Here is an 89749-nt window from a genome sequence, read left to right on the forward strand (position 1 = left end):
GTCCGCCCTGCCCAGGTCCTCGCGCACGGTCAGCAGCAGCCGTTCGGCGACGTAGTGCGCGGCCGCGTCGGCGCCGGGATCGCCCGCTGTCATCGGCGCGCCTCGGGGCTGGAGTCGTCCTCCACCCCCGTGCCCTCTCCGGGGATGGTGTCCATCGGCGGCACCGGCGGGGCGGGCGGGATCGGCGGGGGCGCGTCGGCCGGGAGCAGCGGCGGGGCGGGCGGGACCGGCGGCATCGGCAGCGAGGTCGGGGCCTGGGGCAGGCCGTTGGGGAAGGCGCCGGTGGAGACCGTACGGCTGAAGTCGATGAGTGCCTGGACCTGGTCGTCGATCTGGTGGCGCTGCACCACGCCCTGGTTGATCAGGTTGGTCAGGTAGTCCAGGGCGCCCTGGCGCTGTTCGCGGGCCTGCTGCTGGAGCACGCCGAGGATCTCGTGCGCCCGGCTCGGGTCCGAGGCGAGCATGTGGGCGTACTGGACGGTCTCACCGGCCGTGATCAGCTTCTGCGCGTCGTCCATGTTGGCGGCGATCCGCGCCTTGTTGACGTTGTCGATGGCCTCCTGGACCACGCCGCCCTTCTCCACCGCGACCATCTGCGCCTGGTGGTCGGCGGCCGCCTGGCCGAGGTCGATCCGTACGAACACCTGGGTGGCGAGGCCGAGATCGGCCCCGAAGTCGCTCCACCGGCCGCTGGCCAGCTCGTCCTGGATCGCCTCGTCGACCTGCTGGGCGGAGTCCAGGCTGTGCCGGCGGCTGAGGCCGCGCAGCCGGGCCTCCAACGAGGGACGCAGCATCCGCTCCACGTCGACCACCCGCTTCTCGGCGGCCAGGTAGAAGTCGTGCACCTCCCAGTTGACGTCCGCGCCCGCCCGGAACCGGGAGCGGTCGCCGTAGGTGGGCAGCTCCAGCTGGAAGGAGACCTGGTGCTGGCCGCGGGCGATCCAGCACACCGAGGTGGGCTTGCCCATCAGCGGCTTGTTGTAGTGCTCGGCGCCGCGGACGGTGATGACGCTGTGCCCGCCGTTCTTGTAGTAGAGCACCGAGGCGACCTGGCTGTTGCGGTGCCGGTAGGTGGTCTGCGGGGCGAACTCGCGGACGAAGGGCCCTCTGAGGTCGTGCGGAAGGACGAACTCCTCGTCCTGGGGCGGCCACGGCTGCCCCCACTGGTTGTGGCTCATGGTGTACTCGCTCCCTGGACCGCGCCCCACAGGCGGCGGACCTGCTGGTCGTTCAGTGGTTGGTCGGGGTCTTCGGTCAGTTCCTTGATCAGGCCGAGCAGCCGGCTGCGGTCGTCGTGGGTGTGCACGAGAAGCGGCAGGAACCGCTCCATGCGGTCTGCCCAGGGCTGGTCGGAGGAGTCGCGCAGCCAGTCGGAGACGGTCTCGATCGCCGCCTCGTACGACCGTGGGGTCTGCAGCGCGGTCCACAGGAGTCCGGCGAGTTCGGCGGCGAAGGCGGGCCGGACGTCGGCCAGGGCCAGCATCAGCGGCCAGTCGCCGTAACCCTCCAGGTCCTCGTGCTGGTTCCAGAGGTCGACGACGCGGATGCCGGCGAGGTAGACCGTGCTCTGCAGGCCGAGGTCCTGCTGGGGCCGGCGTTCGTCGGAGAGCCAGACGCGGATCCGGCGCAGGGTCGGGGCCTCGGGGTGGGCGCCGGCGAAGTGGGCGACCTGGACGGCCGCGGCGGCCCGCAGGGTGCCCTCGTCCCACACGCCGATCCCGCCGAGCAGGTCGAGCGACTCGCGGACGGTGTCCGTGGCCCGGCCCCGGCCGAGCACGGCCCCGGCGGTCCAGCGCAGTTGCTCGTCGCCGTACCGGGCCCAGGAGGCGGCCAGCGCGCGGACGGCGGTGCCGACCTCCGGCGAGCGCGCGGCGACGTCGAGCACGGTCGCGGCGAACAGCCGGCGGCCGGCCCGCTCGGACCGGGCCATGGGCTGGACCAGTTCGTGCACGGTGTGCGAGAGGTCCAGGCGGCACAGCTGTCCGGCGGCGACGGCGGCCCGTACCCAGACCTGCGGCCGGGTGTCCTCGCAGAGTCCGGCCAGCCAGCGCAGCACGGGTCCGCGCGCGTTGTGCCGGTGCTGCCAGAGATGGCCGAGAACGGCCGGGGCGAGGGCCTCGCCGCCGAACCGCACGGTGCGGACCGGCACTTCCTCGGTGCCGACCTCCTCGGTGCCGAGTGCGGCCACCGCACGGGCGGAGACCAGCCGGGCGTCGACGCCGTCGCTGAACAGGGGCCGGCCGGGGGTGGCCTCGGGGTCGACGGTGACGGCAAGTTCCCAGGCGAGCACCTCGGCGGCCTCGGCGACGGCGCTCAGGGAGGCTCCCTCCAGTACGGCCACGGCGATCCGGTAGGCCGCGTCCCGCAGCCGCTCGGGGGTCTCGGAGCGGATCCCGCCGGCGAACCATTCGGCGGCCTGGCTCTCGGCGAACCTCCGGCACTCGGCGAGGAGCCCGTCGTGGGTGAGTTCGTCCCTGGTGTGCCGGGCGAGGAGCCGCGCGAAGCGGGCCGCCTCCGCCGGCCGCAACTCGTCGAGTCCGCGCGCCTCCAGGACGTCCGGGTCGAGGGCGGTCGCCCGGGCCCGCTCGTACAACTCGGGTCCCGAAGCCTCCAGTTCGAGGCCGAGATGCCCTTCGAGTACGGCGGTCTGGGCGGCCGGGGCGTGCGCACGGTAGTAACGGCCGCCGTGGGACTGGACGTCACCGGGTTCGGGGGTGGCCAGCAGGACCGCGTACGCCTGCTTCCTGCCGAGCAGTTCGCAGAGCCGGTCGAGGCCGGTCTCGTCCGGCAGTCCGCCGGTGCTGGGTTCCAGGGCGTAGCCGTGGCCGCCGTGGATCTGGTCGTCGTCCAGCCGGTCCAGGTCGGTGCGCGGGTCGAGGCGGGAGACCTGGCCCCGGGTGAGGTCGTCGAGCAGGGACAGGGCTGTGTAGGCGCGGCCGGTGCCGGGCTGGCCGTACAGCACCAGGAGGCGGCCGCCGCGCAGTTGCTCGCGGTAGTCGCCGTAGTCCTCCGGTTCCTGGAAGACCCGGCGCAGTCGGCGCAGTTCGTCCTCCGGGAGCGGACCGGCGAGCAGGCGTTCGGCGGTCTGCGTCTGCCGAGCGTAGAAGTTCATGGTGCCGACGGAACCGGAGCTGATCAGGGTGCCGGATCCGTGCTGGTTCACGGCGGAGCGGTAGATCCGGGAGGCGGCGGCCGCGGCGCCGGGCAGCGCCTCCTCGCCGAGCGGATTGGCGCCGGAGCCGCCGATGACGTCGGACTTCTCCGCCTCGGAAGCGCCGCCGGAGTCGGCGCCTGACGGCCTGTCCGGCTCGGCCTTCGGCTGCGGCTGCTGCGGTTTCGGGCCGGCCTGGGGCGGCGGGGGGTTCTGCGCGTTCACCGGTCACCGCCGTCGGAGAAGTTGATGGTGTCGATGGTGCCGCCGACGACGATCCGGCCGGTGCCGTGCTGGTTGATGTTCTGGACGACGCCGCTTCCGGCGTTCTTGGGTGCCGGAGTCCGGGGCGGGTCGCCCTGCGGCGGCCCCTGCCGGCCGTCCGGCCCGTCGGCCGCGTCCGGTCCCCGCTCCTCGGGCGGCTCAGGCGGCTGGGACCGTCCGGGGACCATGAACCAGGCGGTGGTACGGCCCTCCTTGAGCTCCACGTCGTGCCGCCGGTAGTGCTCGGGATCCACCCAGCGCCCGCCGGGCACGATGAAGTCCTCGTGCACCCGGTCGGAGGCCGCCACCACCAGGGGTGCGCCGTCCGCGGCCTTGAGGATCGCCTTCGCCACACCGCAGTCGGCCAGCCGGCAGGCGAGGTCGACGGCGCGTCCGGAGCGGCCGTGCAGGTCGGCCGTGACCCGGCCGATGTGCAGGCCCACGCGCAGCCGCAGCGGTTTCCTGAGGTGCCGGTTGCTCTCCCGCAGGTTCTGGTGGAGGTGCTCCACCCATTCCCCGAGGACCCGGACGGGCGGTACGTCGGGTGCCAGTACGCCGAGGATGCCGTCGCCGCGGTCCTCCTGGTAGAGGCGCGGCGGGCGGATGCCGGCCTGTTCGAAGGCGGTGCCCGTGACGTCGTAGAGTCTGCGCCGCATGTCGGGTTTCTCGGTGTCGGACAGCAGGCCCGAGCCCTGTGCGTCCACATTGACGATGAAGCCGTAGGCGGCTTCCCCCTCCATCGTTTTCTCCTCCCTGCCGTCCCGCCGGGGCACCGGCGCCTCCGGTGCGATGCTCGCGGAGCCGGCCGGTCACCGCTGTAGCCGTTTACACAGCGCGGGACTCGGTGGTTGTCAGGTCTCCGTGCCGTGTGGTTGTCCGGCGGCGAGCAGGCGGAGCGGGTCCAGGTCGGCGACGGCCAGGGTGCCGGGGCCGGTACGGACCAGGCCCTGTTCGCGTAACAGGCGCAGGGCCTTGGCGACGGCCTCACGGGTGGAACCCACGGAGGCGGCCAGTTCGTGCTGGGCCAGGGGAAGCCGGATGGTCACGGCCTCGTTCTCCAGCCGGCCGGTGCGGTCGGCGAGTTCGACGAGGCGCTCGGCGAGCCGCTGCAGCACGGTCATCGAGGCCAGGGCCCGGCGTTCGTGGTCCGCGCTGCGCAGCCGCTCGGTGAGCTGGATGGTCATCAGCGCGTTGGCCCGCGGCCGGGCGGCCAGGAACCGCCGTAACCGCTCGCCGGGTACGACCAGGCCGGTGACCGGGCCCAGGGTGCTCACCGAGGCGCTGCGCGGACGGCCGTCCAGCGCCGCCATGTCGCCGACGACCTCGCCGGCCCGTCTGAGCGCCAGGATCAGCCGGCCGCCGCGTTCGGTGGGTGTCCACACCGTGCACCAGCCGCTGAGCAGGACCACCGCGAACGTGGTCCGGTCGCCTTCCGCGACGACCGTGTCGTACGGCGGGTACTCGTGCCGGGTGCCGAGTCCGGCCAGTGCCTCCCGGTCCCCCGGACCGAGCCCGCCCATAAAGGTATGCCGCTCTCCGAACAGCCCCACCGTCGTCCCCCGACCGCTCGCCCCCCGAACCGGATCACAAGCGGAACCCCAAGGCCCCCTCGGATCCGTGTTTGCCCGGTGTGTCTCCCCCCAGGCAAGGATCTCAGCGTAGCGCTCTGGGCACGGAATGTGCCGTCCGTTACCGGAACGAGCCCGAACCCTTCACGGGAATACCCCAGGGGGTTATATATTTTCAGGCCTCGAGAGGACTCACGAGGGATCCGCACCTGACATCGGGGATCAGCCATGGACCACGACACCACCCTTCACGACCACACCCTTCACGAGCACGACGAAGCGCATGGCGCGCACGGCACGCACGGTCCCGCCGGCGCCTCCTGGGCGGCGGCCGTCCAGGCGACCCTGCACTGCCTCACCGGCTGCGCCGTCGGCGAGGTGCTGGGCATGGTGATCGGCACGGCCTTCGGCTGGGGGAATCTGCCGACCACCCTGCTGGCGATCGTGCTGGCGTTCTTCTTCGGCTACTCACTCACCATGCGCGGGGTGCTGAGGGCGGGCGTCGACCTGCGCACCGCGCTGCGGGTGGCGCTGGCCGCGGACACTCTGTCGATCGCCGTGATGGAGCTGATCGACAACGGCACGATCCTGGTCTGGCCGGCCGCGATGGACGCCCAGCTGGCCGACGCGCTGTTCTGGGTCTCGCTGACCGTGTCCCTGGTGATCGCGTTCGTCGTGACGACCCCGGTCAACAAGTGGACGATCGGCCGGGGCAGGGGGCACGCGGTGGTGCACCGGTACCACCACTGACATCGCCGCCGGGACCTCAGATCTCCGGACCGTCCCCCGGCCCCTCCTGGTAGGAGTAGCGCTGCTCCTTCCAGGGGTCGCCGAGGTTGTGGTAGCCGCGCTCCTCCCAGAAGCCGCGGCGGTCGGCGGTCATGTACTCGATGCCGCGGACCCACTTGGGGCCCTTCCAGGCGTACAGCTGGGGGACGACCAGGCGCACCGGGAAGCCGTGCTCGGCGGTGAGGAGTTCGCCGTCCTTGTGGGTGGCGAAGACCGTGCGGTCACCGGCGAAGTCCGCGAGGCGCAGGTTGGAGCTGAAGCCGTACTCCGCCCACACCATCACATGGGTGACGTCGGGAGCGGGCGGAGCGAGTTCCAGGACGGTCCGCGCCGGGATCCCGCCCCACTCGGCGCCCAGCATGCTGAACTTCGTCACGCAGTGCAGATCGGCGACCACGGTGGCGTACGGCAGCGCCGTGAACTGCTCGTGGTTCCAGGTGTACGGGCCCGCGTCGGCGGTGGCGCCGAAAACCCTGAACTCCCAGCGCTCGGGACGGAACTTGGGCACCGGCCCGTAGTGGGTGACCGGCCAGCCGCGCTGGAGTCGCTGTCCCGGCGGAAGCCCGGCCCCCGCGGCTTCTCTCGACGCGCGTTCCACCGGATGACCCATGCCTTCCATCCTGACAGACCGGGAGCGGTGCATCCGACCAGGCAGAACCCTCACAGATCATCAAATCGGTCAACTGGCACAGAACCTGGACTTACTCACTAAGTCATCACTTACTGGACGATCTTCTGTGCCGGTGCAATCATGCGCCGCACACACCCAGCGCGTCCCCACGCACCCCACGCGGAAGGAGCCTCTGCGATGCAGGGCGACCCCGAGGTCATCGAATTCCTCAACGAGCAGCTCACGGGTGAGCTCACCGCGATCAACCAGTACTTCCTGCACGCGAAGATGCAGGAGAACTTCGGCTGGTACAAGCTCGCGAAGTACACCCGGCACGAGTCGTTCGACGAGATGAAGCACGCCGAGGTGCTCACCGACCGGATCCTGTTCCTGGAGGGGCTGCCCAACTACCAGCGGCTCTTCCACGTGCGGGTGGGACAGACCGTCAAGGAGATGTTCGAGGCGGACAAGCAGGTCGAGGTGGAGGCGATCGACCGCCTCAAGCGCGGGATCAAGGTGATGCGCGAGAAGGGCGACATCACGTCCGCGAACATCTTCGAGTCCATCCTGGAGGACGAGGAGCACCACATCGACTACCTCGACACCCAGCTGGACCTGGTGGAGAAGCTCGGCGAGGCGCTCTACATCGCGCAGATCATCAACCAGCCCGAGAGCAGCTGAGCCGGAACTAGGCCGCCTCGTCCAGCGGGTCGACCCCGGCGAGCACCGGGCGGCCCTGGTCGGCCAGCTCGCGGCGGGGGCAGGCGCCCCGGCCGAGGATGGCCTGGATCCGGCGGACGCACGAACCGCAGTCCGTCCCCGCCTTGCAGGCGGACGCTATCTGGCGGGGGGTGCAGGCCCCGTCCTCCGCATGCCGCTTGACCTGCGCCTCGGTCACTCCGAAACAGCTGCAGACGTACACGCGGATTCACCTCCCGCCGGGATCGATCAGTGGCGCCGCCCCGAATGGTCGGTGAGGCAAACCTAACCTTACCCGTCACCCGCGGAGTGGAAAAGTGCGGTGGGGCGCGGATCGTATGTGATCCGCGCCCCACATCAGCACGTCGCGACCGGCGGAGCCGTCACTGGTCCCGGTACATCTCCGCGACCAGGAACGCCAGGTCCAGGGACTGGCTGCGGTTCAGCCGCGGGTCGCAGGCCGTCTCGTAGCGCTGGTGCAGGTCGTCGACGAAGATCTCGTCGCCGCCGCCCACGCACTCAGTGACGTCGTCGCCGGTGAGCTCGACATGGATGCCACCCGGATGGGTGCCGAGCGCCTTGTGGACCTCGAAGAAGCCCTTGACCTCGTCGAGCACGTCGTCGAAGCGGCGGGTCTTGTGGCCCGAGGCCGCCTCGAAGGTGTTGCCGTGCATCGGATCGGTCACCCAGGCCACGGTGGCGCCCGAGGCGGTGACCTTCTCGACCAGCTCGGGGAGCTTGTCGCGGACCTTGTCGGCGCCCATCCGGACGACGAAGGTCAGCCGCCCCGGCTCGCGGTCCGGGTCGAGGCGGTCGATGTACCTCAGCGCGTCCTCGGCCGTGGTCGTCGGGCCGAGCTTGAGGCCGATCGGGTTGCGGATCCTCGCGGCGAACTCGATGTGCGCCCCGTCCAGCTGCCGGGTGCGCTCACCGATCCACACCATGTGCGCCGAGACGTCGTACAGCTTGCCGGTGCGGGAGTCGACCCTGGTCAGGGCGGACTCGTAGTCCAGCAGCAGCGCCTCGTGCGAGGAGAAGAACTCGACCGTCTTGAACTCCTCGGGCTCCGCGCCGCAGGCCCGCATGAAGTTCAGCGCGTTGTCGATCTCGCGGGCGAGCTGCTCGTAGCGCTGGCCCGACGGGGAGGACTTCACGAAGTCCTGGTTCCAGGCGTGCACCTGGCGCAGGTCCGCGTAACCGCCGGTGGTGAAGGCACGCACCAGGTTCAGCGTGGAGGCGGACGCGTTGTACATCCGCTTCAGCCGCTCGGGGTCCGGGACGCGGGAGGCCTCGTCGAAGGCGAAACCGTTGACCGAGTCGCCCCGGTAGGTCGGCAGCGTCACCCCGTCCCGGGTCTCGGTCGGCTTGGAGCGCGGCTTGGAGTACTGGCCGGCGATCCGGCCCACCTTCACCACGGGCACCGACGCGGCGTACGTCAGCACGGCGCCCATCTGGAGCAGGGTCTTGAGCTTGCTGCGGATCTGGTCGGCCGAGACCGCGTCGAAGGCCTCGGCGCAGTCGCCGCCCTGGAGGAGGAACGCCTCTCCCTCGGCGACGGCCGCCATCCGGGCGCGCAGCTGGTCGCACTCGCCCGCGAAGACGAGCGGCGGATACGACTCCAGCTCCGCGACGACTGTGCGCAGAGCCTCGGGGTCGGGGTACTCGGGCTGCTGCGCCGCGGGCAGGTCTCGCCAGGTGTTGCCAGCGCTCGCGCTGGTCTTAGCGTTCACGGTCACCCCCTAAACATTACGGGGTCGTGTCGCCTGATTTTTCCCCGGCTCGACTGGTGAGACGGAGTGATTGCCCTGTGGACGGAGGGTGGGGTGGGGTAGGGTTTTGGACATGTTCGCGCTTTCGAACCAGAACTGGTGGTGGACCGCTTCTCCGGCGGCCCACTGACTGCGCGTACGCAAGACTTCGCGAAGGCCGCCCGAGGGGCGGCCTTCGGCGTTTCCGGGGCCGCTCCTCTCTCACTCCCACACCCACTCCCACCTGCAAGGGATCGCAGAGGACCCATGGACCTGACCCAGCTGCTCCACGACGACCGCCCGTTCGCCCTGCTCCGGCGCCGTACCCCCGGCCACGACGAGAGCACGGTGGAGGTGCTGCTCGGCCCGGTCACCGCCCGCGACCGGCTGGCGGACCTGCCCGAGGAGGGGCTCGCCCTGATCCCCTTCCGCCAGATCCACGAGCGCGGCTTCGACGTCCGCGACGACGGCACGCCCCTGCTGGTCCTCACCCCCGAGGAGACCCACACCCTGCCGCTGGCGGACGCCCTGGCCCAGCTGCCCGCGCACGCGGTGCGGGTCGAGGACGGGGGCTTCGACGTCGACGACGAGGAGTACGCGGAGATCGTCGGCCGGGTGCTGCGCGAGGAGATCGGCCGCGGCGAGGGCGCCAACTTCGTGATCCGGCGGACGTACCGGGGACGGATCGCGGGCTTCGGCCGGCCCGACGCGCTCGCGCTGTTCAGGCGGCTCCTGGAAGGCGAGCGGGGCGCGTACTGGACGTTCGTGGTGCACACCGGGGAACGGACCCTGGTCGGCGCCAGTCCCGAGGTGCACGTCCGGATGTCCGGCGGCACCGTGGTCATGAACCCGATCAGCGGGACGTACCGCTATCCGGCCGAGGGCCCCACCCCGGAGCACCTGCTCGGCTTCCTCGCCGACGGCAAGGAGATCGAGGAGCTGTCGATGGTCGTCGACGAGGAGCTCAAGATGATGTGCACGGTGGGCGACATGGGGGGCGTGGTGGTCGGGCCCCGGCTCAAGGAGATGGCCCACCTCGCGCACACCGAGTACGAGCTGCGCGGCCGGTCCTCGCTGGACGTGCGGGAGGTGCTGAAGGAGACCATGTTCGCGGCGACCGTCACGGGCTCGCCGGTGCAGAACGCCTGCCGGGTGATCGAACGCCACGAGCCGCTCGGGCCGGACGGGGTAGGGCGCGGCTACTACGCGGGGGCACTGGCCCTGCTGGGCCGGGACTCCGGCGGCGCCCAGACCCTGGACTCCCCCATCCTGATCCGCACGGCGGACATCGGCGCGGACGGCGCACTGCGCGTCCCGGTCGGCGCCACCCTGGTGCGCGGCTCGGACCCGGCGGGCGAGGTCGCGGAGACGCACGCGAAGGCGGCGGGCGTCCTGGCGGCCCTCGGGGTACGGCCGGCCCGGCCGCGTGCCGAGGGGACCCGGTCCCGGCTCGCCGACGACCCCCGCGTGCGGGCCGCACTGGACGGGCGGCGGGCCGCGCTGGCGCCGTTCTGGCTGCGGATGCAGGAGCGGACCGGGGAACTGTCCGGGCACGCGCTGGTGGTGGACGGCGAGGACACGTTCACGGCGATGCTCGCGCACGTGCTGCGGGCCGCCGGGCTCGACGTGACCGTCCGCCGCTACGACGAGCCGGGGCTGCGGGGGGCGGTGCTCGCCCACGAGGGGCCGGTGCTGCTCGGCCCGGGGCCCGGTGACCCGTCCGACCTGGACGATCCGAAGATGCGGTTCCTGCGGGAGCTCGCGGCGACCGTGCTGCGCGAGCACCGGCACGGGGTGCTGGGCGTCTGCCTGGGGCACGAGCTGATCGCGGCCGAGCTGGGCCTGGACATCGTCCGCAAGGAGGTGCCGTACCAGGGGGCGCAGACGACCGTGGACCTGTTCGGGCGGCCGGAGACGGTCGGCTTCTACAACAGCTTCGTGGCCCGCTGCGACGAGGACGCGGCACGGGAGCTGGCGGCGCACGGCGTGGAGGTGAGCCGGGCGGCCAACGACGAGGTGCACGCCGTGCGGGGGCCGGGGTTCGCCGGGGTGCAGTTCCACCCGGAGTCGGTGCTCTCCCTGAACGGCGCCGCCGTCGTGCGGGAGCTGATCGGCCAGGTGCGCGGCGCCGGCACGTTCCCCGAAGGGCGGCCGGCCCGCTAGTCCGGGACGCCGTTCCGGGCGGGTCCGGCCCTTTCGGGGCGCGGACCCGCCCGGACGCGGTCTCCCGGAATCAGCCGAAGAACACCCCGGCCTCTTCGTACAGCTTCGGGTCGACGGTCTTCAGCCTTGCCGTGGCCTCCGCGATCGGCACCCGCACGATGTCCGTGCCGCGCAGCGCGACCATCTTGCCGAAGTCCCCGTCGCGCACCGCGTCGATGGCGTGCAGACCGAAGCGGGTGGCCAGCCAGCGGTCGAAGGCGCTGGGCGTGCCGCCGCGCTGGATGTGCCCGAGGACGGTGGTGCGGGCCTCCTTGCCGGTGCGCTTCTCGATCTGCTTGGCCAGCCACTCGCCGACCCCGGAGAGCCGGACGTGGCCGAAGGAGTCCAGCGACTCGTCCTTGAGCACCATGTCGCCGTCCTTGGGCATGGCGCCCTCGGCGACGACCACGATCGGGGCGTACGAGGCCTTGAAGCGGGAGGTGATCCAGGCGCACACCTGGTCGACGTCGAAGCGCTGTTCGGGGATGAGGATGACGTTGGCGCCGCCGGCCAGCCCGGAGTGCAGGGCGATCCAGCCGGCGTGCCGGCCCATCACCTCGCAGACCAGGACCCGCATGTGCGACTCGGCGGTGGTGTGCAGCCGGTCGATGGCCTCGGTGGCGATGCCGACCGCGGTGTCGAAGCCGAAGGTGTAGTCGGTGGCGGACAGGTCGTTGTCGATGGTCTTCGGTACGCCGACGACGGGCACGCCGTACTCGTCGGTGAGCCGGGCGGCCACGCCCAGGGTGTCCTCGCCGCCGATCGCGACGAGCGCCTCGACCTCCTGCTTGGCGAGGTTGTCCTTGATGCGCCGGATGCCGTCCTGCTGCTTCAGCGGGTTGGTCCGCGAGGAGCCGAGGATGGTGCCGCCGCGGGGCAGGATGCCGCGCACGGCGGGGATGTCGAGACGGATGGTGTCGCCTTCGAGGGGTCCGCGCCAGCCGTCCCGGAAGCCGACGAAGTCATAGCCGTACTCCTGCACGCCCTTGCGGACGATGCCCCGGATGACGGCGTTGAGCCCGGGGCAGTCGCCGCCTCCGGTCAGTACTCCGACCCGCATGGAAATGTCCCTTCGCCGCGGTTGCCTGGTCGGAATCACGCTAATGGTGATACAGCTCACACAGGGATGGGCGCGGAAGGGCAATTCCGGTGAATTGTCGGGCGGTTGGTTTACGTCCCGGCCGCGAAGATCAGATCAGCCGCCTTCCGGACCGTCGTCGAGACCCCGCTCTATGGCGTACCGGACCAGCTCCACCCTGTTGTGCAACTGGAGCTTGCCGAGGGTGTTCTGGACGTGGTTCTGGACCGTGCGGTGCGAGATGACCAGGCGTTCGGCGATCTGCTTGTAGCTCAGGCCCTTGGCGACCAGTCGCAGCACCTCGGTCTCGCGGTCGGTCAGCCGGGGCGCGTCGGGGCCGCCGGCGCCCGCGGCCGGCGCCGGCTCGGAGGCCAGCCGGCGGTACTCACCGAGCACCAGACCGGCGAGGCCCGGTGTGAACACCGGGTCGCCGACGGCGGTACGGCGGACCGCGTCCAGCAGTTCCTCCGTCGAGGCCGACTTCAGGAGGTAGCCGGTCGCGCCGGACTTCACCGCCTCCAGGACGTCGGCGTGCTCCCCGCTCGCCGAGAGCACCAGCACGCGCAACGCCGGGTTGTGGCCGACGAGTTCCTTGCAGACCTGGACGCCTGGCTTGGCGGGCAGGTTGAGGTCCAGGACGAGCACGTCGGGTGCGGCCGCCTTGGCCCGGCGCACCGCCTGCTCGCCGTCCCCCGCGGTGGCGACCACCTCGAGACCGGACTCCGCCAGATCCCGGGCGACCGCGTCGCGCCACATGGGGTGGTCGTCGACCACCATGACCCTGATGCTCATCGCCGCTCCGCCTTCCCCAGGGAGTCCTTCGGTACTTTCAGCTCGACTTCCGTGCCCTGCCCGGGAACCGAGAACAGCTCGGCACCGCCGCCGAGGTCGCGCAGCCGCCCGCGGATCGACTGGGCCACACCGAGCCGCCCCTCCCCCTCGGCCTGGGCGAGCCGCCCCTCCGGGATGCCGGGGCCGTCGTCCCGTACGGTCACCACGATCTCGTCGGGCTCGTCCTCGACCAGGATCCAGGCCCGCGCCCGGTCGCCCGCGTGCGCGCGCACATTGTCCAGCGCGGCACCGACTGCGGCCGCCAGCTCGCGGGCGGCACCCGCCGGCAGCTCCACCGGCGCGCCGGGCTCGGCCAGACTCACCAGGGCCCCGGCGTACGGCGCGAGCAGCGCGCGCAGGTCGACGGACCCGGTGGCGTCCGGCTCCTCCACGAGGCGCACGACCGCGCCCTCGGCCTCGTCCTCCGAGACCCTCGACAGCGGCACCAGACCGCCGGAGACCAGGGTGCGCAGCGCCACCTCCTGTTCCCCCGCCATCCGTCCCAGTTCGGCCGCCTCGCCGCCGAGGACCGTGCCGCGCCGCTGCACCATGGCCAGCACCTGGAGCACGCCGTCGTGGATGTCCCGGGCGAGCCGCTCCCGCTCCCGGGTGGCCGCCTCGATCTCAAGGGCGCGGGCCAGGGTGCGCTCGGAGGCGCGGGCCACCTCGACGACGTACCCGATGGCGATGGACGCGACCCAGACCAGGATCACGTTGTGGACGGTGTCGCGCGCCGGGTGGCCGCGTTCGACCAGGTTGGCGGCGGCGACCGGCGTGGAGGCGAACGCGGCCCAGCGCCAGCCGCCCTTGAGGGCGTAGGCGAGCACCGAGCCTGCGGTCCAGATCGACGGCAGGGTCGAGCCACCGCGGTCGATGTGGACCTGGGTGACCACCCAGGGGGTGAGCACGATGCCGGTGAGCGCGATCGCCAGGTCGACGGCGAGGAAGCGCTTGGTGCAGGCGGCCGCGTTCTGGACGCGCGGCAGGGTGGCCAGCGTCCAGCCGGCCAGCACGGCGTAGTAGGCGATCGCGACACCCGGACGGTCGTACTCGTCATAGGCGGACGCGAACAGGCCCGTCGCGTACAGCAGGGTCAGCACACGGTAGCCGGTGAGGGCACGCCACAGGGGCTGCTCGACCGACATCCGTATGACGCGTTCCCGCTTGGTCATCTCCCCCAGTCCCCCCAGTCCCGCAGTCCCGCAGTCCCGCACCCCACCCAGCCCCCGCTGGTCCCCCGTGCCGCCGGTCTAGGACTCGGCGGCCTTCTTGTCGGCCTTCGCGGCTTCCTTCGCCGCCTCCTTCTCGGCCTTGGCGGCTTCCGCGATCTGCCGTTTGGCGGCGGTGGCGTACATGTCGACGTACTCCTGGCCGGACAGCTTCATGATCTCGTACATGACCTCGTCGGTCACCGCGCGCAGCACGAACCGGTCGTGCTCCATGCCCTGGTAACGGCTGAAGTCCAGCGGCCTGCCGATCCGGATGCCCGGGCGCATCAGCTTGGGCATCACCTGCCCGGGCGGCTGGATCTTCTCCGTGTCGATCATGGCGACGGGGATGACGGGAGCGCCCGTCGCCAGCGCCACGCGCGCGAGGCCGCCGGGCTTGCCCCGGTAGAGACGGCCGTCGGGCGAGCGGGTGCCCTCCGGGTAGATGCCGAACAGCTCGCCGCGTTCCAGCACGTCCATGCCGCTGCGCACCGCCGCCTCGCCCGCGCCGCGCCCGCCGGAGCGGTCCACCGGGAGCTGGCCGACACCCTTGAAGAAGGCGGCCGTGAGACGGCCCTTCACGCCGGGGGTCGTGAAGTACTCGGCCTTCGCGATGAAGGTGACCTTGCGGTCCAGCACCGCGGGCAGGAAGAACGAGTCCGAGAAGGACAGGTGGTTACTCGCCAGGATCGCCGGGCCCTCGGCCGGAACGTTCTCCAGGCCCTCCACCCAGGGCCTGAAGGTGACCTTCAGCGGTCCCCCGATAGCGACCTTCATCGCGCCGTACAACAACCGAGTGCCTCCTGTTTCCGTGGATGAGACCTTAACCCGCGGCGCCGGGAATGGCCCCGACGACCCTGGTCGGTGTCAGTGCCGTCGCGTACGGTGAAGCACATCCGAAGTCGTCTTTCGGGCCTCTCTCATTTCCTGCCCGCTCTCATGAATTGGAGACCGAAGGTGCCGGTTCTCCCCGGAGCCGAGCCGTACCGCCATGACGGCGGAGAGGCCGGTGTCCTGCTCTGCCACGGTTTCACCGGTTCACCCCAGTCGCTGCGCCCCTGGGCGGAGCACCACGCGGCGCACGGCCTGGCGGTGTCCCTGCCGCTGCTGCCCGGGCACGGCACCCGCTGGGAGGACATGCAGGTCACCGGCTGGCAGGACTGGTACGCGGAGGTCGACCGCGAGCTGCGGCTGCTGCGCGAGCGCTGCTCCCAGGTGTTCGTGGCGGGCCTGTCCATGGGCGGCACCCTGGCGCTGCGCCTGGCCGCGAAGAACGGGACGGGTGTGGACGGCGTGGTGATCGTCAACCCGGCGAACAAGGTGCACGGCCTGTCCGCGTACGCCCTTCCGGTGGCCCGGCACCTCGTCCGCACCCGGCCGGGCATCGCCAGCGACATCGCCAAGCCGGGCGCCGCCGAGGTGGGGTACGACCGGGTCCCGCTGCACGCCGCGCACTCGCTGCGGAACTTCTTCCGCCGGGTGGACGGCGAGCTGCCGCAGGTCACCCAGCCGCTGCTGCTGCTGCGCAGCGCCGAGGACCATGTGGTTCCGGCGGTCGATTCGGCCCGGATCCTGAGCCGGGTGTCCTCCACGGACGTAACCGAGGTAGTGCTGGAACAGAGTTACCACGTGGCGACGTTGGACAACGATGCGGACCGGATCTTCGAGGAGAGCCTTGCCTTCATCGGCCGGCTCGCACCCAGTGTCGGCAAGGAAGGGACGGCCGCAGTTGGCTGAGCACGACTCCGACCGCGAGGACCGCGAGCCGGACGAGAAAGGGGTGCCCTTCGACGAGGCGGCCGCCTGGGCGGCGATCGTCGCGGGGTACGGCGACGAGCCGCCGGACCCGCCGGGCGCGAAACCCTACAAGCCGGTGGAGGATCTGGCCCTGCCGCCCGCCGAGGAGGACACCGCCGAACCGGGCGCGGCCGAGGAGCAGCGGCCCGTGCAGCCGCTGGGCAGCTCCGTCTCCTTCGCGCCCGGGGTGGGCCCGCGGGACTACACGGCACCCGAGCCGTCCGAGGACGACTTCGACGATGACGACGAGGGGCACTTCGTGCCGCCCGAGCCGCCGCCGCTGCCGATGGCCGACACGACGGCCAGGTTCGCCTGGCTGGGCGTGGTGGGCGGGCCGATCCTGCTCCTGCTCGCGGTGCTGCTCGGCTGGGACATGACGTGGTGGCTGGCGACGCTGGGCATCGGCGGGTTCCTCGGCGGCTTCGGCACCCTGGTCACCAGGATGAAGACGGACGACGAGGACGACGACCCGGGACGCGGTGCCGTGGTCTGAGGTCGCCTCCGGCGCGCCGGACTCCGTCCGGCCGCTCCGGATCAGGCCGCGGGCACCCGCAGCGCGGCCAGGACGGGCAGATGGTCCGTCGCCCCGGCGAGGTCGGCGGCCGCCACGCCCGGCTGGTCCAGGGGTACCCCGCAGCCGAGCACCTCGATGCCCTTCGTCGCGAAGATCGCGTCGATGCGCTGGTGGGGGTCGGTGGACCCGGAGGTGAACTCGCCGCCCCAGGGCGCGGTGGTACGGCAGTCCTGGAAGGCGGTGGCCAGGCGGCGGAAGGTACGGCCGTCGGGGCGGTCGTTCAGGTCGCCGCCGGCGACGGCGTGCTCCACTCCCATGCCCGCGACCCGGTCCAGGAGCATGCCGCCCTGCTCGTAGCGCTCCTCCTGCTGCAGGCTGAGGTGGAAGCTGGCGACGCCGAGGCGGGCGCCGCCGAAGCGGACGACGGCGGTCGCGAAGCCGCGGCGGTGCAGGCCGGGCGTGAGGGGCAGGAGCACGTCCTCGGTGCGCTCCACGGTGGCGCGGAGGTCGCAGAGGACGGCCGGACCGGCCGCGGTCCCGCCGCCGGTGAGGATCACCAGGTCACAGGCGGCGGCCAGGCGGGCGAGCTTCTTGCGCCACCGGAAGAACCGGGGCGCTTCCTGGACGAGGACCAGGTCGGGGGCACAGGCCTTGATGACACGGGCCAGCGCCCCGGTGTCGTCCCGCAGGGAGCGGATGTTGTAGCTGAGGACGCGGATGACGGCGGAACCGTCGGGCTCTGTGTGGGAGTTGGGGAGCGGCGCCATGTGGATCAATGTACGCCCACCGGGCGGGGCGCGAGACGGGTGGGCGGCCTCCGGTGCATCGCGGCTGACCGCGCCCACGCGGCGGTAGCCGCATGCCGGCTACCGCCCCGCGCCCCTACGGGCCGCTACATGATCGGGTCGGGCTCCCGGGCCAGGTCCGCCGCGCCCACCAGGCCCGCCTCGTTGCCCAGCTGGGCGGCGATGACCTCGGCCACCGGGCGCCAGTTGCCGCCCACCAGCCAGCGCTTGTAGGACTTGCGGATCGGGTCCAGGACCAGTTCGCCCTCGTCGGAGAGGCCGCCGCCGACGATGAAGGCGGAGGGGTCGAAGAGGGAGGCCAGGTCGGCGAGGCCGGCGCCGGCCCAGCGGGCGAGCTCGCGGTAGGAGTCGACGGCGACCGGGTCGCCCTGGCGGGCCGCGACGGAGATGTGCTTGCCCTCGATGCCCTCGGGGCTGCCGTCGCCGAGGGCCAGCAGGATCTCGGCGCTCTCCGGGGTGGCGTTGGCGCGCTGCTTGGCGTAGCGGACGAGGGCGCGGCCGGAGGCGTACTGCTCCCAGCAGCCCTGCGAGCCGCAGCCGCACAGCAGCCCGTCCGGGACCATGCGGATGTGGCCGAACTCGGCGGCGACGCCGAAGTGGCCGCGGCGCAGTTTGTTGCCGATGATGATGCCGCCGCCGAGGCCGGTGCCGAGCGTGATGCAGATGACGTTGCGGTGGCCCTTGCCGGCGCCGAACTTGTACTCGCCCCAGGCCGCCGCGTTGGCGTCGTTCTCCACGACCACGGGGAGGCCCACGCGGGCCTCGACCTTCTCCTTCAACGGCTCCTGGCGCCAGTCGATGTTGGGCGCGAAGTAGACCGTGGAGCGCTGCCGGTTGACGTAGCCGGCGGCACCGATGCCCACGCCGACGATCTCGTGCCCGGCGCGCGCACCCTCTACGGCGGAAGCAATGGCGTCCACGATGCCCTCGGGCGTGCCCGGGGTCGGCACCTTGTGGGTCGAGAGGATGTTGCCTTCCTCATCGACCACGCCGGCCGCGATCTTCGTGCCGCCGATGTCGACGCCGATGGTGAGTCCCATGAATCCCTCAGTTTCGGTCGAACCCCGCTACGGCCAACCGTACCCGAGGCCCTGCCGTCGGGTTCCCGCCGTCCGCCCGCGGGACGCGGGACGCGGTGGGGGGTGCCCCGTGGGGGCGTGCCGGACGCCCGCGGGCAGGTGGAAGCCCGACGGCGGCACCTTCAGGGGCGGTCAGTCGAGGTCGATGCGTTCGCCGGGGCCGGCTTCGTCGCCCTTGTCGCGGTCACCGGCGGTCCAGCGGGCCTCCTGGGCCTGCACCGCGGAGCGGTAGGCGGCGAGGAGTTCACTGCCGGCCGCGGCCAGGTGGTCGAAGACGTCGGGGTTGCGCTCTATGACGGGCTCGACGGCGTTCTTCGCCTGCTGCACGACCTGCCGGACCACCTGCTGGGCGGCGGGCCCGGCGACGGCCCCGAGAAGCGGGGTCTGGATGCCGGAGAGCTTGTCGGCGACGGCGTCGACCAGCTTGCGCAGTTCGTCGGCGGCCGATCCCGGGGGCGGGCCGTACTGGGTGCGGCGTCGGGCCTTCTCCGCCGCCAGGTCCTCGGCACAGGCGGTGGCCCAGGCGTCGGCGTCGGCGACCCGTACGTCGTCCGCGGCCTCGGAGGCGTCGGCTGTGGGGCGCTCTTCGCTCATGACGGACTCCTGACTACGGTTCGTCCCTACGACGTTACCCGAACGGGCGTACCGGATTCACTGTCAGCGCGGCCACAGATCCGGGTCGGGCGCGAAGCGCAGCCGCAGCTCGCCGTCGCGCAGCGCGGCCCCGGCGACGGTGCAGCGGCGCAGGGCCGACGGCAGCGCGACGATCCGGCGGAAGCCGCCCACGGTGATCACGAGTTCGTCGCCGCGCCGCACGAGGTCGAGGCCGTCCCGTATCGCGCCGGGCAGCGGGATGTGCCAGACCAGGACGCCGTCCTCCTCGATGCGGTCGGCGACGGGCCACTCGACCGGCGCGGGCGCGGTGTTGACGCCGGGCACGGCGAGCGCGGCGAGGTCCTCGGCGCCGCGCGGGTCGTGGCCGAGGTGCGGCACGACGGTGACGTCGAACGTCTCCGTCCAGTCGGCGAGGGCCTTGCGCTGCTGGGCGACGAGACCGTGCAGGGGGGTGTCCTCGGGCAGTACGCGGTTGACGACGAGGGTCTCGGTGCGCAGGCCGCGCAGGGCGAGACCGAGGCGGGCGCTGCGGACGGCGTCGGCGCCGGCCGGGCCGGGCTCGGCGACCAGGCGTACGGCGGTGCGGCGGTCGGCGAGGACGGCCTCCACGGCGGCCAGCTCGACGTCCCAGCGGGCCGCCGTCTCGTAGAGCCAGTCGGAGGGCATGGGGACGCCGGCCAGCCGCCCGAGGACGGGGCGCAGGGCGCGGGCCGCCTGCCGCTCGGGAGGCAGCAGCCGGCGCAGATAGCGGCGCAACTCCTCGGGGAGGGCGAGCAGGCCGAGGGCCTGCGGGGCCGGCGGCAGGTCCACGACGAGCAGGTCGTAGCGCTCGGAGAGGGCGGCGTCACGCAGGGCGCGCAGGAGGGACAGCTCCTCCGCGCCGGGCAGCGGGGTGAGCTCCTCGGCGTCCAGGCGAGAGGCGCCCAGCAGGTCCAGGACGCTCGCGGCGCGGGTCTGGAAGGCGGTGAGGTCCTCCCGGAACCGGGCGGCCGCGTCGGGGCGCCAGGCGGTGAGGGTGGGGGTCACCCGGGCCGGCGCGGGCCCTGTCGCCGTGCCCAGGGCCGCGCCGAGGGTGTCGGTGCGGTCGGCGCCGAGCACGAGGGTCGGGGTGCCCTCGCCCGCGGCGCGCAGAGCGGTGGCCGCGGCGACGGCCGTACGGCCGCTGCCGCCGGGTCCGGTGATCAGGATGGTGCGCATGGGGGTGAACCGTAACGGACGTCCGGGTGGGCTCTCGCCGCAGCGGGCGCACGGGGGTGTCACTCACCGGCGTCGGCAGGGTGCCGCCGCGCCCGCCCGTGCCGCCCCGTGCGGCACGACTCTGCGCGCAACCGTACGGCCGGCTGCTACGCGCCCGCCTCCACCCGCTTCTTCAGCCCCGCCAGCGCCCGGTCGATGATGACCTTCTCGGCCTTGCGCTTGATCATCCCCAGCATCGGGATCTTCACGTCCACCGTCAGCGAGTAGGTGACCTCGGTCGCCCCGGCGCCGGCCGGCTTGAGCAGGTACGACCCGTCGAGCGATCGCAGCATCTGGGACTTCACCAGCGTCCAGGACACCTCGTCGTCCCCGGTCCAGGTGTAGCCCAGCGTCTGGTCGTCCTTGATCGCACCGGCGTCCATGACGAGACGGACCTGCTCGGCCCGGCCCAGGGCGTCGGTCTTCAGCACCTCCGCCTCCTTCACCTCACCGGTCCAGTCCGGATAACGGGCGAAGTCGGCGATCACCGCCATGACGTCGGCCGGGGCCGCCTCGATCGTGATGCTCGAGCTGGTGTGTTCCGCCATCGCCGTGGCTCCTCCAGATGCGGGCCGGTAAGAAGAGGGTCGCCGCACGCGTGCGCACGCGTGTGCAGCGTGAAGGCTACCGCGCGTCCGACCAGGCGACTTCACCGCCGTCCGGGGCCGTCGTCACCATTCCAGTGCCCAGGGCCGGCCGGTACCGGCGAAGTGCCCGACGTTCACGCACTCGGTGGCCCCGATCCGCATCCGCTTCACCAGCGGCTGGTGGACGTGTCCGAAGAGCGAGTAACGCGGCCGGGTGCGCCGGATGGCGTCGAGCAGCGCCCGGCTGCCCCGTTCGAAACGGCGCGCCACCGTGTCGTACACCAACTCCGGCACCTCCGGCGGAATGTGCGTGCACAGCACGTCGACCTCGCCGAGCGCCTCGATCTTGGCCGCGTACTCCTCGTCGGAGATTTCGTAGGGGGTGCGCATCGGCGTCCGCAGTCCGCCGCCGACGAAACCGAAGACCCGGCCGCCGATCTCCACCCGCTGCCCGTCGAGGATCGTGGTGCCCGGTCCGGCGTACTCCGGCCAGAGCGGCGGGATGTCGACATTGCCGTAGGTGGCGTACGTCGGTGTCGGGAACGCGGCGAACATCTCGGCGTACTGCTTGCGCACCGCCTTCTCGATGGCGGTCGCCCGGTCCATGCCGATCCCGCCCCACAGCCGTGCCCCCAGCTCCCGGGCCTCCTCGAAGCGGCGGGCGGTGCGGAGTTCGACGAGGCGGTCGGCGTTCTCGACGCCGAACAGGTCGGGGAAGATGCCGCGCGCGTGGTCGGCGTAGTCGAGGAAGAGGACGAGGTCGCCGAGGCAGATCAGGGCGTCGGCACCGTCGCCGGCCCTGGCCAGGTCACGGGCGTTGCCGTGTACGTCGCTGACCACATGGACTCGGGTCTTCCGGTTGCCGGATGGTGTGGCTGCCATGGTGATCAAGCGTAGGCCTGTGCGGCAAACGTGAACAGGCGGTGGCCGGACCTGCGGTTACTGGTCAGTCACTAAAGCCGTGGACTACCGTACGCGAAGGAACACCCACCTGTGTGACGCACGGAACATCTCGCCGGGACCCCCTGTCGAAAAAGCTATACCGGCGGGTAACGTCCGGGCAGTCCAGTCGTGCTCAGGATTTCAATCAACGGATCATGTGGCCCGTGGCGAAGCCCTGAGTACCTGCCCGAGCCGTGGACCGCACCGTCGCATCGCACAACGTCGTGGCGCCGGCGCCCTATGAGGAGCAGCAGTCTTGCGCGAGTTCAGCCTTCCGGCTTTGTACGAGGTCCCCGCGGACGGCAATCTGACCGACATCGTCCGCAGAAACGCCGCGCAGCATCCGGATGCCGCCGTCATGGCCCGCAAGGTCGGAGGTGTCTGGCAGGACGTGACCGCCACCACCTTCCTGACCGAGGTCCACACGGCCGCCAAGGGCCTCATCGCCTCCGGCGTGCAGCCGGGCGACCGGGTCGGCCTGATGTCCCGCACCCGCTACGAGTGGACGCTCCTCGACTTCGCGATCTGGTGCGCCGGCGCGGTCACCGTGCCGGTGTACGAGACCAGCTCGCCGGAGCAGGTGCAGTGGATCCTCAGCGACTCCGGCGCGACCGCCTGCGTCGTGGAACTCGACACCCATGCGGCCGCCGTCGAGTCGGTGCGCGAGACGCTGCCGGCGCTCAAGCAGGTCTGGCAGATCGAGGCCGGCGGCCTGGAGGAGCTGGGCCGGCTCGGCCAGGGCGTCACGGACGCGACCGTCGAGGAGCGCAGCTCACAGGCGAAGGCCGACGACCCGGCCACCATCGTCTACACCTCGGGGACGACGGGCCGTCCCAAGGGCTGCGTCCTGACCCACCGCAACTTCTTCGCCGAGTGCGGCAACATCGTGGAGCGGCTGCGCCCGCTGTTCCGCACCGGCGAGTGCAGCGTCCTCCTCTTCCTGCCGCTGGCGCACGTCTTCGGCCGGCTCGTGCAGATCGCCCCGATGATGGCGCCGATCAAGCTGGGCTGCGTCCCGGACGTCAAGAACCTCACCGACGAACTGGCCGCGTTCCGGCCGACGCTGGTCCTCGGCGTCCCGCGGGTCTTCGAGAAGGTCTACAACTCGGCGCGTGCCAAGGCGCAGGCGGACGGCAAGGGCAAGATCTTCGACAAGGCCGCGGACACCGCCATCGCGTACAGCAAGGCACTGGACACGCCGTCGGGCCCGTCCCTCGGGCTGAAGATCAAGCACAGGACCTTCGACCGGCTCGTCTACAGCAAGCTGCGTGCGGTGCTCGGCGGCCGGGGCGAGTACGCCATCTCCGGCGGCGCCCCCCTCGGCGAGCGCCTGGGCCACTTCTTCCGCGGCATCGGCTTCACGGTCCTGGAGGGCTACGGCCTGACCGAGTCCTGTGCCGCGACCGCGTTCAATCCCTGGGACCGGCAGAAGATCGGCACGGTCGGTCAGCCGCTGCCCGGCTCGGTGATCCGCATCGCGGACGACGGCGAGGTGCTGCTGCACGGCGAGCACCTGTTCCGGGAGTACTGGAACAACCCCGGCGCGAGTGCCGAGGCACTGGCCGACGGCTGGTTCCACACCGGCGACATCGGCACCCTGGACGAGGACGGCTACCTCAGGATCACCGGCCGCAAGAAGGAGATCATCGTCACCGCGGGCGGCAAGAACGTCGCCCCGGCCGTGATCGAGGACCGCATCCGCGCGCACGCGCTGGTCGCGGAGTGCATGGTGGTGGGCGACGGGCGGCCGTTCGTGGGCGCGCTGGTCACCATCGACGACGAGTTCCTGGGCCGCTGGGCGGCCGACCACGGCAAGCCGGCCGGTTCCACCGCGGCGTCGCTGCGTGACGACCCGGATCTGGTATCGGCGGTCCAGGATGCTGTCGACGACGGCAACGCCGCGGTGTCGAAGGCGGAATCGGTGCGGAAGTTCCGCATTCTGTCCTCCCAGTTCTCGGAGGAGTCGGGCCACCTCACGCCGTCCCTGAAGCTCAAGCGCAATGTGGTCGCGAAGGACTACGCGGACGAGATCGAGGCCCTCTACGCCAAGTAGCGGCTCACATGTCCTCGGCGAGGACCCGTTCCATCGTCCGCTCGGCGAGCGCGGTGATGGTCACGAACGGGTTCACGCCGATGTTCCCGGGCACCAGTGAGCCGTCCGTGACGTACAGCTTCGGATACCCCTTCACCCGGCCGTAGTCGTCGGTCGCCCTGCCCAGCACGCAGCCGCCCAGCGGGTGGTAGCAGAAGTCGTCCGCGAACACCTTGCTGCCCGGCCCGAACAGGTCGTACCGGTAGATCGTGGCGTTGGCCAGGTTGATCCGGTCGAACAGTTTCCTGGCCATGGCGACCGAGACCGCGCTCTGGGCCGCGGTCCAGCCCAGCCTCACCCCGTCGCTCGCGGAGTCGTAGGTGAAGGACGCCCGCTGCGGGTTCTTGGTGATCGCCAGGTACAGGCTGACCCAGGTCTCGAACCCGATGGGCAGCGGGGCGATCTCCGCGAAGACCGGGTTGTCGGCGTTGGCCCAGTCGTCGATGCCCATCACCGGCATGGTCGCCTGGTTGGCGCCGGTGGTGTCCCAGATGTGATTGGCGCGCCCGAGCATGGTGTTGCCGTTGGTGCTCCAGCCGGCGCCGACACTGGAGTCGAGCGCGGGCAGCGCCCCGGTGTCCCGGGCCCGCACGAGCAGTTCGCTGGTCCCGAGGCTGCCGCCGCCGAGGAACAGGTAGGTGCAGCTGTACTGCTTGTGCTCGACGACCGCCCCGGTCACGTCGATCCGGTCGACGCCGAGCAGCCAGCTGCCGTCAGCCGCCCGGCTGATGGACCGCACCTTCTCCAGGGTGTGGATGGTGACGTTGCCGGTGCCGAGCGCGGCCGCGAGATACGTCTTGTCGAGGCTCTTCTTGCCGTAGTTGTTGCCGTAGATGACCTCCTGCGCGAGCGCGGACTTCGTGGCGGTGCCGGCGGCCTCCTTCTGCATGTAGCCGAAGTCGTAGACGTTGGGTACGAAGGTGGTCTTGAGGCCGGCGTTGGCGGCGGCCTTCCTGGAGGTCCGGGTGAACCGGTACCACTCGGTCGACTCGAACCAGGCGGCGTCGACGGTGTTGACGCCGAGCATGGAACGGGCCCGCGGGTAGTACGTGTTGTACATCGCGCTCGCGTCGACGGTCGGGAACTGCTCGGCGAAGTACGACTGGAGCGGGGTGACCGCCATCCCCCCGTTGACCAGCGAGCCGCCGCCCACTCCGCGCCCGACGTAGACGGACATGTTGTCGTAGTGCACCCGGTCCAGGACGCCGGGATAGGGGGTGATGTCCTTGTTGACGACGTCCAGCCAGAGGAAGCTGGCGAGCGGCGCCTCCGTGCGGGACTTGAACCACATGGATCGCCTGTCCGGGGCGGCGGTGGAGCAGAAGACCTTGCCGTCGGAGCCCGCCGTGTTCCACAGCTGCCCCATCTCGATCATCAGGGTCCGTACGCCGGCCTGCCCGAGCCGGAGCGCGGCCACGGCCCCGCCGTACCCGGAACCCACCACGATCGCGGGCGCGTTGTCGACGGCGGCCGCCTCCTCGGCGGCCTGCGCCGACTGGAGCCCGATGCGGGTGAGACCGGCCGCGGCGGCGGTCTGGAGGGCGATCACGCCCAGGATGTGACGTCTCGTCAGCTGACGCTGCATCAGTTTTGCTGTCATGCGCGCAGCATGTGCGGATTTTCCGGTTCCGCCTAGAGCTGCGACACGGTTGGTGACAACGCGGCCCCGTTCTCTAGAGCAACGCCCTCAACCGCTCCGCCAGCAGATCCCAGCGCCACCGCTCCTCGACCCACTGCCGCCCCCGCTCCCCCATCCGCCGCCGCAGCTCCGCGTCCGCCAGCAGCACGATGATCCGCTCGGCGGTCTCCTCCTCCGACCCGCCCCGCACCACCCAGCCGGTCTCCCCGTCCAGCACCGCGTCCGGGGCCCCGCCGGAGTCCCCCGCCACCACCGGCAGCCCGGTGGCCGAGGCCTCCAGGTACACGATCCCGAGCCCCTCCACGTCCAGCCCGCCCCGCCGGGTCCGGCAGGGCATCGCGAAGACGTCACCGGCGCCGTAGTGCGCGGGCAGCTCGGCCCACGGCACGGCTCCCGTGAACCGCACCGACGCCTCGACGCCCGTCTCCCGGGCCAGGCGCCGCAGCTCCCGCTCGTAGGGCCCGCCGCCCACGATCAGCAGAACCGCGTCCGGCTGCGCGGCCAGGATCAGCGGCATCGCGAGGATCAGCGTGTCCTGTCCCTTGCGCGGCACCAGCCGGGACACGCACACGACCACCGGCCGCTCGCTCAGCCCCAGCCGGGCCCGCACCTCGGCGCCCCCGGACCCGGGATGGAACGTCTTCTCGTCCACCCCCGGCGGCAGTTGCACCATCCGGCCGGCCGCGGCCGGGCTGAGCGCGGTGGCGATCCGGGAGCGCGTGTACTCGCCGAGATAGGTGACCGTGTCGGTCGCCTCGCCGATCCGCCCGAGCAGCTGCCGGGCGGCGGGCAGCTGGGCCCAGCCCGCCTCGTGCCCGTGGGTGGTGGCCACCAGCCGCTCGGCGCCGGCCCTGCGCAGCGCCGGCGCCATCAGCCCGAGCGGCGCCGCCGCCCCGAACCACACGGAGGTGCAGCCGTGTTCCCGGAGCAGCCCGGCCGCCGTCCGGGTCGCGCCCGGCGTGGGCAGCAGCACCGTCGTACGGTCGCGTACGACGGTGAAGGGCTGCTCCGCGTCGAACGCGGCGGTGGCCAGGGCGCCCTCCCGGCTCCGCTTCCACGTGGACGCGTAGACGACGAGCCGCTCCGGGTCCAGCCGCAGGGCCATGTTGTGCAGGAAGGCCTGGATGCCCCCCGGCCGGGGCGGGAAGTCGTTCGTCACGATGAGGGTCTTGTGCATCGCGGCCGACCTTACCCGCACAGCGTGTCCGGCCGTGCTTCATGGCCCTCGCACAGCCCGGCGGGAGATCATGGGCGCACTCCCAGGCAGCGCGACGGACAGGGGCTCAGGTGGACAGGACCGGCGAGAGGCGTGCCCTGGGGTTGCTGCTGGCCGTCTGGGGTGCCACCCGGCTGGTGCTGGTGCTGTTCGTACTGAGGGTGTTCGTGTTCCCGGGCGCGGACGTCACGTCCGACGTGTCGGTGATCTACCAGGGGTGGTACGAGGTCCTGCGGCACGGAACGTTTCCGCTGGACGACGTCACCTGGCAGTACCCGCCCGCGGCGGCCCTGGCGATCCTCGCCCCCGGGCTGCTGCCCTTCCTGGACTACCCGACCGCATTCTTCGTGCTGGCCTTCCTGGCCGACCTGGTGGTGCTCTGCCTGCTCCTCTACACCGGCCTGCGGCCCGGCCGGACCCTGCGCGGCGCCTGGATCTGGGTGGCCGGCGTGCCGCTGCTCGGCCCGACCGTCTACTCCCGCTACGACCTGATGGTCACCGCCGTCGCCGTCGCCGCGCTGCTCGCCGGGGCCCGGCACCCCCGGCTGACGGGCGTGCTGGCCGGCTTCGGCGCGATGGTCAAGGTGTGGCCGGCGCTGCTGCTGGCGGGTGCCTCCCCCAGAGGCGGGACCCTGCGAGGGGGGACCCCCGGGCGGCGGGCCTGGGGGGCGGCGGCGGTCACGGCGGGCCTGGTCGGGGCACTCTTCGCGGTGGCCATGCCGGGCGCGTTCGCCTTCCTGACCTTCCAGCGGGACCGGGGCACCGAGGTGGAGTCGCTGGGCGCGCTGGTCCTGCACGTCGCCCGGCACCACGGCTGGCGGGGCGAGGTGCTGCTGAACTACGGCTCGATCGAGTTCCTCGGCCCGCACGTGAAGGCGGTGAGCGCGGCGGCCCTGGTGCTCACCGCGTGCGCGTTCGGCTGGCTGCTCCTGTGGCGGCTGTGCGCGGCCCGGTTCCGGTCCCACACGCTCGCGGACGCCGCGTTCACGGCCGTCCTGATGTTCACGGTCACCAGCCGGGTGATCAGCCCGCAGTACATGGTGTGGCTGGTGGGCCTGGCCGCCGTCTGCCTCTGCTTCCGGGCCGGCCGGATGACGCTGCCGGCGGTCCTGGTCCTGCTGGCCACCTTCGTGACGGTCCTGGAGTTCCCGGTCGGCTTCTCGCACGTGGTGGTGAGCGACTGGTACGGCGTCACCCTGCTGTTCCTGCGCAACGGTCTGCTGCTCGCGGCGACGGTCACGGCGGCCCGGCAGCTGTGGCGCTCCACGGTCACCGGGACCCCGGCCGCCGCGCTGCCCGCCCGGGCCGCCCCCGCGACGGAGACCTCGGTCCCTTCCTGAGCGCGGGCCGCCTCACTCGCCGAGCTGATCCGTCAGATAGTCACGCCAGCGTGCGGTGAAGTCCGCCAAAGTGGTGCCGAGTTCGCCGCGCAGCGCGTCCTCGACGGCACCGGTCCGGCCCTGGTGGGCGCCGACGGCCCGGTAGAAGGCGCCGAGCCGCTCCTGGCCCCAGTGGGCGGCGATCATCCGGCAGGCCAGCCAGCCGCCCTCGTAGGCCTCGGCCAGCTTGGTGGGGTCGTCGGTGAAGCCGAAGTCCTTGTCCACCGGGAGGTCCTCGGGCAGATCCCCGTCCTGCACGGCGCGGGCCAGTTCCGGTGCGGCCTCGGAGGCGGTACGGCCGGTGCCGAGATAGCCGATCCAGTCCGCGTACCCCTCGGAGAGCCACAGCGGGGTGGCCGCCGAGGTGTGGGTGCGGGTGGCGACATGGGTCGTCTCATGGGTGAGGACGACCTGCTTGCCGACCGAGCCGAGGACGGCGTACGCCTCCGGGTTGAGGATGACCCGGTCCGCCGGGGTCCGGCCGGAGCCTGCCCCGGTCTTCGAGGGGGAGGACCCTCCGTTCGCTTCGGTCACCTCGCCGGTGGTGACGGCGGCGATGCCCCGGTAGTTGGAGGCGGGGGCGCCCAGCAGACCCGCCATGCCGTTCAGCGACCTGGGGACGACCAGCACCACCCGCTGGGTCCACTGCGTGCCCCAGGCCTTGGAGACCGCGGGGACGGCGGTGTCGGCGAGACCCGCGTACTCCCGCAGGGTGTCCCCGGACTGGCCGACGCCCAGCACCAGGCTGTGCGCGCCCTCGACCGCCGTCACCGTGCCCTGGTCCCAGAGCTGCTGCCCGGCCTTGCGGCCGGGCTTGTCGGCGGCGACGTACCAGTGGCCGTCGGCGGTGCGGCTGAGGGTCAGGGCCCGGTCGGTGGTGACCGGGGCCCTGTCGTAGCCCTGGATGCGGTAGCTGAGCCGGGCCTCGGCGGTGGCCCCGGCGCCGTCCGGGTGCAGGGCGGTCAGCCGGTAGCTCCACTCCGCGAGCGGTACGGCCCGCAGGTCCGCGTACGAGGCCCGGGTGCCGGTCTCGGTGTAGGCCCGCTGGTCATGAGCGAGGACGGCGGCCGCGCGCCGGTCCAGGACCTGCTGCACCTCGGCCACGGCCGGTCCGCCCGCCGTCCGCCCGCCGCCGCATCCCGTCAGCGGCAGGAGCAGCAGGCACAGCCCCACCGCTCCCGAAGCCCACGCCCGTCCGCCACCAGCCACCATCCGATCGTACGGGTCGGGGCCCGGAAGTCAGGGCCTGGTGACGGAGGAGATGGGCATCATCCCGACCGGGTCGTAGCGGACCGGGGCGCCCGGGTAGGGGGCGTGGATGACCTGTCCGTTGCCGACGTACATCCCGACATGGCTGGCGTCGGAGCGGTAGACGACCAGGTCACCGGGTTGGGCCTGGGAGAGCGGGATCCGGCGGCCGACGTAGCGCTGTTCCTGCGAGGTGCGCGGCAGGTGGATGCCGGCGTGCGCGTACGACCACTGCATCAGGCCCGAGCAGTCGAAGCCCGCGGGACCGCTGGCGCCCCACACGTACGGCCTGCCGACGGCGGCACGGGCCGCGGCCACCGCGGCGGCGGCGCGGCCGTCGGGGGCGGTGGCGCCGGAGAGATCGGGCAGGCCGGCACGGCCGTCGCCCCGGGAGGCGTGCTCGAAGGCGGCGCGGTCGGCGGCGGGCAGCGCGGCGATCAGCCGCCGGGCCGTGGCGAGCTTCTTCTCGACGGTGGCCTTGCGGGAGGCGACCGCCCTGCGGCTTCGTTCCAGCTCGGCGAGCTTGCCGGCGGCCTCGGTGCGCTCCTGGGCGAGTTCGCGGATCGCCCCCTGGAGCTCCCTGAGCTGCCCGGCCCGGCGGACGTCGATGCGGCCGAGGAGGGAGGCCCGGTCGAGGTAGTCCTCGGGGCCGTCGGAGAACAGCAGGGCGACGGTGGGGTCGATGCCGCCGGAGCGGTACTGGGCGCCGGCCAGCGACCCGAGCGCCTCGCGCATGCCGTTGACGTCCTGCTGCCGGCGGGCGATGCGGTCCTGGGCGCCGTTCACCTCGCGGCGCAGCGCCGCGGCCCGCTCGCCGGCCTTGTTGTAGGCCTCGGTGGCCTCCTCGGCCTGCCGGTACAGACGGTCCACCTCGGCGCGGGTGTGCCCGCTCGAGGCCGCGTTCGCAGGTACGGCACCGAGCGCGGCCGCCACGGCGGACAGCGCACAGAGGGCGGCACCGGCGCCCCGGTTGAGCCCGGACGGTGCGAGACGGCGGTGAAACCCCACGGTGGTCCTTCTGCCGGCGGACGGATACCGCTTCCTCCGGTGCCGGGGACGGGGGATGCCCCGGCACCGGAGGAAACGCGGCAGACAGTAGCCGTGCGACCACGGCCTGACCAAAGACCATCGGCGGCCACGTAACGTGACGCCCCGCCGCTGACGCAGGTCACCGGCGGGGCGTGGAGTCATCTTCGGTTGTCAGGATTCGCCCGTTCGGGCGCCCCGCGGGGTTGATCTTGGATCGTGCGAATGTCGCCGTGACCCGCTGCGGTCAGATCCGGACGCCGAACTCGAACGTCATGTTGCCGATCGCCTCGTAGCGCACCGAGGCGCCGGTGTGCGGGGCGTGCAGCACCTGGCCGTTGCCCGCGTAGAGGCCGACGTGGTGGTAGTCGCCGTAGAAGATGACCAGGTCGCCGACCTTGAGGTCGCTCTGGCTGTAGATCCGGGTCCCCGCGTTGGCCTGGGCCTCGGAAGTGCGCGGGATGGTGACGCCGGCCTGGGCGTAGGCCCAGGAGGTCAGACCCGAGCAGTCGAAGGAGGACGGTCCGGAGGCGCCGTAGACGTACGGCGAGCCGATCACGGACTGGGCGGCGGAGAAGGCGGCGGCGGCCCGGCCGGAGGCGGAACCGGTGTTGCCGAGGTCCACGCGGGAGGAGGCGCGGCTGGCGGCCTGCGCCTGCTCGGCGTCCAGGGCGGCCTTCTCCTTGGCCGTCAGGGTGTTGAGGAGCTTCTGCGCGTCGGCGAGCTTCGACTGGACGGCGCTCTTCTGCTTGGCCAGCTCGGTGCGGGTGGCGGAGAGGTCCTTGAGCTTGTCGGTGGCCTCCGCCCGCTCCTGGGCGAGTTCGCGCTGTTTGTCCTGGATCTTCTTCAGGGCCTCGACCTGCTGGCCGCTCAACTGGTCGAGCGTGGAGGCCTTGTCGAGGTAGTCGTCCGGGTCGGACGAGAGGAAGAGCTGCACCGAGGGGTCTATGCCGCCCGAGCGGTACTGCGCGGTCGCCAGCGAACCGAGACTGTCCCGCAGCTTGTTGAGGTCCTCCTGACCACGAGCCACGTTGTCCTGGATCGTGGAGATTTCCTTCTGCAGCTTCTGCTGCTTGTCCTTGGCCCCGTCGAGCTTCTCGGTGGCCTGCTCGGCCTGCTCGTAGAGCTTGTCGACCTTTGCCTTGACCTCGTCCTTGCTCAGCTTCTCGCTCGGCGCCGCGTTGGCGGCGTTGGCACTGAGGACGACAGCAGCGGCGGCTGCGGTGGTCAGCACGGTCACGCGCGCGCGACTGGGCTGCCTGGGTCGACGATGGGACGCCACGGAGACGGGCTCCTTCGTTTGAGTGATCACCCGTGTGGAGGTTCGAGGCCCGACCCTAGTGACCTTCCCGTGATCAGTTCAAACCCATCAGCGAAAAATCTGGTCACGCAACGCACTCTTTGCACATAACTCACGTGCCGTGATGCTCGATTGACGCTACGTTGCGTGACCGATCGGTCAATTCGGGCATTGCATATGTCCGTTGAACCTTCAGGACAGTCGCTTCAGAAGCATCGCAGAAGCGACGGGACGGGCACCCGCCTTGGCGACCCCGTCGGCGACCTCGCGGTCGGTCGAGGCGACGATCACCGGCCGGCCGGGCGGTTCGGCGCGCACCAGCTGGCGGATCAGCTCGTCCGCGGTGACACCGGGCTTGGAGAAGAGGACCCGGACCCCGCGCGGCGGGGCGAGCAGCACCGGCGCGGCCAGTTCGGCGCCGTCGAAGACGCAGGTGACCTCGGCACCGGTCTGCGCGGCGAGCTGGGAGAGCTGGCCGAGCAGCCGCAGCCGCTGCTTCTCCAGCGGCATCTGCGGATAGCCGGTCTTGGTCACGTTGTAGCCGTCGACCACCAAGTGCGCCTGGGGCAGGGCGAGCAACTGGTTGAGAATGGCCGGGTCGTTCTCGGAGAGCGCCCGGGCCGCGATGTCCTTCGGGGTCATCCGTCCCGGTTCGACCGCGTCCACGGTCTCGGCGGGCCGTACCGACACCGGTGGCAGTGCCAGTTCGCGGCGCAGCCCCTGGGCGGCCTCCAGAACGGTGTCGAGCAGCAGCCGCACCCGCATGTCCTCGACGCTGCGCCCCTCACGGGCGGCCCGGCGGCTGGCCTCCAGGGCCGCCTCGACCTCGCCGAGCCGGGCCTTGAGCCGCCGGCCCTCGCTCTCGGCCCCGGACAGCTGGACCTGCCCCTCGGCGCGTACCGACTCCATCTCGGCCTGCATCTTGCGCAGCGCGGCCTCGCCGCGCTTGACGTCGCTGTGGGCCGCGCGCAGCTTGCGGTGAAGCGATTCCGCTTCCTTCTTCGCCGAGTCCAGTTCGGCGCGCAGCCGCTCGGTCTCGGAACGGGTCTGCTCCCGGGCCCGGTCCAGTTCCTCGCGCAGCCGCTCCAGCTCGGCCCGGCTCTCCTCGTCGGCGCGCTCGGCGTCGGCCCGCTGGGCCTCCTCGCCGGCCGCGGCCACCAGCTTCACCCAGCCCGTGGGGCGCAGCACGTAGGCCGCGGCCGCCACGTCGAGCGGGTCCGCGGCCGGGGGCGGGGAGCCGGAGTCGAGGGCGCCGGCGAGTTCCGGCTGGGCCTCTCTGAGCTTCTCCCCGATCCGCTGCCGGAAGAGGGTGTCCGTCTCCAGCGCGGTCGCCATGGCGTTCCCGGCAAACTTGGCCCGGCGGTTCGGGGCGAACCGGGCGTACTGCCGCAGCTGGGCGGGCAGTTCGGCGACGGTCAGGCCGCCGAAGCCGTCCGAGACGATCTGGACGACACGCCGTCGCACGCCATCGGGCAACGGACGGTCAAGCACCTCGGCGGTGCCGTCGCCCGGCCCCCCGCCTGTGGTCTCCACCATCCGTCACACCCCATCACCTGTGCGGAGCCGCCTCCCGGTCTCAGGAGTCGGCACCCGGCCTGTCCACAAGTTCCACCTGGTCCACCGCGTTGCACCAGCGGCAGCGCACCGACTCGATGGTCTCACTGACCACCTCGCGTTCCTCGACCTTGGGCTCACCGGCCAGGTCGAGGTGCACGTACTCCACGACCTTCGACGAGCGGGTCACGTCGAACCGCGTGAGGTTGCCGCACAGGGTGCAGCGCCACCGCGTCGTGGCGGTCGGCAGGGGAACCGTCATCGTGACTGTTCGCTTCCTTCTAGTGTCCGTGACGCGCCGTCCCGACGCGTGTGGCTCGTTACCCTACGGCCTGGCGAGTACTCGACGCCGCCCTGTCCGCGGCGGCGAGGCGATCTGCACCGGTGCGTCCTGTTACGCCATGCTCTATGTCCATGATCGGCAACTGGAACCCGACCGCCGTGCGGACCCTGCGGAGCCTGAGGGGGACGTCGGCCCCCATGACGTACACCCTGATCGCCGTGTGCTGCCTGATCTTCCTGGTCGGCCCGGCGTCCGGCTTCAACCCGTCCTACGGCACCGGGGACGCCCTGGCGGCCGCCCAGCGCGCGTACTTCCGGCGCTGGGGGGTGGTCCCCGCCGACCTGTTCGACGGCCCGGTGCGGGAGGTGCTGACCCCGGCCACGGCACTGTTCATCCACGGCAGCTGGGTGCACCTCCTCGGCAACATGCTCTTCCTCTTCGTCTTCGGGGCGATGACCGAGGAGCGAATGGGGCGCGTGGAGTTCACCCTCTTCTACATCGGCTGCGGCTATCTCGCACTGCTCGGCTACGCGGCCGCCAACGCCACGTCCCAGCAGTCGCTGGTGGGGGCGTCCGGGGCGATCTCGGCGGTCCTCGGAGCGTTCCTGTACCTGTTCCCCAACGCCCGCGTGACCAGTCTCCTGCCGTTCCTCTTCTTCCTTCCGCTCCGGTTCCCGGCCTGGGTGGTGCTCCCCTTCTGGGCGGCCCTGCAGTGGCTCGCCCTGAACCAGGCGACCGACGGCCCCGGCGTCGCCTACCTCGCCCACCTGGTCGGCTTCGGGCTCGGCCTCGGCTACGCGTGGGTGCGGTACGGCCGTGGGACTAAAGTGAAGGCCGCCCCAGCTCCGGCTCCCGAGGGAGAGAACCAGCCGTGATCACCGCGATCGTCCTCATCAAGACCAGCGTGGACCGAATCCCCGAGATCGCGGAACAGATCGCCGCGCTGGACAGCGTCAGCGAGGTCTTCTCCGTCACCGGTACGTACGACCTGATCGCCATGGTCCGGGTGCGCGAGCACGAGGACCTGGCCGAGGTGATCCCGGGCCGGATCAGCAAGATCCAGGGCGTGGAGGGCACGGACACGCACGTCGCGTTCCGCACGTACTCCCAGCACGACCTGGAGGCGGCGTTCGCGATCGGCCTGGACAGCTAGCGAACGCCGCTCACTGGAGCGCCCCGTCGGGGGCGCGGGGAACTGCGCGGCCGGCCCCCACCGGCCCGCACCGTGGTCTCCTGCGGGTGCGCCGTGGCTGGGCGGGCGGCTCTGCGCACCCCTGGGCCGGCCGCCTCTTGCGCCGGCCGGGATCAGACCGCCGGGACGCAGCGGCCGCCCTCCGTGCGGTACGACCACTTCGCACCGTCGGTCACCAGTTCCCGGACCGCCGCCACGAAGCGCTCCACGTGCTCGTCCGGCGTTCCCGCCCCGAAGCTCACCCGGATGGCGTTCAGGGACTTCTCGCCCGGTGCCGCCTCCGGCGCGCCGCACTCGCCCTGGGTCTGCGGGTCGGAGCCCAGCAGGGTCCTGACCAGCGGGTGGGCGCAGAAGAGGCCGTCGCGGACGCCGATGCCGTACTCGGCGGAGAGGGCCGCGGCGAAGTGGGAGCTGTTCCAGCCCTCGACGACGAAGGAGAGCACGCCCACCCGTGGGGCGTCGTCGCCGAACAGGGAGAGCACACGGACCTCGGGGACCTCGGCGAGGCCCGCGCGGACCTTGGCGATCAGGTGCCGTTCGCGGGCGACCAGATTCTCGAAGCCCGCCTCGGTCAGCGCCTTGCAGGCCGCGGCGATCGAGTAGGCCCCGATGACGTTCGGGGAGCCCGCCTCGTGGCGCGCGGCGCTGTCGTGCCACTCCACGGCCACTCCCCCGTCCTCGCGCCGGGTGACCTTGCGGCTGGCGCCGCCGCCCGCGAGGTACGGCTCGGCCGCCCGCAGCCAGTCGGCACGGCCGGCCAGGACGCCGGAGCCGAAGGGGGCGTACAGCTTGTGGCCGGAGAAGGCGATCCAGTCGACGTCCAGCTCCCGGACGCTCACCGGGTGGTGCGGGGCCAGCTGGGCGGCGTCCAGGACGATCCGGGCGCCCTGCGCGTGCGCGGCGGCGGCCAGCTCGCGGACCGGCCACAGCTCGCCGGTGACGTTGGAGGCGCCGGTGACGCAGACCAGGGCCGGGCCGCGGCCCCCGTCGGCGGCCTCCGGACGGGCGGCGAGAGCCTTCTCCAGGGTCTCGACGGCCTGGCGCGGGGTGCGCGGGGCGTCGAGGTAGCTGACCCGGGCGTCCTGCCAGGGCAGCAGGCTCGCGTGGTGCTCGGTCTCGAAGACGAAGACCTGGCAGCCGGCGGGGAGGGCGCGGGCCAGAAGGTTCAGGGAGTCCGTGGTCGAGCGGGTGAAGACCAGCTGGTCGTCGGGGCGGCAGCCGAGGAACTCGGCGACGGTCCGGCGGGCGTTCTCGAAGAGGTCCGTGGAGAGCTGGGAGAGGTAGCCGGCGCCGCGGTGGACGCTGCCGTAGTAGGGCGCGTACGCCGCCACGTCGTCCCAGACCCGCTGGAGCGCGGGGGCGCTGGCCGCGTAGTCGAGGGCGGCGTAGCCGACCTCGCCACCGGTGACGAGCGGGACGGTGACATCCCGCCCCAGAACGGGCAGAGGGGCACAGACCGACTGGGCGGAGACAGCGGTGGAGACGGACATGGCGAACTCCCGTGAGAGGAAAGAAGAAAGTGAAGAAGGGTGCGCGGAAGGGGGGCTCGACGCCCTAGCGCATTCGCTTGCTCACGGGAGACTCCCTCGATGACCAGGATCCCTGGGTCGTGCTCATGAACAGAGCGTGAGGGATCCGCGCTTGCCGCAGACCTCGCTGCCTACGGCCTGGTCTTCACCCGGGGCACCCCGCCACGGACGGAGGGTTGCCGGACAGTCGGCCGGGGCCTTGTGACTGTCACTCATGACCTGTGGGGAAACGTAGATGAGGTGATCGCCGGCGCGCAACCTGTGTCCGGATGACGGACGGGCCGGAGCGCCGGCGCCACCTTCTCCTTCCGCCGGGCGCCTACCGGTTGGTCGCCGCCGCCCAGCGCTCCAGCACCCGTTTGGCCGCGCCCGAGTCGATCGACTCCGCCGCCTCGTCCATGCCGGCGCGGATCTGCTCGGCGAGTGTCCCGGTACCCGGGTCCAGGGCGACCAGTGCCGCCGCCGAGTTGAGCAGGACCGCGTCCCGCACCGGGCCCCCCTCGCCGTCGAGGAGCCTGCGCGCGACCTCCGCGTTGTACGACGGGTCGCCGCCGCGCAACGCCTCCACCGGGACCAGCTCGATGCCGACGTCCCGCGGGTCGAAGGTCTCCTCGGTGACCTTCCCGTCGCGGACGATCCAGACGTGGGACGTGGCGGTGGTGGTCAGTTCGTCGAGGCCGTCGTCGCCGCGGAAGACCAGGGAGGAGTTGCCGCGCTCGGCGAAGACGCCCGCGACGACCGGTGCCATGCGCGGGTCCGCGACGCCGACCGCCTGGGACCGCACCTGCGCGGGGTTGGTCAGCGGGCCGAGGATGTTGAACACCGTGCGGATGCCCAGCTGGCCGCGGGCGGCGCCTGCGTGGCGCAGCGCCGGGTGGAACTTGACGGCGAAGCAGAAGGTGATGCCGGCCTCCTCGGCGACCTCGGCGACGCGTCGCGGGGTCAGGTCGAGGTTGACGCCGAGCTTCTCCAGCACGTCCGAGGCGCCGGACGCGGAGGACGCGGCCCGGTTGCCGTGCTTGACGACCTTCGCCCCGGTGCCGGCCACCACCAGCGCCGACATGGTCGAGATGTTCACCGTCTTGGCGCCGTCGCCGCCGGTGCCGACGATGTCGACCGTGCGGCCCGGTACCTCGATGACATTGGCGTGCGCGTACATCGTGCGGACCAGGCCGTTGATCTCGTCGACCGTCTCGCCCTTCGCCCGCAGGGCGACGACGAAGCCGGCGATCTGGGCGTCGGTCGCCTGGCCGCGCATGATCTGGTCCATCGCCCAGGCCGTCGCGTCCGCGCTCTGGTCCTGGCCGTACAGCAGCGCGTTCAGCACCCCGGGCCAGGAACGGCCCGCCGCGGTGTCGCCTCCAGCGGGGGTCACAGCGCTCATAAAGCCGCTCCTGATCGTCGTACGGGCAACAGAGGTCCTCAGGGCTACCCTATCCAGCTCCGGGCACGGCGAAGGGCCCCCGTCCGTACCCCGGACGGGGGCCCTTCGGCCGTCGTGTGGCGACGCGGTCGATCAGTGGTGGCCGTGGCCGCTCGTGATCTCCTTGTACTCGTCGACGGTGGGCTTCGGGATCTGGTTGTCCTCGCCGTAGTAGGCGTTGCTCAGCTTGGCGCGGAGCTTCTCGGACCCCTTGATCTTGCGCTCGACACCGTTCTCGTCGACCCCCGCGCCGACCTCGGCCGGCTCGTACTGGTGGTGGGCCGTGAGGGTGTGCAGCTGCTCCTGGCTGAGCGGCTCGTGCACCTCGATGAACTCACCGTGCGGCAGCCGCTTGATGATGCCGGTCTCGCGACCGTGCAGCACCTTCTCGCGGTCCCGGCGCTGCAGGCCGAGACAGATCCGCTTGGTGACGAGGAACGCGATCACGGGTCCGGCGAAGAAGAAGATCCGGACGAACCAGGTCACGTCGTTGATCGACAGGTGGAAGTGGGTGGCGATGAGGTCGTTGCCACCACCGACCAGACCGATCATGTACACGGTCACCCAGGCGACACCGAACCCGGTACGGGTCGGGGCGTTGCGCGGGCGGTCCAGGATGTGGTGCTCGCTCTTGTCCCCGGTGACCCAGGACTCGATGAACGGGTAGAGCGCGATCACGCCCAGCACCAGGCCGAACAGGACCAGCGGGATGAACACGCCCAGGACCAGGGTGTGACCCCAGAAGTTGATCTCCCAGCCGGGCATGTAGCGGATCAGACCCTCGGCGAAGCCCATGTACCAGTCGGGCTGGGCGCCGGTGGACACCTGGTCCGGACGGTAGGGGCCGATCGCCCAGACCGGGTTGATCTGGGTGGTCGCCGCGATGGCCGCGATGACACCGAAGACCAGGAAGAAGAAGCCTCCGGCCTTGGCCATGTAGACCGGCAGCAGCGGCATGCCGACGACGTTCTTCTCGGACTTTCCGGGACCCGCGAACTGCGTGTGCTTGTGGTAGAAGACCAGGATCAGGTGGCCCACCATCAGGCCGAGCATGATGCCCGGCAGCAGCAGGATGTGGATCGAGTAGAACCGCGCCACGAAGTCGTGGCCGGGGAACTCGCCGCCGAAGAGGAAGTACGAGATGTACGTGCCGACGATCGGCATCGACAGGATGGCGCCCTCGGTGAAGCGGACACCGGTGCCGGAGAGCAGGTCGTCCGGGAGCGAGTAACCGGTGAAGCCGGTGAACATGCCGAGGACGAACAGCAGGAAGCCGAACAGCCAGTTGATCTCACGCGGCTTGCGGAACGCGCCGGTGAAGAACACACGCATCATGTGCACGAACATGCCGGCGAGGAAGATCAGCGCGGCCCAGTGGTGGATCTGCCGGATGAGCAGACCACCGCGCACGTCGAAGGAGATGTGCAGGGTCGAGTTGAACGCCTCGGACATCAGCTGTCCCTGGAGCGGGACATAGCTGCCGTGGTACGTCACCTCGTTCATCGACGGGTGGAAGAACAGTGTCAGATAGACACCCGTCAGGATGATGATGATGAAGCTGTACATGCACACTTCGCCCAGCATGAACGACCAGTGGTCGGGGAAGATCTTGCGCATGTTGGACTTGGCCAGGGAGTAGATCCCGAGCCGTCCGTCGGCCCAGTCGGCGACGCGCTCGCCGGCCGGTGCCTTCCCGCGTGAGCGGGTCTCGTCGTTCGTCGTAGTGCTCATCCGCGCTCCCAGAAAGCAGGACCGACGGGCTCCTCGAAGTCGCCGAGCGCCTGGAGGTAGCCCTCCTCGCTCACACCGATGCGCAGCTGCGGCAGGGCGTGACCGGCCGGGCCGAAGATCACTCGGGCACCGTCGGAGAGGTCGAAGGTGGACTGGTGGCACGGGCAGAGCACGTGGTGGGTCTGCTGCTCGTACAGCGAGATCGGGCAGCCCACGTGGGTGCAGATCTTCGAGTAGGCCACGATGCCCTCGTGGGACCACTCCAGCTCGCGCTTGTCCTTGATGTTGTCCGGCTGCAGCCGGATGATCATCAGGGCCGCCTTCGCCATCACGTTCTGGAAGTCCTCCTGGGACTCCTCGACGCCCTCGGGCTTGGCGAAGGTCAGCGAGCCGACGGCGACGTCGGAGGGACGCAGCGGCTCGTTGGTGTTCATGTTGACGAGCAGCTTGCCCTTCGACCACGCCGTGTGGCGCAGCGAGGTGCCGGGCAGCGGGCCGAGGTCGCGCAGCAGCACGACACCGGAGAGCGGGACCAGGGTCAGCGCGCCGAACATGGTGTTGCGGATCAGCTTGCGCCGGCCGAGCGCCGACTCCTTGGCGCCCTGCTTGAAGTCCGCGTGGACCTTGGCGCGGACCTCGGGGCTGGCCTCGATCGGGTGCCGCTCGTCGGCGACCTCGACGTCGGACATCAGGGTGCGGGCCCAGTGGACCGCGCCCGCGCCGATGCAGAACAGCGCCACACCGAGCGTCAGGCCCAGCGCGAAGTTCAGCGCGCTGATGTGACCGAGCGGGAAGACGAAGATCGACTTGTCTTTGGGGACGGTCACGTACGAGGCGATGAAGCCGGCGGTGGCCAGCATCGACACCGTGAACAGCAGGGCCACGACGCGCTCGGACCGCTTGGCGGCGCGCTCGTCGATGTCCTGGATCCGGTGCTCGTGAGGCGGCAGACCCGGGTCCCCGAACGGGTCCCTCTCGTCCGCGACACTCACGGCGCCGTGCGCGTGGTCCTGCTCAGCGGGCAGGTTCTCTTCTGGAATCTCTTGGCTACTCATGACTTCTTGGCCTTTGCGGTCCGAGCGGCGACCCAGACGGCGACGGCGATCAGGGCGCCGAGACCGAAGATCCACGCGAACAGACCCTCACTGACCGGCCCGAGGCCGCCCAGGTCGAGACCGCCGGGGTTCGTCGTCTTGGAGCTGTTGACCGCGTCGAGGTACGCGATGATGTCCTTCTTGTTCTTCTCGGACAGCGTGGTGTCGGGGAAGGACGGCATGTTCTGCGGGCCCGTCTGCATGGCCTCGTAGATGTGCTTCGGGTCGACGCCTTCCAGGCTCGGCGCGAACTTGCCCTTGGTCAGCGCGCCACCCGCACCCACGAAGTTGTGGCACTGCGCGCAGTTGGTGCGGAAGAGCTCACCGCCCGCGGCGATGTCGGCACCGCCCGGGCCGTACTGCTCCTTGGTGGGCACCTCGGGACCGGCGCCCAGCGAGGCGACGTACGCCGCGAGCTGGTCGATCTGGGCCTGGGTGTAGATGTTCTTCTTCGCGACGACCTGCGGGCCCTGCGAGGTGGCGGCCGGCATACGGCCGGTGCCGACCTGGAAGTCCACGGCCGCGGCGCCCACGCCGACCAGGCTGGGACCGTCGGACGAACCCTGACCGCCGGTGCCGTGGCAGCTGGCACAGCCGACCGAGTAGAGCTTCTTGCCCTCCTCAATGGTCAGGGACTGGGAGGTCTCGTCGGCCTGCGCCCGGCCCGCGGGCGCGAGCGCGGCGTACAGCCCCCCAGTGGCCGCCAGCGCAAAGAGTAGGACGACGACCGCCGCCAGCGGATGGCGTCGTCGTGCGGAGAGCTTTTTCACGGATTACCCCGGTGTCAGGATCTTCTGCGTCGATGCTTCTGGGTTGTGCGCTTGTGCAGCGCGTGGAGCCGGCCCCGCTACTTGATCAGGTAGATCGTGGCGAAGAGGCCGATCCAGACGACATCGACGAAGTGCCAGTAGTAGGACACGACGATGGCCGCGGTCGCCTGCTCGTGCGTGAAGCGCTTCGCCGCGTAGGTGCGGCCGAGGACGAACAGGAAGGCGATGAGGCCGCCCGTCACGTGCATGCCGTGGAACCCGGTGGTCAGGTAGAACACCGAGCCGTACGGGTCGGAGGAGAGCGAGATGCCGTCCTCCTTCACCAGGTTGGTGTACTCGTAGATCTGACCGCCGATGAAGATCGCGCCCATCACGAAGGTGATGATGAACCAGCCCCGGAGCTTCTTCACGTCCCCGCGCTCGGCGGCGAACACGCCGAGCTGGCAGGTGAGGGAGGAGAGCACCAGGATCGTGGTGTTCGTCGCGGAGAACGGAATGTTGAGATGGCTCGCCATCTCCTTCCAGTGATCCGGACCGGTCACCGATCGCAGGGTGAAGTACATCGCGAAGAGGGCCGCGAAGAACATCAGCTCGGAACTCAGCCAGATGATGGTTCCGACGCTGGTGAGGTTCGGCCGATTGACCGACGGGTGCGCGTGCCCGGTTTCTACTGTCGTTGCTGTCGCCACGACCGACATTATGTCGGTCGCTTATCTCGCGCTCACTCCGGGGGGTGCCGTTCGGGGTGTCCGCACCGTGTGTACTGCCCGGATGGCCCATCGAAGCGGTGTTCCAACAGGTGTTGACGAGGTGTTCGGGGGAGTAGCATCCGGCGCACCGGTCCTGTCCGTACGACGACTCCCGTCCCCGCGTATCGGAGGAACAATGCAGCCGACCGCCACGGTGCTGGTCTACAGCGACGACTCCAACACCCGCGAGCAGGTACGGCTGGCCTCCGGCCGGCGCCCGGCTCCCGACGTGCCCTTCGTCGAGTTCTTGGAGTGCGCGACGCCACAGGCGGTCGTCACCGAACTGGACAAGGGCGGCATCGACGTGTGCGTGCTGGACGGTGAGGCCGTGCCGCTGGGGGGCATGGGGGTGTGCCGGCAGATCAAGGACGAGATCTTCAACTGCCCGCCGGTGCTGCTGCTGATCGGGCGGCCCCAGGACGCGTGGCTGGCCACGTGGAGCCGTGCGGACGCGGCGGTGACGCTGCCGGTGGAACCGGTGGAGTTCGCGGCGTCCTTGGCGGCCCTGCTGCGGCAGCGGAGGCTGCAGAGCGCCTAGGCAGACGTGGGGCGCGGTGCGTGCGCGACCGCGGCCCGGTGGGGCCCGTTTTCCCCGCGGGGCGGCAGCCGCATGTCGGCCACCGCCCCGCGCCCCTCGGTCAGCCGCCCTTCAGGGCGTTTCACAGGGCGGCCGGCTGCACTCTCGCCGCGCTCGCGGGGTTCTGGACGTCCTGGGCGCCGTTGGCCAGGGCGCTGCCGCCCCGCCAGTCCTTCCAGGCGAGGTTCCAGTCGCCGAAGCCGTTTCCGAAGTGCTCCATCTCCTTGCCGTTGGAGTTGACGACCTTCACCACATCGCCCGGGTGGAAGGTGTCGAAGAACCACTCGGCGTTGGAGGTGTTCATACCGGTGCAGCCGTGGCTGACGTTCGCGGACCCCTGGGAGCCCACCGACCAGGGCGCGGCATGGACGTACTCACCCGACCAGGTCACCCGGGTGGCGTAGTAGACCGGAAGGTCGTACGAGTCCGAGGTGCCCTCGGCGATGCCGACCGTGGTGCCGCGCATGCGTACGAAGTACTGCTTCTCCAGTACGACCTTGACACCGTTGCGGGTCTCGAAGCCCGGCTTGCCGGTGGTGATGGGGATCTGGTTGATCACCTTGTCGTTCTTGTACACCGTCAGCTGGTGAGCGGCGGCGTCCGTGACGGCCAGGAGCTTGTCCCCGATGGTGAGCTTCAGCGGCGTGACCGCGCCGCCCCACAGGCGGTCGCTGATCCTGACGCCGTCCAGGTTGCTGTGCACCTGGAGGGTGGCGTGCGCGGGCCAGTAGTCCCTGGGCCGGTAGTGGAGTTCCTTGTCGCTCACCCAGTACCAGGACCCCTCGACCGCGGGGACCGAGTCGACCCGGAGGCCGCGCTCCACGATGGCGCGCTGGGCCTTGTCCTTGATGCCCTGGTCGAGTTGGGCGGTGACGGGCTGGCCCACCCCGTACTCCCCCGACTTGGGGCCGAAGGTGACTTTCAGGCGCTGCTGGGTGGTGGGCTTGCTGGTGTCGAAGGTGAGGGTCTTGCGGCCGGGCGCGCCGTCCTCGTCCTCGGTGCTGACCTGGACCGTGTAGTGGGCGTTGGCGGCCAGCGGCGACGTGCTGTGCCAGCGACGCCCGTCGGCGTCGAGTTCGCCCGCCACGACGCGGCCGGTGGCGTCCCGGGCCGTGACGTCCGTGATCCGGTCCTCGTCGCTCTTGGCGACGACCTCCAGGGGCTTGTCGGGGTCGGCCCGCTTCCCGGTGCCGGTGGGGGTGTTGAAGGAGATCTGGTCCGCCGCGTCGTGCGGCTTATCCGACAGCGGGCCGCCGCCGGATCCACAGGCGGTGATGCCCGCTCCGAGGGCGGTCACCAGCAGGGCGCAGCTGACGACGGTGCGAGCGCACGGAGTCTGACTCATATGGTCACATTATGATCCGTTTTGCGGACCGGCATGCCGGATAGGCCGGACGGGGGACGCCACTGCACCGAAAGCGGTACCCGCTCCCCCGGAACGCCAGGAGCCCGGGCCCTCCTTGCGGAGAGTCCGGGCTCCTGGTGCGCTCGGCGCGTGCTTACTGGGTGCGGTTCTCACCGCGGTAGTACTCGAACACCCAGCCGAAGAGGCCGATCATGATGATGGGCGCCGAGAAGTACAGCAGCCACCAGCCGACCGCGACACCGAGGAAGGCCAGCGCGCCGCCGACACCGAGGGCGAGCGGCTGCCAGCTGTGCGGGCTGAAGAAGCCCACCTCGCCGGCCTCGTCCGCGACATCGGCCTCCTTGTTGTCCTGGGCACCGGCGTCCACCCGCGAGGCCGTGAAGCCCAGGTAGAAGCCGATCATGATGCACAGGCCGAAGGCCATGAAGAGCGCCGTGGTACCGGCCGCCTCCTTCGACCACACGCCATAGACGATCGCCATGGCGAGGACGAAGACGCTCAGCCACACGAACATGCGGCCCTGGATCTTCACTTGCCGGCCTCCTTGCTGCCCGCGACAGCGGCGGCGGCTTGGCCGTGCTCCAGCTGCTCCAGGGCGGCGATCTCAGGGTGGTGCAGGTCGAACGCCGGGGATTCGCTGCGGATCCGCGGCAGGGTGAGGAAGTTGTGCCGCGGCGGCGGGCAGGAGGTCGCCCACTCCAGCGAACGGCCGTAGCCCCACGGGTCGTCGACCTCGACCTTCTTGCCGTACTTCGCCGTCTTCCAGACGTTGTAGAGGAACGGCAGGATCGACAGGCCGAGCAGGAAGGAACTGATCGACGAGATCGTGTTCAGCGTGGTGAAGCCGTCGGCCGCCAGGTAGTCGGCGTAACGGCGCGGCATGCCCTCCGCGCCCAGCCAGTGCTGGACCAGGAAGGTGCCGTGGAAGCCGACGAACAGCGTCCAGAAGGTGATCTTGCCGAGCCGCTCGTCGAGCATCTTGCCCGTCATCTTCGGCCACCAGAAGTGGAAACCGGAGAACATCGCGAAGACGACCGTGCCGAAGACCACGTAGTGGAAGTGCGCCACCACGAAGTACGAGTCGGAGACGTGGAAGTCCATCGGCGGCGAGGCCAGGATGACACCGGTCAGACCACCGAAGGTGAAGGTGATCAGGAAGCCGGTGGCCCAGAGCATCGGTGTCTCGAAGGACAACGAGCCCTTCCACATGGTGCCGATCCAGTTGAAGAACTTCACCCCGGTCGGGACGGCGATGAGGAACGTCATGAAGGAGAAGAACGGCAGCAGCACACCGCCGGTGACGTACATGTGGTGCGCCCACACCGTCACGGACAGACCGGCGATCGCGATGGTCGCCGCGATCAGACCCATGTAGCCGAACATCGGCTTGCGGGAGAAGACCGGGATGACCTCGGAGATGATGCCGAAGAACGGCAGGGCGATGATGTACACCTCTGGATGGCCGAAGAACCAGAAGAGGTGCTGCCAGAGCAAGGCTCCGCCGTTCGCGGCGTCGAAGACGTGTGCCCCGAATTTCCGATCCGCCTCCAGCGCGAACAGCGCGGCGGCGAGGACGGGGAAGGCGAGCAGGACCAGGACCGCGGTCAGCAGCACGTTCCACACGAAGATCGGCATGCGGAACATGGTCATGCCGGGGGCGCGCATGCAGATGATCGTGGTGATGAAGTTGACCGCGCCGAGGATGGTGCCGAAGCCGGAGAAGGCCAGACCCATGATCCACATGTCGGCGCCGATGCCCGGCGAGCGGACCGCGTCCGACAGCGGGGAGTAGGCGAACCAGCCGAAGTCGGCGGCGCCCTGCGGGGTGAGGAAGCCGCCCACCGCGATGGTGGAGCCGAACAGGTAGAGCCAGTAGGCGAACATGTTCAGCCGCGGGAAGGCGACGTCCGGAGCACCGATCTGGAGCGGCATGATCCAGTTCGTGAAGCCGGCGAACAGCGGCGTCGCGAACATCAGCAGCATGATCGTGCCGTGCATCGTGAACGCCTGGTTGAACTGCTCGTTCGACATGATCTGCAGACCGGGGCGAGCGAGTTCGGCGCGCATGAGCAGCGCCATCACTCCACCGATCAGGAAGAACGCGAACGACGTGACCAGATACAGCGTGCCGATGGTCTTGTGGTCGGTGGTCGTCAGCCACTTCACCACGACATTGCCGGGCTGCTTGCGCCTGACCGGCAGCTCGTCAGCGTACGAGCCTTCAGCCGCGGCACCCTGGGGTTCGTTGAGGATGCTCACAGGTTGTTCGTCTCCCGGTTCTTCTCGTGGCTCGTCTGCGCGATGCCGGCGGGAATGTAACCGGTCTGCCCCTTCTTGACGAGGTCCTTGAGGTGCTGCTGGTAACGCTCAGGCGAGACGACCTTCACGTTGAACAGCATCCGGGAGTGGTCGACGCCGCAGAGCTCGGCACACTTGCCCAGGAAGGTGCCCTCTTGATTGGGGGTCACCTGGAACGCGTTGGTGTGGCCCGGGACGACGTCCATCTTCATCAGGAACGGCACCACCCAGAAGGAGTGGATGACGTCACGCGAGGTGAGGACGAAGCGGACGGTCTCGCCCTTGGGGAGCCAGAGCGTCGGACCGGGGTTACCGGTCTGGGGGTTCTTGGTGCCCGGCGTGCCGACGTCGTAGACGCCGCCGGCGGCGGCCGGGAACTCCTTCTTGAACCGGTCCGGAATCGCTTCCAGGTTCGCGTCGGACTTCGCGTCGCCGGTCACACCGTCGACGGGCGTCACGTAGTTGAAGCCCCAGCTCCACTGGAAGCCGACCACGTTGACCGTGACGTCGGGCTTCTTGTCGGTGAGGCTGAGCAGCTTCGTCTCGTCACGCGCGGTGAAGTAGAACAGCACCGAGACGATGATGAGCGGAACCACCGTGTACAGCGCCTCGATCGGCATGTTGTACCGGGTCTGGGCCGGCACCTCGATCTTGGTGCGGCTGCGCCGGTGGAAGATGGCGCTCCAGATGATCAGACCCCACACCAGCACGCCGACGGCGAGCGCGGCGGCCCAGGAGCCCTGCCACAGGGAGAGGATCCGCGGAGCCTCTTCCGTGGTCGGGGTGGGCATACCAAGGCGGGGGAAGTCCTTGTATGTGCAACCGGTAGCGGTCGCAAGGACCAGGCCCGCGGTCATTGCCTGCAGCAGCTTCCGCCGCATCGGGCGCCGCGGCGAGCGGTCGGAGCCGTTGGGACTCACGTAGCGCCTTCCCGAGAGTCTCGCCCGCGCGGTTCGGCTGCGGCCTTCTCGCTGGTCGGTCGCCGCCCTGCGTCGGGCAGGGGTTTGGATGTTTATGCGGACCAAACCCTAGCCGACGCGTTCTGAGGCTTCGCGGGGAGGGGGGCATACGCGCCGCGGGTCACTCCTTAAGGGTGGGATTGGGCGCCTGACAGCTCGGGTTGCCCGGGTCTTGGGCGCGTGTGCGGGTGCGTGGAGGGCTTGGTCACGCCACCCGGCGGAGCCGCCTGCCGGTCCGGCTCCGCGCCCCTGGGCCGGCCGTCCCTCAGGACGTTCTAACGTTGCGGTGTGTCCTACTTCGACGCCGCATCGGCCGCGCCTCTCCATCCCGTCGCCCGGCAAGCACTGTTGGCCGCTCTGGACGACGGGTGGGCCGATCCCTCCCGGCTGTACCGCGAGGGCCGGAAGGCGCGCATGCTGCTGGATGCCGCTCGGGAGGCGGCCGCCGAGGCGGTCGGCTGCCGGACGGACGAGCTGACGTTCACGCCGTCCGGCACCCAGGCCGTCCATGCCGGTGTCGCCGGGGCGTTGGCCGGCCGGCGTCGCGCCGGACGTCACCTGATCGTGTCAGCCGTGGAACACTCCTCGGTCCTCCATTCGGCCGAGGCGTTCGAGGCGGAGGGCGGCGAGGTGACCCAGGTGCCGGTGTCACGCCAGGGAGCGGTGGACGCCGGCTCCTACGAGGCCGCTCTCCGCCCCGGCACCGCGCTCGCCTGTCTCCAGTCGGCCAACCACGAGGTGGGCACCGTGCAGCCGGTCGCGGCGGTCGCCGAGGCGTGCCGGGCGGCCGGGGTGCCGTTGCTGGTGGACGCGGCGCAGTCGCTGGGATGGGAGCGGGTGGAGGGTGACTGGTCGCTGCTGACGGCCAGTGCGCACAAGTGGGGCGGCCCGGCCGGGGTGGGACTGCTGGTGGTGCGCAAGGGGGTGCGGTTCGCCGTCCAAGGGGCTTCGGACGAGCGGGAGTCGGGCCGTTCACCCGGTTTCGAGAACCTGCCGGCGATCGTCGCGGCGGCCGCGTCGCTGCGCGCCGTGCGGGCGGATGCCGAGCGGGAGGCCGCACGGCTGCGGGAGCTGACGGCGCGGATCCGGGCGCGGGTGCCGGAGTTGGTGCCGGACGTGGAGGTGGTGGGCGACGCGGACCGGCGTCTGCCGGGCATCGTCACGTTCTCCTGTCTCTACGTCGACGGCGAGACCCTGCTCCACGAGCTCGACCGCGAGGGTTTCGCGGTGTCGTCCGGATCCTCCTGCACGAGCAGCACGCTGACGCCCAGCCATGTGCTCAAGGCGATGGGCGTCCTCAGTGAGGGGAACGTGCGGGTGTCGCTGCCGGCGGGAACGGCCGAAGGGGACGTGGAACGGTTTTTGGAGGTGCTGCCGGGGGTGGTGGCGGGGGTGCGGGAGAAGCTGGGCGCCCCGCCGGTGACGTCGGCGGTCCGGGCACCGGAAGCGCCCGAGGTCGTCGTCGACTCGCTCGGCAAGCGGTGCCCGATCCCCGTCATCGAACTGGCGAAGGTCATCGGGAGCGTGCCGGTGGGGGGCCTGGTCCGGGTGCTGTCGGACGACGAGGCGGCACGCCTGGACATCCCGGCGTGGTGCGAGATGCGGGGCCAGGAGTACGAGGGCGAGGAGCCGGCGGACAGGGGAACGGCCTACTTGGTACGCCGGGTCGGCTGAGGCCCCCTCAGGGGCGCGGGGAACTGCGCGACCAGGCCCCCGCGCGCCCGCCATCCGGCGGCCTCAGACCAGGTGCCCGCGCACCTCTTCGGCCGCCTCGTCCCCGTACGCCTTGGTGAACCGCTCCATGAAGTGCCCGCGGCGCAGCTGGTACTCCTGGGTGCCCACCGTCTCGATGACGAGCGTCGCGAGCATGCAGCCCACCTGCGCCGCCCGCTCCAGCGAGACCCCCCAGGCGAGCCCGGACAGGAACCCGGCCCGGAACGCGTCGCCGACACCGGTCGGGTCGGCCTTGCGCTCCTCGTCGGCGCAGCCGACCTCGATGACCTCCTCGCCGGCCCGCTCGATCCGCACTCCGCGGGCGCCCAGCGTGGTGACGCGGTGGCCGACCTTCCCGAGGATCTCCTCGTCGCTCCAGCCGGTCTTGGTCTCGATCAGACCCTTCTCGTACTCGTTGGAGAAGAGGTAGGTCGCGCCGTCCAGCAGTATCCGGATCTCGTCGCCGTTCATCCGGGCGATCTGCTGGGAGAAGTCGGCGGCGAACGGGATGGCCCGGGCCCGGCACTCCTCCGTGTGGCGGAGCATGCCCTCCGGGTCGTCCGCGCCGATCAGGACCAGGTCGAGTCCGCCCACCCGGTCGGCGACCGTCTTCAGCTCGATCAGCCGGGCCTCGCTCATCGCGCCCGTGTAGAAGGAGCCGATCTGGTTGTGGTCGGCGTCGGTCGTGCACACGAAACGCGCGGTGTGCAGGGTCTCGGAGATGCGGACCGAGTCCGTGTCGACGCCGTGCCGGTCGAGCCAGGCCCGGTACTCGTCGAAGTCGAAGCCCGCCGCGCCGACCAGGACGGGCCGGGTGCCGAGCTGTCCCATGCCGAACGCGATGTTCGCGCCGACGCCGCCCCGGCGCACGTCCAGGTTGTCGACCAGGAAGGACAGCGAGACCGTGTGCAACTGGTCCGCGACGAGCTGGTCGGCGAAGCGGCCGGGGAAGGTCATGAGGTGGTCGGTGGCGATGGAGCCGGTGACTGCGATGCGCACGGCTGGGACTCTCCTGAGGGGAGGCGTGAATGACAGTTAACGCTACCGGGTCGGCCGGGGGCTCTGAAGGTGTGAAAACTACCCGATAGTAGATCTTTCTTCGCACCCCACGGCGTGCGTACGGTTCGTTCATGACGAACCTCAAGGTCCAGCCTTCCGCTCCGGCCGACCTCGACGGCGACCTCGCGTCGCTGCGCGGGGACTGCGCCCGGATGGCCCCGCACTGGGTGGTTCCCGCTCACAGCGATGCCCACCCGGTGCCGCCGTCACTCATCCACGGGGTGACGGTGCCGAAGAAGTCCGCCAGGCTGCTGGACGCGATGTCCGACTACGGCGACTGAGCCGCCCGGCGCGTTCCCGGGGAACCGCGCGCCCCCCTCCCGCGTCCCATCGCCGTCCCCCGCGAAGGGGAGGCGGGACATGACGCGCGGCAAGGAGCGATGCGGTGAAGAGCGAGCGACCCGAGAACGACGAGGACGCGGCCGCGGGTACCACCGGGGAGTCCTCGGAGGCCCTGGACACCACGGAGTCGCCGAAGGCGGCGGGGCCCGACGCCCGGCCCACCGCGGGGCCCGCCGAAAGCACCGCACGCCCCGGCCGGTCCGGGACCGCGGCGGAGCCGCCGCCGGCCCAGGACCCGGGCCCGGAGGCTCCGGAGCCGGCGGCGCCCCCCGTCGCGGACACGCCCCCCGAGCAGGCCGCGGCCGGGGCTCCCGAGCCGGAAACGGCCCCGGAGCCCGACCGGCCCGCCGCGCCGGCTGAGCCCCGCGCCGCGGGGAGCGAGTCGGACGCGGGTCCGGCGCCGAAGGCCCCCGAGGCCGGGGGGGCCGCTGCCTCCGGTGCCGCCGGGGCGTCCGGGGACCAGGCCGGTCACCCCGCCCGGCGCCGGTCGTCCGCTGTCATCGCCTCCGTGGCCGCCGCGGTCCTGCTGATCGGCGGTGGCGGGGCCTTCCTCGCCGCGCGCGGCGGCTCCGGCGACGGGACCGGGACCGGGACGGCCACCGGCGCCGCCGGTGGCACCACTCCCCCGCCGCTCGCCCTGGACGGTTACTCCTCCGGCGGCGACGGGGTGGCCGTGGGCGAGCCCAACCCCTACGGCGTGACCTACAAGGCGGACGGCACGCTCCCCGCCGGGCCCGGCTCGGCCGCGGTGTACCGGGCGGCCGGCGAGGTCCCCAAGGACCGGGTGGCCGCGCTGGCGAAGGCGCTCGGCGTCGAGGGGGCGCCGGTCGCCGAGGGCCAGGTGTGGAAGGTCGGCACCGACCACGACGGCTCCGGCGGGAGCCTCCAGGTCAACAGGGCCGCCCCGGGCATCTGGACGTACAGCCGCCACGCCCCCGGCACCGACAACTGCAAGAGCGGGCCGGTGTGCGGCCAGGATCCGGCGGCGCCGGCCGCCACCCCGGTGAGCGTCTCCGCCGCGGAGAAGGCCGCCGCCCCGGTGCTCAAGGCGCTCGGCCAGGACGACGCGAAGCTCGACGCGAGCCAGGTCATGGGCGCCCAGCGGGCGGTGAACGCCGACCCGGTCGTGGGCGGGCTGCCCACCTACGGCTGGACGACCGGGCTGACCGTCGGCAGGCAGGGTGAGGTCGTCGGCGGCAACGGGATGCTGGCGACGCCGGTCGAGGGCGACACGTATCCGGTGCTCAGCGCCAGGAAGACGCTGGACCTGATGAACGCGGCGCCCCGCTCCGACCACCGGATGGGCATCGGCGGCTGCGCCGGTCCGGTACCGCTGAAGGACCGGCTGGAGCAGCCGTGCCCCGCTTCCTCACCGTCAGGCTCCTCGGCCTCCTCGGCCCTGATCCGCAACGCGGTGTTCGGGCTGGCCGCGCAGTCCGTCGGCGGCCGACAGGCGCTGGTGCCGTCCTGGCTGTTCCAGGTGCGCGGCGCGGCCGACTCGTACACCGTCACCCATCCGGCGGTGGACCCGAAGTACCTGGCCTCCGCCGCCTCGCCGGCGCCGAGTTCCTCCCCGGGGACCCCGAAGGATGTGAAGGTGGACGGTTACACGGCCGACGGCCGTGACCTCACCGTCGCCTTCACCGGCGGGGTGTGCGCCGACTACAAGGTCACCGCGGACGAGGGCTCGCGGCAGGTGGTGGTCAAGGTGACCGAGACGCCCTGGCCGGACAAGATCTGCATCCTGATCGCCAAGCAGTACCACCAGACGGTGCGCCTGGACGCGCCGCTGGACGGCCGGAAGGTGGTCGGCACGGGCGGCAGGGCGGTCCCGAAGGAGAAGGCGACCACGCTCGACCCGCAGGTGCGCTGAGGACACACGAAGGCGGCGGCCCCTCGGGGAGGGACCGCCGCCTTCGTTCCGCCGTACGGGCCGGCTCAGCTGAAGGAGTCGCCGCAGGCGCAGGAGCCCGTCGCGTTCGGGTTGTCGATCGTGAAGCCCTGCTTCTCGATGGTGTCGACGAAGTCGATCGACGCGCCGCCCAGGTAGGGGGCGCTCATTCGGTCGGTGACGACCTTGACGCCGCCGAAGTCCTTGACGACGTCGCCGTCGAGGGAGCGCTCGTCGAAGAAGAGCTGGTAGCGCAGGCCGGAGCAGCCACCGGGCTGGACGGCGACGCGCAGCGCGAGGTCGTCGCGGCCTTCCTGGTCGAGCAGGGCCTTCACCTTGGCCGCGGCGGCGTCACTGAGGATGATGCCGTCGGTGGCGGTGCTGGTCTCGTCCGATACGGACATCTACATCTCTCCCGGGTTGTACGGAGACTGCTTGCCGACGAGTGCAACCGGCGGGTCCGCTGTTTCATTCCGGGCCGGCATTCGCGTTCTCGCGTTTTCTCTACCTCTTCATGCTCGCACATGCCCGAAGTCACGCACAGCGGCCTGTTGACCGCCCCCGGGCAGCCCCGCGGGCACCCCAGGGCCACTCCCCCGCGACCCGCCTGTACACCGCCCGTGCACCGCCGGGATTCACGTCACATCGACACAATCGGCATCGTCAAAGTGACGTGAAGCGGTTATGATAGATAACGTCAGAACGACGAAAAGTAGAAAGGGTGCGTGCCGTGACCACCGCCCAGACCACGGAGCTCGACGTACAGCCGACTCCGCTCGCCCTGCTGCTGCTCGGCCGTGAGGCCGACCCGAAGAGCGAGCGGGGCGTCGAGTGTCCCGGCGACCTGCCCTCGCCGTCCGACCCCGATCTGGTCGCGCGCGCCCGCGCGGCCAAGGAGAAGCTCGGCGACAAGGTCTTCGTGCTCGGCCACCACTACCAGCGCGACGAGGTCATCCAGTTCGCCGATGTCACGGGCGACTCGTTCAAGCTGGCCCGCGACGCGGCCGCCCGCCCGGAGGCCGAGTACATCGTCTTCTGCGGTGTGCACTTCATGGCCGAGTCCGCCGACATCCTGACCTCGGACGACCAGAAGGTGGTCCTGCCCGACCTGGCGGCCGGCTGCTCGATGGCCGACATGGCGACGGCCGAACAGGTCGCCGAGTGCTGGGACGTGCTGACCGAGGCCGGGATCGCCGAACAGGTCGTCCCCGTCTCGTACATGAACTCGTCCGCGGACATCAAGGCGTTCACCGGCAAGCACGGTGGCACCATCTGCACCTCGTCCAATGCCCAGCGGGCCCTGGAATGGGCCTTCGAGCAGGGGGAGAAGGTGCTGTTCCTGCCCGACCAGCACCTCGGCCGCAACACCGCCGTCCGGGACATGGGCATGTCCCTGGACGACTGCGTGCTCTACAACCCGCACAAGCCGAACGGCGGCCTGACCGCCGAGCAGTTGCGCGACGCGAAGATGATCCTGTGGCGCGGCCACTGCTCGGTGCACGGCCGCTTCTCGCTGGACTCGGTCGACGACGTGCGCGAGCGCATCCCGGGCGTGAACGTCCTGGTCCACCCGGAGTGCCGGCACGAGGTGGTGGCCGCCGCCGACTACGTCGGTTCGACGGAGTACATCATCAAGGCCCTGGAGGCGGCCCCCGCCGGCTCCAAGTGGGCGATCGGCACCGAGCTGAACCTGGTCCGCCGCCTGGCGAACCGTTTCGCCCCCGAGGGCAAGGAGATCGTCTTCCTCGACAAGACGGTCTGCTTCTGCTCCACCATGAACCGCATCGACCTCCCCCACCTGGTCTGGACCCTGGAGTCGCTCGCCGAGGGCAACCTGGTCAACCGGATCGAGGTCGACAAGGAGACCGAGGCGTTCGCCAAGCTGGCCCTGGAGCGGATGCTGGCGCTGCCGTAGCGGTACCCGACGGTGTCACCCCGGGACGGGCTCGCGCTCGGGGTGTGCCGGGTCGAGGGTGAGGACGGTGCCGTCCGAGGTGGACAGGACCAGGGCGCCGCGGTTGAACCGGACCGTCGGCAGCAGGCCGCTGTTGCCGAGGGTCTCGGCGCGCGCGGAGGACTCCCACAGCACCGTGCCCCCGGCCGCGTCCAGCGCGGGGGCCGTCGTGGGCCACCAGCGCGTTGGCCGGTTTCAGGTCGCGGTGCACCACCCCGGCCCGGTGGATCTCCCGGAGGGCCTCCACCAGCCCGAGGGCCAGCGGCCGCAGTTCGGTGACACGGAGCGCGCCCTGCGCCCGGATGCGGGCGGCGAGGGAGGGGCCCGGCACGTACTGGGTGGCCGTCCAGGGGGCCGGCGCGTCCGCGTCGGCGTCCAGGACGGGCGCGGTGAAGGCGCCGCCGACCCGGCGGGCGGCCTCGATCTCCTGCCGGAACCGGGCGCGGAAGACCGGGTTCCCGGCGTACTGGGCGTGCACCGCCTTGACCGCGGCCTCGCGCCCGGAGCGCGACCGGCCCCAGCAGACGATGCCCAACCCGCCGGCCCCGAGCCGGCCGGCCGGCTTGTGACCGCCGAGGGATCTCGGGTCGTCCTTGTGCAGCGGCACGCCGAAACTCCCCTCCCCCGTCGTGCGGTTCGCGGCGCCGGCATGCGGAACGGCCGGGCGGCGACAGCCGGTTCCCGGAGGTGTTCCGGAAACCGGCCGTCGTGCGCGGGAGTGCGGGCCGCTGCCCGCGGGACCGTCAGACGGCCGCGGGCTGCGGCTCCTCGGCCGCCGTGGCGGAGACCGCCGTCCCGGGGCCCCGCTTCGCGGCCCGCTTCTTCGCCCGGCGCTCCTTGCGGAGTTCGACCATCGCGTACAGCGTCGGGACGAGGAGCAGGGTGAGCAGCGTCGACGTGATCAGACCGCCGATCACCACCACCGCCAGCGGCTGGGCGATGAAGCCGCCCTCGCCGGTGACGCCGAGCGCCATCGGGAGCAGGGCGAAGATGGTCGCCAGCGCGGTCATCAGGATGGGGCGGAGCCGGTGCCGGCCGCCCTCGATCACCGCTTCGACCACGCCGTATCCCTGGCGCCGGTACTGGTTGACCAGGTCGATCAGCACGATCGCGTTGGTCACCACGATGCCGATCAGCATCAGCATGCCGATCATCGCGGGCACGCCCATCGGGGTGCCGGTGACGATCAGCAGGCCGATCGCGCCGGTCGCCGCGAACGGGATGGAGACCAGCAGGATCAGCGGCTGGACGAGCGAGCGGAAGGTCGCGACCAGCAGCATGAAGACGATCGCGATCGCCGCCAGCATCGCCAGGCCCAGGTTCTTGAACGCGCTGTCCTGGTCCGAGGTGACGCCGCCGATCGAGGCCGTCGCGCCCGCCGGGAGCTTCAGCGCCTTGATCTTCGACTGGAGCTGGGTGCTGACCGCGCCGGTGTCGTCACCCGTCGGCTTCGCGGAGACGGTCGCGGCGCGCTGGCCGTCGATCCGGGTCATCGACACCGGTCCGTCCACCAGCTTCACGGTGGCGATGTCGCCGAGCTTCACCGGGCCCAGCTTGAGGGCGCGCAGCTGCGCGAGGGTCTCGGCCGGCTTCGCCGACTTCACGACGACGTCCCGCTCGGTGTCGTCGAGGGTGGCCTTCGCGGCCGTGGTGCCCTTGACCGCCTGGGTGACGGCGGCGCCCAGCGTCTGGTCGTCGAACCCGGCCGCGGCGGCCTTGGAGTTGGCCTTCACCGAGATGCGCGGAACACTCTGCGAGAGGTCGCTGGTGACGTCGGTGACGTCGTCCAGCTGCGCGACGGCGGCCCGGACCTGCTCGGAGGCCTTGCGCAGCACGTCCCCGTCGGCCGCCTTCACGACGACGCTCAGGTCCTGGCTGCCGAAGCCGTCACCGGCCGACACCGTGGTCGTGCCGATGCCGGGCAGCTTGTGCAGGCCGTCCTCGATGGCGGTCTGCACCTCGTCGTACGACTTCGCATCGTCCAGCATCACGGAGTAAGACGCCTGGTTGGTGTCGGTGCCGCCGCCGAAGGCCGCCATGAAGCCGGACGAGCCGACGGTGACCTGGTAGTCCTTCACCCCGTCGACGGAGGACAGCAGCTTCTCGACCTTCTTCGCCTGCGCGTCGGTCGCCGCCAGGCTGGTGCCCGGCTTCAGCTCCTGCTTGACGGTGAGGACCTCCTGGTCGCCCTGGTCGAAGAAGTTGGTCTTCAGCAGCCCGGCCATGCCGAACGTGACGACCAGGACCACGAGGGCGATCAGGACGCTGGTGAGGCGGCGCCGGGTCGCGAACCGCAGGACGGGGACGTAGGCGCGCTGGAGCCGGCTGTCGGCCTCCTTCGCCTCGGCCTTGCGGCGAGCCTCCGCCGCGTCCTCGGGGGTGCCCTTCGGGGCCCGCAGGAACCAGTACGACAGCACCGGTACGACCGTCAGGGAGACCAGCAGGGAGGCGAGCAGCGCCGCCGTCACGGTGATGCTGAACGAGCCGAACAGGGCACCCACCATGCCGCCGACCAGGCCGATCGGCAGGAAGACGGCGACCGTGGTGAGGGTGGAGGAGGTGACCGCGCCGGCCACCTCGCGGACCGCGCCGATGATGGCGGCCTGGCGCTCCTCGCCGTAGCCGAGGTGGCGCTTGATGTTCTCCAGGACCACGATCGAGTCGTCGACGACCCGGCCGATGGCGATGGTGAGCGCGCCGAGCGTGAGCATGTTGAGGGAGAGCCCGCGGGTCCACAGGACGATGAGCGCGAGGACCACCGACAACGGGATGGAGACCGCGGTCACCAGGGTCGAGCGGACCGAGGCCAGGAAGACCAGGATGACAAGGACCGCGAAGAGCAGGCCGAGGGCGCCCTCGGTGGTCAGGCCCTTGATGGACTTGGAGACCGCCGGGCCCTGGTCGCTGACGACCGTGAGGGTGGCGCCGGAGCCGAGGTCCTGACGCAGCTTCGGCAGCTTGTCCTTGACCGCGTTCGAGATGGAGACCGCGCTGCCGTCGTGGTCCATGGTGACGTTCACGGCGAGGCTGGGGCGGCCGTCGGTGCGGGTGATCGAGTCGGCCGGGGCCTCCTGCTCCTCGACCGAGGCCACGTCACCGAGGCGCACGGGCTTCTCGCCGCCCTGTCCGGTGACCATCAGGTCCTTGATCTGGCCCAGCGAGGTGAGCCCGCCGCCGACCTGCACGGTGCGGTTGGCGCCGGCCTCGTCGAAGGAGCCCGCCGGGACGGTCGCGCCGGCCGCCTGCAGACTCTGGGCGAGGGCGGCGGAGGTGAGACCCGCCCGGGCCAGCTTCGTGTCCGAGGGGGTGACGGTGACCTGGAGGTCCCGCACTCCGGTGACCTGGACCCGGCCGACGCCGTCGATGTCCTTCAGGTCCGGGACGACCGTCTTGTCGAGCTGGTCGGCGAGGGCCTGCTGGTCTTTTCCGGAGGTGACGGCGAGGACCACGGTCGGCATGTCGTCGGTGGAACCGGAGATGACCTGCGGGTCGACGGAGTCCGGGAGCCGGGCGCGGTTGACGGCCAGCTGGACGTCGGCCACCAGCTGCTTGGTGTCGCTGCCGTAGTCGAAGGACGCCATGATCACGGCGTTGCCCTCGCTTGCGGTGGAGGTGACACCGGTGACGCCGTCGACGCCTTCGAGATTGTTCTCGACCGGCTCGATGACCTGCTTCTCGACGACGTCGGGGGCGGCTCCCTGGTAGGGAGCGATGACCGACACCATGGGCAGGGAGATGGTGGGCAGCAGCTGCTGCTTGATCTGGGGGATGGCGATCGCCCCGAAGGCGAGCGCGATCAACGACATGAGGCCTATCAGGGCCCGCTGCGCGAGGCTGAAGCGGGACAGCCAGGACATGGGTCAGGGTCTCTTTTCGGTGAGCTGCTGTGTGCGAAGACCGCTGGGAGCGGCGCAAGAGCGGCGGATGAACGGCACGGGGGGCACCTGTGAGCGCCCACCCCACCACCCTCGCCCATGCGCGGCCCCGCTCGTGTAGGCCCTGGGTGCCGTCCTTTATCCGTCTCCTACTCCCGCCGCAGTACGCCGGGGTGGAGATCAGTCCATCCGCGGACGGACCAGCCCCGACTCGTAGGCGATCACCACGAGCTGGGCCCGGTCCCGGGCGCCCAGCTTGGCCATGGCCCGGTTGACGTGCGTCTTCACGGTCAGCGGGCTGACTTCGAGGCGCTCGGCGATCTCGTCGTTGGAGTGCCCGCCGGCGACCTGGACCAGCACCTCGCGCTCGCGTGAGGTGAGCGCGTCCAGCCGCTCGGCGCGGGCCGGGTCACGGCCGTCGGCGGCGTCGCCCTGGGCGAGGAAGCGGGCGATCAGCCCCTTGGTGGCGGTCGGGGAGAGCAGCGCCTCGCCCCCGGCGGCGACCCGGATGGCGCTCAGCAGTTCCTCGGGTTCGCTGCCCTTGCCGAGGAAGCCGGAGGCGCCCGCGCGCAGCGCCTGCACCACGTAGTCGTCCACCTCGAAGGTGGTCAGTATGACCACCCGGACCCGTCCGAGGGACGGATCCTCGCTGATCAGCCGGGTGGCGGCCAGTCCGTCCGTGCCCGGCATCCGGATGTCCATCAGGACGACGTCGGCCCGGGTCTCCCTGGCCAGCCTCACCGCCTCGACGCCGTCGGAGGCCTCGCCGACCACCTCCATGTCGGGCTCGGAGTCGACGAGCACGCGGAACGCGCTGCGCAGCAGGGCCTGGTCGTCGGCGAGCAGGACACGGATCGTCATGCGGAATCCCCCAGGGCGGCCGTGCGGTGGTCCGGACGGTCGTCGGTGTCGGTCTTGACCGGCAGGATCGCATGGACGCGGAAGCCGCCGCCGTAGCGGGGGCCGGTGGTGAGGGTGCCGCGCAGCGCGGTGACGCGCTCGCGCATGCCGAGCAGGCCGTGGCCACCGCCTTCCTCGGGGGCGGTGGCCTCGCCGGAGCCGTTGTCGAGGACGGTGACCTCGATGTGCGGTCCCACGCGTACGACGCTGACCTCGGCCTTGGCCTCGGGTCCCGCGTGCTTCTGCACGTTGGTCAGGGCCTCCTGGATGATCCGGTAGGCGGCGAGGTCCACGGCGGCGGGCAGGGTGGTGCCCTGGTCGGCGCGGGCCACCTCGACCTGGAGGCCGGCGTTGCGGAAGGTGTCGGCGAGCTCTTCGAGGCGGTGCAGGCCGGGGGCGGGTTCGGTGGGGGCCTCGGGGTCGCCGGACTGGCGGAGCAGGCCGACGGTGGCGCGCAGTTCGTTGAGCGCGGAGCGGCTGGCCTCGCGGACGTGGGCGAGGGCCTCCTTGGCCTGGTCGGGCCGCTTGTCCATGACGTGTGCGGCCACGCCCGCCTGCACGTTGACCAGGGCGATGTGGTGGGCGACGACGTCGTGCAGGTCCCGGGCGATGCGCAGCCGCTCCTCGGCGACCCGGCGGCGGGCCTCCTCCTCGCGGGTCCGCTCGGCACGCTCGGCGCGCTCCCGGATGGCCTGCACGACGGCCCGCCGGCTGCGCACCGCGTCCCCCGCGGTGGCGCCGATGCCGGTCCAGGCGAAGATCGCGAGGTTCTCCTGGGCGTACCACGGGAGCGGGCCCGCGGCCATCGCGGCGGTGGTCAGCACGGTCATGGTGAGCAGGCCGGCCCGCAGGGTGGTGCGGCGGTCGGTGGTGGCGGCGACGGTGAAGAGGGCGACGACGGCGGCCATGGCGACGGGGGCGCGGGGGTCGCCGGTGACGCACTCGACGACGGAGGCCGCGCCGGTGACGGCCAGGACCGTCTTCGGGGCGTACCGCCGGAACACCAGGGCGCCGGCCGCCAGCGTCATGAGCACCAGGCTGAGCGGGTCCGGGGTGCGGATGCCCCAGGCGACGCCGTGCGCGCCGTGCGGGACGGCGAAAGAGCTCACGACCATGCAGACGAGAGCACCCGCGGCGATGACCGCGTCCACGGCCAGCGGATGGGCGCCGACTCTGCAGCGGGCTCTTTCGAAGGGGTTCACGGTGTGAACAGTACGGCCGGTCGGGGCGAGCCGGAACCGTCGGTTCGGCCCGCCTCACGCACCGCCCGGTTTCCCACCGACCCGACCGACCCGCTCGGCTGACGGGCCCGGGTGCGGGCGTCGGGCGCGTCAGCGGGAGCGTGTCACCCCGGGATGAGGCCGTCGTCCCTCAGCAGTGCCCTGACCTCCTCCAAAGTCGCGTCCGGGGAGGGAAGGATCAGGTCCGAGGGTTCCAGGGCGTCGTCCGGGAGCGGAGTGCCCAGCTCCCGGACCTTGTCCAGGAGGGCGGTCAGGGTGCGGCGGAAGGCTGCCTCGTCACCGGACTCCGTCTCCGCCAGGAGTTCGTCGTCCAGCTTGTTCAGTTCGGTGAGGTGGCTGTCGGCCAGCCTCACCTGGCCCTCCCCCATGATCCTTACGACCATGTCGGCCATGTCGCCCTCCAGGCGTCGGCTACTGCTTGTCGAAGCGCGGGGTGTCCTGCGGCTGCTGCGCCTGCTGGCCCTGGCCGGCGCCGCCCTCGATCGCCTGCTGCGGCTGGCCGCCGGCCAGCTCGGCCTTCATCCGCTGGAGCTCCAGCTCTACATCCGTACCACCGGAGAGGCGGTCCAGCTCGGCGGCGATGTCGTCCTTGGCCATGCCGGTCGGGTCGTCCAGGGCGCCGGAGGCGAGCAGTTCGTCGATGGCGCCGGCGCGGGCCTGGAGCTGCTGCGTCTTGTCCTCGGCACGCTGGATGGCGAGGCCGACGTCGCCCATCTCCTCGGAGATGCCGGAGAAGGCCTCGCCGATGCGGGTCTGGGCCTGGGCGGCGGTGTAAGTGGCCTTGATGGTCTCCTTCTTCGTGCGGAAGGCGTCCACCTTGGCCTGGAGGCGCTGGGCCGCGAGGGTGAGCTTCTCCTCCTCGCCCTGGAGGGTGGCGTGCTGGGTCTCCAGGTCGGTCACCTGCTGCTGGAGGGCGGCGCGGCGGGACAGCGCCTCACGGGCGAGGTCCTCGCGGCCGAGCGCGAGCGCCTTGCGGCCCTGGTCCTCCAGCTTGGTGGACTGCTGCTGGAGCTGGTTCAGCTGGAGTTCGAGCCGCTTGCGGGAAGTGGCGACGTCGGCCACCCCGCGGCGCACCTTCTGGAGCAGCTCGAGCTGCTTCTGGTACGAGTAGTCAAGGGTCTCGCGCGGGTCCTCGGCCCTGTCCAGGGCCTTGTTCGCCTTCGCGCGGAAGATCATCCCCATACGCTTCATGACACCGCTCATGGGCTTCGCGCGCCCCCTTCTGACGGACTCCAGCTCACAGATCCTGCGACAGAACCCACAGTACGGGCCCTGCCTCCATTACCGCACTGTTCGGGGACCGATGCGCTCATCCCCAAGGACGACTGCCGACGGTCGCGCTCCGGCACAGGTAGTAGGTGGCCCCCTGAGCGAAGCGTCTGCAACGTCCCCTCTGTCCCTCATGGAGACGACCGGCGTTGCGGGATCGTTCCCCATCGGACTAGGGCCCACACCCGTCCACCCATTACCCTTGGGTTTTGTGTTCCGTAGCCGTGCCAAGGAAGAGAAGGCCCCCGCCGACAAGGCGGCGGTGACCGACTCCAAGCAGACCCGTGACCCGCAGGCGCCCAAGGGCAGGCCCACGCCCAAGCGCAGTGAGGCCCAGACCCAGCGCCGCAGCGTGGCCAGCACGCCGACGAACCGCAAGGACGCCGCCAAGCGCCAGCGGGACGACCGGCGCGCCGCCATGGAGCGGCAGCGCCAGGCGCTCGCCACGGGCGACGAGCGGTACCTGCCGGCCCGTGACAAGGGCCCGGTCCGCAAGTTCGCCCGCGACTGGGTCGACTCGCGTTTCAACGTGGCGGAGTTCTTCCTGCCGCTGGCCGTGGTCATCCTGGTGATGAGCGTGGTCAACAACGCGGCGATCAAGAACATCGCGCTGCTGCTGTGGCTGGTCGTGATCGTGCTGATCGTGCTCGACGCGGCGGTGAGCGGCATCCGGCTGCGCAAGCGTCTCGCCGAACGGTTCCCGGACCAGAACAAGAAGGGTGCCGTGGCCTACGGTCTGATGCGCTCCCTCCAGATGCGCCGGCTCCGGCTGCCCAAGCCGCAGGTCAAGCGCGGAGAGCGGCCCTGAGCACAGAGCCTTTCTCCGGGGGTGCGGCACAGGCCTGGCTGACCGGGCTGGGCGGCCTGCGTGACGTCGTCCGGCAGGAGCTGGTGGCCCGGCAGCTCGACGAGCAGATAGCCGGGCGGTTCCCGGTCGGACAGCGGCTGCGGGTGCTCGACGTGGGGATGGGCCAGGGCACGCAGGCGCTGCGGCTGGCTCGCGCCGGGCACCAGGTGACCGGTGTCGAGCGGGAACCGACGATGATCGCGGCCGCGCGTCAGGCCCTGGCCGGTGAGCCGGAGGGGATCCGCGAGCGGGTCCGGATCGTCGAGGGGGACGGACGGGACACGGGCGTCCACTTCCTGCCGGGCAGCTTCGACCTGGTGCTCTGTCACGGTGTGCTGATGTACGTCGAGGAGCCGGACGCGCTGCTGGCCGGGCTGGCCCGGATGCTGGCGCCGGGCGGGCTGCTGTCGCTGCTGGTGCGCAACGCCGACGCGCTGGCCATGCGGCCGGGGCTGAGCGGGGACTGGACGGGCGCGCTGAACGCCTTCGACACCGTCTCCTACCGCAACCGGCTGGGCCTGGAGGTGCGGGCCGACCGGCTGACCGCCGTGACCGCCGCACTCGCCGGCATCGGTGCGCCGCTGCACTCCTGGTACGGCGTGCGGGTGTTCACGGACACCGCCGCGGACGGCGCCGGACTTCCCGCCGACGTGGAGACGCTGCTGGCGGCTGAGGAGCGCGCGGGCCGGACGGATCCCTACCGTGCGGTCGCGGCGCTGCTGCACCTGTGCGGGGTCCGCGGCTGAACCCGCCGCGTGCTGCTCGTTCGGGTCAGCAGTACGAGCCGGACCGGCACCCCGCGACGAGACTCGGGGGCATGGACGTTTCCCGTACCCTTCGCGGCTTGCCTACGGCCGCCGCGCTCGGCTCCTGCTGTCTCGTCCTCGTCTCCGGCTGCTCCGGCTTCGACGGCGCCACCGCCGAGGACCGTTCGGACACCCGGGCCGCCCAGGCGGCGGCCGTTCCGATGGCGGCGACCGACCTGCAGAACCGGTACCAGAAGGTGATCAAGGACGTCCTGCCGTCGGTGGTGCAGATCCAGGCCAGTCACGACCTGGGCTCCGGCGTGGTCTACGACGACAAGGGACACATCGTCACCAACGCCCACGTCGTCCAGGGCGAGAAGAAGTTCAAGGTGACGACCGCCAACAAGGAGGAACCGTTCACCGCGTCGCTCGTCTACTCCTACCCCGAGCAGGACCTGGCGGTCCTCAGGCTCGACAGGATCCCGGAGGGGCTGAAGGCGGCCGCCTTCGGGGACACCGAGAAGGTCGAGGTCGGTCAGATCACGCTGGCCATGGGCTCGCCGCTCGGGCTGTCGTCCAGTGTGACCGAGGGCATCGTGTCGGCGACCGGACGGACCGTCAGCGAGAACCAGGAGGGGGGCGGCACCGGCGCCACCATCCCGAACATGGTGCAGACGTCGGCGGCCATCAACCCCGGCAACAGCGGCGGCGCCCTGGTCGACCTGAACGGCCAGGTCATCGGCATCCCGACGCTCGCCGCGAGCGACCCCGACCTGGGCGGCAGCGCGGCACCCGGGATCGGGTTCGCCATCCCGGGGTCGATGGTGAAGACGGTCGCCGACCAGATCATCAAGCAGGGCAAGGTGACCGACTCGGGGCGGGCCGCGCTCGGCATCAGCGGGCGCACGGTCGTCGACGTGAACTACCAGCCCGCCGGGGTGGCCGTCGTGACCGTGAAACCGCGGGACGCCGCCGACAAGGCGGGCATCCGGCCCGGCGACATCATCACCAAGCTGGGCGACGACGACATCACCACCATCACCTCACTGGCCGAGTCGCTCGCCGTGGACCGGCCGGGCCAGAAGACGACGGTGACGTACAGCCGGAACGACGTCCGGCAGACGGTGGACGTCACGCTGGGCGAGCAGTGACGGCGGGGCGGCCCGCTGGGGACCGCCCCTGACCGGCACCTCTCAGGACTCGTCCGCGTGCAGGCTCATCGGGCCGTAGATCTCGGTGGCGTCCTCGTAGAGCCGCACCTGGTCGGCGCCGCCGGCCAGCAGGGCCTTCCACTGCTCGCCGATCCAGGACTCGGCATCGCCCTGGGTGGTGAACTCCTCTGGCTCCACCGCGGGTTGGACCTCCGTCCCGTCGGCCTTCTCGAACCGCCACGTCCATGCCGCCATGTAGGCCTCCTTTGATCCAACTGATGCATCGTATGCGGTTCGGCGGGGGCGCCGGTATAACTCCGCTGGTTGTGAGGCGGGTGCGGTCCGTGCGGCGCCCGCTGGGGCGAGAACCGTGGGGACGGGTGAAAATCAGGGCGTGGAAGTGACTTTGCTCGGTACCGGTGCTCCCGCGGGGCTGCCCCGCCCGGACTGCCCCTGCGCGGCCTGTGCCTGCGCCGTCGGGACGGATGCCCGGGCCGCCACCGCGGCACTCGTCGACGGCACGCTGCTGCTCGACCTGACGCCGGGCGCGGCGTTCGCGGCGGCGCGGGCCGGACGGTCCCTGACCGGCGTGCGGCAGGTGCTGCTGTCGCATCCGCACGACGGACCCGCCGTTGAGGTGCCGGCCGGGCTGCCGCAGCCGGGGCGGGTGCCGGACGGCCGGGAGCTGGCGCTGCTGACCGGGCACCGGGTGCGGGCGCTGGCGATGGACGCGGGCGGCACCGGGTACGCGGTGACCGGCCCCGACGGGCAGCGGCTGCTGTACCTGCCGCCGGGTGGTGCCCCGGCCGGGCTGGAGAACGGGCGCACGGAGGCGTACGACATGGCGCTGCTCGACGTCGTGGGACGTCCGGACGCGCTGGCGCGGCTGCGGGCGGTGGGGGCGGTGGGGGCGGCCACCGACGTCGTCGCCGTCCATCTGGACCACGACGTGCCGCCGGGGCCGGAGTTGCGGCGGCGGCTGGGGGCGGCCGGGGCGCGGGCCGTGCCGGACGGTACGACGCTGACGGTGGGGGTGTACGAGGAGGTGCCCGACGTGCCGCGCCGGACGCTGGTGCTGGGCGGTGCCCGGTCAGGCAAGTCCGTGGAGGCCGAGCGGCGGCTGGAGTCCTTCCCGGACGTGCTCTACGTCGCCACCGGAGGGACGCGCGGCGGTGACGGCGAGTGGGCGGCGCGGGTGGCCGTGCACCGGGAGCGGCGGCCGGGGTCGTGGCGTACCACGGAGACGTGTGACCTGGTGCCGTTGCTGGCGGAGGACGGGCCCCCGTTGCTGGTGGACTGTCTGTCGCTGTGGCTGACGGACGCGATGGACTCCGTCGGGGCGTGGGACGACACCGAGTGGGCGTCGGGCGGGGAGAAGGCGCTGCGGGAGCGGGTGCGGGAGCTGACGGAGGCGGTGCGCTCGGCCCGCCGGACGCTGGTCGCCGTCTCCAACGAGGTGGGGTCGGGCATCGTCCCGGCCACGGCGTCGGGGCGCCGGTACCGGGACGAACTGGGCCGTCTGAACACGGCGTTCGCGGGCGAGTGCGAGCAGGTGGTGCTGGTGGTGGCGGGGCAGGCGGTGGTGCTGCGGTAGCGGTGGGGAGCGGTCACCGGCGCCGGGAGGGTGCCGCCGCGGCCGGACGGCGGGTCGTCAGCGGGTCTTTCTCGCGATGATCCGGTACCCGTTGGAGAAGGGGGTGCGGCTCAGCAGCGGGGCCAGCGCCCGGTCGACGGCCGCCGCCACGGCCACCAGCGGGGCCGTCGCGCCCAGCGCCCGCTTCGGCAGCACCCGGCCCAGCATCAGGGCGAGCGCCGCGGAGATGTCGCAGGGGAGGTGGGCCGCCTTCCGGTCGGCGCTCAGGATCTCGCAGCCCTGGGACTCCAGTTCCGCCCGCAGGTTGGCCGGCGGCACCAGATGCAGGTGACGGGGCTGGCCGTACGGCACCCACCACCTGCCGAGCAGCGCCCCGAAGCCGCTGCGCGGGTCGGCGACCTCGATCAGGAGGTGGCCGCCGGGCCGCAGCGCCGCCAGTGCCGCGCGGAGTTCGGCGCGCGGGTCGGGGGTGTGTTCGAGGTGCCGGAACATGCTGACGACGTCGTAGCGGGCGCGCAGCCGGGCCAGCATGTGGGGGGCCGTCAGATGGCCGCAGTGGGCCTCCTCCAGGTGCCCGTCGGCCTGCGCCCACGTCACCCGCAGGGTCGAGTCCACTCCGTCGAACGAGGTGTACGGGAGGAGTTCCTTCGCCGTCTGCGGGAAGTGGGCGCGGCCCGTCCCGACGTCCAGCCAGCTCTCCGGTTCGGTCAGCGCCTGCATCACGCGGGCGGCGGCGCGGTGCCGGCGGCGGCCGGCGCGGGTCGCGAGCATGCCGTCGGTGTAGTCCTCCAGACGGCCCTCGTAGTAGTCCCGGTGGTAGAGCGTGAAGCCCTCCGCGGTCAGCCGGGGGTTCTGGAAGGTGTGGGCGCAGTCGCGGCACTCGTCGACGCTGAACCTGCCGGGCCGGTGATGGAGGAGGTCGGACGTGCGCAGCCGGGTGCGCAGGCGTCCGGAACCGCACCAGGGACAGTCCTCGCGGCGCGGCTCGTGGAACCCGTCGGTGTCCGGGAGGAGTTCGGGTGTGGGCGGCATGAGCGGCTCCCTGTGCTCCCTGTACGCAATCTCCTGCAAAACGGAACGTATGGGATGCCGATCTTGCCTGCCAAGACGCCGTGCGGGTGTGGTGGCGATCTGGAAACGAACCGTTCGTTCGGTGCCGGTACTGTTCGGCGAATGAGCTCGCTTAATCTCGACGACTTCACCGACCTGATCGAGCGCCCCGACGGCGGAGTGCGCCGTGACGCGGAGGCCCGCCGGGAGCGGCTGGTCGTGCCGCCCGGGTCGCTGGGCCGCCTCGACGACCTGGGTGAGTGGCTGGCCGCCGCGCAGGGTTCCGTGCCGGTACGGCCGCTCGAACGGCCGCGGGTCCTGCTCTTCGCCGGTGACCACGGCGTCGCCGAACTCGGCGTGTCCGCGCGGCCCGCGGGGACCGCCGGGCTGCTGGTGCGGGCGGTCCTGGAGGGGGCCAGCCCGGTGGCGGTGCTGGCGCGGCGGCTCGGGGTGCCGCTGCGGATCGTCGACATGGCACTGGACTGCGACCCGGACACGCTGCCGGCGGAGGTCGTACGGCACCGGGTGCGGCGCGGCAGCGGCCGGATCGACATCGAGGACGCGCTCACCCTGGAGGAGGCCGAGGCGGCTTTCCGGGCGGGGATGGCGCTGGCCGACGGGGAGGCCGACTCGGGGACCGATCTGGTGGTGCTCGGCGATGTGAGCGTCGGGGGGACCACGGCGGCCTGTGTGCTGGTCGCCGCGCTGTGCGGGACCGACGCGTCGGTGGTGACCGGACGGGGCGGGCTCGCCATCGACGACCTGGCATGGATGCGCAAGTGCGCGGCGATCCGGGACGCGCTGCGGCGGGCGCGGCCGGTGCTCGGGGACCAGTTGCAGTTGCTGGCGACGGTCGGCGGGGCCGATCTCGCGGCGATGACCGGGTTCCTGTTGCAGGCGGCGGTGCGGAAACTGCCGGTGGTGCTGGACGGGGTGGTGGCGGCCGCGTGTGCGCTGGTGGCGCAGCGCATCGCGTTCCGGGCGCCGGACTGGTGGCTGGCCGGCCACGACAGCGGCGAGCCGGGCCAGGCGAAGGCGCTGGACCGGATGGCCCTGGAGCCCCTGCTGGAACAGGGCGTGACGGTGGGCGAGGGGGCGGGAGCACTGCTCGCCCTCTCCCTGGTCCAGTCCGCCGCGGCCCTGGCGGGCGAACTCCCGGAGGCACCGGAGGAGGCCGTGGAACAGGACGCGGAAGTCCAGGAGGACAAGGAAGCCCAGGAAGCCCAGCAGGACCAGGCAGGGGACGCGCGAGCAGAGCGGGACGAGCCGGAGCGGTAGCGGGAACACCGGCGACGGCGAGACCCGTGCGTGTGACGGCGTTCGCCGCGGGGCGCCCATATGATCCATCTCCATGGGAGATGTCCGAATTGCCGTTGAGCGGTGGCGGGCCGGCGGGGTTTCCCGGCGGGCCGCCGCCTTCGCCGTGTGGTACCTGCGGGCCGCCGCCTTCGTCAACTTCCTCAGCGCGGTGTGGGTGTCGTTGGGGCAGGACGTGCGACGGCACAACCAGGAGGACTTCTTCACGCCGTACCTGCTGACCGCGGGCTTCGCCTCCGGCGTGTTCACCGCGTTCCTCGCCATCACGATGCGGCGGCGCAAGCGGGCCGCCTGGATCCTCAACCTCGTGCTGAGCGGCCTGTTCCTCGCACTGTTCGCGTTCGCCATGGCGTTCCCGGAGATCCGGCGGTACCCGCAGAACTGGATCTCGATCGCGCTGACCGCCGCCTTCGTGGGCGCGCTGCTCCTCGGCCGCCGGGAGTTCTACGCCAAGGGCGACCGGGCGAACCCGCGGCTCGCCGCGACCGTGGCCACCGGCGGCGGCCTGCTCGCCTCGCTGCTCGCCGCCCTCCTCGTGTCCGTCACCAACCAGGCTCCGCACGCCGCCCGTTCGACGTTCGCGGAGCGCTGGCACTACGGCACCCTGCGCCTGGTCTCGGTCGCCGCCGACCCGTCCCGGTTCCCGCACATCGCGCCGCCCAACTGGGTGAACGTCTCCGTCAACGTGCTGAGCACGCTCCTCGTCCTCGTCGTCCTGTACGCCGCCTTCCGCTCCCGCCGGGCCGTCGACCCGATCACCGAGGACGACGAGAAGCGGCTGCGGGAGCTGCTGGAGCGGCACGGCGAGCGGGACTCGCTCGGGTACTTCGCGCTGCGCCGGGAGAAGAGCGTCGTGTGGTCGCCGACCGGGAAGGCGGCGGTGGCCTACCGGGTGGTGGGCGGGGTCAGCCTCGCCTCCGGGGACCCGATCGGGGATCCGGAGGCCTGGCCGGGGGCGATCGTGCCGTGGCTGAGCGAGGCCCGGGCGCACGGGTGGATCCCGGCGGTGATGGGGGCGGGCGAGGAGGCCGGGACCGTCTACGCGCGGCACGGGCTGGACGCGCTGGAGCTCGGTGACGAGGCGATCGTCGAGGCCGCGGAGTTCACGCTGGAGGGACGGGCCATGCGGACCGTCCGGCAGGCCCACAACCGGGTCGGGCGGGCGGGCTACTCGGTGCGGATCCGCCGTCACGAGGACATCCCCGGCGACGAGATGTCGTACCTCCTGCGACGCGCCGACGACTGGCGGGACGGCGCCACCGAGCGCGGGTTCAGCATGGCGCTGGGCCGGCTCGGGGACGGCCGGGACGGACGGTGCGTGATGCTGGAGTGCACGGACGGGGAGGGCAGGCTGCGGGCGCTGCTGTCGTTCGTGCCGTGGGGTCCCTGCGGGCTCTCGCTCGACCTGATGCGGCGGGACCGGGACTCCGACAACGGGCTGATGGAGTTCATGGTCATCGAGCTGCTGCGGCGCGCCGGAGAGATCGGGATCACGCAGGTCTCGCTCAACTTCGCGATGTTCCGGTCGGTCTTCGAACGTGGAGCGCGGCTCGGCGCGGGACCGGTGCTGCGGCTGTGGAGGTCCTTGCTGAGCTTCTGCTCCCGGTGGTGGCAGATCGAGTCCCTGTACCGGGCCAACGCCAAGTACCGGCCCATCTGGGAACCCCGGTTCCTGCTCTTCGAGAAGAGTGCGGACCTGCCGCGCATCGGCCTCGCGTCGGCGCGTGCGGAGGGATTCCTGGAGGGACCGGGGCTCTTGAAGTGGCTGCACCGACGGCGCCTGGACACGGACCGGGAGGCTCACCGATGAGGACCTCCGGATGAGACGGCTCAGCCGCTGGGCCCGCGCCGAATGGGGTCTGCTGTACGCCACCGTGCGCGGCCCGCTGGCGAAGCGGCGGCTGCGGGCCGTGCCGATGTCGGTGGCGGCGGCGGGCCTGACGGCGTTGCTGCAGTTCGTCCAGAACCAGTCGTGGGGCTACCGGTTCGTGCAGGACATCGGGGGCGTGCGCGCCGCGGACCCGTTCTGGCCGGCCCTGCTCCGCACTCCCCTGTCGCTGTTCGTGCCGGCCCTGGACCTGCCGGTGTGGGGCGCGCTGGCGCAGATCCTCTTCGTGTTCGGCATCGCCGAGGTGTGCCTGGGGTGGTGGCGGACCCTCACCGTCGCGTACGTCGCGACCCTCGCCGGCACCCTCTACGCCCGCGCCGGCCTCGCGCTGGGCCCGCACAGCCCCCTGGGCCTGCCCGCCTCGGACGCCTGGGTGGTGGACACCGGTCCCTCGGCCGCCGTCGTCGGGCTCGCGGTCGTCGTCGGATGGCGGTACGGCGCGCATGTCACCGCGGGCGCCGTGGCGTCGGCGATGGTGGTCGAGGTGGCGCTGAAGGACAACCTCGCCGGCAAGGAGCATCTGGCGGCCATCGCGGGCGTGGCGGTGCTGTACGCGGCGGTGGCGGCGGGACGGCGGCTGGGCCACCGGTGGCGTCAGCGGCGGCCGGGCAGCCGGGCCGGTTCCGGGCGGTCGGGCTTGCCGCCGATCCAGTCCTGAAGGGTTCTGCTCAGCCGGGCCCAGCGGCGGTCGTGGCGGTAGGCGCGCAGCCCGGCCCTGGCCCGGGCGTGCGGGCGGCCGGGGTAGAAGCGGCGGGCCCAGGCCGAGCCGGGCCGGGCCAGCCGGACCGCGCCGACGATGCCGACGAACGGGACGACCACCCCGAAGATCGCGGTACGGGCCTTGCCCTTGCTGAGGGCGACGAGCGAGAAGAGGAAGTTCCCCACGATGTTCGCGATGACGGCGCTGCGGTCCTGGAGTTCGTCGGCCGTGATGTCGTTGACGCCCAACGGCGAGAACCCGGCGAGCAGCAGCCCGACCATCGCGGCGGTGATGACGACGACCTCGACGCTCTGGCGGCCCTCCTCGGTCCAGTAGACGTCGTCGAGGTGCAGGATCAGCGCGAACTCGTCGAGGACGAGCCCGGCTCCGACGCCGAAGACGATCGCGGCGAGGGCCGCGCCGAAGCCCTGCCGGCCGCTGGCCACCGCGCCGAACCCGCCGATGACGACGAGGACGACCCCCGGGACGACGTGGTGGATGTGCAGCCCGCCCGCCTTCACGTTGCCGAACGGCCCCTTCCCGGCGCGGATCAGCCGGGTGATGACCCGGGTGATCACAAAGGTCAGGACGAAGGCGGTCAGGGCGAGCAGCAGGGGGAGTTTGCCCGGCTCGACGATGTTCCGCTCCAGCCAATGTCCCATGTGCGCACTTTATCCCTGGTCACGGCACGCACCTTCCTGACCAACGGGTAACCTGCGCCGGTGGCTGCGACCTCTGCGACTTCCTGGCGTGACGGCCTGCGCTTCGCCTTCGGCACGCTCACCGTGTTCCCCGTGCGGGTGACCCGCTGGGACCGCGAGGCGGCCCGGGGCGGCATGCTGCTCGCGCCCCTGGCCGGCCTCGCCGTCGGGCTCTGCGCGGGCGCGGTCGGGGCGCTGCTGGTCCTGGCCGGGGCGAGTGCGCCGGTGGCCGCGGTGGCGGCGGTCGCGGTTCCGGCCGTGCTCACCCGGGGGCTGCACCTGGACGGACTCGCCGACACCGCCGACGGCCTGGGCAGCGGCAAGCCGGCCGAGGAAGCGCTGCGCATCATGAAGCAGTCGGACATCGGGCCGTTCGGCGTGATCACGCTCGTCCTCGTCCTGCTCGGGCAGGCGGCCGCGCTGGCACAGGCCTACGGCGACTCGTGGCAGCGGGGGGTGCTGGCCTCGGTCGTCGCGGCGACGGTGGCCCGGCTGGCGATGAGCCTGGCCGCGGTCCAAGGGGTGCCCGCGGCCCGCCCGGAGGGGCTGGGGGCGGCGGTGGCCGGGGTGGTCCCGAAGGCGGGTGCCTCGGCGGTCACGATCGCGGTGATGGTGGTGGCGGCGGGGGCCGGAGCGCTGCTGGGGCCGGCCGACAGTCTGCGGGCGCTGCTCGCGGTGGTGGTGGCGGAGGCGGCCACGGATGTGCTGCTGCGGCTGTGCAGGCGGCGGTTCGGCGGGGTGACGGGGGACGTGTTCGGGTGTCTCGCCGAGACGGCGGCCACCGCGGCGCTCGTGGTCCTCTCGCTGGGGGGTTGAGGGACGCTCCCGGCGCCCGGGACGTGGCCGCCGGGCGGTCACCGGTGTACGGAATCCCGAACTCGTAGGTGCCGAGCGGGAGTTGCGGCTTCGCTCCGCGGGGTGCCGTCGGCGAGGATCGCCCGTGAAGGAACCGGGCGACTCCCGGGCCGCCCACCGGGAGAGGGGGAGACGGCCTTGACGCCGCCCCCGGGTGAACACCCGTGGGAATGAGCGGACGCATACACACGCGTAGGCTCGTCCCGGGTGTTCGCCGACAGGGTGAAGGCCCCGGTGTTCATGCGAACCGAGGCCTCTGCCTAGGGTCGCCTCCCGGGCCCGGTCGACCCACCCACTCGGCCACAGCAACTCAACATCGGAAGCGAGATCCCACCACCGTGACTGCTCTCACTCTCAGCACCTCAGCGGCGCCCGGCCTCCGGGCCGACGCGATCGTGATCGGTGTCGCCAAGGGCACGGGTTCCCGGTCCGGGGACCTGGTCGTAGCGCCGGGCGCCGAGGCCGTGGACAAGGCCTACGACGGCAAGCTCGCCGGCGTCCTGGAGACCCTCGGTGCCTCGGGTGCCGAGGGCGAACTGACCAAGCTGCCCGCCCCGGCCGGCTTCAAGTCCGCGCTCGTCATCGCGGTCGGTCTGGGCTCCGTGCCCGACGACGGCGCCGACTACGACGCCGAGGCTCTGCGCCGGGCGGCCGGCATCGCGGCCCGCACGCTGAACGGCGCGAAGAAGGCGGCCTTCGCGCTGCCCGTCGAGGACGCTGCCGCCGTCGGCGCGATCGCCGAGGGCGTACTGCTCGGCGCCTACTCCTTCGACGTCTACAAGGACAACAGCGGCAGCGGGAAGGCGAAGAACGGCAAGGCGCCGCTCGCCGACGCCGTCCTGCTCGGCGGCAAGCCGCGGGACGCGGCCCACAAGGCGGCCCTCGCCCGTGCCACCGCGGTCTCCGAGGAACTCAACCGCGCCCGCGACCTCGTCAACACCCCGCCGAACGACCTCACCCCGGCCGCGTTCGCCGCGATCGCGCAGCGCGCGGCCAAGGAGCACGGCCTCAAGATCCAGATCCTGGACGACAAGGCGCTCGCCAAGGACGGCTACGGCGGCATCCTCGGCGTCGGCGGCGGCTCGGCCGCGACCCCGCGGCTGGTGAAGCTGTCGTACACGAGCCCCGAGGCCGACAAGCACCTCGCCTTCGTCGGCAAGGGCATCACCTACGACTCGGGCGGCATCTCGCTCAAGCCGGCCGGGCACAACGAGACGATGAAGTGCGACATGAGCGGCGCGGCGGCGGTCTTCGCGGCCGTCGTCTCGGCCGCGCGCCTCGGCCTGCGGGTCAACGTGACCGGGTGGCTGGCGCTCGCCGAGAACATGCCGTCCGGCTCGGCCGTGCGCCCGGGTGACGTGCTGCGCATGTACAGCGGCAAGACGGTCGAGGTCCTCAACACGGACGCCGAGGGCCGGCTGGTCCTCGCCGACGCGCTGTGGGCGGCGTCCGCGGAGAACCCGGACGCGATCGTCGACGTGGCGACGCTGACCGGGGCGATGATGCTGGCGCTGGGCAGCCGGACGTTCGGCGTCATGGCCAACGACGACGCGTTCCGTACGGCGATCCACGAGGCGGCCGAGGAGGTCGGCGAGCCGGCCTGGCCGATGCCGCTGCCGGAGCACCTGCGCAAGGGGATGGACTCCCCCACCGCGGACATCGCGAACATGGGCGAGCGGATGGGCGGCGGGCTGGTGGCCGGCCTGTTCCTGCGCGAGTTCGTCGGTGAGGGGATCACCTGGGCGCACCTGGACATCGCGGGCCCGGCGTTCAACGAGGGCGGCCCCTTCGGGTACACGCCCAAGGGCGGGACCGGGTCCGCGGTGCGGACGCTGGTGCGGCTGGCGGAGCTGACGGCCGAGGGTGACCTGGGCTGACCTCGGATTCTGTGGACGGGACCTCGCGCGCGGGTAGGGCGGGGTCCCGTCGCCCACTGACCGGGGGTTTTCGGTCATGTGGCGACTGCGGGCGTTTCGTGGCCGATCGCGCAGTTCCCCGCGCCCCTTCGGGGCGCTGTCCTCACGGCGTCGTCAGGTGAGCGTGTGGTGTCTCACACCCAGGCCCGGCGTCTCGTTCGCCTCCGACAAGTGCGAAGATGGGGCTCGGCAGGACAGGGCCCCCACCACAGGGCCGAAGAAGAGCGGCCGGACACCAGCCGCCGCGCGGTCACCGTTGACCGGCGTACGGCGCACATGCATGGAGGACGTGACGTGGCGAACGACGCCAGCACCGTTTTCGACCTAGTGATCCTCGGCGGTGGTAGTGGCGGTTACGCCGCGGCCCTGCGCGGGGCTCAGCTGGGCCTGGACGTCGCCCTGATCGAGAAGGACAAGGTCGGCGGTACCTGCCTGCACCGGGGTTGCATCCCCACCAAGGCCCTGCTGCACGCGGGCGAGATCGCCGACCAGGCCCGCGAGAGCGAGCAGTTCGGTGTCAAGGCCACCTTCGAGGGCATCGACGTGCCGGCCGTGCACAAGTACAAGGACGGCGTGATCGCCGGTCTGTACAAGGGCCTGCAGGGTCTGATCGCCTCCCGCAAGGTGACGTACATCGAGGGCACGGGACAGCTCTCCTCCCCGACCTCCGTCGACGTGAACGGCCAGCGCATCCAGGGCCGCCACGTGCTTCTCGCGACCGGCTCCGTGCCGAAGTCGCTGCCCGGCCTGGAGATCGACGGCAACCGCATCATCTCCTCCGACCACGCCCTCGTCCTGGACCGCGTGCCGAAGTCCGCGATCATCCTGGGCGGCGGGGTCATCGGCGTCGAGTTCGCCTCCGCCTGGAAGTCCTTCGGTGCCGACGTCACCGTCATCGAGGGCCTCAAGCACCTCGTCCCGGTCGAGGACGAGAACTCCTCCAAGCTTCTTGAGCGCGCGTTCCGCAAGCGTGGCATCAAGTTCAACCTGGGCACCTTCTTCTCGAAGGCCGAGTACACCGCCGACGGCGTCAAGGTCACCCTCGCCGACGGCAAGGAGTTCGAGGCCGAGGTCCTGCTCGTCGCCGTCGGCCGCGGCCCGGTCTCGGCCGGCCTCGGCTACGAGGAGCAGGGTGTCGCCATGGACCGCGGTTACGTCCTGGTCGACGAGTACATGCGGACGAACGTCCCGACCATCTCCGCCGTCGGTGACCTGGTCCCGACGCTCCAGCTCGCGCACGTCGGCTTCGCCGAGGGCATCCTGGTGGCGGAGCGGCTGGCCGGTCTGAAGACCGTTCCGATCGACTACGACGGTGTTCCCCGGGTCACGTACTGCCACCCGGAGGTCGCCTCCGTGGGCATCACCGAGGCCAAGGCCAAGGAGATCTACGGCGCGGACAAGGTCGTCGCCCTGAAGTACAACCTGGCGGGCAACGGCAAGAGCAAGATCCTCAACACCGCGGGCGAGATCAAGCTCGTCCAGGTGAAGGACGGTGCCGTGGTCGGCGTCCACATGGTCGGCGACCGCATGGGCGAGCAGGTCGGCGAGGCCCAGCTGATCTACAACTGGGAGGCGCTGCCCGCCGAGGTCGCCCAGCTCATCCACGCCCACCCGACGCAGAACGAAGCGATGGGCGAGGCGCACCTGGCCCTGGCCGGCAAGCCGCTGCACTCGCACGACTGACCCTCGGTCGACACACGCGACGACTCAGACTTCCGCAATTCGTAAGGAGCAACCGAAACCATGGCGGTTTCCGTAACCCTTCCGGCGCTCGGCGAGAGCGTCACCGAGGGCACCGTCACCCGCTGGCTGAAGGCCGAGGGTGAACGCGTCGAGGCCGACGAGCCGCTGCTCGAGGTCTCGACCGACAAGGTCGACACCGAGATCCCGGCCCCCGCCTCGGGCGTCCTCGCCTCGATCAAGGTCGCCGAGGACGAGACCGTCGAGGTGGGCGCCGAACTGGCGATCATCGACGACGGCACCGGCGCGCCCGCCCCGGCCGCTCCGGCCCCGGCCGCCGAGCCGGCCCCCGCCGCCGAGCCGACGCCGGCTCCGGCCGCTGCCCCGGCCCCGGTGGCCGAGGCCGCCGCCCCGGCCCCCGCCGCCGCCCCGGCCGCACCGGCCGGCGGCGCCTCGGGCACGGACGTGGTCCTGCCCGCGCTCGGCGAGTCCGTCACCGAGGGCACCGTCACCCGCTGGCTGAAGTCGGTCGGCGACGAGGTCGCCGAGGACGAGCCGCTGCTCGAGGTCTCCACCGACAAGGTCGACACCGAGATCCCCGCGCCGGTCGCCGGTGTGCTGCTGGAGATCGTGGTCGCCGAGGACGAGACCGCCGAGGTCGGCGCCAAGCTCGCCGTCATCGGTGCCCCGGGTGCCGCTCCGGCACCCGCCCCGGCCGCGCCCGCCCCGGCGCCCGCCGCCGCTGCCCCCGCTCCGGCTCCGGCTCCGGCTCCGGCTCCGGCGCCCGCTCCGGCGCCCGCCCCGGCCGCTCCGGCTCCGGCTCCGGCGCCCGCCCCGGTCGCCGCCGCCCCGGCTCCGGCCGCCCCGGCCCCCGCGCCGGCCGCCCCGGCCCCGGTCACCCCGGCCCCGGCTCCGGCTCCGGCCTCCGCGGTCGACGAGGGCGCCTACGTCACCCCGCTGGTGCGCAAGCTCGCCGCCGAGAACGGCGTCGACCTGGGCTCCGTCAAGGGCACCGGCGTCGGCGGGCGTATCCGCAAGCAGGACGTGCTCGCCGCCGCGGAGGCCGCCAAGACCGCCGCGGCCGCTCCGGCCCCCTCGGCCGCCGCCGCTCCGGCAGCCGGCGCGAAGAAGACCCCCAGGCTGGAGGTCTCCCCGCTCCGTGGCCAGACCGTCAAGATGCCCCGCATCCGCAAGGTCATCGGCGACAACATGGTCAAGGCCCTGCACGAGCAGGCCCAGCTGTCCTCGGTGGTCGAAGTCGACGTGACCCGCCTGATGCGCCTGCGCGCCCAGGCCAAGGACTCCTTCGCCGCGCGCGAGGGCGTCAAGCTCTCCCCGATGCCGTTCTTCGTCAAGGCGGCGGCCCAGGCGCTGAAGGCCCACCCGGCCATCAACGCCCGGATCAACGTGGAAGAGGGCACGATCACCTACTTCGACACCGAGAGCGTCGGTATCGCGGTGGACTCGGAGAAGGGCCTGATGACCCCGGTCATCAAGCACGCGGGCGACCTCAACATCGCCGGCATCGCCAAGGCCACGGCCGACCTGGCCGGCAAGGTCCGCGCCAACAAGATCACCCCGGACGAGCTGTCCGGCGCGACCTTCACCATCTCCAACACCGGCTCGCGCGGCGCGCTGTTCGACACGATCATCGTGCCGCCGAACCAGGTCGCGATCCTCGGCATCGGTGCCACGGTCAAGCGTCCGGCCGTCATCGAGACGGAGGAGGGCACGGTCATCGGCGTCCGCGACATGACGTACCTGACCCTGTCCTACGACCACCGCCTGGTGGACGGCGCCGACGCGGCCCGCTACCTGACGGCCGTCAAGGCGATCCTGGAGGCCGGCGAGTTCGAGGTCGAGCTCGGTCTCTGATCCGCCAAGGGTCCCTCGGTGCCCCGTCCGGAGCTGCTGCTCCGGGCGGGGCACCGTCGTATCACCCGGGCGCCGCGGAGCGGTCGGCACCTCGGCGGGGTGCCAAGCCGGTCGCCCGGATTCCCCACGGCCCCGTCACGCCCGGCGGTCCGTGCCGGCGCCGCGGAAGCCCCGCCCCGCGGACCGCAGCGGCGATCCTGCGCGCCGTCCCGGCCCTGCCGCCGTGCGGTCCCGCGCCCGCCGGTCCCCGGCCCGGTGGTCACGACGCTCCTCCCGTGCCGGGGACCGCCCCGGCGGAGCCCCTCCCACCGCAGGGTTGCGCGGGTGAGGAGGTGGTCACGGCTCCGCGGCGGCTCCGGTACGGGGCTTTACGGATCCCGTCCGGCTGGGCAGCGTGTAAGTCTCATCTCACCTGCACGAAAGCGCCCCCGTGCGCCTCTCCCGAGAGGCGGTCCGGCCGTATTGTCTAAACGTCAACGCCCTTAAGGAGCTCCCATGACCGCGCCCGTCGTCCACTCGCTGCGCGAACAGATCCGCGAGCACATCGTGGAGGGAATCGTCAGCGGGCGCTGGAAGCCGGGCGAGCGGATCGTGGAGCGGCGGATCGCCACCGAGCTGGAGGTCAGCCAGACGCCGGTGCGGGAGGCGCTGCGGGAGCTGGAGTCGCTGCGGCTGATCGAGTCCGCGCCCAACAAGGGCGTGCGGGTGCGGAACCTGACGGCGGCCGACCTGGAGGAGAGCTACCCGGTGCGGGCCGGGCTGGAGGCGATCGCCGCGGAGCTGGCGGCGGAACGGCTGGCGTCGGACTGCTCGGCGCTCGAACCGCACGTCACGGCGTTGTACGAGGCCGATCGGAACACCGACGGCACGGCACAGGTCCGCCACACGGTCGGCTTCCACCGCGAGCTGGTCCGTGCGGCCGGGAACTCGGTGCTGCTGCACACCTGGGAAGGCCTGGGCATCGAGGTGTTCACGGCGCTGTCGATCCGCTGGCTGGGAACGGTCCAGCAGTCGTACGCCGAGGAGCACCAGGAACTGGTGGCCGCGTTCCAGCGCCGCGACCCGCGGATCGCCGAGATCGTGAAGGCCCACGTCCTGGGCTGCGCGCCGAGGCCGTGACCCGCGGCGGGCCCGGCTCCGCCGAAGACCGCCGGCGCGGGCCGAGAACGCCGCTCGGGCGCACGGGGGGGACCCCGGCCGTCGGCCGGGGGAGGCTGCGCGACCGGCCGCGCGACGACGCCGCACCCGACCGGACCACCACCCGCAACGGCGCGCGGCAACGCCCCGCACCGCGGAAGACCACCCTCCCGGCCGGTCACCGTCGCGACGGCCGCGAAGGCCCGCCGAACGCCTCTCCCCGCACAAGAGCGTCCCCCCGCTCACACACCGCCTCACCTGCGTAAACGCCGATCCGATCACGTCACCCGGTGCCATTGGCGAAGGCACCGCGTGCCGACTTTCTTCAAATCGAGAAGTTTTGCCCTGAACCCTTTGATCGATCATCGATCAGGGAGTTATTGTCACCGACGGGCCCGCACCCGGGCCCGCCGCCCTGTCCTGCCAAAGACCAAGGGCAACCCCTGAACCCTTACCGATGAGGGAACCCCCTTCGACTGAGGAAGGCGGCGTCATGACCGACTCCAACGCCATCCAGCCGAGCGCGCTCGACCAGCTCCCGGACCGGGATCCGGAGGAGACCGCCGAATGGCAGGCCTCTCTGGACGCCGTGGCCAGGGAGGCCGGGCCGCACCGCGCCGCATACCTGATGCGCCGTACGCTGGAGCGCGCCGAAGCGGGCGGCATCGCGCTGCCGAAGCTCCTCGAGACCGACTACGTCAACACCATCCCCACCGCCACCGAGGCAGCGATCCCCGGCGACGAGGAGATGGAGCAGAGGATCACCGCGTGGAACCGCTGGAACGCGGCCGCGATGGTCACCCGGGGCAGCAAGCACGGCGTCGGCGGCCACATCGCGACCTTCGCCTCCGCGGCCTGGCTCTACGAGACCGGCTTCAACCACTTCTTCAAGGGCAAGGAGGGCGATGGCAGCGGTGACCAGCTCTACATCCAGGGGCACGCCTCCCCCGGCATCTACGCCCGCGCCTTCCTCGACGGCCGCCTGACCGAGGCGCAGCTCGACAACTTCCGCCAGGAGGCCGGCGGCAACGGCCTCCCGTCCTACCCGCACCCCCGCCGCCTGCCCTGGCTGTGGGAGTTCCCGACGGTGAGCATGGGCCTCGGCCCGCTCTCGGCGATCTACCAGGCCCGCTTCAACCGGTACCTGACCGCGCGCGGCATCAAGGACGTCTCGTCCTCGCACGTGTGGGCGTTCCTCGGTGACGGCGAGATGGACGAGCCGGAGTCCACGGCCGCCCTCGCACTCGCCTCCCGCGAGGGCCTGGACAACCTGACCTTCGTCATCAACTGCAACCTGCAGCGCCTCGACGGCCCGGTACGCGCCAACTTCAAGATCGTGCAGGAGCTGGAGGCCCAGTTCCGCGGCGCCGGCTGGAACGTCGTGAAGTCGCTGTGGGGCAGCGCCTGGGACGAGCTGTTCGCGCTCGACACCACCGGCGCGCTGGTACGACGCCTGCGCGAGGTACCGGACGCCCAGGTACAGACGTACCAGACCCGGGACGCCGCCTACATCCGCGCCGACTTCTTCGGCAAGGACCCGGCGCTCGCCGAGATGGCGAAGCTGCTGAGCGACGACAAGATCACCGAGTGCTTCCACTTCTCCCGTGGTGGTCACGAGGCCCGCAAGGTGTACGCGGCCTACAGGGCGGCGCTCGCCCACAAGGGCGGCCCGACCGTGATCCTCGCCCAGACCGTCAAGGGCCACACCCTCGGCAGCGGCTTCGCGTCGAAGAACGCCAACCACCAGATGAAGAAGCTGACGGTGGACGAGTTCAAGACGATGCGCGACCTGCTCGAACTGCCCATCGCGGACAGCGCCTTCGCCGACGGCCAGGTGCCCTACGGCCACCCCGGTACCGACTCCCCCGAGGTGCGCTACCTCCAGGAGCGCCGCGCGGCCCTCGGCGGCCCGGCCCCCGCCCGCCGTACGCACGCCCTGGCCCCGCTGCCGGCCCCCGCCGACAAGGCCTTCGCCTCCTTCGACAAGGGCTCCGGCTCGCAGAACCTGGCGACCACGATGGCCTTCGTCCGGCTCGTCAAGGACCTGGTCCGCGACAAGGAGACCGGCCGCCGCTGGGTGCCGATCGTCCCCGACGAGGCGCGCACCTTCGGCATGGAGAGCCTGTTCCCGTCCCTCGGGATCTACTCGCCCAAGGGCCAGACGTACGAGCCGGTCGACCGCGACCAGCTGATGTACTACAAGGAGGCCAAGAACGGCCAGATCCTCAACGAGGGGATCACCGAGGCCGGTTCGATGGCCGACTTCATCGCCGCGTCCACCGCGTACGCCACGCACGGCGAGGCGATGATCCCGTTCTACATCTTCTACTCGATGTTCGGCTGGCAGCGCACCGCCGACCAGATGTGGCAGCTCGGCGACCAGCTCGGCCGCGGCTTCCTGGTCGGCGCGACCGCCGGCCGCACGACCCTGACGGGCGAGGGCCTCCAGCACGCCGACGGCCACTCCCCGGTGATCGCCGCGACCAACCCGGCCGCGCTGTCGTACGACCCGGCGTTCGCCTACGAGATCGCGGCGATCGTCAAGGACGGTCTGCGCCGCATGTACGGCGAGCCGGCCCAGGGCGAGGACCCGAACGTCTTCTACTACCTGACCGTCTACAACGAGCCGCTGCCGCAGCCCGCGAAGCCGGCCGGGCCCGGCGTCGACGAGGGCATCGTCAAGGGCCTGTACCGCTTCAACACGGCGGAGTCGGCCGGGCTCACGGTGGTGGCGAACGCCCCGCGCATCCAGCTGCTCGGCTCCGGCACGGCGATCCACTGGGCGCTGAAGGCGCAGCGGCTGCTCGCCGAGGAGTGGGGCGTGGCGGCCGACGCCTGGTCCGCGACCTCCTGGACGGAGCTGCGCCGTGACGCCATGGAGGCGGACGCGGCCCTGCTGCGCGGCGAGGAGCGGATGCCGTACGTCCGTCAGGCCCTGCAGGGTGCCGAGGGCCCGGTGCTTGCCGTCTCCGACTACATGCGCCAGGTACCCGACCAGATCGCGCAGTGGGTCGAGCAGGACTACTCCTCGCTGGGCGCCGACGGCTTCGGCCTCTCCGACACCCGGGACGCGGCCCGCCGCCACTTCGGCGTCGACGCCGAGTCGGTCGTCGTCGCGGCCCTGGCCCAGCTGGCCAGGCGCGGCGAGGTCAAGGCGACGGCGGTGAAGGAGGCCCGGGAGAAGTACGGGCTGTAGGCACCACCGAGGTCCGGTGCAGGGGAAGGGGTACGGCCGCCGCCGTACCCCTTCGTCGTCCCTGCCCCGTCGTTGCGGGCGCACCCCGGCATCATGAAGTCATGCGCGCCGCCCGTCTCATCAGAATGGTGCTTCTGCTCCAGTCCCGGACCGCCATGACCGCCGGTGAACTGGCCGCCGAGCTGGAGGTGTCCGAGCGGACCGTGATGCGGGACGCGCAGGCCCTGTCGGAGGCCGGGGTGCCGGTGTACGCGGACCGCGGCCGGACGGGCGGGTACCGCCTGCTCGGCGGGTACCGGACGGGGCTGACGGGGCTGGGGCGCAGCGAGGCCGAGGCGCTGTTCCTGAGCGGGGTGCCCGGTGCGCTGCGGGAGATGGGGCTGGCGGACGCCGCCAGTGCCGCCCGGCTGAAGGTGTCCGCCGCGCTGATGCCCTCGCTGCGCGACGCGTCCCGGACCGCGGCCCAGCGGTTCCACCTGGACGCGCCGGGCTGGTTCGCGGAGCCCGGGACGCCCGCGCTGCTGCCGGCCGTCGCCGACGCGGTGTGGGACGACCGGCGGGTGGTCGCGCACTACCGGCGCGGTGAGTCGGAGGTACGGCGGGAGCTGGAGCCGTACGGGCTCGTGCTGAAGGCCGGTGTCTGGTACCTGTGCGCGCGGGTCACCGAGACCGGTTCCTACCGGGTGTACCGGATCGACCGGTTCACCTCGGTCGAGGCCGGTGCGGAGCGGTTCGCGCGGGACGAGGAGTTCGATCTGCCGGGGTTCTGGGACCGGCGGGCGGAGCAGTTCGCGCGGTCGATCCTGCATGCGGAGGTGGTGGTGCGGCTGTCGGCGGTCGGGCTGCGCAGACTGCCGTACGCCGTCGATCCGGTGACCGCGCGGCAGGCGCTCGCCGACGCCGGTGCCCCGGACGCGCGGGGGTGGGTGACGGTGACCCTGCCGGTGGAGAGCGAGGACGTCGCGCACGGGCAGCTGACCGCGCTCGGGCCGGAGGCGGAGGTGCTCGCGCCACCGGGGCTACGGGCACGTTTCGCGGCGGACGCGCGGCGCCTGGCGGCGCTGTACCCGCCGGCGGAGGACGGCGGATAACAATCCGCACCACTCCGCGTGCGCCCCCGGCGCACAGGCACGATGCTGGACCCGTGATGGACGAGACGGAGTTCTGGGAGCTGGTCGACCGCACCCGCGAGGCCGCCGGGGGCGATCCCGAGGACCAGGCGGACCTGCTCGTGGACCGGCTGCTCCAGCTGGACCCGGACATGGTGCTGGACTTCGCCCGTCACTTCGAGGCCCGCTACAACCGCGCCTACAGCTGGGACCTGTGGGGCGCCGCGTGGGTGCTGCTCGACGGGGCCAGCGACGACGCGTTCGACTTCTTCCGGTGCTGGCTGATCGGCCAGGGCCGGGAGGTGTTCGAGGGCGCCCTGCACGACCCCGACGGGCTGGCGGAGTTGCTGGGCGACTTCGACGAGGAGGTCGACGGCGACGGCGAGGAACTGGGGTACGCGGCGGACGAGGCGTACGAGCAGCTCACCGGGACCGTGGCTCCGGACCTGGGCATCGCCCCCGCCCCTTCCGAACCGGAGGGCAGCCCGGTCGACTTCGAGAACGAGCGGGCGCTCGCGGAACGGTTCCCCAGGCTCTGGAACCGCTTCAAGGAGTGAGCGCCAGGCCGTGCGGCGGCGGGTGACGTCCGAGGGGATGTACGCCTGCCCGGCCCTGACCGCGTGGCGCATCGGCGCCGCGTTGGCCTGGCCGAGGGCGGACGCGGTGACCGCGGCCGGCCCGAGGACGACCGTCGCGACCGCGCAGATCCCCGTCCAGGGGCCGCGCGCGGACCTGACCCAACCGTCCTTAGCCGTGCTCCCCCTGGTGCTGTTCACGATCCCCGCCTCCGGTCGTCCTGTGTTGTCCGTGACGTTGGGACGCGGGGATCGGAACGCCCGCGTGCCGCCTACGGCGTTCCTGTGGACGCCGGCACGGATGCCGCCACGGGTGTTCTCAGGGGCTCGAGGCGTGCTTCGAGGGGGCCCGGGAGGGGTGCCGCGGGCGGCCCGGCCGGTGTCGCCGCGGGTGTGCCCGGCGGGGTCGCGGCGGGTGTGCCCGGCGGGGTCGCGGCGGGTGTGCCCGGCGGGGTCGCGGCGGGTGTGCCCGGCGGGGTCGCGGTGGGCGGTCCGGCGGGGGTCGTCCCGGGGAGCCGCGGCGGGGTCGCGGTGGGCTGTCCGGCCGGGGGTGCGGTGGGCGGTCCCGTCGGAGTCGCGATGACCGGTCCGGCCGGGGTCACCGCGGGCGGTCCCGTCGGCAGGGCGGTGGGGGCGGCCGGCGACACCCTGCCCTGGAGCCGCGCCGCCGCCTCCCTGATCTCGGGGAGGCGGGCGGTGAGGGCGGCGCCGGGGCAGTTGGTCCTGTACCCGTCCTGGTGGCCGGCCACCGCGGGCAGGGCGACGACGGTGCCCCGCCGGTAGCGGCTGAGCCCGTTGCTGGAGACCAGCCGGGCACTGGTGCGCGGGTCGACGTCGGACAGGCCGAGCTTCCAGGCGGCGACGGCGGCGATCGAGTCGGTCAGGGCGCGCGGCACGGGCACCCCGGCGGTGAAGGTGCCCAGGGCGGCGATACCGGCGGTGCGGTGGTTGAAGCCCTGGGTGTGCGCGCCGACGACCGCGCGTTCGGTGCCGCCCGCGCGGCCCTCGTAGATGGTGCCGCAGCGGTCCACGATGAAGTTGTAGCCGATGTCGTCCCATGCCCGGTCGCCGGTCTGGCCGCTGTAGAGGCGGCGGATGATCTCGGGCGCCGAGGCGCAGGGGTAGCCGTTGGGCGAGTCGGTGTGGTGCACGAAGACGGCGACCACCCTGTCGTCGTAGCGCGGTGGCGGCTGGGTGCGGCGGACGGTGGCGTCCAGCCAGGCCGAGCGCGGCACGATGGCCGGCCGGGGCGCCCGGAAACGGCCGTCGGGGCTGGCCGGGGCGGGCGCGGCCAGGTGGACGACGACGGCGTGGTCGGGGTCCGGGGGGTACAGCACCAGCACGAGGGCGGCCGCGAGGCCGGGCAGGCAGCCGAGCAGCGTCAGGGCGGTGATTCTGGTGCGCCGCCCTGCTCTGGGGAAGACACGCATGGCATCCACTCTCGGGTTGATCCACTTCGCCCGCGATGTGTGCTGTGCCACCTGGTGGAACCAACGTCCTGGTCCGAGGCGTTTCAGTGGGTACACGCACGCGTGGCCGGTTCTCGGGCTTCCCGTGCGTGTCGACTGATCACCGGACCTGTCCCGACCGTAACTAAGGGCACCGAGAGAAAGGCGGCTCCGTGGACCTGCTCGACCTGGTGCTCGTACTGGTGGTCCTCGTCTACGCGGCGTCGGGCTACCGGCGCGGGCTGGTGGCCGGCTGCGTCTCGCTGGCCGGGTTCGTGGGCGGCGCGGTCATCGGCGTGTGGGTGCTGCCGTGGGTGATGGAGCTGGTCACCCGGGGCACGGCGACGGCGACGGTGGTCGCGGTGCTGACGGTGCTGGTGCCCGGGGTGGTCGGGCACGAGCTGGCCGGGCGCCTGGCGCTGCGCCTGCGCCGCGAGCTGGACCAGGGGCCGCTGCGGGTGGCCGACGGGATCGGCGGGGCGGCGGCCAACTCGGTGGCGGTGCTGATCGTGGCCTGGGTGGCGGCGAGCGTGCTCGGCGCGTCCTCGTCGCCGGCGGTGACGACGGCGATCCAGGACTCCAAGCTGCTCGGCGCGGTGCAGAACACCATGCCGGACACCACGCCCGCCTGGTTCTCGCGGGCCACCTCGGCACTCACGGAGGCGGGCTTCCCGCAGGTCTTCAACCCGTTCGAGAACGAGTCGACGGCCCGGGTCGCCAAGCCGACGGGCGACAGTGTCACCAGGGCCGCGACCGAGGCGGCCAAGCGCAGCACGGTCAAGATCGAGGGTGTCTCGGGCAGCCAGGGCCGTGAGGGCAGCGGGTTCGTGTACGCGCCGGAGCACGTGATGACCAACGCCCACGTGGTGGCCGGCATCACCGACCCGAGCGTGCGGGTCGGCGGGGTCGGGGCGTCGTACGAGGCGCAGGTCGTGCTCTTCGACCCGGACCGGGACGTGGCCGTGCTGTACGTGCCGCAGCTGCGCGCGCCGGTGCTGGGGTTCGACACCGGTGCGGTGCGTGGCGACTCGGCGGTGGTGGCCGGCTATCCGCAGGACGGCGACCTGAACCTGCAGGCGGCCACGGTGGCCGCCAAGGTGCCGGCCACCGGCCGGAACATCTACAACGACGCCACGGTGACCCGCGAGATCTACTCGGTCCGCTCGACGGTCCGCCCCGGCAACTCGGGCGGCCCGCTGCTGACCACCGGCGGCAAGGTGTACGGCGTGGTGTTCGCCCGCTCCACGTCGGACGACGAGACGGGGTACGTCCTGACCGCCGGTGAGGTGGCCTCGGACGCCACCCGCGCGGCGCACGCCACGGCGCCGGTGGACACCGGCGAGCTGATCACGTCCTGACCGTCACAGCGCCCGGCCCATGATCACGTCGTCGACGTACTCGCCGCCCAGCAGGAACTCCCCCGGCAGCACGCCCTCGACGGCGAAGCCCTCCGACTCGTAGAGCCTGCGCGCCGGGCCGTTGTGCCCGAGGACGCCCAGCCTGATGCGGCGGGCGCCACGGCGGCGGGCCTCCTCCATGACCGCCCGCAGCAGCGCCCGGGCGACTCCCCGGCCACGGGCCTCCTCGGCCACCGCGAGGCCCTGGATCTGGCGTACGTGCGCGTTGGAGGCGACCTTGTAGGCGAAACCGAGGCGGACGTAGCCGACGATGCGCCGGTCGAGCTCGGCTACCAGGGTGTCCTCGGGGGCGTGACGCTCGTCGAAGAAGGGGTCGTACGGCGGCTGCGGCTCGGGCAGGACGGCGTGCTGGTACGACCAGGTGGCGCGGTCCAGCTCGCACAGCTCCTGGTCGTCGTCGGGCAGGGCGGTGCGTATGTACGGTTCCGGCATGTGGTCACCCTAAGTCCGGCGACACCCGGTTCCCCGGCGATTTCCGGCGCCGCTCCCGGCATGCTGGACCCCATGGAACGCTCTCGTATCGCGGTGGCCGGCGCGTCCGGTCTGATCGGCAACGCCCTGGTGCGGTCCCTGCGGGCGGACGGCCACGAGGTGGTGCGCCTGGTGCGGCGCGCGTCCCACGGCGCCGGTGAGGTCTGCTGGGACCCGGAGGGGCAGTACGTGGACACGGCCGGGCTGGCCGGCTGTGACGCGGTGGTGAACCTCGCCGGGGCCGGGATCGGCGACCGGCGCTGGACGGACGCCTACAAGCGGCAGATCCGGGACAGCCGGGTTCGCGGCACGGCCGCGCTCGCGGAGGCCGTGGCCGCCCTGGACGAGCCGCCACGGGTGTTCGTGAGCGGCAGCGCGACGGGTTTCTACGGCGACACGGGCGACCGGGCCGTCGACGAGGACGCGCCGCCCGGCAACGGGTTCCTGCCGTCGCTGTGCGTGGAGTGGGAGCAGGCGGCGGCCCCGGCGCGGGAGGCCGGTGTCCGGACGGTGTTCGTCCGCACGGGCCTGGTGGTGGCCCGCGGCGGCGGAGCCTGGGGCCGGCTGTTCCCGCTGTTCAACGCGGGACTCGGCGGCCGGCTGGGGGACGGCCGGCAGTACTGGTCGTTCATCGCGCTGCACGACGAGGTGGCCGCGATCAGGTTCCTGATGGACACCGAGGGCCTGGAGGGGCCGTTCAACCTCACCGCGCCGGACCCCCTGACGAACCGTGAGATCACCGCGGCGATGGCCCGGGTGCTGAACCGTCCGGCCCTCTTCCCGGTCCCCGCGGCGGCGCTGCGGCTGGCGCTCGGCGAGTTCGCCGGGGACGTGCTGGGCAGTCAACGCGTGGTGCCCAAGCGGCTGCTGGAGTCGGGGTTCACCTTCGCGTTCCCGGGCATCGAGGACGCGATCCGCGCGGCCTGACCACCCGCGTGACCGTATGCGACCGGTGTGCGACCGTGCCCTGTTCATGCGCGACTGTCCTTGACCGATCGCCGTCCTAACCTCGACCCGAACTCGGGTATCCCCGGAGCCTGTTGGGGGCATCACGTCTCCACCGGACGCGCAATCGAGGAGGGGCCTCGTGCATGAGCCCGCGTACCAGGCGGACGTCGTCATCGTGGGAGCCGGCATCGCCGGTCTCTCCGCGGCTCATCGGCTGAACAGCGCAGGAGTAACGACCGCGGTCCTGGAGGCCGCCCCCTACGTCGGCGGACGTATGTCGACCGAGAAGGTCGACGGCTTCCGGCTCGACCGGATCGGGCAGCTCCTGTCCACGTCCTATCCGGAGCTACGGCTGACACCGGGACTGGACGCCCTGGTTCTGCGCCGGTTCGCGCCCGGTGTACTGCTGCATCGCGACGGGCGCAGGCACCGGGCCGGCGCTCCGGCGGGCGGCGGGAGCGCGAGGGGCGCACTGTATGCGGTACGCGCCCTGGCAAGCGCCCCCAGAGGTGCCTCGGCCGTGTCGCCGACGCGCGTGACCGCACCGATGGGCGGCGCCGTCGACCAGGCACGGCTCGGCGCGGCGCTGGGGCGGATCGCCGCGACCCCGGTGGAACGCATCCTCGCCCGCCCCGAGCTCCCGGCCGCGCACGCCCTCGCCGAGCGCGGGGTACCCGCCCGTACGGTCGAGGGCTTTCTGCGCCCGCTGCTCGCGGCCCTGCTCTGCGATCCGGAGCTGGCGACGTCCAGCCGGTGCGCGGATCTGGCTCTGCGATCCTTCGCGAGCGGGCGGCTGTGCGTGCCGGAGGGCGGCGCCGAGGTCCTTCCCGAGCTCCTCGCCCGCGCTCTCCCGCCGGGCACGGTCCACACGGGCGTACGGGTCACCGCGGTCTCGACGACGTCCGTGACGACCGCCGAACACGGCGAGATCCGCTGCCGGGCGGTACTGCTGGCGACCGACGCACGGGCCGCGGCCGGGCTGCTGCCCGGTCTGCGCGTCCCGGACTTCCACCAGGTGACGGTGGTCCACCACACGACCGACGAGCCGGCCGCGCTCACCACGGGGGCGTCGCTCCTCCTCGACGCCGACCGGAGCGGGCCGGTCTCCCACACCTGCGCCGTCAGCGTGGTCGACCCGAGCCGGGCTCCGCAGGGCCGCGCCCTGATCTCCTCGACGGTCCTCGGCCCGCCGCCCGCCGACGTCGACACGGCGGTCCGGATGCACCTGGCCCGGCTCTACGGCACGTCCACGCACCGCTGGGAGACCCTGGCCGTGCACCACACGCCGGAGGCGATCCCGGCGATGCGTCCCCCGCACGACCTCCGCCGCCCGGTCCGCCTCCTGGCCGGCCTCTACGTCTGCGGTGACCACCGGGACACCAGCACGGTCCAGGGAGCGCTGCACTCGGCCCATCGGGCGACGGCGGCGATCCTGACGGACCTCGGCGTGTCCGGTTCGCTGCACAGCGCGGAGCCGGCGCAGCACCGGGCGGCATAGACGCGCCCCTTCAGGGGCGCGGGGAACTGCGACCGGCCACGACGGCGCCACACCCGGCGACGGACCGGAACCGGCGTGACCGATCACCGCCACGCCGGGCCGCCCGGCGCAGCACCGGGCGGCACAGACGCGCCCCTTCAAGGGCGCGGGGAACTGCGACCGGCCACGACGGCGCCACACCCGGCGACGGACCGGAACCGGCGTGACCGATCACCGCCACGCCGGGCCGCCCGGCG

80 protein-coding genes, 3 pseudogenes and 1 riboswitch (1 of these 84 running past the window's edge) are annotated in these 89749 nt (G+C 71.8%); of the genes and pseudogenes, 33 read left to right on the top strand and 50 right to left on the bottom strand.

Annotated features, from left to right (window positions below; translation table 11 throughout):
* From ACZ4O3_RS17200 to ACZ4O3_RS17220, 5 genes are all read right to left on the bottom strand, one after another.
* Positions 1-93: the 5' end (the start) of a Pycsar system effector family protein gene (locus ACZ4O3_RS17200; RefSeq protein ID WP_467722766.1), read on the bottom strand. The gene continues 405 nt to the left of window position 1, outside the view; only the first 93 of its 498 coding nucleotides appear in the window; its start codon is at positions 91-93; its stop codon lies off the left edge, out of view.
* Entirely contained in the window at positions 90-1178 is a 1089-nt protein-coding gene (locus ACZ4O3_RS17205) for a hypothetical protein (protein ID WP_362731348.1), read from the bottom strand. The genes ACZ4O3_RS17200 and ACZ4O3_RS17205 overlap by 4 nt, the downstream gene beginning before the upstream one ends.
* Positions 1175-3376 carry a hypothetical protein gene (locus ACZ4O3_RS17210; protein ID WP_467722768.1) on the bottom strand — a complete coding sequence of 734 codons (2202 nt, stop codon included), beginning with the start codon at positions 3374-3376 and terminating at the stop codon, positions 1175-1177. Before ACZ4O3_RS17210 ends, ACZ4O3_RS17205 begins: the two co-directional genes overlap by 4 nt.
* Positions 3373-4155, bottom strand: coding sequence for a nucleotidyl cyclase domain-containing protein (locus ACZ4O3_RS17215; protein WP_467722770.1), 783 nt, complete (start codon positions 4153-4155; stop codon positions 3373-3375). The genes ACZ4O3_RS17210 and ACZ4O3_RS17215 overlap by 4 nt, the downstream gene beginning before the upstream one ends.
* A gap of 111 nt (positions 4156-4266) precedes the next feature.
* Positions 4267-4935, bottom strand: coding sequence for a Crp/Fnr family transcriptional regulator (locus ACZ4O3_RS17220; protein ID WP_467722771.1), 669 nt, complete (start codon positions 4933-4935; stop codon positions 4267-4269).
* Positions 4936-5211: 276 nt separating this feature from the next.
* On the opposite strand from ACZ4O3_RS17220, the gene ACZ4O3_RS17225 reads away from it, so the two are divergent.
* Positions 5212-5733, top strand: coding sequence for a DUF4396 domain-containing protein (locus tag ACZ4O3_RS17225; protein WP_467722773.1), 522 nt, complete (start codon positions 5212-5214; stop codon positions 5731-5733).
* A gap of 16 nt (positions 5734-5749) precedes the next feature.
* Here ACZ4O3_RS17225 and ACZ4O3_RS17230 read toward each other — a convergent pair whose 3' ends face one another.
* Positions 5750-6382 carry a sulfite oxidase-like oxidoreductase gene (locus ACZ4O3_RS17230; protein WP_384989644.1) on the bottom strand — a complete coding sequence of 211 codons (633 nt, stop codon included), beginning with the start codon at positions 6380-6382 and terminating at the stop codon, positions 5750-5752.
* Positions 6383-6580: 198 nt separating this feature from the next.
* Between ACZ4O3_RS17230 and bfr the strand changes: the two genes are divergently transcribed.
* Positions 6581-7063, top strand: coding sequence for a bacterioferritin (gene bfr / locus ACZ4O3_RS17235; protein WP_362724644.1), 483 nt, complete (start codon positions 6581-6583; stop codon positions 7061-7063).
* 7 nt (positions 7064-7070) lie between these two features.
* Here bfr and ACZ4O3_RS17240 read toward each other — a convergent pair whose 3' ends face one another.
* Together ACZ4O3_RS17240 and ACZ4O3_RS17245 are read right to left on the bottom strand one after the other, a co-directional pair.
* Positions 7071-7304 carry a (2Fe-2S)-binding protein gene (locus tag ACZ4O3_RS17240; protein WP_362724647.1) on the bottom strand — a complete coding sequence of 78 codons (234 nt, stop codon included), beginning with the start codon at positions 7302-7304 and terminating at the stop codon, positions 7071-7073.
* A gap of 160 nt (positions 7305-7464) precedes the next feature.
* The gene (locus ACZ4O3_RS17245; RefSeq protein ID WP_362724649.1) at positions 7465-8817 is read right to left on the bottom strand and encodes a class II 3-deoxy-7-phosphoheptulonate synthase; all 1353 of its coding nucleotides are present in this window, start codon (positions 8815-8817) and stop codon (positions 7465-7467) included.
* A 106-nt stretch (positions 8818-8923) separates the two neighbouring features.
* Between ACZ4O3_RS17245 and ACZ4O3_RS17250 the strand changes: the two genes are divergently transcribed.
* Positions 8924-8980, top strand: coding sequence for a trp operon leader peptide (locus ACZ4O3_RS17250; protein ID WP_111582571.1), 57 nt, complete (start codon positions 8924-8926; stop codon positions 8978-8980).
* Positions 8981-9096: 116 nt separating this feature from the next.
* The gene (locus tag ACZ4O3_RS17255; protein WP_467722776.1) at positions 9097-10992 is read left to right on the top strand and encodes an anthranilate synthase family protein; all 1896 of its coding nucleotides are present in this window, start codon (positions 9097-9099) and stop codon (positions 10990-10992) included.
* Between the two features lie 70 nt (positions 10993-11062).
* Here ACZ4O3_RS17255 and ACZ4O3_RS17260 read toward each other — a convergent pair whose 3' ends face one another.
* The 4 genes from ACZ4O3_RS17260 to ACZ4O3_RS17275 all read right to left on the bottom strand — a co-directional run bounded on the left by ACZ4O3_RS17260 (position 11063) and on the right by ACZ4O3_RS17275 (position 14925).
* Complete coding sequence (locus ACZ4O3_RS17260; protein WP_362717438.1) at positions 11063-12091, bottom strand: 6-phosphofructokinase; 1029 nt, start codon at positions 12089-12091, stop codon at positions 11063-11065.
* A gap of 135 nt (positions 12092-12226) precedes the next feature.
* The gene (locus ACZ4O3_RS17265; RefSeq protein ID WP_467722859.1) at positions 12227-12886 is read right to left on the bottom strand and encodes a response regulator; all 660 of its coding nucleotides are present in this window, start codon (positions 12884-12886) and stop codon (positions 12227-12229) included.
* Positions 12887-12897: 11 nt separating this feature from the next.
* Entirely contained in the window at positions 12898-14112 is a 1215-nt protein-coding gene (macS, locus tag ACZ4O3_RS17270) for a MacS family sensor histidine kinase (protein WP_467722778.1), read from the bottom strand.
* A 78-nt stretch (positions 14113-14190) separates the two neighbouring features.
* Complete coding sequence (locus ACZ4O3_RS17275; RefSeq protein ID WP_467722780.1) at positions 14191-14925, bottom strand: lysophospholipid acyltransferase family protein; 735 nt, start codon at positions 14923-14925, stop codon at positions 14191-14193.
* A 180-nt stretch (positions 14926-15105) separates the two neighbouring features.
* Between ACZ4O3_RS17275 and ACZ4O3_RS17280 the strand changes: the two genes are divergently transcribed.
* Together ACZ4O3_RS17280 and ACZ4O3_RS17285 are read left to right on the top strand one after the other, a co-directional pair.
* Positions 15106-15885, top strand: a complete 780-nt coding sequence (locus ACZ4O3_RS17280; protein ID WP_362728645.1) for an alpha/beta hydrolase — start codon at positions 15106-15108, stop codon at positions 15883-15885.
* On the top strand, positions 15878-16438 hold the full coding sequence (locus ACZ4O3_RS17285; RefSeq protein ID WP_362728647.1) for a hypothetical protein: 561 nt from the start codon (positions 15878-15880) through the stop codon (positions 16436-16438). Before ACZ4O3_RS17280 ends, ACZ4O3_RS17285 begins: the two co-directional genes overlap by 8 nt.
* A 41-nt stretch (positions 16439-16479) precedes the next feature.
* Here ACZ4O3_RS17285 and ACZ4O3_RS17290 read toward each other — a convergent pair whose 3' ends face one another.
* The 6 genes from ACZ4O3_RS17290 to ACZ4O3_RS17315 all read right to left on the bottom strand — a co-directional run bounded on the left by ACZ4O3_RS17290 (position 16480) and on the right by ACZ4O3_RS17315 (position 21664).
* Positions 16480-17226, bottom strand: a complete 747-nt coding sequence (locus tag ACZ4O3_RS17290) for an endonuclease/exonuclease/phosphatase family protein (RefSeq protein ID WP_467722783.1) — start codon at positions 17224-17226, stop codon at positions 16480-16482.
* Positions 17227-17351: 125 nt separating this feature from the next.
* Entirely contained in the window at positions 17352-18305 is a 954-nt protein-coding gene (locus ACZ4O3_RS17295) for an ROK family glucokinase (RefSeq protein ID WP_467722785.1), read from the bottom strand.
* Positions 18306-18476: 171 nt separating this feature from the next.
* Entirely contained in the window at positions 18477-18938 is a 462-nt protein-coding gene (locus ACZ4O3_RS17300) for a DUF5304 domain-containing protein (RefSeq protein WP_362732266.1), read from the bottom strand.
* A gap of 63 nt (positions 18939-19001) precedes the next feature.
* On the bottom strand, positions 19002-20156 hold the full coding sequence (locus ACZ4O3_RS17305; protein WP_467722786.1) for an ArsA family ATPase: 1155 nt from the start codon (positions 20154-20156) through the stop codon (positions 19002-19004).
* A 146-nt stretch (positions 20157-20302) separates the two neighbouring features.
* Positions 20303-20743: an SRPBCC family protein gene (locus ACZ4O3_RS17310; protein ID WP_384989663.1), complete on the bottom strand. Its 441-nt coding sequence runs from the start codon at positions 20741-20743 to the stop codon at positions 20303-20305.
* Between the two features lie 123 nt (positions 20744-20866).
* Positions 20867-21664 carry a metallophosphoesterase family protein gene (locus tag ACZ4O3_RS17315; RefSeq protein WP_362725710.1) on the bottom strand — a complete coding sequence of 266 codons (798 nt, stop codon included), beginning with the start codon at positions 21662-21664 and terminating at the stop codon, positions 20867-20869.
* A 316-nt stretch (positions 21665-21980) separates the two neighbouring features.
* Here ACZ4O3_RS17315 and ACZ4O3_RS17320 point away from each other — a divergent pair, with 316 nt between their 5' ends.
* On the top strand, positions 21981-23777 hold the full coding sequence (locus ACZ4O3_RS17320; RefSeq protein ID WP_467722789.1) for an AMP-dependent synthetase/ligase: 1797 nt from the start codon (positions 21981-21983) through the stop codon (positions 23775-23777).
* Between the two features lie 4 nt (positions 23778-23781).
* Here the strand turns inward: ACZ4O3_RS17320 and ACZ4O3_RS17325 are convergent, their stop codons facing one another.
* Both ACZ4O3_RS17325 and ACZ4O3_RS17330 read right to left on the bottom strand, forming a co-directional pair.
* Positions 23782-25416: a GMC oxidoreductase gene (locus ACZ4O3_RS17325; RefSeq protein ID WP_362725704.1), complete on the bottom strand. Its 1635-nt coding sequence runs from the start codon at positions 25414-25416 to the stop codon at positions 23782-23784.
* A gap of 73 nt (positions 25417-25489) precedes the next feature.
* Entirely contained in the window at positions 25490-26632 is a 1143-nt protein-coding gene (locus ACZ4O3_RS17330) for a glycosyltransferase family 4 protein (protein WP_384989669.1), read from the bottom strand.
* Positions 26633-26742: 110 nt separating this feature from the next.
* Here ACZ4O3_RS17330 and ACZ4O3_RS17335 point away from each other — a divergent pair, with 110 nt between their 5' ends.
* The gene (locus ACZ4O3_RS17335; protein WP_467722791.1) at positions 26743-28011 is read left to right on the top strand and encodes a glycosyltransferase 87 family protein; all 1269 of its coding nucleotides are present in this window, start codon (positions 26743-26745) and stop codon (positions 28009-28011) included.
* 12 nt (positions 28012-28023) lie between these two features.
* On the opposite strand, the gene ACZ4O3_RS17340 is transcribed toward ACZ4O3_RS17335, so the two are convergent.
* The 5 genes from ACZ4O3_RS17340 to ACZ4O3_RS17360 form a co-directional block, all read right to left on the bottom strand.
* Entirely contained in the window at positions 28024-29262 is a 1239-nt protein-coding gene (locus ACZ4O3_RS17340; RefSeq protein ID WP_467722793.1) for a hypothetical protein, read from the bottom strand.
* A 27-nt stretch (positions 29263-29289) separates the two neighbouring features.
* Positions 29290-30306 (bottom strand): C40 family peptidase, encoded by a 1017-nt coding sequence (locus ACZ4O3_RS17345; protein ID WP_467722795.1) that lies wholly within the window; start codon positions 30304-30306, stop codon positions 29290-29292.
* 265 nt (positions 30307-30571) lie between these two features.
* Positions 30572-31606, bottom strand: coding sequence for a C40 family peptidase (locus tag ACZ4O3_RS17350; protein ID WP_362730303.1), 1035 nt, complete (start codon positions 31604-31606; stop codon positions 30572-30574).
* Positions 31607-31816: 210 nt separating this feature from the next.
* Entirely contained in the window at positions 31817-33160 is a 1344-nt protein-coding gene (locus ACZ4O3_RS17355; protein ID WP_384989674.1) for an NYN domain-containing protein, read from the bottom strand.
* A 40-nt stretch (positions 33161-33200) separates the two neighbouring features.
* Positions 33201-33440 (bottom strand): hypothetical protein, encoded by a 240-nt coding sequence (locus ACZ4O3_RS17360; protein WP_009309707.1) that lies wholly within the window; start codon positions 33438-33440, stop codon positions 33201-33203.
* Between the two features lie 152 nt (positions 33441-33592).
* Here ACZ4O3_RS17360 and ACZ4O3_RS17365 point away from each other — a divergent pair, with 152 nt between their 5' ends.
* Together ACZ4O3_RS17365 and ACZ4O3_RS17370 are read left to right on the top strand one after the other, a co-directional pair.
* Positions 33593-34336, top strand: a complete 744-nt coding sequence (locus ACZ4O3_RS17365; protein WP_362715434.1) for a rhomboid family intramembrane serine protease — start codon at positions 33593-33595, stop codon at positions 34334-34336.
* The gene (locus ACZ4O3_RS17370) at positions 34333-34614 is read left to right on the top strand and encodes an Lrp/AsnC family transcriptional regulator (RefSeq protein WP_024882613.1); all 282 of its coding nucleotides are present in this window, start codon (positions 34333-34335) and stop codon (positions 34612-34614) included. The genes ACZ4O3_RS17365 and ACZ4O3_RS17370 overlap by 4 nt, the downstream gene beginning before the upstream one ends.
* 152 nt (positions 34615-34766) lie before the next feature.
* Here ACZ4O3_RS17370 and ACZ4O3_RS17375 read toward each other — a convergent pair whose 3' ends face one another.
* The 6 genes from ACZ4O3_RS17375 to ctaE all read right to left on the bottom strand — a co-directional run bounded on the left by ACZ4O3_RS17375 (position 34767) and on the right by ctaE (position 41898).
* Entirely contained in the window at positions 34767-36143 is a 1377-nt protein-coding gene (locus ACZ4O3_RS17375; RefSeq protein WP_467722797.1) for an aminotransferase class V-fold PLP-dependent enzyme, read from the bottom strand.
* A 142-nt stretch (positions 36144-36285) separates the two neighbouring features.
* Positions 36286-36402, bottom strand: a riboswitch (SAM riboswitch).
* Positions 36403-36501: 99 nt separating this feature from the next.
* Complete coding sequence (gene trpD / locus ACZ4O3_RS17380) at positions 36502-37566, bottom strand: anthranilate phosphoribosyltransferase (protein ID WP_467722799.1); 1065 nt, start codon at positions 37564-37566, stop codon at positions 36502-36504.
* 132 nt (positions 37567-37698) lie between these two features.
* Positions 37699-39336, bottom strand: coding sequence for a cytochrome bc1 complex cytochrome b subunit (gene qcrB, locus ACZ4O3_RS17385; RefSeq protein WP_362715410.1), 1638 nt, complete (start codon positions 39334-39336; stop codon positions 37699-37701).
* Complete coding sequence (qcrA, locus tag ACZ4O3_RS17390) at positions 39333-40391, bottom strand: cytochrome bc1 complex Rieske iron-sulfur subunit (RefSeq protein ID WP_362715413.1); 1059 nt, start codon at positions 40389-40391, stop codon at positions 39333-39335. The genes qcrB and qcrA overlap by 4 nt, the downstream gene beginning before the upstream one ends.
* Positions 40388-41200, bottom strand: a complete 813-nt coding sequence (gene qcrC / locus ACZ4O3_RS17395) for a cytochrome bc1 complex diheme cytochrome c subunit (RefSeq protein WP_362715416.1) — start codon at positions 41198-41200, stop codon at positions 40388-40390. Before qcrC ends, qcrA begins: the two co-directional genes overlap by 4 nt.
* 77 nt (positions 41201-41277) lie before the next feature.
* On the bottom strand, positions 41278-41898 hold the full coding sequence (ctaE, locus tag ACZ4O3_RS17400; protein WP_351325272.1) for an aa3-type cytochrome oxidase subunit III: 621 nt from the start codon (positions 41896-41898) through the stop codon (positions 41278-41280).
* A 187-nt stretch (positions 41899-42085) separates the two neighbouring features.
* Between ctaE and ACZ4O3_RS17405 the strand changes: the two genes are divergently transcribed.
* Positions 42086-42487: a response regulator gene (locus ACZ4O3_RS17405; RefSeq protein WP_362715420.1), complete on the top strand. Its 402-nt coding sequence runs from the start codon at positions 42086-42088 to the stop codon at positions 42485-42487.
* A gap of 121 nt (positions 42488-42608) precedes the next feature.
* On the opposite strand, the gene ACZ4O3_RS17410 is transcribed toward ACZ4O3_RS17405, so the two are convergent.
* The 4 genes from ACZ4O3_RS17410 to ctaC all read right to left on the bottom strand — a co-directional run bounded on the left by ACZ4O3_RS17410 (position 42609) and on the right by ctaC (position 47110).
* Complete coding sequence (locus tag ACZ4O3_RS17410) at positions 42609-43871, bottom strand: L,D-transpeptidase (RefSeq protein WP_362715422.1); 1263 nt, start codon at positions 43869-43871, stop codon at positions 42609-42611.
* A 154-nt stretch (positions 43872-44025) separates the two neighbouring features.
* Positions 44026-44424 (bottom strand): cytochrome c oxidase subunit 4, encoded by a 399-nt coding sequence (locus ACZ4O3_RS17415; RefSeq protein WP_046727399.1) that lies wholly within the window; start codon positions 44422-44424, stop codon positions 44026-44028.
* On the bottom strand, positions 44421-46151 hold the full coding sequence (gene ctaD, locus ACZ4O3_RS17420; RefSeq protein ID WP_467722802.1) for an aa3-type cytochrome oxidase subunit I: 1731 nt from the start codon (positions 46149-46151) through the stop codon (positions 44421-44423). Before ctaD ends, ACZ4O3_RS17415 begins: the two co-directional genes overlap by 4 nt.
* Positions 46148-47110 (bottom strand): aa3-type cytochrome oxidase subunit II, encoded by a 963-nt coding sequence (gene ctaC / locus ACZ4O3_RS17425; protein WP_467722804.1) that lies wholly within the window; start codon positions 47108-47110, stop codon positions 46148-46150. Before ctaC ends, ctaD begins: the two co-directional genes overlap by 4 nt.
* 327 nt (positions 47111-47437) lie before the next feature.
* Here ctaC and ACZ4O3_RS17430 point away from each other — a divergent pair, with 327 nt between their 5' ends.
* Positions 47438-48823, top strand: a complete 1386-nt coding sequence (locus ACZ4O3_RS17430; RefSeq protein WP_467722806.1) for an aminotransferase class V-fold PLP-dependent enzyme — start codon at positions 47438-47440, stop codon at positions 48821-48823.
* A 63-nt stretch (positions 48824-48886) separates the two neighbouring features.
* On the opposite strand, the gene ACZ4O3_RS17435 is transcribed toward ACZ4O3_RS17430, so the two are convergent.
* Positions 48887-49861 carry a carbohydrate kinase family protein gene (locus ACZ4O3_RS17435; protein ID WP_362725065.1) on the bottom strand — a complete coding sequence of 325 codons (975 nt, stop codon included), beginning with the start codon at positions 49859-49861 and terminating at the stop codon, positions 48887-48889.
* Between the two features lie 131 nt (positions 49862-49992).
* Here ACZ4O3_RS17435 and ACZ4O3_RS17440 point away from each other — a divergent pair, with 131 nt between their 5' ends.
* Complete coding sequence (locus ACZ4O3_RS17440; protein ID WP_362725068.1) at positions 49993-50202, top strand: hypothetical protein; 210 nt, start codon at positions 49993-49995, stop codon at positions 50200-50202.
* Between the two features lie 104 nt (positions 50203-50306).
* Positions 50307-52136 carry a hypothetical protein gene (locus tag ACZ4O3_RS17445; RefSeq protein WP_467722808.1) on the top strand — a complete coding sequence of 610 codons (1830 nt, stop codon included), beginning with the start codon at positions 50307-50309 and terminating at the stop codon, positions 52134-52136.
* Between the two features lie 65 nt (positions 52137-52201).
* On the opposite strand, the gene ACZ4O3_RS17450 is transcribed toward ACZ4O3_RS17445, so the two are convergent.
* Positions 52202-52558 carry an iron-sulfur cluster assembly accessory protein gene (locus ACZ4O3_RS17450; RefSeq protein ID WP_030951236.1) on the bottom strand — a complete coding sequence of 119 codons (357 nt, stop codon included), beginning with the start codon at positions 52556-52558 and terminating at the stop codon, positions 52202-52204.
* A gap of 326 nt (positions 52559-52884) precedes the next feature.
* Here ACZ4O3_RS17450 and nadA point away from each other — a divergent pair, with 326 nt between their 5' ends.
* A complete protein-coding gene (gene nadA, locus ACZ4O3_RS17455; protein WP_467722810.1) occupies positions 52885-54069 on the top strand; it encodes a quinolinate synthase NadA in 1185 nt (394 codons plus the stop codon).
* 15 nt (positions 54070-54084) lie between these two features.
* Here nadA and ACZ4O3_RS17460 read toward each other — a convergent pair whose 3' ends face one another.
* The 7 genes and pseudogenes from ACZ4O3_RS17460 to ACZ4O3_RS17490 form a co-directional block, all read right to left on the bottom strand.
* A complete protein-coding gene (locus ACZ4O3_RS17460) occupies positions 54085-54243 on the bottom strand; it encodes a hypothetical protein (protein ID WP_467722863.1) in 159 nt (52 codons plus the stop codon).
* A gap of 22 nt (positions 54244-54265) precedes the next feature.
* Positions 54266-54715, bottom strand: a pseudogene (locus tag ACZ4O3_RS17465) (protein kinase domain-containing protein); the annotation flags it as partial.
* 136 nt (positions 54716-54851) lie between these two features.
* Positions 54852-57965, bottom strand: coding sequence for an efflux RND transporter permease subunit (locus ACZ4O3_RS17470; RefSeq protein WP_467722811.1), 3114 nt, complete (start codon positions 57963-57965; stop codon positions 54852-54854).
* Between the two features lie 198 nt (positions 57966-58163).
* Positions 58164-58844, bottom strand: a complete 681-nt coding sequence (locus tag ACZ4O3_RS17475; RefSeq protein ID WP_362726893.1) for a response regulator transcription factor — start codon at positions 58842-58844, stop codon at positions 58164-58166.
* Positions 58841-60085, bottom strand: coding sequence for a sensor histidine kinase (locus tag ACZ4O3_RS17480; RefSeq protein WP_467722813.1), 1245 nt, complete (start codon positions 60083-60085; stop codon positions 58841-58843). Before ACZ4O3_RS17480 ends, ACZ4O3_RS17475 begins: the two co-directional genes overlap by 4 nt.
* Before the next feature lie 143 nt (positions 60086-60228).
* Entirely contained in the window at positions 60229-60507 is a 279-nt protein-coding gene (gene pspAA, locus ACZ4O3_RS17485) for a PspA-associated protein PspAA (protein WP_294008958.1), read from the bottom strand.
* A gap of 28 nt (positions 60508-60535) precedes the next feature.
* The gene (locus tag ACZ4O3_RS17490) at positions 60536-61327 is read right to left on the bottom strand and encodes a PspA/IM30 family protein (protein ID WP_362730221.1); all 792 of its coding nucleotides are present in this window, start codon (positions 61325-61327) and stop codon (positions 60536-60538) included.
* Between the two features lie 199 nt (positions 61328-61526).
* Between ACZ4O3_RS17490 and ACZ4O3_RS17495 the strand changes: the two genes are divergently transcribed.
* From ACZ4O3_RS17495 to ACZ4O3_RS17505, 3 genes are all read left to right on the top strand, one after another.
* Positions 61527-62201 carry a DUF3043 domain-containing protein gene (locus ACZ4O3_RS17495; RefSeq protein WP_362730224.1) on the top strand — a complete coding sequence of 225 codons (675 nt, stop codon included), beginning with the start codon at positions 61527-61529 and terminating at the stop codon, positions 62199-62201.
* Positions 62202-62284: 83 nt separating this feature from the next.
* Complete coding sequence (locus ACZ4O3_RS17500; RefSeq protein WP_467722815.1) at positions 62285-62986, top strand: class I SAM-dependent methyltransferase; 702 nt, start codon at positions 62285-62287, stop codon at positions 62984-62986.
* Between the two features lie 71 nt (positions 62987-63057).
* Positions 63058-64137, top strand: a complete 1080-nt coding sequence (locus ACZ4O3_RS17505) for a S1C family serine protease (RefSeq protein WP_362723088.1) — start codon at positions 63058-63060, stop codon at positions 64135-64137.
* Positions 64138-64179: 42 nt separating this feature from the next.
* Here the strand turns inward: ACZ4O3_RS17505 and ACZ4O3_RS17510 are convergent, their stop codons facing one another.
* The gene (locus tag ACZ4O3_RS17510) at positions 64180-64392 is read right to left on the bottom strand and encodes a hypothetical protein (protein WP_234542644.1); all 213 of its coding nucleotides are present in this window, start codon (positions 64390-64392) and stop codon (positions 64180-64182) included.
* A 139-nt stretch (positions 64393-64531) separates the two neighbouring features.
* On the opposite strand from ACZ4O3_RS17510, the gene ACZ4O3_RS17515 reads away from it, so the two are divergent.
* A complete protein-coding gene (locus ACZ4O3_RS17515) occupies positions 64532-65731 on the top strand; it encodes a bifunctional adenosylcobinamide kinase/adenosylcobinamide-phosphate guanylyltransferase (protein WP_467722817.1) in 1200 nt (399 codons plus the stop codon).
* 57 nt (positions 65732-65788) lie between these two features.
* Here ACZ4O3_RS17515 and ACZ4O3_RS17520 read toward each other — a convergent pair whose 3' ends face one another.
* On the bottom strand, positions 65789-66763 hold the full coding sequence (locus ACZ4O3_RS17520) for a class I SAM-dependent methyltransferase (RefSeq protein WP_467722819.1): 975 nt from the start codon (positions 66761-66763) through the stop codon (positions 65789-65791).
* Between the two features lie 141 nt (positions 66764-66904).
* Here ACZ4O3_RS17520 and cobT point away from each other — a divergent pair, with 141 nt between their 5' ends.
* From cobT to ACZ4O3_RS17535, 3 genes are all read left to right on the top strand, one after another.
* Positions 66905-68059 carry a nicotinate-nucleotide--dimethylbenzimidazole phosphoribosyltransferase gene (gene cobT, locus ACZ4O3_RS17525; RefSeq protein ID WP_467722820.1) on the top strand — a complete coding sequence of 385 codons (1155 nt, stop codon included), beginning with the start codon at positions 66905-66907 and terminating at the stop codon, positions 68057-68059.
* Positions 68060-68132: 73 nt separating this feature from the next.
* Positions 68133-69908, top strand: coding sequence for a phosphatidylglycerol lysyltransferase domain-containing protein (locus ACZ4O3_RS17530; RefSeq protein ID WP_362723076.1), 1776 nt, complete (start codon positions 68133-68135; stop codon positions 69906-69908).
* Positions 69909-69918: 10 nt separating this feature from the next.
* Positions 69919-70644: a hypothetical protein gene (locus ACZ4O3_RS17535; protein WP_467722822.1), complete on the top strand. Its 726-nt coding sequence runs from the start codon at positions 69919-69921 to the stop codon at positions 70642-70644.
* Here the strand turns inward: ACZ4O3_RS17535 and ACZ4O3_RS17540 are convergent.
* Complete coding sequence (locus ACZ4O3_RS17540; RefSeq protein WP_467722823.1) at positions 70581-71348, bottom strand: hypothetical protein; 768 nt, start codon at positions 71346-71348, stop codon at positions 70581-70583. The genes ACZ4O3_RS17535 and ACZ4O3_RS17540 overlap by 64 nt on opposite strands.
* A gap of 60 nt (positions 71349-71408) precedes the next feature.
* Here ACZ4O3_RS17540 and ACZ4O3_RS17545 point away from each other — a divergent pair, with 60 nt between their 5' ends.
* The 8 genes from ACZ4O3_RS17545 (at position 71409) to ACZ4O3_RS17580 (ending at position 83712) form a co-directional block, all read left to right on the top strand.
* A complete protein-coding gene (locus ACZ4O3_RS17545; protein WP_467722824.1) occupies positions 71409-72203 on the top strand; it encodes an adenosylcobinamide-GDP ribazoletransferase in 795 nt (264 codons plus the stop codon).
* Positions 72204-72580: 377 nt separating this feature from the next.
* Complete coding sequence (locus ACZ4O3_RS17550) at positions 72581-74119, top strand: leucyl aminopeptidase (RefSeq protein WP_362717405.1); 1539 nt, start codon at positions 72581-72583, stop codon at positions 74117-74119.
* Between the two features lie 333 nt (positions 74120-74452).
* Entirely contained in the window at positions 74453-75841 is a 1389-nt protein-coding gene (gene lpdA / locus ACZ4O3_RS17555) for a dihydrolipoyl dehydrogenase (RefSeq protein ID WP_362717402.1), read from the top strand.
* A gap of 60 nt (positions 75842-75901) precedes the next feature.
* Positions 75902-77713, top strand: a complete 1812-nt coding sequence (sucB, locus tag ACZ4O3_RS17560) for a 2-oxoglutarate dehydrogenase, E2 component, dihydrolipoamide succinyltransferase (protein WP_467722827.1) — start codon at positions 75902-75904, stop codon at positions 77711-77713.
* A gap of 495 nt (positions 77714-78208) precedes the next feature.
* The gene (locus tag ACZ4O3_RS17565; protein WP_384989711.1) at positions 78209-78832 is read left to right on the top strand and encodes a GntR family transcriptional regulator; all 624 of its coding nucleotides are present in this window, start codon (positions 78209-78211) and stop codon (positions 78830-78832) included.
* 511 nt (positions 78833-79343) lie between these two features.
* Positions 79344-82046, top strand: coding sequence for a pyruvate dehydrogenase (acetyl-transferring), homodimeric type (gene aceE, locus ACZ4O3_RS17570; RefSeq protein ID WP_467722829.1), 2703 nt, complete (start codon positions 79344-79346; stop codon positions 82044-82046).
* Between the two features lie 101 nt (positions 82047-82147).
* On the top strand, positions 82148-83137 hold the full coding sequence (locus tag ACZ4O3_RS17575) for a helix-turn-helix transcriptional regulator (protein WP_467722830.1): 990 nt from the start codon (positions 82148-82150) through the stop codon (positions 83135-83137).
* A gap of 56 nt (positions 83138-83193) precedes the next feature.
* Positions 83194-83712, top strand: coding sequence for a DUF4240 domain-containing protein (locus ACZ4O3_RS17580; protein WP_467722861.1), 519 nt, complete (start codon positions 83194-83196; stop codon positions 83710-83712).
* Positions 83713-83718: 6 nt separating this feature from the next.
* Here the strand turns inward: ACZ4O3_RS17580 and ACZ4O3_RS17585 are convergent.
* Together ACZ4O3_RS17585 and ACZ4O3_RS17590 are read right to left on the bottom strand one after the other, a co-directional pair.
* Positions 83719-83931 (bottom strand): annotated as a pseudogene (locus ACZ4O3_RS17585) (hypothetical protein); the annotation flags it as partial.
* Positions 83932-84377: 446 nt separating this feature from the next.
* A pseudogene (locus ACZ4O3_RS17590) lies at positions 84378-85160 on the bottom strand (peptidoglycan recognition protein family protein); the annotation flags it as partial.
* A 191-nt stretch (positions 85161-85351) separates the two neighbouring features.
* On the opposite strand from ACZ4O3_RS17590, the gene ACZ4O3_RS17595 reads away from it, so the two are divergent.
* Positions 85352-86536 (top strand): MarP family serine protease, encoded by a 1185-nt coding sequence (locus ACZ4O3_RS17595; RefSeq protein ID WP_467722832.1) that lies wholly within the window; start codon positions 85352-85354, stop codon positions 86534-86536.
* Between the two features lie 3 nt (positions 86537-86539).
* On the opposite strand, the gene ACZ4O3_RS17600 is transcribed toward ACZ4O3_RS17595, so the two are convergent.
* The gene (locus tag ACZ4O3_RS17600) at positions 86540-87028 is read right to left on the bottom strand and encodes a GNAT family N-acetyltransferase (RefSeq protein WP_467722834.1); all 489 of its coding nucleotides are present in this window, start codon (positions 87026-87028) and stop codon (positions 86540-86542) included.
* Between the two features lie 72 nt (positions 87029-87100).
* Here ACZ4O3_RS17600 and ACZ4O3_RS17605 point away from each other — a divergent pair, with 72 nt between their 5' ends.
* Positions 87101-87994 (top strand): TIGR01777 family oxidoreductase, encoded by an 894-nt coding sequence (locus tag ACZ4O3_RS17605; RefSeq protein WP_467722836.1) that lies wholly within the window; start codon positions 87101-87103, stop codon positions 87992-87994.
* A 160-nt stretch (positions 87995-88154) separates the two neighbouring features.
* A complete protein-coding gene (locus ACZ4O3_RS17610; protein WP_362729987.1) occupies positions 88155-89513 on the top strand; it encodes an NAD(P)/FAD-dependent oxidoreductase in 1359 nt (452 codons plus the stop codon).
* Positions 89514-89749 lie beyond the last annotated feature (236 nt).

The sequence above is a fragment of the Streptomyces sp. NPDC026515 genome (assembly GCF_055567595.1).

Coding starts and splice junctions, on each gene's coding strand:
- ACZ4O3_RS17205 (WP_362731348.1), bottom strand. CDS start 1,178: ATGAGCCACAACCAGTGGGGGCAGCCGTGGCCGCCCCAGGACGAGGAG.
- ACZ4O3_RS17215 (WP_467722770.1), bottom strand. CDS start 4,155: ATGGAGGGGGAAGCCGCCTACGGCTTCATCGTCAATGTGGACGCACAG.
- ACZ4O3_RS17220 (WP_467722771.1), bottom strand. CDS start 4,935: ATGGGCGGGCTCGGTCCGGGGGACCGGGAGGCACTGGCCGGACTCGGC.
- ACZ4O3_RS17225 (WP_467722773.1), top strand. CDS start 5,212: ATGGACCACGACACCACCCTTCACGACCACACCCTTCACGAGCACGAC.
- ACZ4O3_RS17230 (WP_384989644.1), bottom strand. CDS start 6,382: ATGGGTCATCCGGTGGAACGCGCGTCGAGAGAAGCCGCGGGGGCCGGG.
- bfr (WP_362724644.1), top strand. CDS start 6,581: ATGCAGGGCGACCCCGAGGTCATCGAATTCCTCAACGAGCAGCTCACG.
- ACZ4O3_RS17255 (WP_467722776.1), top strand. CDS start 9,097: ATGGACCTGACCCAGCTGCTCCACGACGACCGCCCGTTCGCCCTGCTC.
- ACZ4O3_RS17260 (WP_362717438.1), bottom strand. CDS start 12,091: ATGCGGGTCGGAGTACTGACCGGAGGCGGCGACTGCCCCGGGCTCAAC.
- ACZ4O3_RS17265 (WP_467722859.1), bottom strand. CDS start 12,886: ATGGTGGTCGACGACCACCCCATGTGGCGCGACGCGGTCGCCCGGGAT.
- macS (WP_467722778.1), bottom strand. CDS start 14,112: ATGACCAAGCGGGAACGCGTCATACGGATGTCGGTCGAGCAGCCCCTG.
- ACZ4O3_RS17275 (WP_467722780.1), bottom strand. CDS start 14,925: ATGAAGGTCGCTATCGGGGGACCGCTGAAGGTCACCTTCAGGCCCTGG.
- ACZ4O3_RS17290 (WP_467722783.1), bottom strand. CDS start 17,226: ATGGCGCCGCTCCCCAACTCCCACACAGAGCCCGACGGTTCCGCCGTC.
- ACZ4O3_RS17295 (WP_467722785.1), bottom strand. CDS start 18,305: ATGGGACTCACCATCGGCGTCGACATCGGCGGCACGAAGATCGCGGCC.
- ACZ4O3_RS17300 (WP_362732266.1), bottom strand. CDS start 18,938: ATGAGCGAAGAGCGCCCCACAGCCGACGCCTCCGAGGCCGCGGACGAC.
- ACZ4O3_RS17305 (WP_467722786.1), bottom strand. CDS start 20,156: ATGCGCACCATCCTGATCACCGGACCCGGCGGCAGCGGCCGTACGGCC.
- ACZ4O3_RS17310 (WP_384989663.1), bottom strand. CDS start 20,743: ATGGCGGAACACACCAGCTCGAGCATCACGATCGAGGCGGCCCCGGCC.
- ACZ4O3_RS17315 (WP_362725710.1), bottom strand. CDS start 21,664: ATGGCAGCCACACCATCCGGCAACCGGAAGACCCGAGTCCATGTGGTC.
- ACZ4O3_RS17325 (WP_362725704.1), bottom strand. CDS start 25,416: ATGACAGCAAAACTGATGCAGCGTCAGCTGACGAGACGTCACATCCTG.
- ACZ4O3_RS17330 (WP_384989669.1), bottom strand. CDS start 26,632: ATGCACAAGACCCTCATCGTGACGAACGACTTCCCGCCCCGGCCGGGG.
- ACZ4O3_RS17340 (WP_467722793.1), bottom strand. CDS start 29,262: ATGGTGGCTGGTGGCGGACGGGCGTGGGCTTCGGGAGCGGTGGGGCTG.
- ACZ4O3_RS17355 (WP_384989674.1), bottom strand. CDS start 33,160: ATGGTGGAGACCACAGGCGGGGGGCCGGGCGACGGCACCGCCGAGGTG.
- ACZ4O3_RS17360 (WP_009309707.1), bottom strand. CDS start 33,440: ATGACGGTTCCCCTGCCGACCGCCACGACGCGGTGGCGCTGCACCCTG.
- ACZ4O3_RS17365 (WP_362715434.1), top strand. CDS start 33,593: ATGATCGGCAACTGGAACCCGACCGCCGTGCGGACCCTGCGGAGCCTG.
- ACZ4O3_RS17375 (WP_467722797.1), bottom strand. CDS start 36,143: ATGTCCGTCTCCACCGCTGTCTCCGCCCAGTCGGTCTGTGCCCCTCTG.
- trpD (WP_467722799.1), bottom strand. CDS start 37,566: ATGAGCGCTGTGACCCCCGCTGGAGGCGACACCGCGGCGGGCCGTTCC.
- qcrB (WP_362715410.1), bottom strand. CDS start 39,336: ATGAGCACTACGACGAACGACGAGACCCGCTCACGCGGGAAGGCACCG.
- qcrA (WP_362715413.1), bottom strand. CDS start 40,391: ATGAGTAGCCAAGAGATTCCAGAAGAGAACCTGCCCGCTGAGCAGGAC.
- ctaE (WP_351325272.1), bottom strand. CDS start 41,898: ATGTCGGTCGTGGCGACAGCAACGACAGTAGAAACCGGGCACGCGCAC.
- ACZ4O3_RS17405 (WP_362715420.1), top strand. CDS start 42,086: ATGCAGCCGACCGCCACGGTGCTGGTCTACAGCGACGACTCCAACACC.
- ACZ4O3_RS17410 (WP_362715422.1), bottom strand. CDS start 43,871: ATGAGTCAGACTCCGTGCGCTCGCACCGTCGTCAGCTGCGCCCTGCTG.
- ACZ4O3_RS17440 (WP_362725068.1), top strand. CDS start 49,993: ATGACGAACCTCAAGGTCCAGCCTTCCGCTCCGGCCGACCTCGACGGC.
- ACZ4O3_RS17450 (WP_030951236.1), bottom strand. CDS start 52,558: ATGTCCGTATCGGACGAGACCAGCACCGCCACCGACGGCATCATCCTC.
- ACZ4O3_RS17470 (WP_467722811.1), bottom strand. CDS start 57,965: ATGTCCTGGCTGTCCCGCTTCAGCCTCGCGCAGCGGGCCCTGATAGGC.
- ACZ4O3_RS17475 (WP_362726893.1), bottom strand. CDS start 58,844: ATGACGATCCGTGTCCTGCTCGCCGACGACCAGGCCCTGCTGCGCAGC.
- pspAA (WP_294008958.1), bottom strand. CDS start 60,507: ATGGTCGTAAGGATCATGGGGGAGGGCCAGGTGAGGCTGGCCGACAGC.
- ACZ4O3_RS17490 (WP_362730221.1), bottom strand. CDS start 61,327: ATGAGCGGTGTCATGAAGCGTATGGGGATGATCTTCCGCGCGAAGGCG.
- ACZ4O3_RS17495 (WP_362730224.1), top strand. CDS start 61,527: ATGGAGACGACCGGCGTTGCGGGATCGTTCCCCATCGGACTAGGGCCC.
- ACZ4O3_RS17505 (WP_362723088.1), top strand. CDS start 63,058: ATGGACGTTTCCCGTACCCTTCGCGGCTTGCCTACGGCCGCCGCGCTC.
- ACZ4O3_RS17510 (WP_234542644.1), bottom strand. CDS start 64,392: ATGGCGGCATGGACGTGGCGGTTCGAGAAGGCCGACGGGACGGAGGTC.
- ACZ4O3_RS17520 (WP_467722819.1), bottom strand. CDS start 66,763: ATGCCGCCCACACCCGAACTCCTCCCGGACACCGACGGGTTCCACGAG.
- cobT (WP_467722820.1), top strand. CDS start 66,905: ATGAGCTCGCTTAATCTCGACGACTTCACCGACCTGATCGAGCGCCCC.
- ACZ4O3_RS17530 (WP_362723076.1), top strand. CDS start 68,133: ATGGGAGATGTCCGAATTGCCGTTGAGCGGTGGCGGGCCGGCGGGGTT.
- ACZ4O3_RS17535 (WP_467722822.1), top strand. CDS start 69,919: ATGAGACGGCTCAGCCGCTGGGCCCGCGCCGAATGGGGTCTGCTGTAC.
- ACZ4O3_RS17540 (WP_467722823.1), bottom strand. CDS start 71,348: ATGGGACATTGGCTGGAGCGGAACATCGTCGAGCCGGGCAAACTCCCC.
- sucB (WP_467722827.1), top strand. CDS start 75,902: ATGGCGGTTTCCGTAACCCTTCCGGCGCTCGGCGAGAGCGTCACCGAG.
- ACZ4O3_RS17565 (WP_384989711.1), top strand. CDS start 78,209: ATGACCGCGCCCGTCGTCCACTCGCTGCGCGAACAGATCCGCGAGCAC.
- aceE (WP_467722829.1), top strand. CDS start 79,344: ATGACCGACTCCAACGCCATCCAGCCGAGCGCGCTCGACCAGCTCCCG.
- ACZ4O3_RS17575 (WP_467722830.1), top strand. CDS start 82,148: ATGCGCGCCGCCCGTCTCATCAGAATGGTGCTTCTGCTCCAGTCCCGG.
- ACZ4O3_RS17580 (WP_467722861.1), top strand. CDS start 83,194: ATGGACGAGACGGAGTTCTGGGAGCTGGTCGACCGCACCCGCGAGGCC.
- ACZ4O3_RS17600 (WP_467722834.1), bottom strand. CDS start 87,028: ATGCCGGAACCGTACATACGCACCGCCCTGCCCGACGACGACCAGGAG.
- ACZ4O3_RS17605 (WP_467722836.1), top strand. CDS start 87,101: ATGGAACGCTCTCGTATCGCGGTGGCCGGCGCGTCCGGTCTGATCGGC.